This window comes from Oceanobacillus polygoni (assembly GCF_008304605.1).
Taxonomy (GTDB): Bacteria; Bacillota; Bacilli; order Bacillales; family Amphibacillaceae; genus Oceanobacillus; species Oceanobacillus polygoni.
In genome coordinates, this window is record NZ_PIJY01000024.1 from 115495 (window position 1) to 230837 (window position 115343).

Annotated in this window: 101 protein-coding genes, 1 tRNA gene and 1 other annotated feature (2 of these 103 only partly in view); of the genes, 77 read left to right on the forward strand and 25 right to left on the reverse strand. The window is 37.7% G+C overall.

All coding sequences use genetic code 11. The annotated features are described in order from the left end of the window. Positions 1–276 carry the end of a nucleobase:cation symporter-2 family protein gene (locus F1560_RS09785; protein ID WP_149474434.1) on the forward strand. The gene continues 1011 nt to the left of window position 1, outside the view, so the window shows 276 of its 1287 coding nt (coding positions 1012–1287); its start codon lies off the left edge, out of view; it ends in the stop codon at positions 274–276. 169 nt (positions 277–445) lie between these two features. Here F1560_RS09785 and F1560_RS09790 read toward each other — a convergent pair whose 3' ends face one another. Next, positions 446–913, reverse strand: coding sequence for a DinB family protein (locus F1560_RS09790; protein WP_149474435.1), 468 nt, complete (start codon positions 911–913; stop codon positions 446–448). Between the two features lie 235 nt (positions 914–1148). On the opposite strand from F1560_RS09790, the gene F1560_RS09795 reads away from it, so the two are divergent. After that, the gene (locus F1560_RS09795; RefSeq protein ID WP_245347647.1) at positions 1149–2570 is read left to right on the forward strand and encodes an MDR family MFS transporter; all 1422 of its coding nucleotides are present in this window, start codon (positions 1149–1151) and stop codon (positions 2568–2570) included. A gap of 19 nt (positions 2571–2589) precedes the next feature. Here F1560_RS09795 and F1560_RS09800 read toward each other — a convergent pair whose 3' ends face one another. Then, positions 2590–3552, reverse strand: coding sequence for a DMT family transporter (locus tag F1560_RS09800; RefSeq protein WP_149474436.1), 963 nt, complete (start codon positions 3550–3552; stop codon positions 2590–2592). Between the two features lie 194 nt (positions 3553–3746). On the opposite strand from F1560_RS09800, the gene F1560_RS09805 reads away from it, so the two are divergent. The 20 genes from F1560_RS09805 to F1560_RS09900 all read left to right on the forward strand — a co-directional run bounded on the left by F1560_RS09805 (position 3747) and on the right by F1560_RS09900 (position 29780). After that, positions 3747–4169, forward strand: a complete 423-nt coding sequence (locus F1560_RS09805) for a hypothetical protein (protein WP_149474437.1) — start codon at positions 3747–3749, stop codon at positions 4167–4169. 77 nt (positions 4170–4246) lie between these two features. After that, entirely contained in the window at positions 4247–4750 is a 504-nt protein-coding gene (locus F1560_RS09810; RefSeq protein ID WP_149474438.1) for a DNA-deoxyinosine glycosylase, read from the forward strand. 606 nt (positions 4751–5356) lie between these two features. Continuing rightward, positions 5357–5628 (forward strand) — a binding site (T-box leader). Between the two features lie 84 nt (positions 5629–5712). After that, on the forward strand, positions 5713–6552 hold the full coding sequence (locus F1560_RS09815) for an SAM hydrolase/SAM-dependent halogenase family protein (RefSeq protein WP_149474439.1): 840 nt from the start codon (positions 5713–5715) through the stop codon (positions 6550–6552). A gap of 93 nt (positions 6553–6645) precedes the next feature. Further along, entirely contained in the window at positions 6646–7950 is a 1305-nt protein-coding gene (locus F1560_RS09820) for a M20 family metallo-hydrolase (RefSeq protein ID WP_149474440.1), read from the forward strand. 9 nt (positions 7951–7959) lie between these two features. Further along, positions 7960–9036 (forward strand): sensor histidine kinase, encoded by a 1077-nt coding sequence (locus F1560_RS09825; RefSeq protein ID WP_149474441.1) that lies wholly within the window; start codon positions 7960–7962, stop codon positions 9034–9036. Positions 9037–9046: 10 nt separating this feature from the next. Beyond that, positions 9047–9682 (forward strand): response regulator transcription factor, encoded by a 636-nt coding sequence (locus F1560_RS09830; protein WP_149474442.1) that lies wholly within the window; start codon positions 9047–9049, stop codon positions 9680–9682. 114 nt (positions 9683–9796) lie between these two features. After that, the gene (locus tag F1560_RS09835) at positions 9797–10603 is read left to right on the forward strand and encodes a cytochrome c oxidase assembly protein (protein WP_149474443.1); all 807 of its coding nucleotides are present in this window, start codon (positions 9797–9799) and stop codon (positions 10601–10603) included. 477 nt (positions 10604–11080) lie between these two features. After that, complete coding sequence (locus tag F1560_RS09840) at positions 11081–11932, forward strand: carbonic anhydrase (protein WP_149474444.1); 852 nt, start codon at positions 11081–11083, stop codon at positions 11930–11932. A 673-nt stretch (positions 11933–12605) separates the two neighbouring features. After that, positions 12606–13538, forward strand: a complete 933-nt coding sequence (locus tag F1560_RS09845; RefSeq protein ID WP_149474445.1) for an ABC transporter ATP-binding protein — start codon at positions 12606–12608, stop codon at positions 13536–13538. A 12-nt stretch (positions 13539–13550) separates the two neighbouring features. Next, positions 13551–14822: an ABC transporter permease gene (locus F1560_RS09850; protein WP_149474446.1), complete on the forward strand. Its 1272-nt coding sequence runs from the start codon at positions 13551–13553 to the stop codon at positions 14820–14822. Beyond that, complete coding sequence (locus F1560_RS09855) at positions 14819–15931, forward strand: ABC transporter permease (RefSeq protein ID WP_149474447.1); 1113 nt, start codon at positions 14819–14821, stop codon at positions 15929–15931. The genes F1560_RS09850 and F1560_RS09855 overlap by 4 nt, the downstream gene beginning before the upstream one ends. A gap of 195 nt (positions 15932–16126) precedes the next feature. After that, complete coding sequence (locus tag F1560_RS09860; RefSeq protein ID WP_149474448.1) at positions 16127–18862, forward strand: tetratricopeptide repeat protein; 2736 nt, start codon at positions 16127–16129, stop codon at positions 18860–18862. A 238-nt stretch (positions 18863–19100) separates the two neighbouring features. Continuing rightward, complete coding sequence (locus F1560_RS09865) at positions 19101–20060, forward strand: alpha/beta hydrolase (RefSeq protein WP_149474449.1); 960 nt, start codon at positions 19101–19103, stop codon at positions 20058–20060. A 189-nt stretch (positions 20061–20249) separates the two neighbouring features. Next, on the forward strand, positions 20250–21290 hold the full coding sequence (argC, locus tag F1560_RS09870; protein ID WP_149474450.1) for an N-acetyl-gamma-glutamyl-phosphate reductase: 1041 nt from the start codon (positions 20250–20252) through the stop codon (positions 21288–21290). Between the two features lie 13 nt (positions 21291–21303). After that, complete coding sequence (gene argJ / locus F1560_RS09875; protein WP_149474451.1) at positions 21304–22524, forward strand: bifunctional ornithine acetyltransferase/N-acetylglutamate synthase; 1221 nt, start codon at positions 21304–21306, stop codon at positions 22522–22524. Positions 22525–22533: 9 nt separating this feature from the next. Next, entirely contained in the window at positions 22534–23340 is an 807-nt protein-coding gene (argB, locus tag F1560_RS09880; protein WP_149474452.1) for an acetylglutamate kinase, read from the forward strand. Further along, positions 23333–24535, forward strand: coding sequence for an acetylornithine transaminase (locus F1560_RS09885; RefSeq protein ID WP_149474453.1), 1203 nt, complete (start codon positions 23333–23335; stop codon positions 24533–24535). Before argB ends, F1560_RS09885 begins: the two co-directional genes overlap by 8 nt. Then, a complete protein-coding gene (locus F1560_RS09890; RefSeq protein WP_149474454.1) occupies positions 24532–25629 on the forward strand; it encodes a carbamoyl phosphate synthase small subunit in 1098 nt (365 codons plus the stop codon). The genes F1560_RS09885 and F1560_RS09890 overlap by 4 nt, the downstream gene beginning before the upstream one ends. After that, positions 25616–28861, forward strand: coding sequence for a carbamoyl-phosphate synthase (glutamine-hydrolyzing) large subunit (carB, locus tag F1560_RS09895; RefSeq protein ID WP_149474455.1), 3246 nt, complete (start codon positions 25616–25618; stop codon positions 28859–28861). Before F1560_RS09890 ends, carB begins: the two co-directional genes overlap by 14 nt. Positions 28862–29063: 202 nt before the next feature. Beyond that, positions 29064–29780 (forward strand): response regulator transcription factor, encoded by a 717-nt coding sequence (locus F1560_RS09900; RefSeq protein WP_246811925.1) that lies wholly within the window; start codon positions 29064–29066, stop codon positions 29778–29780. Here the strand turns inward: F1560_RS09900 and F1560_RS09905 are convergent. Next, entirely contained in the window at positions 29761–29931 is a 171-nt protein-coding gene (locus F1560_RS09905; RefSeq protein WP_245347628.1) for an anti-repressor SinI family protein, read from the reverse strand. The genes F1560_RS09900 and F1560_RS09905 overlap by 20 nt on opposite strands. A gap of 341 nt (positions 29932–30272) precedes the next feature. On the opposite strand from F1560_RS09905, the gene F1560_RS09910 reads away from it, so the two are divergent. After that, positions 30273–35483, forward strand: a complete 5211-nt coding sequence (locus F1560_RS09910) for a sensor histidine kinase (protein ID WP_187773685.1) — start codon at positions 30273–30275, stop codon at positions 35481–35483. 105 nt (positions 35484–35588) lie between these two features. Here the strand turns inward: F1560_RS09910 and F1560_RS09915 are convergent, their stop codons facing one another. Continuing rightward, complete coding sequence (locus F1560_RS09915) at positions 35589–37592, reverse strand: S9 family peptidase (protein WP_149474458.1); 2004 nt, start codon at positions 37590–37592, stop codon at positions 35589–35591. 306 nt (positions 37593–37898) lie between these two features. After that, entirely contained in the window at positions 37899–38774 is an 876-nt protein-coding gene (gene dat, locus F1560_RS09920; protein ID WP_149474459.1) for a D-amino-acid transaminase, read from the reverse strand. Positions 38775–39155: 381 nt separating this feature from the next. On the opposite strand from dat, the gene F1560_RS09925 reads away from it, so the two are divergent. From F1560_RS09925 to F1560_RS09965, 9 genes are all read left to right on the forward strand, one after another. Continuing rightward, positions 39156–39229: transfer RNA gene (locus F1560_RS09925), tRNA-Gly, on the forward strand. Between the two features lie 374 nt (positions 39230–39603). After that, a complete protein-coding gene (locus F1560_RS09930) occupies positions 39604–41307 on the forward strand; it encodes an ABC-ATPase domain-containing protein (RefSeq protein ID WP_149474460.1) in 1704 nt (567 codons plus the stop codon). Between the two features lie 15 nt (positions 41308–41322). After that, entirely contained in the window at positions 41323–42468 is a 1146-nt protein-coding gene (queG, locus tag F1560_RS09935) for a tRNA epoxyqueuosine(34) reductase QueG (protein WP_149474461.1), read from the forward strand. A gap of 76 nt (positions 42469–42544) precedes the next feature. Next, positions 42545–43396 (forward strand): amidase domain-containing protein, encoded by an 852-nt coding sequence (locus F1560_RS09940; protein ID WP_149474462.1) that lies wholly within the window; start codon positions 42545–42547, stop codon positions 43394–43396. A gap of 43 nt (positions 43397–43439) precedes the next feature. After that, positions 43440–43913 carry a tRNA (uridine(34)/cytosine(34)/5-carboxymethylaminomethyluridine(34)-2'-O)-methyltransferase TrmL gene (gene trmL / locus F1560_RS09945; protein ID WP_149474463.1) on the forward strand — a complete coding sequence of 158 codons (474 nt, stop codon included), beginning with the start codon at positions 43440–43442 and terminating at the stop codon, positions 43911–43913. A gap of 535 nt (positions 43914–44448) precedes the next feature. Next, positions 44449–47316, forward strand: coding sequence for a 2-oxoglutarate dehydrogenase E1 component (locus F1560_RS09950; protein ID WP_149474464.1), 2868 nt, complete (start codon positions 44449–44451; stop codon positions 47314–47316). Beyond that, positions 47303–48568, forward strand: a complete 1266-nt coding sequence (odhB, locus tag F1560_RS09955; protein ID WP_149474465.1) for a 2-oxoglutarate dehydrogenase complex dihydrolipoyllysine-residue succinyltransferase — start codon at positions 47303–47305, stop codon at positions 48566–48568. The genes F1560_RS09950 and odhB overlap by 14 nt, the downstream gene beginning before the upstream one ends. 326 nt (positions 48569–48894) lie before the next feature. Then, positions 48895–50184, forward strand: a complete 1290-nt coding sequence (locus F1560_RS09960) for an NCS2 family permease (protein ID WP_149474466.1) — start codon at positions 48895–48897, stop codon at positions 50182–50184. 185 nt (positions 50185–50369) lie between these two features. Further along, positions 50370–51563, forward strand: coding sequence for a NupC/NupG family nucleoside CNT transporter (locus tag F1560_RS09965; protein ID WP_149474467.1), 1194 nt, complete (start codon positions 50370–50372; stop codon positions 51561–51563). Positions 51564–51985: 422 nt separating this feature from the next. Here the strand turns inward: F1560_RS09965 and F1560_RS09970 are convergent, their stop codons facing one another. Further along, positions 51986–53353 carry an MATE family efflux transporter gene (locus F1560_RS09970; protein WP_149474468.1) on the reverse strand — a complete coding sequence of 456 codons (1368 nt, stop codon included), beginning with the start codon at positions 53351–53353 and terminating at the stop codon, positions 51986–51988. Positions 53354–53467: 114 nt separating this feature from the next. Here F1560_RS09970 and F1560_RS09975 point away from each other — a divergent pair, with 114 nt between their 5' ends. After that, positions 53468–54538, forward strand: coding sequence for an undecaprenyldiphospho-muramoylpentapeptide beta-N-acetylglucosaminyltransferase (locus tag F1560_RS09975; protein WP_149474469.1), 1071 nt, complete (start codon positions 53468–53470; stop codon positions 54536–54538). A 52-nt stretch (positions 54539–54590) separates the two neighbouring features. Here F1560_RS09975 and F1560_RS09980 read toward each other — a convergent pair whose 3' ends face one another. The 4 genes from F1560_RS09980 to F1560_RS09995 all read right to left on the reverse strand — a co-directional run bounded on the left by F1560_RS09980 (position 54591) and on the right by F1560_RS09995 (position 59136). After that, positions 54591–55745, reverse strand: coding sequence for a Ger(x)C family spore germination protein (locus F1560_RS09980; RefSeq protein ID WP_149474470.1), 1155 nt, complete (start codon positions 55743–55745; stop codon positions 54591–54593). Further along, the gene (locus F1560_RS09985) at positions 55742–56857 is read right to left on the reverse strand and encodes a GerAB/ArcD/ProY family transporter (protein ID WP_149474471.1); all 1116 of its coding nucleotides are present in this window, start codon (positions 56855–56857) and stop codon (positions 55742–55744) included. The genes F1560_RS09980 and F1560_RS09985 overlap by 4 nt, the downstream gene beginning before the upstream one ends. A 9-nt stretch (positions 56858–56866) precedes the next feature. Beyond that, positions 56867–58369: a spore germination protein gene (locus F1560_RS09990; protein ID WP_149474472.1), complete on the reverse strand. Its 1503-nt coding sequence runs from the start codon at positions 58367–58369 to the stop codon at positions 56867–56869. A gap of 215 nt (positions 58370–58584) precedes the next feature. Next, a complete protein-coding gene (locus F1560_RS09995) occupies positions 58585–59136 on the reverse strand; it encodes a beta-class carbonic anhydrase (protein WP_149474473.1) in 552 nt (183 codons plus the stop codon). A gap of 181 nt (positions 59137–59317) precedes the next feature. Between F1560_RS09995 and F1560_RS10000 the strand changes: the two genes are divergently transcribed. After that, complete coding sequence (locus F1560_RS10000) at positions 59318–59554, forward strand: hypothetical protein (RefSeq protein WP_149474474.1); 237 nt, start codon at positions 59318–59320, stop codon at positions 59552–59554. A 141-nt stretch (positions 59555–59695) separates the two neighbouring features. Here the strand turns inward: F1560_RS10000 and F1560_RS10005 are convergent, their stop codons facing one another. Then, positions 59696–60499, reverse strand: coding sequence for a TIGR00266 family protein (locus tag F1560_RS10005; protein WP_149474475.1), 804 nt, complete (start codon positions 60497–60499; stop codon positions 59696–59698). Positions 60500–60996: 497 nt separating this feature from the next. On the opposite strand from F1560_RS10005, the gene F1560_RS10010 reads away from it, so the two are divergent. The 6 genes from F1560_RS10010 (at position 60997) to F1560_RS10035 (ending at position 68549) form a co-directional block, all read left to right on the forward strand. Then, positions 60997–62745 carry an ABC transporter ATP-binding protein gene (locus F1560_RS10010; RefSeq protein WP_149474476.1) on the forward strand — a complete coding sequence of 583 codons (1749 nt, stop codon included), beginning with the start codon at positions 60997–60999 and terminating at the stop codon, positions 62743–62745. Next, entirely contained in the window at positions 62745–64778 is a 2034-nt protein-coding gene (locus tag F1560_RS10015) for an ABC transporter ATP-binding protein (RefSeq protein ID WP_149474477.1), read from the forward strand. The genes F1560_RS10010 and F1560_RS10015 overlap by 1 nt, the downstream gene beginning before the upstream one ends. Before the next feature lie 45 nt (positions 64779–64823). Further along, positions 64824–65636 carry a S1C family serine protease gene (locus F1560_RS10020; RefSeq protein WP_149474478.1) on the forward strand — a complete coding sequence of 271 codons (813 nt, stop codon included), beginning with the start codon at positions 64824–64826 and terminating at the stop codon, positions 65634–65636. A 126-nt stretch (positions 65637–65762) separates the two neighbouring features. Beyond that, positions 65763–66497, forward strand: a complete 735-nt coding sequence (locus tag F1560_RS10025; protein WP_149474479.1) for a PRC-barrel domain-containing protein — start codon at positions 65763–65765, stop codon at positions 66495–66497. A 490-nt stretch (positions 66498–66987) separates the two neighbouring features. After that, complete coding sequence (gene sigI / locus F1560_RS10030; protein ID WP_149474480.1) at positions 66988–67719, forward strand: RNA polymerase sigma factor SigI; 732 nt, start codon at positions 66988–66990, stop codon at positions 67717–67719. After that, the gene (locus tag F1560_RS10035) at positions 67716–68549 is read left to right on the forward strand and encodes an anti-sigma factor domain-containing protein (protein ID WP_149474481.1); all 834 of its coding nucleotides are present in this window, start codon (positions 67716–67718) and stop codon (positions 68547–68549) included. Before sigI ends, F1560_RS10035 begins: the two co-directional genes overlap by 4 nt. A 111-nt stretch (positions 68550–68660) precedes the next feature. On the opposite strand, the gene F1560_RS10040 is transcribed toward F1560_RS10035, so the two are convergent. Beyond that, complete coding sequence (locus F1560_RS10040) at positions 68661–68894, reverse strand: YhdB family protein (protein ID WP_095309750.1); 234 nt, start codon at positions 68892–68894, stop codon at positions 68661–68663. Positions 68895–69061: 167 nt separating this feature from the next. On the opposite strand from F1560_RS10040, the gene F1560_RS10045 reads away from it, so the two are divergent. The 8 genes from F1560_RS10045 to F1560_RS10080 all read left to right on the forward strand — a co-directional run bounded on the left by F1560_RS10045 (position 69062) and on the right by F1560_RS10080 (position 75612). Next, a complete protein-coding gene (locus F1560_RS10045; RefSeq protein WP_149474482.1) occupies positions 69062–69670 on the forward strand; it encodes a YhcN/YlaJ family sporulation lipoprotein in 609 nt (202 codons plus the stop codon). Positions 69671–69882: 212 nt separating this feature from the next. Next, positions 69883–70521: a class I SAM-dependent methyltransferase gene (locus F1560_RS10050; protein WP_149474483.1), complete on the forward strand. Its 639-nt coding sequence runs from the start codon at positions 69883–69885 to the stop codon at positions 70519–70521. Between the two features lie 22 nt (positions 70522–70543). Continuing rightward, positions 70544–71005, forward strand: coding sequence for an S-ribosylhomocysteine lyase (locus F1560_RS10055; RefSeq protein WP_149474484.1), 462 nt, complete (start codon positions 70544–70546; stop codon positions 71003–71005). Between the two features lie 36 nt (positions 71006–71041). Further along, on the forward strand, positions 71042–71980 hold the full coding sequence (locus F1560_RS10060; protein ID WP_149474485.1) for a PLP-dependent cysteine synthase family protein: 939 nt from the start codon (positions 71042–71044) through the stop codon (positions 71978–71980). Between the two features lie 2 nt (positions 71981–71982). Continuing rightward, positions 71983–73137 carry a bifunctional cystathionine gamma-lyase/homocysteine desulfhydrase gene (locus tag F1560_RS10065; protein WP_149474486.1) on the forward strand — a complete coding sequence of 385 codons (1155 nt, stop codon included), beginning with the start codon at positions 71983–71985 and terminating at the stop codon, positions 73135–73137. A gap of 69 nt (positions 73138–73206) precedes the next feature. Further along, on the forward strand, positions 73207–74574 hold the full coding sequence (locus F1560_RS10070; protein WP_149474487.1) for a dipeptidase: 1368 nt from the start codon (positions 73207–73209) through the stop codon (positions 74572–74574). 76 nt (positions 74575–74650) lie between these two features. Then, a complete protein-coding gene (locus F1560_RS10075; protein ID WP_149474488.1) occupies positions 74651–75394 on the forward strand; it encodes a (S)-benzoin forming benzil reductase in 744 nt (247 codons plus the stop codon). Positions 75395–75486: 92 nt separating this feature from the next. Further along, positions 75487–75612, forward strand: a complete 126-nt coding sequence (locus tag F1560_RS10080) for a YjcZ family sporulation protein (RefSeq protein ID WP_149474489.1) — start codon at positions 75487–75489, stop codon at positions 75610–75612. A gap of 83 nt (positions 75613–75695) precedes the next feature. On the opposite strand, the gene F1560_RS22750 is transcribed toward F1560_RS10080, so the two are convergent. After that, on the reverse strand, positions 75696–75869 hold the full coding sequence (locus tag F1560_RS22750; protein WP_187773686.1) for a hypothetical protein: 174 nt from the start codon (positions 75867–75869) through the stop codon (positions 75696–75698). A gap of 371 nt (positions 75870–76240) precedes the next feature. Here F1560_RS22750 and map point away from each other — a divergent pair, with 371 nt between their 5' ends. Together map and F1560_RS10090 are read left to right on the forward strand one after the other, a co-directional pair. Further along, entirely contained in the window at positions 76241–76996 is a 756-nt protein-coding gene (map, locus tag F1560_RS10085) for a type I methionyl aminopeptidase (RefSeq protein ID WP_149474490.1), read from the forward strand. Between the two features lie 25 nt (positions 76997–77021). Then, entirely contained in the window at positions 77022–77783 is a 762-nt protein-coding gene (locus tag F1560_RS10090; protein WP_149474491.1) for a cobalamin-binding protein, read from the forward strand. A 201-nt stretch (positions 77784–77984) separates the two neighbouring features. On the opposite strand, the gene nhaC is transcribed toward F1560_RS10090, so the two are convergent. After that, the gene (nhaC, locus tag F1560_RS10095; RefSeq protein WP_149474492.1) at positions 77985–79355 is read right to left on the reverse strand and encodes a Na+/H+ antiporter NhaC; all 1371 of its coding nucleotides are present in this window, start codon (positions 79353–79355) and stop codon (positions 77985–77987) included. A 746-nt stretch (positions 79356–80101) separates the two neighbouring features. Between nhaC and F1560_RS10100 the strand changes: the two genes are divergently transcribed. Then, complete coding sequence (locus F1560_RS10100; protein ID WP_149474760.1) at positions 80102–80785, forward strand: AzlC family ABC transporter permease; 684 nt, start codon at positions 80102–80104, stop codon at positions 80783–80785. Then, a complete protein-coding gene (locus tag F1560_RS10105; RefSeq protein ID WP_149474493.1) occupies positions 80782–81075 on the forward strand; it encodes an AzlD domain-containing protein in 294 nt (97 codons plus the stop codon). The genes F1560_RS10100 and F1560_RS10105 overlap by 4 nt, the downstream gene beginning before the upstream one ends. A 50-nt stretch (positions 81076–81125) precedes the next feature. Here F1560_RS10105 and F1560_RS10110 read toward each other — a convergent pair whose 3' ends face one another. Next, positions 81126–81998: a cation diffusion facilitator family transporter gene (locus F1560_RS10110; RefSeq protein ID WP_149474494.1), complete on the reverse strand. Its 873-nt coding sequence runs from the start codon at positions 81996–81998 to the stop codon at positions 81126–81128. 239 nt (positions 81999–82237) lie between these two features. Between F1560_RS10110 and F1560_RS10115 the strand changes: the two genes are divergently transcribed. Together F1560_RS10115 and F1560_RS10120 are read left to right on the forward strand one after the other, a co-directional pair. Further along, on the forward strand, positions 82238–82471 hold the full coding sequence (locus tag F1560_RS10115; protein WP_149474495.1) for a hypothetical protein: 234 nt from the start codon (positions 82238–82240) through the stop codon (positions 82469–82471). Between the two features lie 222 nt (positions 82472–82693). Further along, positions 82694–83998, forward strand: a complete 1305-nt coding sequence (locus F1560_RS10120) for an MFS transporter (RefSeq protein ID WP_149474496.1) — start codon at positions 82694–82696, stop codon at positions 83996–83998. A 159-nt stretch (positions 83999–84157) separates the two neighbouring features. Here the strand turns inward: F1560_RS10120 and F1560_RS10125 are convergent, their stop codons facing one another. Continuing rightward, positions 84158–85072 (reverse strand): zinc dependent phospholipase C family protein, encoded by a 915-nt coding sequence (locus tag F1560_RS10125; protein WP_149474497.1) that lies wholly within the window; start codon positions 85070–85072, stop codon positions 84158–84160. A 249-nt stretch (positions 85073–85321) separates the two neighbouring features. Between F1560_RS10125 and F1560_RS10130 the strand changes: the two genes are divergently transcribed. The 4 genes from F1560_RS10130 (at position 85322) to F1560_RS10145 (ending at position 89874) form a co-directional block, all read left to right on the forward strand. Further along, positions 85322–86002 carry a FadR/GntR family transcriptional regulator gene (locus F1560_RS10130; RefSeq protein ID WP_149474498.1) on the forward strand — a complete coding sequence of 227 codons (681 nt, stop codon included), beginning with the start codon at positions 85322–85324 and terminating at the stop codon, positions 86000–86002. A gap of 333 nt (positions 86003–86335) precedes the next feature. Next, positions 86336–88006 carry a dihydroxy-acid dehydratase gene (gene ilvD, locus F1560_RS10135; protein ID WP_149474499.1) on the forward strand — a complete coding sequence of 557 codons (1671 nt, stop codon included), beginning with the start codon at positions 86336–86338 and terminating at the stop codon, positions 88004–88006. A gap of 157 nt (positions 88007–88163) precedes the next feature. Then, positions 88164–89549 carry a class II fumarate hydratase gene (fumC, locus tag F1560_RS10140; protein WP_149474500.1) on the forward strand — a complete coding sequence of 462 codons (1386 nt, stop codon included), beginning with the start codon at positions 88164–88166 and terminating at the stop codon, positions 89547–89549. A 136-nt stretch (positions 89550–89685) separates the two neighbouring features. Then, entirely contained in the window at positions 89686–89874 is a 189-nt protein-coding gene (locus F1560_RS10145) for an alpha/beta-type small acid-soluble spore protein (protein ID WP_149474501.1), read from the forward strand. A gap of 81 nt (positions 89875–89955) precedes the next feature. Here the strand turns inward: F1560_RS10145 and F1560_RS10150 are convergent, their stop codons facing one another. Together F1560_RS10150 and F1560_RS10155 are read right to left on the reverse strand one after the other, a co-directional pair. Further along, on the reverse strand, positions 89956–91053 hold the full coding sequence (locus F1560_RS10150) for an ABC transporter ATP-binding protein (protein WP_149474502.1): 1098 nt from the start codon (positions 91051–91053) through the stop codon (positions 89956–89958). Between the two features lie 90 nt (positions 91054–91143). Further along, on the reverse strand, positions 91144–92040 hold the full coding sequence (locus F1560_RS10155) for a PucR family transcriptional regulator (RefSeq protein WP_149474503.1): 897 nt from the start codon (positions 92038–92040) through the stop codon (positions 91144–91146). A 159-nt stretch (positions 92041–92199) separates the two neighbouring features. Between F1560_RS10155 and F1560_RS10160 the strand changes: the two genes are divergently transcribed. Beyond that, positions 92200–92556, forward strand: a complete 357-nt coding sequence (locus F1560_RS10160; RefSeq protein WP_149474504.1) for a YlbF/YmcA family competence regulator — start codon at positions 92200–92202, stop codon at positions 92554–92556. Positions 92557–92628: 72 nt separating this feature from the next. Here the strand turns inward: F1560_RS10160 and F1560_RS10165 are convergent, their stop codons facing one another. After that, positions 92629–92814 (reverse strand): YhzD family protein, encoded by a 186-nt coding sequence (locus tag F1560_RS10165; RefSeq protein WP_149474505.1) that lies wholly within the window; start codon positions 92812–92814, stop codon positions 92629–92631. A gap of 211 nt (positions 92815–93025) precedes the next feature. On the opposite strand from F1560_RS10165, the gene F1560_RS10170 reads away from it, so the two are divergent. The 6 genes from F1560_RS10170 (at position 93026) to F1560_RS10195 (ending at position 97195) form a co-directional block, all read left to right on the forward strand. Continuing rightward, positions 93026–93235 carry a helix-turn-helix transcriptional regulator gene (locus F1560_RS10170; RefSeq protein WP_149474506.1) on the forward strand — a complete coding sequence of 70 codons (210 nt, stop codon included), beginning with the start codon at positions 93026–93028 and terminating at the stop codon, positions 93233–93235. Further along, on the forward strand, positions 93228–93536 hold the full coding sequence (locus F1560_RS10175) for a DUF2178 domain-containing protein (protein WP_187773687.1): 309 nt from the start codon (positions 93228–93230) through the stop codon (positions 93534–93536). Before F1560_RS10170 ends, F1560_RS10175 begins: the two co-directional genes overlap by 8 nt. Before the next feature lie 50 nt (positions 93537–93586). Then, positions 93587–94486: an ABC transporter ATP-binding protein gene (locus tag F1560_RS10180; protein ID WP_149474508.1), complete on the forward strand. Its 900-nt coding sequence runs from the start codon at positions 93587–93589 to the stop codon at positions 94484–94486. Continuing rightward, complete coding sequence (locus F1560_RS10185; protein WP_149474509.1) at positions 94479–95732, forward strand: ABC transporter permease; 1254 nt, start codon at positions 94479–94481, stop codon at positions 95730–95732. The genes F1560_RS10180 and F1560_RS10185 overlap by 8 nt, the downstream gene beginning before the upstream one ends. Positions 95733–95965: 233 nt before the next feature. Then, positions 95966–96148, forward strand: coding sequence for a Fe3+ hydroxamate ABC transporter substrate-binding protein (locus F1560_RS10190; protein WP_149474510.1), 183 nt, complete (start codon positions 95966–95968; stop codon positions 96146–96148). Between the two features lie 9 nt (positions 96149–96157). After that, complete coding sequence (locus F1560_RS10195; protein ID WP_149474511.1) at positions 96158–97195, forward strand: serine hydrolase domain-containing protein; 1038 nt, start codon at positions 96158–96160, stop codon at positions 97193–97195. Between the two features lie 188 nt (positions 97196–97383). Here the strand turns inward: F1560_RS10195 and F1560_RS10200 are convergent, their stop codons facing one another. Then, positions 97384–99429, reverse strand: a complete 2046-nt coding sequence (locus F1560_RS10200) for a catalase (RefSeq protein ID WP_149474512.1) — start codon at positions 99427–99429, stop codon at positions 97384–97386. A gap of 162 nt (positions 99430–99591) precedes the next feature. Between F1560_RS10200 and F1560_RS10205 the strand changes: the two genes are divergently transcribed. From F1560_RS10205 to F1560_RS10240, 8 genes are all read left to right on the forward strand, one after another. Beyond that, positions 99592–99804, forward strand: a complete 213-nt coding sequence (locus F1560_RS10205) for a helix-turn-helix transcriptional regulator (protein ID WP_149474513.1) — start codon at positions 99592–99594, stop codon at positions 99802–99804. Beyond that, positions 99801–100187, forward strand: coding sequence for a hypothetical protein (locus F1560_RS10210; protein ID WP_149474514.1), 387 nt, complete (start codon positions 99801–99803; stop codon positions 100185–100187). The genes F1560_RS10205 and F1560_RS10210 overlap by 4 nt, the downstream gene beginning before the upstream one ends. 23 nt (positions 100188–100210) lie before the next feature. Beyond that, complete coding sequence (locus F1560_RS10215; protein ID WP_149474515.1) at positions 100211–100717, forward strand: GNAT family N-acetyltransferase; 507 nt, start codon at positions 100211–100213, stop codon at positions 100715–100717. Positions 100718–100964: 247 nt separating this feature from the next. Next, on the forward strand, positions 100965–101258 hold the full coding sequence (locus tag F1560_RS10220) for a hypothetical protein (protein ID WP_149474516.1): 294 nt from the start codon (positions 100965–100967) through the stop codon (positions 101256–101258). Positions 101259–101424: 166 nt separating this feature from the next. Further along, entirely contained in the window at positions 101425–102645 is a 1221-nt protein-coding gene (locus F1560_RS10225) for a metallophosphoesterase family protein (protein ID WP_149474517.1), read from the forward strand. Positions 102646–102650: 5 nt separating this feature from the next. Continuing rightward, positions 102651–105590 carry an ATP-binding protein gene (locus F1560_RS10230; protein ID WP_187773688.1) on the forward strand — a complete coding sequence of 980 codons (2940 nt, stop codon included), beginning with the start codon at positions 102651–102653 and terminating at the stop codon, positions 105588–105590. 40 nt (positions 105591–105630) lie between these two features. Continuing rightward, positions 105631–106578: a 3'-5' exoribonuclease YhaM gene (gene yhaM, locus F1560_RS10235; protein WP_149474519.1), complete on the forward strand. Its 948-nt coding sequence runs from the start codon at positions 105631–105633 to the stop codon at positions 106576–106578. A gap of 73 nt (positions 106579–106651) precedes the next feature. Then, the gene (locus tag F1560_RS10240) at positions 106652–106849 is read left to right on the forward strand and encodes a sporulation YhaL family protein (protein ID WP_149474520.1); all 198 of its coding nucleotides are present in this window, start codon (positions 106652–106654) and stop codon (positions 106847–106849) included. A gap of 100 nt (positions 106850–106949) precedes the next feature. Here F1560_RS10240 and F1560_RS10245 read toward each other — a convergent pair whose 3' ends face one another. Continuing rightward, complete coding sequence (locus F1560_RS10245; protein ID WP_149474521.1) at positions 106950–107834, reverse strand: peptidylprolyl isomerase; 885 nt, start codon at positions 107832–107834, stop codon at positions 106950–106952. Positions 107835–108630: 796 nt separating this feature from the next. Between F1560_RS10245 and F1560_RS10255 the strand changes: the two genes are divergently transcribed. Then, positions 108631–108990 (forward strand): DUF1878 family protein, encoded by a 360-nt coding sequence (locus tag F1560_RS10255; RefSeq protein WP_245347624.1) that lies wholly within the window; start codon positions 108631–108633, stop codon positions 108988–108990. An 83-nt stretch (positions 108991–109073) separates the two neighbouring features. Here F1560_RS10255 and F1560_RS10260 read toward each other — a convergent pair whose 3' ends face one another. The 3 genes from F1560_RS10260 to F1560_RS10270 all read right to left on the reverse strand — a co-directional run bounded on the left by F1560_RS10260 (position 109074) and on the right by F1560_RS10270 (position 110935). Next, positions 109074–109433 carry a YtxH domain-containing protein gene (locus F1560_RS10260; protein WP_149474523.1) on the reverse strand — a complete coding sequence of 120 codons (360 nt, stop codon included), beginning with the start codon at positions 109431–109433 and terminating at the stop codon, positions 109074–109076. 198 nt (positions 109434–109631) lie between these two features. Beyond that, a complete protein-coding gene (locus tag F1560_RS10265; protein WP_149474524.1) occupies positions 109632–110153 on the reverse strand; it encodes a tryptophan transporter in 522 nt (173 codons plus the stop codon). A gap of 356 nt (positions 110154–110509) precedes the next feature. Then, positions 110510–110935, reverse strand: a complete 426-nt coding sequence (locus F1560_RS10270) for an HIT family protein (RefSeq protein WP_149474525.1) — start codon at positions 110933–110935, stop codon at positions 110510–110512. 611 nt (positions 110936–111546) lie between these two features. On the opposite strand from F1560_RS10270, the gene F1560_RS10275 reads away from it, so the two are divergent. After that, positions 111547–112293, forward strand: a complete 747-nt coding sequence (locus F1560_RS10275) for an ABC transporter ATP-binding protein (RefSeq protein ID WP_149474526.1) — start codon at positions 111547–111549, stop codon at positions 112291–112293. Then, positions 112286–113500 carry an ABC transporter permease gene (locus tag F1560_RS10280; RefSeq protein WP_149474527.1) on the forward strand — a complete coding sequence of 405 codons (1215 nt, stop codon included), beginning with the start codon at positions 112286–112288 and terminating at the stop codon, positions 113498–113500. The genes F1560_RS10275 and F1560_RS10280 overlap by 8 nt, the downstream gene beginning before the upstream one ends. Before the next feature lie 109 nt (positions 113501–113609). Here the strand turns inward: F1560_RS10280 and F1560_RS10285 are convergent, their stop codons facing one another. Next, positions 113610–114785 (reverse strand): M20 family metallopeptidase, encoded by a 1176-nt coding sequence (locus tag F1560_RS10285; protein ID WP_149474528.1) that lies wholly within the window; start codon positions 114783–114785, stop codon positions 113610–113612. A gap of 127 nt (positions 114786–114912) precedes the next feature. Here F1560_RS10285 and F1560_RS10290 point away from each other — a divergent pair, with 127 nt between their 5' ends. Beyond that, on the forward strand, positions 114913–115343 hold the 5' portion of the coding sequence (locus F1560_RS10290; RefSeq protein ID WP_149474529.1) for a GrpB family protein. Its footprint extends 88 nt past the window's final position; 431 of the gene's 519 nt are visible here — the first part of the coding sequence; the start codon lies at positions 114913–114915; the stop codon falls past the right edge of the window.

Sequence of the window (115343 nt, forward strand, 5' to 3'; positions counted from 1 at the left end):
GCGATGTTCGGGATGGTTATTTCCCAGGGCATAAAAATGTTAAGTAGTGTTATTTCAGATTCACCGGAAAATTCAATGATTATTGCTTGTTCAGTTGGAATGGGGCTTGGAGTTACCGTTGTTCCGGAATTATTCGCTCAATTGCCATCCAGCATTCAAATTTTAACGAGTAATGGAATTGTTGCTGGTAGTGTAACAGCAATTGCATTAAATATTGTATTCCATATGCTTCCGTCAAGAAAAGCAAATCCTGTTTTAGAGGAGCAGGAAGCATAGAAGGATAATTATTTGCTTACATCTAAATTAAGAAGAAAAGCTAATCATACAGTTCTCCATTTAGCTTTCTTATTATGAACATATAAAAATGCATAGATTATTTAATCTGTGCATTTTTTCCTTTACTGCATCCAGTCCGTACGCCGCTAACCGGGAGCTTGCGCTTTTGTTACTGGTTATGTAATTTCTCATTAATTTGTTTTAGGTGATGGGTGTCGTGTTTTATGAAAATATTTATAAAACTCTCTCCTGAGAACTGTCGTTTACCTCCACCAATTGTAAATCTAATATTTTCATCTACACTTGAGATTCTATCCTTTAATTCTTTTCGAGTAACAACAAAACTATCTATGATGGATTTTACTGAATTGTTTTTAAGAAATGTCATAGCTTCTTTATTATGTTTATCATGTTCCGGAAATTTTGGTAAATCAGCACCTTCCATCATTAAAGGTAACATATTTTCAAGATTGAATTTATCCCAATAATATAAATGGCCTACGATTTCTCTAATTGCCCACTTTCCTTCACGAATAGGTTCGCATAGCTTAGCTTCAGATACTTCTTTTAAATTCGAAATATCATCAATTGTTTTGTTAAATTGACTTAATGTTTTTTTATAGCATTTCCTCCCAATGCACTAATTTGAATCTATAGTATTTAATGGCCAGCACGAAAATAGAAACCTTAGATTGGATATCTATAATCATGACCTATTCATTATATAGTAGAATAATTATTTAGAAAAGTATAATTAATGCAGAATTCATGATGCCTAAGTTTTGACAATAGACATTGCCTCCATACTCCCATATAATTCATTATACATGGCAAAAAATGATTCGAGACACGAAGTAAGGAGCGTGAGGCGTCTGAAGAATTATAACATCGAAAATATAGACAAACTGAACAAATTGCCTATTGTTGCTGTATTAATAACCGGAGCGTTTTTGGCAATTTTAAACCAAACATTGCTAGCAACGGCAATCCCGCATATCATGCATGATTTGAATTTAACAGAGAATACTGCGCAGTGGCTGACAACGATATTTATGCTCGTGAATGGAATTATGATTCCAATCACAGCTTTTTTAATTGAAACATTTACGACTCGTAGACTATTTTTAACAGCAATGAGCACATTCGCTGTAGGAACATTTATATGTGCTATTGCTCCGAACTTCGCGTTATTAATGGTTGGTCGGATTATTCAGGCTGCTGGCGCTGGTATTATGATGCCTTTAATGATGACCATATTCCTACTGATTTTCCCGATCGAGAAACGAGGTACAGCAATGGGAACAGTAGGGCTGGTGATTGGATTTGCACCTGCGCTTGGACCAGTGATTTCAGGTTGGCTTGTTGAATATTACCCGTGGCGTTCATTGTTCTACCTTGTTCTGCCGCTATCCATTATCAATATTGTTATCTCTTATTTTGTGATGAAAAATGTAACGAAGCGGACATTCCCGAAGGTAGACTACCTTTCTATTATTCTATCTACTTTAGGTTTTGGAGGATTGCTTTACGGCTTTAGTAGTGCGGGGAATTATGGATGGACGAATATAGCAGTTATAAGTAGTCTTGTCATTGGAGCTATTACACTTACAAGTTTTATCGTACGTCAATTTAAGCTGGAACAGCCTATTCTTGAGTTTCGTATTTTTAAAAATAAAATATTTACAATCACAACCATTATCGGGATGATTGCGTTTATCGGATTAATTTCCGCTGAAACGATTTTGCCGATTTATATGCAAAATATGGCTGGATTTACAGCTCTAGAATCAGGTCTGATGATACTGCCAGGTGCTTTGCTAATGGGCTTTATGTCTCCGATTAATGGAAGGATTTTTGATAAAATTGGTGCCAGATATCTTCTGATTATTGGTTTAGCCTTGTTGACTATTACATCCTTTTTGTATACGAGACTAAGTGCCGATACGTCGTTAGCATACCTTACAATTGTGTTTGCGATACGGATGCTTGGGATATCAATGGTCATGATGCCTGCAACAACGGCTGGGCTTAACCAGTTACCGACTCGACTGATTCCACATGGGTCAGCGATGACGAATACAATGAGGCAGGTAGCAGCCTCGGTAGGGACTGCAATCTTAGTGACGATTATGACTGCTACTGCCCTTCGTACAGGAGAAGGGCCAATGGAACTGATTCATGGTGTGAATGTTTCCTTTTACGTTGCGACGGTAATATCATTAGTCGCTCTAATTCTATCCTTTTTCATCAAAGGGACAAACCCTTCTAAAGATAGAGAAAGAATATCTGCATAGGAAAAACACTGGCATTCGTCTAAAGTTTTTGGCGAATGCCAGTGTTTTTATTTATGGGAAGCCTTTTGCGATTGCCAAATGCAGAAACAATACTGTGCAAAATCATTCCAACGATTACAAGCCCCATCCCGATAAAAGAAACAGCACTTGGTAAGGGAGAACTTAGGATAATGATTTCTCCAATTAAAGCAAAGACAACCTCACCTGATTGGGTTGCTTCCACTCCAGCCATTTTTTGATTATCCTGTTGAACCATTTCCGTAGCATAGAAAAATAAAGCAGTTGCAATAATGCCGGAAGATATTGCTACAATGAATGTTTGGGTCACCTGGCTAGAATTGGGTAATCCATGTGTTGCCAATCCATAAATGGATAGGACAATCCAAAAAGGTAAGGAAGCAATCGTCATTCCAAGTATTCTCTGAAAAGTGTTTAATTCTGCGTTTACAACTTGCATCATTTTTCGGTTGCCTAGTGGGTATGCAAATGCCGAAATGATTAAGGGAATAACACAAAGCAAAACACTTATCAAAGGTACAGAAGAAGCATGTTCGAATTGCATGATGAATACCCCGGCTAAAATAATAAGTGATATAAAAATACTTTGGATCGGGATCTTTTGCTTTATTTTGTTGTTTAAAAATGGCACGAGTAAGGAACCCGCAATTATCGTCAGCTGGAATGTTGCTGCCACAAGCCAGCCAGGACCATAAATTGTTGCAAAGGTAAGGGGAGCATAGAATAATCCGAATCCAACGGTACTCCAGATAAGCCAAGAAAAGGGTCTTTTTTTCATATGTTTAATCACTGGCTTCACATTTCGTTGATATCCTACAATGAGAAAGAGAATAGGCAGCATAAAGAAAAATCGAAGCGTGGCACTCCAAATCCAACTACCGCCGTCTAACTCCATGGCACGATTAAGTATAAATGTAACCGAAAAAAATAAAGCAGCCACAATCCCAATTAGAATTGCCTTCAACTCAATCACCTCAACTAAGTACCAAAAAATAAAAATCTAATACTAATCATACCAGAGAATAACTCGATTTGAATAAGTATTTTTAATTTTTTGCACGATTAGCTATGATTGGGAAAAATGTCTTATAATTGCAGGTTTCTTATGGTTTATGTCGAATAGTATAGACATAGAAAGAAACAGGAGTGTGTTTTGAAATGGAAACGTTGCCGAATTGGTTCTGGATTTGCTATTATATTTTTTTGTTTTTAACACTATTTAGTGGAGTTATTAACTGGGTAAGACAAGTATATAGTCCACTTGCTGCGATGACAATCATATTCGCGCTGCTTACTCCACTTGTTGGATTTGTATATAGTATCGGAAGGCCAGAGGGATTGAATGAATTTCAATATGTCATGGAGCAATTTGAAACAAGAGATATGTGGTCTGTATATATTATTTTAGTACATATTTATTTCGTTATTTGGTGGTTTTTATTTTTGGATATTTGGAAATGGATCAAAAAAATTCCGTTTAAAAAAATATGGGAAAGTAAAGCTATAATTATGGATAAAATGAAAAAGAGGAGTAAACAAACGGAAACAACAACGAACCATGAAGAAATAGAAAAGAAATGATCTACTGTGAAATCTAAAATGTACGGTAATTTAGAAAAGTAGGTTATACTTGATATAACAATACTGGAGTGAGTGTAATGACGAAAAAGCTAAATTCTTTTCCTCCGGTAGTACCAGAGAAGCCGAAGGTTCTTATTCTTGGTTCCATGCCGGGGAAAATTTCATTAGAAAAGGACGAATACTACGGAAATCCTAGAAACCATTTTTGGTCAATCTTGTTTAAGTTGTTTAAGGTAGCGCCTATAGAGGAATATGATAAAAAGGTACTATTTGTAAAAGAGCAGGGAATTGCATTATGGGATTCGATTGGTTCCTGTTATCGAGAAGGAAGCTTGGATTCGAATATTATGGATGAGGTGCCGAATGATATTATCGGCTTGTTACGCGAATATCCATCCATAAGCTTAATTGCATGCAATGGCACTAAGTCATATACAACGTTTAAGAAAAATTTCAATCTAGATGATCTTGGTCAAGTTCGTGTTATAAAATTACCATCCACGAGCCCAATCCCAGGAAGGTATACGAAATCATTTGAAGGAAAAGTAGCGTCTTGGAGTGAAATTTTAAATCATATCTAAGTACATTTCGTAATAAGATTGATAATGGGTCTTAAAGAGAAGTTTAGAAACTTTGTTAAAGCGGTGATAATCGAGTCGTAAGGGGCAACTTACGACTCGGACGGTTTCTTACAAAGTATCGGTAGCCCTGACTAGGGTACGAAAAAAAGCAATTATCCTGATCGAATGACTCGTCAGGATGATTACTTTTTTTCACGGCTGTTCACAATTAACAAGACGAGCGTGGCGAATGCGAACATTAACTCAAGCGCATTGTCAATTGGTATCACAAGCTTCAACCCCTTTCGTTAGGGTTTAAGCCACCGTGTAAAAAAGTTGACCTTTTTTACTGCTTCTGCCTAAGCACACTCTGCAAGACCTGTCTATTAGATTATACTATACAAATATTATAAAAAGTTTAAATTATTTAAAAATGATAACAATTCCCTAGAAATTAACAGTTGCTTATGAGTATATAGTAGAAGTGAAGGTTTATCATCTAGGTCTTGTTAAGGAAAATGACAAAACATTAGGGGAATTAGCATAGGCTTTCTATTTCCATTTTATATAATAGCTTGATTTATTAAAAAATTATTTGTATAATGAATTTAATTTCGTAATATATACGAAAAGACGTTGATGAGGAAAAGTAGGATTTTCATATTTTTTAAAGAGAGCTTCGGTAGCTGAGAAGGAGCAAAAATAGAAATCTGAATAATGGCCTCGGAGTTCCGTTGCTGAAACTATTATAATAGGAGTAGGTTCCGGCGAGATTTGGTACTCGTTATCCATACCACAGTATAAAAAGTTCTATTTAGCTTTTCGTACTTGATGAGGCTGTATGTGTGAGCATACAGTGAAGTAAGGTGGTACCACGTTCATTCAACCACGTCCTTACCGTTTATTCGGTAAGGACGTGGTTTTTTAATGTTAAAAAGGTTAATAATCTAGTGTAGAAACGCAGTAAATGGAGGGGCAAAAGAATGAGCAAAAATTTAGTGTTGCAAACAGATTTTGGAATTAGTGATGGGGCTGTAAGCGCAATGTATGGGGTTGCTATATCCGTTGATCCAGCTATTCGGATTTTTGATTTAACACATGATATTCCAGAATACAATATATGGGAGGCTTCTTATCGATTGTACCAAACGATTAGCTATTGGCCGAAGGGAACGGTATTTATTTCCGTAGTGGACCCAGGAGTTGGGACAGATCGAATGAGTGTTGTTGTAAAAACAAAGGAAGGTCAGTATATTGTAACACCGAATAACGGTACTTTAACCCATATTATACATAGTGTAGGAATTGCTGAAGCACGAATTATTGATGAAAAAATAAACCGACTTCCTAATTCTGGTGAGTCCTACACGTTCCATGGGCGTGATGTGTATGCATTTACAGGAGCAAGATTAGCTGCAGATGTTATTTCCTTTGAAGGGGTTGGTCCGAGCATTGCTGCCCATGAATTGATTGAATTACCGAGGACAAAAGCTAGAATTGAGGATGATTCGATTAAAGGGAATATTGATATCCTTGATGTTCGATTTGGTAATCTCTGGACGAATATTAATCGTGAGCTGTTTATCGAAGCAGGGATTCAATATGGAGATACATTAGAAGTATCGATTCAAAATAATACGCGCCATATTTACAAAAATATAATGCGATTCGGTCGTTCTTTTGCAGATAGTCGATTAGGTGAACCGATTGTGTTTGTGAATTCATTAGATAAATTAGGGGTAGCTATTAATCAAGGGTCCTTTGCTAAGGCGTATCATATTGAGACAGGGGCAAATTGGATGATTAGCTTTCGTAAAGTTTAAAAACTAGAAAGTGGATCTGTATAATTTGATGTTTTGAATTTTCAAAAGAACATTTTTTTGATATGTTGAAAATGAAAAAGGAGATGTGGAGTTTTGACTAAAAATTTAGCATTAGAAGAGCGATTACTTCAGCAATATGATAAAAGCTATGAAGGGAATGGAATATTGGGTGAGCGAATTGCACATCGTTTAAGTGAACTATCAAAAATTGGTTTAACTGCCGATAATGGTTCCAACCGCCCTGGTTTTTCTTTAGCTGAAAAGCAAGCGAAGGAATTAATCAAAACATGGATGCTAAAGGCTGGACTTTCAGTTTCTGAGGATGGAGCTGGAAATGTGTTTGGCAGATTAACTGGTAAGGAGGATCATTTGCCAGCTATCATGAGTGGATCACATGTTGATAGTGTTCCAAATGGTGGTCATTTTGATGGACCGCTTGGTGTTTTAGCTGCGCTTGAAGTGGTAGAAGCTTGGAAGACAAATAGCTATCAGCCACGAAAGCCATTTGAGGTTGCTATTTTTACAGACGAAGAAGGATCACGCTTTAACAATGGGTTAAATGGTAGTGAAGCGTTGATTGGGAAAGCGAATGTAGAGGAGAAAATAGAACTACAGGATGAAGAAGGAAGAAGCTTTGCAGAGGTTTTACAGGATGTAGGATTATCTGTTCAAGGTTATGCAGAAGCAGGTCGGCAATTAGATGAAATCGAGTTGTTTGTGGAAGTACATATAGAACAAGGAAAACGATTAGAAAAGGAAGAGCTTCCATGTGGAATTGTTACAGGGATTGCGGGCCCATGCTGGCTTGAATTTACGTTTGATGGAGAAGCAGGGCATGCAGGCAATACACCAATGAATGACCGAAAGGACGCTTTAGTTGCAGCTAGTGAATTTGTGATGAAAGTTAATCAATTGCCAAGGCAAATAAATGATTCTGCAGTGGCTACAATTGGTAAGCTTCAGGTGGAACCAAACGGAGTCAATGTTATACCTGGGAAGGTAACTCTCTATGTTGATATTCGGGATATTTACAAAGAAACACGTGATGAGCTTGTAGATCGTGTGCTATCACTAAGTTCCGAAATTGCAGATACGTATCATATTCAAGTAAAGCATGAAGAGAAGGTTCGTGTTCATCCCGTTCCAATTGGTGAAGATATTCAGCAATTGTTAGAGCAAGCTTTGCTGGAACATGGAATTTCAGCCTATAAATTACCTAGTGGAGCAGGGCATGATGCAATGATTCTAGGCGAAAAAATACCTGTAGCCATGATTTTTACACAAAGTAAAGATGGAATTAGTCATAATCCTGCTGAGTGGTCTTCTTTAAGTGATTGTGTACAAACGGTTCAAGTGCTTAAAACCTTTGTGGAAAGTTTGCAGCATGACAGGAAGTAGGCTTGCCTAATGGACATTTTTTGGCTGCGTTTTGCACTGTTTAGTCTTATATGGGTTATGATGATTTTGCAAGATAGTATAAATACTGCTTTTAGTGTGGTGTTGTTTGCTGTAGCACTTGCGATATATTTTTTAATGTCTCTTAATAAAGCAGTATTTTCATTATTTATCTGTCTCACACTAATAATCGGAATACATAGCCTCTTTTATGTAGATGATTTTATACTCGCTTTTATATTGTTCGGTTATTGTTTAGCAGATGCAGCGGTTCGTTTAAAGCGAAGGCAATTAATTCGGTACCTATTATTGACGATTGTCGTTTCGAGTATCTCCATTTTGAAGCTTGATATGTTTGATGGGCAAATTGCACTCGTATATCTCTTATTCACATTGCTGCTGTTCTTATTAAATCGCATGATAGTGGAGCGAAAAGAACAGTGGGAAATTTATGATCAACTATTGGGAGAATATCGTAAACTAAAACGTATGAACCTGGCGGCTGAGGATCATGCACGACTAGAGGAACGCACAAAAATTGCCCGAGATATTCATGACTCTGTTGGACACCGGTTAACGGCTTTAATCATGAAATTAGAAATGCTATCCATTCAAAGGAAAGATAAGAGCTTTGATGAGCTTAAACAGATGGCAAAGGAAAGTCTAGAGGAAACAAGGCATGCTGTAAAAACATTGCAGTCGGAAGAAAACGAGGGAATTGCAACTGTTGTTCATCTAATTCGAAAATTAGAAGCAGAAAGTCATATTCTAGTCCAATTTACGATGAAACAAGGGGTATTATCGATCCCGCTTTCGAATGAAAAAAGTGTAGTTCTATACCGTGTTATCCAAGAAGCTTTAACGAATGCAATGCGGCATGCCCAGTCAAGAGAAGTAAAAATTACGCTAGGGAAAACAGCAACAGAAGATATTTCATTTGAAATTATGAATGCCGTCTTTGAGCCAAAACCATTTCAGTTTGGATTTGGGCTTTCTAGTATGAAAAATCGAGTGGAAGAAGTTGGGGGAAAGCTAACAGTATATCAAACGGAAAAGCATTTTATCGTATCGGGTATGATTCCAGGTTAGGAGGGGTATGATGTGGAATATTTTGTTAGTTGAGGACCAAACGATTGTTCGCCAAGGGTTAAAGGTTATTTTAGAGCAGGACGAAAGGTTCAACGTATCACATCAAGCTGAAAATGGACAGCATGCAGTAGAAATAATGGAAAAGCATTTGATCGATTTTATTTTGATGGATGTGCGGATGCCTGTCATGAACGGAATTGAAGCAACCCGAATCATTAAAGAACGTTGGCCTGACGTGAAGATTTTAATTTTAACAACGTTTAATGATGATGAATATGCGGTGCAAGCCCTACGAGAAGGGGCAAATGGTTTCTTATTAAAAACATCTGAACCAGTAAAATTGATCGATGCTGTACACAGCTGTATGAGTGGTGGACTAACGATTCATGATGAAGTGGCAGCAAAGGTAATGCCGCGACTATTGCAGACAAGTGAAAAACCAAAGCTTGATATTGATCTTACAGAGAGAGAGCTTGCAATAACGAAGCTCGTCGGTGAAGGAAGAACAAATAAGGAAATTGCGGATGAACTATATCTTTCGATTGGTACAGTTAAAAATCATTTGACCTTGATTTTGCAGAAATCAGGTTTACGTGACCGAACACAGCTTGCGATTTATGCGGTAACACATGGGATTACGGATTAATAGGGAATATAGAACCTAAAATAGTGTCATTAGATTGTTACAACTCTCCTATCTCGCAAGCTTTTATCTACTTTATAATTTAGGGTAGAGCAAACGAGGAAGGTGGCGTTATGGATGCTTGATATTATTTTGGATGAATTTCATTTTTCGACCTTGTGGAATGGTGGAATCTTCTTATTTACAATGTTTGCTGCAATCATTTATTTTTTTCTTTTGCCAGCTTCAAAGAAACATAGTTGGTGGAAGTCATTTGCTTTTTTATTAGGATTAATTGTCATTTTTATTGCCATTGCTAGCCCATTAAATGTTACAGGGAGAATTAAGTTTAGCACGCATAGTTTGCAGTTGGTTTTATTGCTGCTTGTTGCCCCACCGCTTCTCATTGTAGGATTTAAAACGGCAATATTGGAGCGGATGAAATCAATTGGAAGCATGAAAAAAGTAATGATAGTGCTTACGAAGCCTATTGTAGCTACAGTTCTATTTCAAATCGTTTTTTATAGCTATCATATTCCGTTCATGTTTAACTTTGCTAGACTTGATCTTTATTTAAATTATTTCTTTTTACTTGCGCTCTTTCTTTCATCTGTACTGCTCTGGATTCCGATTCTTTCACCAGATCAGTTGTCCCGTGGCCAAAAGTGGAAGTACACCTTCGTGAATGTCATTTTACTAACGCCTTTTAGTGTGATTTTATTTTTTGCAAATACTGGATTGTATGCGATTTATTCGGATATTAATTTGTTCATGTCTGCACTTGCCCTTTGCCTGCCAGATTTAACGGACGTTCCTCCTGAATTCTTTGCCTCACTCCTGCCTTTTGATCCAGTTCATGAACAGTGGCTTGGAGCAATTATTTTCTTTGCTGGCAAATTGATTAGCTTTGTGGTTGTTACTTTTCTATCAGCTAAAAGCATTTAATGCAAAGGGAACCGTTTAAGCATGCTTAAGCGGTTCCCTTTGCTATTAGAAAAGCCCACCTATTCAAACATAGAAGCAGGTAATACCGCGCAGCCCCGAATTTATTCTTAAGAATACGAGTAGTTACCGTTGTAAGAGGTGATTCATCTGTTTTGGAATCGCTATGGCGGATGTTATTTATTATACCGAAAAGGGCTATGTGTTACTTTAAAATTAAGTTTGATTACTATCTTGAAAAATTATTTTGATAAATCTATTTGTAAAAAGGATTTATACAAAAATACAAGTCATAACTAAGTAATTAGTAGGATAAATAGTTTATATAATATTCTTTTTTACCTGTGAAGTAATAGTCTATTATTATCAAAATTTAGGATTTAAACGAGTTTTGTAAAATAGCGCTTTATTACTTTATAAATCTTTAGTATATTATTGGTTGAATATGAAAAATAAGGAAAAAGGAGAATCGTATTAAGTATGAAAAAGAAACTCGTTTATCTATTTTCAGCTGTATCTGTAAGTTTTTTACTAGGAGCTTGCTCGGAACAAACTCCGGAAACAGCTGCGCTAAAAGAAGAAAAGACAGATGGTGTAAAGGAAGAACAAACCACTGATTTGAAAGGGAATGAAGCGGAAGGAGCTTATGCTCAGTGGTCTTATAATGGAGATACGGGACCTGAACACTGGGGGAAACTAGACAATGCAAACTTAGCCTGTGTCAATGGAAGTGAACAATCACCTATTAATATTGAATTTACCCAAGTAGAAGAGAATAAAAAGCTAGAAGAAATTCAGATTCATTATGAGCCAACAACGTTTTCGCTAGCAAATAACGGTCACACAGTTCAGGCTAATACTGTAACAGAAAGCAATCGCATGGTCATTGAAGGAAACGAGTACAAGCTCGCTCAATTTCATTTTCATACTCCAAGTGAACATCAATTTAATGGCCAAAATTATGATATGGAGCTGCACATCGTACATGAAGATGCAAATGGTAAGCTTGCCGTACTTGGATTGATGATTAAAGAAGGAAAAGAAAATGAAATTCTAGCACCTGTTTGGGAAGTATTACCGAAGGAAGAAACAGAAAAAGATATTCGCGTAAAAGAACCGATTGATTTAAAAGCGTTACTCCCCAAAAATCAAACATCTTTCCATTATAACGGATCGTTAACGACGCCTCCTTGTACAGAAGAAGTGAAATGGGTCATTAATGAACAACCAATCGAAATGTCAAAAGTACAAATTCAAGCATTCAAAGAAATTTTTCCTGAGAACCATCGTCCGGTTCAAACTTTAAATAAACGAGAAATTATTAAGAACTAGAAAGCATTTCTTTTACTGTTTTCACACTGAAAAAAGCATAATCTATTAAACTTTAATGTCATTTCCTCATAACTTTTTGGAAAATGAAACTGATTTCAAAAAGGGGGAAGGGATGAGAAAAGAAAGCAGCTATAATCTAGAGGAAAAAAGTTTGATCACCTTCTGCTTTGTGTTATTCCATTAAAGATCCCTTTAATGGAATAACTACAAAACTCTCTGGCAAATAATGTTTATACATCTCTAACACCTCCATATGTCTTTTTAACTCAGATATCGTTTTTGATGTGCACTTAATAAAATATTCATCTTCAGTTTGTGTTGGATTACATAGTTCATTTGTTGTCGAAATTATCAAAGGGTTATAGTAATTAATTCGTTCAATTCAATTAAGTAATTGGCTAATTTATCCGTTTCACAAATTGGATGCACTAGCTCTACTCCTCAAACAATCTTTATGAAGCTTGCCCTAATTGAGTCTCTTCGCCATAGAAACATATTTCCGGGGCGCTTATATCTCCAAACTTAATTGTATATTCCGTCACAGTATCCTTCCCAAAAGTCCTCTTCTTTAAAATGTGACTTAAGTCATCTTATTATTTTCCTTATATATGACCTCCGACAGTATATTCCATCCGTTAAATTTCGTAAACTGAGTTCATAGGAGGGATTTGGCATGCTGGAATTAGTGGATTTATCAAAGAAATTTAAGCAAAATGATGCTGTGAAAAATTTAAATATGTTTATTGAAAAGGGAGAAATTATAGGGTTGCTCGGTCCGAATGGAGCTGGAAAATCAACTGCTATTTCGATGCTATCCTCGTTAATCGAACCAACAAAAGGTGACGTCCGTTTTCGAAATAAAAGTATGATTAAGCATCCGGCACCACTCCGAAATGTCATTGGCGTAGTGCCCCAAGAAATCGCTTTATATGAAGATTTGACTGCAGAGGAAAATATGCAGTTTTTCGGAAAGATATATCGACTTAGGGGTATACAGCTGAAAAAGAAAATAGATGAGGTGCTCGAGCAAATCGGACTTACTGATCGCCGGAAAGATATTGTAAAGACATTTTCAGGTGGGATGAAGCGGAGATTGAACATTGGTGTTGCGATGCTGCATGATCCGGAGATTATTATCATGGATGAGCCTACAGTTGGAATTGACCCGCAATCTCGAAATTATATTTTAGAAACGGTAAAGCGATTAAATAAAGAAAAACAGATGACGGTTTTATACACAAGTCATTATATGGAAGAAGTAGAGTTTCTCTGTGATCGAATTTACATTATGGATAAAGGTAATCTAATTGCTTCTGGAACAAAGGATGAAATTAAGCGAATTTTATCTGCTGAAAAGACTATTTCCATTCAAGCAGATCGTTGGAATGACGAGTTTATTGAAGAGCTGAAACAAAACCCTACGGTAAATCGAGTTACAGTGGGCGAAAAGGAAATTACAATTATTATCCCAAGAGAAGTAAATATGTTTGCGGCGATAATTAAAATGGCTGAGAATGCAGATGTCGAGTTAAATTCTGTTGATGTACAGACACCTACATTGGAAGACGTATTCTTGCACCTTACTGGAAGAGCTTTACGAGATTAGGAGTTGGGTTAAATGATAGGTCAAATTGTTAAGAAACAAGCATTATTACTATTGCGAAATCCAATTCAAATTCTCCTGCTAGTTGGGTTGCCAATCATCTTAATTGCAATTCTAAGTACGGCACTTGGAGGTATGATGATGAGTGGAGAATCACCGAACATCCATGTAAAGCTCGCATTCGTTGAACATGGGGATGAGGAAGCAGAAATCCAACGTTTTTTGGGAGAACTTGAGGATGAGGGGATGCCAAGAGAAGCTATTGAAGAAATGGAGACAGGAATTGAGCAGATGGCACCTGTCAGCATATTAAAGGAGTCGGTATTGGGGAGTGAGGAGGTTCGTGAGTTTGTGGAGCTTCATGAAGTGGAGGCTTCAGAACTTACTGAAATATGGGATGATAATTCTTACACAGCAGTAGTAGAAGTCCCTGAAAATTTCACCTATGAATCATTAGAATACTTGGTTCTTAATAAGAATTCACAGCCTGTACTTGAGGTGTCGCAAAATGATGACCATCAAATTGGACCGATGATTATAAATGATATATTGATCCAATTTCAAGAACAGCTCACATTAGGGGCATTTTTAGAAAAGAATGGAATAGAACAAGATGTTATACAGTTGGATGAAGGTATGTTCTCTGGTGAGACGTTGACACTGGATCAGAAAAATCCAATCGGGTCGCAGGAGTATTATGCAGTTGGTATGACAGTAATGAACGTGCTTTTTATCGCATCAACAATAGGAACGATTGCATTTATGGAGAAAAAGATCCACGTATTTGATCGGATCATTTTAGGGAATGTTTCACGTTGGGAATACTTTATTGGTGTGCTTCTTTCTGGAACTTTGTTTAGTTTTATCCATTTGTTGATTGTTTATGGATTTTCTTGGATTGTCTATGGCGTTAGATGGCCAGATCTAATTTCTTTCTTTACGGTAACCGCATCACTGGCAATTGCTGTGGGAGGAATTGCGGTATTGCTTACAGCAATTAGCTATCGGTTCAATTCGGAAATGATCACTAATTTCTTCGCTGGTATTATTGTGACACTGATGGCGGTATTAGGCGGAAGCTTCTTTCCAATTGGGGATTCCTCTGCTTTTATTCGAGCACTCGGAAACTTAACGCCAAATGGTGCTGGAATGTCTTCCTACTTAATGATCTTAAGAGGAGATGGCATTGCTGAGATTAGCCATCATATCCTATTCCTCATCCTGTTTGCAATAGCTTCTATTGTCATAGCAGCAATTAGTTTTCCGAAAAGGGGGGCATCCGTATGATTGGGATTTTACAAGCTAAGTTTAAAATGTTTTTAAGGAATCCTTGGACGTTTATGCTCTTTACCGGAATGTCAATTGGCTTTGCACTTATATTGGGCGGTAGTGGTCTAACGACAATTAGCGTTCCTGTCTATTCGGAGAATGAAGAAATGCAGCAATCGTTCATAAGTGAAAAGCTAGAGGAATCGGATGCATTCACATTTAATTGGATGACTGAGGATGAATTGAAAGACGAAATCGCAAATGGTAGAGCAGAGATAGGTGTCATTCTTCTAGAGCATGATTATCGATTCATAGTTGGAGTAGATTCGCCGAATCGTTCAATGCTCGAACAGACAGTAAGAGGTGCCTACGTAGAGAAATTTCAACAGGATAATATTTTAGCGGCAGCTAATGCAACAACGGATGCTGAAAAAGAAACGGTTTTGGAAAATTTACAGGAAACAATGGAATCCCCTGTCTTCGAAATGAATAGAAGTAGTTTTAGAAGCGCGGATACATTTGTCTACGATGATACATTTCAAAGGTTATTTGGTTTTACATTGTTTTTTGTTATCTATACAATTGCTTATAATGTACTACCTATATTAGTTGAGAAGAAGGACGGGTTATGGGACCGCGTTATCCTATCCCCAGTTAAGAAATGGGAAATGTACGTTGCTAATTTAATTTATAGTTTTTTTGAAGGGTATTTACAGGTTCTCATTATCTTTCTCATTTTCCGCTATTGGGTTGGGGTTGATTTCCATGGGCGGTTTTTAGAAACGTTGCTCGTGCTTATTCCATATGTGTTTTCCATTGTCGCATTATCAATTTTCATAACGGCATTGGTAAAAAATGCTCAAGCATTTAATGCGATCATTCCAATAATCTCTGTGAGTATGGCGATGATTGGTGGTGCTTATTGGCCAATTGAAATTGTCGAATCTGAGTTTCTGCTTGCATTATCGAAAATTAATCCGCTCACTTACGGAATGGAAGTTTTAAATGGGATTGCTGTTTATGGCTATCCTTTAGAGGAACTTGTATTTCCAATCAGTATTTTACTTTTAATGGGAGTAGTATTGATGGGGGTTGGGATTCACTTAATGGAAAGGCGCCATGTTTAAGATGGATAGGAAGCAGGAAATTTGTCTCACACAAGTTTGGAGCTGTTTTCAGTATCTAGTCTCTAAGACCCCATAAAGTTTGGATAAATTACGAATAATATAGTATGAACTGTAATAAGAATAAATAGTTAGATTCCGGGTATTGTTTGCTCGGAATCTAATTCATGTACATTAAAAATAATACGGGGGATTAAGATGACATTAGAGAAGCAACTAATTAATAAATGCTATTATAATACATTAACGGAAGGTAGCGAAAATGAGCATCCAATCAAGGTTTTGGGTGATTTGTTTATTCTTGAGCAACAGAAGGAAGTAACCGATTTATCCTATATCCGCTTTGCTCAAGGAGAGGTATATTTTCAAAATAAAGATTATGAGACGGCAATTTTTAAATGGGAAAATATTCATAATGAATTAATGCCTTGGGCACAAAAAAATATTGCCGATGCAAATTTCGAACTGGATTTTCTTGAAATTGCGGAGGAATATTATAAACTCGTCGAAACCGACTCGGATGATTTGAAAGTAGAAGTGCTTTTGCAGCTATTTACTTTATACATACAACGTGACAAACTCGAAATGGCAGCTGATTCCATAAAGAATGCGGTTGAATTAAACCCCGATTATCCGAATGTGACCGATATGGCGCGTTCATTCTTTGAGGAACAACAGGACTTTGCCAGCGGTGTTGAGTTAGCTGTAGCTGAAGCTATCCGAACCGAGTCTCTATTTTGGTTTGAGGTTTTAGAGGGTTATGTGAAAGAGGGGCATACAGCAGCAATAGCACCATCGTATTTTCGTGAATTATTAATGACCTTGTATATGATCAACGAGGCGCGTTTCGAAAGCCTTGTTGCAGCTCTCTGGGACAGTTACAAACAGAATGATTTGTATTTCCAATGGTTGAAGGAAATCAATTATCTTTTATTAGATGTAAATCCAAGACGATCCTCTAATTGGCAAGAGCTTTCGAAGCAATATAAAGAGACGTATCTGGAATTAATGAATGGTACTTATTTAATAAAGGATTTGTCTGATTATATACCTTTCCACTTAACCAATTGGATGAAAATAGCTACTATTTCTGATACATTAGCAGCTTCATCAGCTGTGTTAGCGTGGAATGAATTGTATCCTGCCTGGTTGGAGGATTCGGTAGTAAGTGAGGCAGAGGACTTGGTAGGCCAGTCTAATCACACTAATAAACATATGGGTGACATATTCCTGATTTTCGAATCCATTCGGAAGTGGGCAAATAGTAAGGATTTATCCATGGGAGAACGTGCAGAATCGATAATTGATGAGCTACTTGATTCAAACAACTTTCACCTACTTATTACAGGGAACGAAGCAACGAGAAAAGCATCCATTGTAAATCGGTTGCTTGGCAAGGAGATGACTACAGCTTCCAACTCCTCTACTGTCCTATTTAAACATGATGAGCAAGCAGAAGTTCATGTCATTACAGACCAAGAAGAAAAAAGCATATCTGTTTTAGATGATTTCATGCAGATTGCAGAGAATGAGCAGACACACATTCGCTGTAAAATGCCAATACCGTTTTTGAATAAAAATAATCTTTCTTTAATTGATACACCGTTACTTACCAATCAAAGAAAATCAAAAAAAGATGTAATCCCCTATCTATATCTAGCGGATAGTCTATTGTTTGTTCTAAATAGTGATTCCCTTTTAACTTATAAAGAAATTGAGACGGCTGTCAAAATTAGGGAGCATGTACCAGAGCTGCCGATTCATTTTCTTCTTCATAATATGGAGCAAAGCACTAGCAATCAGGTGACAGTGGAATGGTTGGAGAAAACAACATCGTGGATTCATACGTATTTTCCAAATGCAAAGGTCTTCGCCTCTTCACAATTTGATGAGCATAATAGCCAATTAGAAGAATTTATTCAATCCATGGTGAATGGTTATAGCTTGGGTGAGGGAAGCGAGCGTAAAATTCTGTATTACAGTAAGCAATTGATTAAATTGCTGCCTAAAAAACGAATTGAATTGGAAAATAGCATAGTAAATACAATAAAATGGAATGAAGAGATGATCACGAAGCTTGATGGTGCAGTAAATCAATTACGTGATACGGAAGAGGAAAAAGCGCAGATCATTAAAAGAGATTACAGTAAAATTGTAAATAAAGTAAGACAGGAATTGATGGCAAGCATCCCTGATTTGCTGAAAGATTGCGCAGAATTAATTAAAGAAGACACAGATTTTGAAAATATACATGTGACGTTAAATGATGAAATGAATAAGCGAATCAATAAACATATTGATGAAACAGTCTTGCCGAAGTTACATGAAGAAATTCAGATATGGATTGCGAGTAGTGAAGGGGAGTTTAGTGACTGTTGGGCACTATTAAATGAAATGAGCGTGAGTTTTAATCAGCTATATGATGAAGAAAAGCTAAGTTTAGCCTGTGATTTTAAAGTGTTAGATGACTGGCGCCGGGATATCGACCGCATGACTAGGAGCAACATACAATTGGAAAAATTCACGATCATTAAGGGTTCTGCCTCATCGCAGTTATTCATGAAAAGTGCAGGAAAATTGCTTGGTGCCATTTCACAAAATAAAGGAACGCTGCAAAATAAGTTTAAACAAAGCATTAAAAATAAGGATTACACGAAAGATGCACAATCAATTACAAATACATTCATGCAGCAATTGGAGTTTTTTGGAAAAACACTGGAGCGGGATATTACGATATTTTTCACAAACCCTTTTGACGAGCTGAATAGAGCGATAGAAGAAAACCAACAGGAGATTAAAGCAAATGAGCAGTCGCTAAATAATATGCGAAAAAATCCGGAGGTTTACACTGATCCACTTACACTGTTTGAAATAAATATTCGTCAATATGAGTGGATGAATCATGCAGATGAAAAGGTCTTTGAATATCGTTAAGCGTTTGATGTAATAACTATAACGCATGAGATTTCGAATATGAAATCTCATGCGTTATTTTGTCTTGATCTAACGTTGGAGCTCCTGAGAAACTGGCTATTATCCTTCTTAAGGTGTACAAACATATAAGATACGCAACCAAAGCGGCACCATTATCTGGATACCCCATTATGGCAAAATTCTAGTATAATAGTCTTATAAAGACACTGCATATATAGCTATTGAAAGGAGCGTTCATGTGAAGTGGAAGAAACATTGGAAGAAAATTGTAACAGGAATTATTATAATTCTATTGATTATAGACGCTCTGGTAGGTTTATTTTTTTATAATCTGGCCATTGAACGAAATGTAAAAGAATTTTTAAATGGCAATGCAGATTTAGAAGTTTCTGCGGAGACATTGGATGTTCTGCTTGCTGGTGATTGGCGGGATTGGTCGCGTGAGCAGGATTTTGAAGTATGGGAAATGGAATCGAATGACGGGTTAAAATTGAAAGGCTATTATCTAGGAGCAAAAGAACCAACGAATAAAACGGTGGTTTTTGCTCATGGTTACCTTGGTCGAGCAAATGATATGTCGTTATTTGGAGAACATTATTATGAAGAGCTCGGCTATAATATGTTTACAGCTGATCTTCGAGGACATGGGGAAAGTGAAGGCGACTATATTGGCTTTGGCTGGCATGATCGCTTGGATTTAGTTGATTGGATTGATAGAATCATAGCAAATCTTGGTTCAGATACTGAAATCGTACTTCACGGCATATCCATGGGGGCTGCTGCTGTATTGATGGCGAGTGGAGAAGAGCTTCCGAATAATGTGAAAGCAATTGTTGCTGATAGTCCGTACACAACGGTGAATGATCTGTTCGCTTATCAGCTTGACCGGATGTTTCATCTACCTGCATTTCCGATATTGCCAACGACTAGTCTTGTTACGAATATAAGAGCTGGTTATACATTGAAAGAAGCTTCAGCGCTAGAGCAAGTAAGGAAAGCAGAAATTCCTATCCTTTATATCCATGGGAAAAGTGATACATTTGTACCGACTGTCATGACAAAAGAGCTATATGAAAATACAAAAAGTGATGCAGAAATTTATCTTTATGATGATGCAAATCATGGGGAGTCTTTCGTAAAACATCGAGAATCCTATATTACAGTGTTACATTCATTTTTAGATAAATATATTCCATAGAAAAGAGGTTCTCCATAACGAGGACCTCTTTTTTTATGCATTTTATATACGTGTAACATAAAGGGTTTTAAGGGATTCCTAAAAAAAATATGCATATTTATTAATATTTTTTTATAAATATACTTGCATAAAGGTCACGGTATAACTATAATAATGAATAATTAAAGTTATATGAAGGGACGGAATTCATTGAAAAAGGCAGCTATTATTGGTGGAACAGGTTATGGAGCAATTGAGCTAATCAGACTATTGCAATTACATAAAGAAATTAAAGTTGAAAAGATTATTTCTCATTCACAGCATGGAGAAGCAATTGCTTCCATCTATCCACATTTGACAGATTTTATAGAAGAACCAATGCACGAGCTTGAAATTGAAAAATTACAAGAAGAGGTTGATATTGTATTTTTTGCAACACCTGCTGGGGTAGCAAAAGAGATATTGCCGCAATTTACTAATCCTAATTTGCAATGTATTGATCTTTCTGGCGACTTACGGCTTAGCTCACAAACAGAATATGAAACTTGGTATGGAAAAGATGCTGCCACGCAACAGTTACTAGACAAGGCTGTTTATGGTTTATCTGAGCTTTATGCTGAAGAAATTAAGCAGGCAAATCTTATCTCTAATCCTGGGTGTTTTCCGACATCTGCTTTACTCGGTTTAGCACCAGCATTGGAGCATCAGATTATGTCACCACAAGGAATTAGTATTGATGGAAAGACTGGCATATCTGGTGCAGGAAGAACGCCGACAGCCAAAACACATTTTTCAGAGACAAATGAAAATGTTACGCCGTATAAAATCGGACAGCATCAGCATATTCCAGAAATTGAAGAGTACCTATCGGATAAAGCAAAGACACCAATTACCGTAGCATTTACAACACATCTTATCCCAATGACAAGAGGATTAATTTGTACGATGTATGGTCAATTAGCGAAGAAGGCGACTACAGAAGAAGTAATTGAAATCTATCAATCTTATTACGAAAACAATCCATTTGTAAGAATACGAGAAGCGGGAGTTTTTCCTGCGACAAAGGATGTGTATGCAAGTAATTTTTGCGATATTGGGATTCATGTGGATGAGCGCAGTAATCAAATTATTATTGCTGCAGCAATTGATAATCTTGTTAAAGGAGCCGCAGGGCAAGCAATCCAAAATGCGAATCTAATGAATGGCTGGGAAGAGACAATGGGGTTACACACAATACCGATTTATCCATAGGGGGGCGGAAAATATGACAATTACAATCGAAAGTAAGCTACAAGTATTAAAAAACGGGCACGTCACAAGTCCAAAAGGGTATTCAGCAGGTGGTGTCCATTGTGGGCTTCGTAAGAAAAAGCTAGACTTCGGGTGGATTCATTCGGAAAATCCAGCTACAGCTGCTGGTGTGTACACCTTAAATGTTTTTCAAGCAGCTCCGTTAAAGGTGACGAAAGAAAGTATTGAAAAAGAACAGTTAATCCAAACGCTAGTCGTTAATTCAGCAAATGCCAATGCTTGTACTGGTGAACAAGGATATTTGGATGCTTTAGAAACGCAACGTAAAACTGCAGGAAAAATGGGAGTTGCAGTTGATCATGTTGCAGTAGCCTCAACTGGGGTTATTGGAGTGCCATTACCAATGGAAAAAGTCAGAGCTGGTATCGAATTAATGAATGATAATAGTAGCTCAGAAAACTTTGAACAAGCGATTTTAACGACGGATACCGTAACAAAGCATATTGCCGTTCAATTGGAAATTGATGGTCAAATGATAACAATTGGAGGGGCTGCAAAGGGATCAGGAATGATTCATCCGAACATGGCAACGATGCTTTCGTTCATTACAACAGATGCTGCGGTGGAGGCAACTAGCTTACAACAGGCGTTACGTGAAGTGACAGATCAGTCTTTTAATATGATTACAGTTGATGGAGATTGCAGTACAAATGATATGGTCTTAGTACTCGCAAATGGCAAGCAAAAAAATAATATACTCAATGAGTTGCATCCAGAATGGCAAGTGTTTAAACAGGCACTACAATTGGTCAGTAAAGAACTAGCCAAAATGATTGCTAGAGACGGGGAGGGTGCAACGAAACTAATCGAGGTTCAGGTGAGTGGAGCTTCATCTGTAACAGCCGCGGGTCAAATAGCAAAAGCAATTATTTCTTCTAATCTTGTAAAAACAGCTGTTTATGGTGCAGACCCGAATTGGGGACGAATTGTTTGTGCGATTGGTTATAGCGAACAGCCACTCGACCCGCAAAAGGTATGTGTCTCTTTAGGAGATATCGAGGTTGTTAAGAATGGTCTCCCAGTAGATTTTGATGAATCAGAAGGAGAACTTTACCTTGGCAATGAAACGGTAGTACTGAAAATTGACTTACAAAATGGATCGCATGAAGCAACAGCGTGGGGCTGTGATTTAACGTATGACTACGTCAAAATAAATGCTTCCTATCGAACGTGAGGTGTAGTAATGAATATTCTTGTGTTGAAAATGGGTGGTAGTGTATTAGCAAAGCTTCCAGACTCCTTTTATGAAACGGTTGTAGCTTTAAAGAAACAGAACATATGTGAGCCGATTATTGTTCATGGTGGTGGTCCTGAAATTAATAAAGCATTAAAAGAACTTCATGTTGAGAGTAAATTTGTTGATGGATTACGCGTCACGACGAAGGAAGTATTGGATGTTGCTGAGATGGTAATGAGCGGTTCGATTAACAAGAAAATCGTAGCTAATCTACAAAAGCAAGGTGGTACAGCAATAGGCATGAGTGGTGTTGATTGCAAGCTTCTTCAGGCGGTACCTATTGATCCGGAAGGGAAGTTAGGCTTAGTAGGTCAGGTGGAACAAGTGAATGTGTCATGGCTTGAAACAATCATGGAGCATGGTGCGATTCCAGTTATTTCACCGATTAGTATCGATGAATTTGGTGAGCGCTTAAATATAAATGGCGATATGGCGGCGGCAGCAGTTGCCGAGGCCTTAAAAGCCAAGTTAGCCTTAATCAGTGATATTCCAGGCGTAATGGAGAACGTATCTGGAAAAGAAATCGTACATGATCAATTAACAAAAGAAGAGATTGAAGAAAAAATAGCTTCCGGCGTTATTTATGGTGGGATGATTCCGAAAGTTCGTTCTGCCTTAAAGAGTTTATCTGGAGGAATCCAGGAGTCGGTTATTTTAAATGGTTTAGCACCAGAAGATATAAAAAAGTATATCGAAGGAAAGCAAGCAGGAACGAAAGTAGTCATGAAAAAGGAGGAAGAGCAGCATGTCTGAAGCTATGATTCAACAAACAAATCAATCTGTTATGCATACATACCAACGCTTTCCACTAACAATTGCCAAGGGAAAGGGAAGTTATGTCTGGGATCAAGAAGGGAATAAATATTTAGATTATACTTCTGGAATTGCGACTTGTAATTTAGGGCATGTTCCGGATTCAGTTCATCAAAAGTTAAGTAATCAGCTTGATAATCTATGGCATTGCTCGAACTTGTATGAAATTCCAGCGCAAAATGAACTTGCGGGATTATTAACAGAAAACAGCTGCTTTGATCAAGTTTTCTTCTGCAATAGTGGAGCAGAAGCAAACGAGGCGGCAATCAAATTTGCTAAAAAATATGCAAAGGACAAAGGATATACTGAGCGCACGGAAATTGTCACGTTTCATCAATCGTTTCACGGTCGTACCGGATCAACGATGGCGGCAACTGCACAAGAAAAAATCCATCAAGGATTTACCCCATTAACACCAGGGTTTAGGTACTTAACACTAAACGATGAAAAAGCACTTGCATCCTTTAATAATGGAACAACTGCAGCCGTTTTACTTGAGCTTATTCAAGGAGAAGGTGGTATAAATGCGGTAGAACAAGAGTGGATTGAAAAGCTTTCTGCACGATGTAAAGAAGCCGACATTTTATTAATGGTGGATGAAGTGCAAACAGGTTCAGGTCGGACAGGGACACTATTTGCTTATGAGCAGTTTGGGATTGAGCCGGACGTCATGACTTTAGCCAAAGGACTTGGATCTGGTTTCCCAATTGGGGCGATGTTAGCAAAAAAAGACTGTGCTAGTACATTTAGTCCAGGTACACATGGCAGCACATTTGGGGGAAATCCATTAGCAGCAACTGCTGGTATTGCAACGTTAGAAACGATACTTCAAAAAAATATTTTAGAACAGGTTAAAGTGAATAGCAGCTGGCTGCAAGAACAGTTAGAAGCATTGCAAGCCAAAGAAGAAGTAATGGTTAGTGTGAAAGGAATTGGCTTTTTAATTGGTGTTGAATTGAAGGTAGAAGCGGCTGTATTTATTAAAGCCTTCCGAGAAAAAGGAATTCTTGTTCTCGCTGCTGGTTCTCACATATTGCGGATCTTACCACCATTAACAACGACTAAAGATGAATTGACACAATTTATCGAGGTATTTCAAGAGGTTCTAACAGAAATGAAGGGAACTAGCGTATGACAAAGGGCTATCTTGTCTTAGAAACTGGCGAAGAATTTGTTGGAGACTGGATAGGCGCTGAACAGGAGGTAAGTGGAGAGGTTGTATTTAATACGAGTATGACCGGCTATCAGGAAATGATGACAGACCCTTCCTATGCAGGTCAACTGCTCACCTTCTGTTATCCAATGATAGGGAATTATGGCATGAATACTAGCGATGATGAGAGTCAAGGATTGGCAGTTTCTGCTGTTATTGTTAGTGACGTATGTGGAGAACCAAGTCATTATCAAGCAATTACTTCTTTTTCCGAGAGATTAAAGGCTGCCAGCATTCCTGGGTTAATGAATGTGGATACCCGCGCATTGGTTGGTGTTATACGAAAAAATAAAACCGTTAACGGGAAAATCCTTTTAGAAAAGCAAAAGAATGCACACGAACTGAACTGGGAAGCTCCAGATTGGTTAGCGGTTATAAACCAAGTTTCTGTTAAGGAACCAAGGACTTATGGAATTGGACAGTACCACATTGTGTTAGTTGATTATGGCTATAAGAAATCAATTCTCGAGGAAGTGCTTACTCTAGACTGTAAAGTGACAGTTGTTCCCTTTGATACGTCATTTGAAAAAATAAAGGAACTGGAGCCAGATGGGATTTTGTTAAGCAATGGTCCTGGAGATCCAATGGCATTGTCGCATTATTTTACAGAGATAAAGCGTATAAGCGAAACGTATCCAACACTTGGAATTTGTCTAGGGCATCAGCTCTTAGCACTCGCTTATGGTGGAAAAACAAAGAAAATGGCATATGGTCATCGTGGCGGAAACCATCCAGTTAAAGATATGCAAACTGGAAAAGTGTGGATAACTTCGCAAAATCACGGCTATGTCGTAGAGGAAGCGAGTATTTCTAAACAAAACTTTAACATCTGGTTCCAGAATGTAAATGATCATTCGCTGGAAGGAATTAAACATCGCCAACTTCCGGTTCAATCCGTTCAGTTTCATCCGGAGGCACACCCTGGACCAAGTGACACAGCCTATATTTTCCGAGAATTCATTCAACAAGTTGTAGCTAATGAAGAGAAGGGAGCACAAATTTATGCCGAAGCGTAAAGCAATAAACAAAGTATTGGTGATTGGCTCTGGTCCAATTGTAATTGGTCAAGCGGCGGAGTTTGATTACGCTGGTACACAGGCATGCTTAGCTTTAAAGGAAGAAGGCATTGAGGTTGTTTTAGTAAATAACAATCCTGCAACGATTATGACAGATGACGGTGTTGCAGATCGCGTCTATATGGAACCACTCGATGTAGGTACATTGGAAAAAATTATTGCAAAAGAACAGCCTGATGGTCTAATTGGTAGTCTTGGTGGGCAAACAGGTTTGAATTTAACGGTTGAATTGTCTGATCAGGGAATTCTTGATCACTATCATGTAGAGCTATTAGGCACTTCTGTTTCCTCCATCAAGAATGGAGAGGATCGAGAATTATTTCGTCAGTTAATGATCGATATTCAGGAGCCGATTGCAGAATCGAAAATTATTCAGTCGGTTGAGGAGGGTCTAAGTTTTGTCGAGGAAATCGGATTTCCCGTTATTTTACGCCCCGCCTATACGCTTGGTGGTGAAGGTGGAGGGTTCGCCTATAGCAAGGAAGAATTTGTGGATCTTCTCAAGCAAGGACTTTCATTAAGCCCAATTCAGCAAGTACTTGTTGAAAAAAGTATTAAAGGCTGGAAAGAAATAGAGTACGAAGTAATGCGCGATGAAAACGATACATGTGTCATCGTATGTAATATGGAAAATATGGATCCAGTTGGTGTTCATACAGGTGATTCGATTGTAGTAGCACCTTCACAGACACTCTCAGATGTACAATATCAAATGCTTCGCACTGCATCATTAAAGGTTATTCGTGCGCTTGATGTTGTCGGGGGATGCAATATACAATTCGCACTCCACCCAACTTCTAATGAATATATAATTATTGAAGTTAATCCAAGGGTAAGCAGATCTTCTGCATTAGCTTCGAAGGCCACTGGGTATCCGATTGCCCGGATTGCTGCTAAATGTGCGATCGGCTATACACTTGATGAAATACTAAATCCAATAACAGGCAATACATACGCTTCTTTTGAACCTGCATTAGATTATATTGTAGTAAAGCTGCCGCGCTTTCCATTTGATAAGTTTACGGAGGCAGATCGTTCACTAGGTACACAAATGAAAGCTACGGGAGAAGTAATGGCTATTGATCGTTCGTTTGAAGGAGCGCTTCATAAAGCAATTCGATCACTAGAATTGAACTTATATAGCTTACATTTTCCTGGAATGAAACAGAAAAACACGCAAGAACTTTTAGACCTAGTTGAGATTCCAAATGATCTTCGACTTTTTGCTATATCGGAAGCATTTAAACGGAAGATCCCAATCGAAATAATTATGGAATTAACGAAAATTGATTACTGGTTCCTGCAAAAGATAAAGCGAATCATTGATGGTGAGCAAGCGTTAGCCTCGTATCAATTATCAACGATTCCATTAGATGTACTAAAAAGAGCAAAGCAATTGAATATGAGTGATCACCGAATTGCAGAATTACTTGGCACAACATCAAAGGATTTAAGAAACAAATATAAAGCGTATGGCATGCAGCCAGTCTATAAACTAGTGGACACATGTGCAGGGGAGTTTGATGCAGTTACCCCGTATTACTACTCTACTTGGCATGGTCATGATGAGGTGTTAACAAATACGAACCAAAAGAAAATACTTGTTCTTGGTTCTGGTCCAATCCGAATTGGGCAAGGGGTTGAATTCGATTATTGTTCCGTTCATGCTACGTTAGCATTGAAGAAAATTGGCTATGAAGCAGTTGTCATGAATAATAATCCAGAGACAGTTAGCACGGATTATTCCGTGGCAGATCGTTTATATTTTGAACCGTTAGCTTTAGAAGATGTGCTTGCTGTCATTGAAAAAGAGCATGTCGCAGGGGTGCTTATACAGTTCGGTGGTCAAACAGCTATTAATCTTGCGAATGAATTAAAAGAAGAAGGTGTCCACATATTTGGGACATTGCCAGAACATATTGATCAGATGGAGGACAGGGAACAATTCTATAACTTTTTGAATGCATTAAATATACCGCATATTGCAGGACATATTGTCCATGAATTGGATGAACTTCCATCGTTAGTTCATGAACTTGGCTTTCCAGTACTGATTCGACCTTCTTATGTTATCGGCGGACAATCGATGTTTATTTGCTATAACGAGAAAGAATTGTATCATTACATTACAAGAATTCAACAGGATACGAATGATCGTTGTTGGCCATTATTAATAGACCAATACTTACCTGGTTTAGAATGTGAAGTTGATGTTGTAAGTGATGGAAACGAGGTTGTTATACCAGGAATAGTGGAGCATGTTGAAAAGGCAGGTATTCACTCTGGTGATAGCATGAGTGTATTTCCGCCTGTCACATTAAGTGATGAAACGAAAGAAGCTATCGTTGAAATTGTACAAAAGATTAGTAGAAACCTACCAGTTGTTGGAATGATGAATATTCAATTTGTGATTCATCATGATACGATTTATGTATTAGAAGTGAATCCACGATCGTCCAGAACCGTTCCAATCATGAGTAAAGTAACTGGTGTACCGATGGTTGAATGGGCAGTACGAGCGCAATTAGGTACACCTTTAAAGGCAATCACAGATGAAGTTAATTTAATGAAAGAGCCGGGATATTATACCATCAAAGCGCCTGTGTTTTCTGCGAGTAAGTTAAAGGGTGTAGACCATGTGCTTGGGCCAGAAATGAAATCAACAGGAGAAATTATCGGGATAGGATATGATAAACAAGAAGCATTAAAAAAGACAACGATACGTACACATCACTTAGAAGAAATAACGAATCCAATCCGATTATTTGTCTCAATCTCGGATCGGTTGAAACAGGAGAGCCTTCCCATCATTCGTGAACTCTCTGCTCGCGGTGCGATCATTACGGCGACAGAAGGAACAGCGAAGTTTATTGAAGAAAATGGAATGGTAACAGAAAGAATTGTCAAAAGTAAAAAAGATATTCTAAATCATTGGCAGGATAATCCACCACATATTGTACTAAATATCCCGAATCAAGGAAGGGAAAAAGAAAAAATTGGCTTTTTTATTCGAGAATTAGCTGTTCGCTTTCAGGTTCCGTATTTTACAAGCCTTGAAACGCTGCGAGCATTGGTTGATGGGTTAAATCAAATTTTACAAGGGGAAGAGATATTATCTTTACAGGAGTATTTAAGTAGAAATTCCAAATCTGAACAGGTCACAACAAAATAAAGTGAAGTTCAGCAGTTGGTCCTTACGTATGGGGCTGGCTGTTTTTTTGCAACTAATACTAGATGCGAAATAATTCACCCGTAATTCTACCTATTCATCTGGTGTGGAGTTATAGATATGTAGTATAATAGTTATATTATTTTCAAATAGTTGTGAATTATGCTACGTTTAGATTTTGACTGAAATGGATGGGGGTGTTTTCGTGGCGAGTGAAAGGATTTTACTCGTGGATGATGATGCAGATATGCGAGAAATTCTTAAACTGTACCTTGAAAAGAATGGGTATGCCGTTTTTGTAGCGGAAGATGGTATTCGGGCACTTGCTGTAATTGAAGATGTAAATCCTGAATTAATTATATTAGATGTCATGATGCCGAATCTCGACGGGTTTGAGCTTTTACCAATAATCCGTAAAAATACGGATGTACCAGTATTAATGTTCAGTTCCATAGATGATGACATGAATAAAGTTCTAGGGCTTGGAATTGGCGCAGATGATTATTTGTCCAAGACAACGAATATGTCAGTAATCGTAGCAAAGGTAAAGGCACATTTAAGACGTAATCGCTCGTTAACGGAAAAGGTTAGATCTATAGAAAAGGAAAAATCCACCATACTAAACTACCCCGGACTCGAGATCAATTTAACAAGTGCGCTGGTCAAAGTAGACGGGATGATTGTCAAGCTATCAGCAAAGGAATATCAATTATTATGTATTCTGGCACAAAATCCAGAGCGTATTTATACGGTGGAGAAATTATTTGAGCTCATTTGGAGCGAGGATGGTCTAGGAGACTATCGAACTGTCATGGTGCATTTGAGTAAATTAAGGAAAAAAATCGAAAATAATCCAGATGATCCCCAGTATATTCAGACATTACGTGGTATCGGTTACAAATTTACTGATCATGCAAACTGAGGATTTCCCTCTCTTCACTTGTTATATGTTTGAGAAATAGTTGTACTTCAAATGGTGTCAACCCAATACGCTTCGCTTGTTTGATTAGATCAATCCATTCTTGATCATATACGTCAGATTTAATCAAAGTTGATTGCGTTTTATTATCCAACGAAAACCCTCCTTAGAATGCTATATAAACATAATAATAGCAACAGTATAAATTGCGTTAAAGTTTAGATGAAGTTTCATTTAAGTTTTGTTAAAGCACAAAAGCGGAAACACCCGATACCGACGTAGGGAGATGAGGGAAGTCTCGCTAGTCGCTGGGCGCTTCGTGGACGTATAGAAAACTGGGCATTCGTTAAAGGGATTTTTGCGTAAGCGTTCTTTGCTTTCTTAGAAGCCCTTATACTTTGGAGTGCAAGCCTTTAGGTGAATGCCTTAGTTGCACTTATGCAGATAGAAAAGTTTTATACTTTCCTATCTGTCAATAAAGGAGTGTGGTTTCCAATGGTTAAGCTGCCTGGTTATCGTATATTGGATATCGTGATAGAGAATGAATCCTGGAGCCTTTATAAAGCATTTTCCTTGAAAGATGAAAGAGTGGTTGCAATAAAAATAGAAAATAATCAGTCCAGAGCAGAAATAAAGCATGATTTTCATATTGCAAAGGATTTAAATACGGATTATATTTTACGACCAATCCATCTAGAAAAATATGGAGAAGATAGGTATATCATTACAGAATCTTTTCAAGGTGAAACATTAGAGGCAAGGTTAAAACGAGAAACGGATCCATTAGATTTAAGAAGTTTTCTCATGATTGCCGCAAGACTAGCTGATGTTGTTTCAAAACTACACCAAGCGCATATTATACATAAATCATTACATCCTCAAAATATACTGCTTGAATCAAGAATAAATGAAATAAAAGTAACTGGCTTTCATCACGCAACAACACTTTCCAAAGAGATGCAGCAGACCAATATAAGCCCGTATCAATTTAGAGACCAAATCGCATACATGTCTCCAGAACAAACTGGTCGAATGAATCGTGCGCTTGATTATCGTACCGATCTTTATTCTTTAGGGATCATTTATTATGAGATGATTACTGAAAGATTACCATTTGAGTTGGAACATCCTGCTGAACTTATTCATGCACACCTAGCTAAACTGCCAGAAAGTCCGAGCGTAATCAATGCAGCAATTCCAGAACCAATCTCTACGATTATTATGCGATTGTTAGAAAAAATGCCGGAGTATCGTTATCAGCATGCCATACGGTTAAAAGACGATTTAGAAAAATGTTTAAAACAGCTGGATGAAACTGGTGATATCCAAGATATTGAATTAAGTGGTCAAGAGCCCGGTCGTATTTATGAGAAATCACGAAGGCTCTATGGACGAGAGGAAATTGTCGAGCAATTAATTGAAAGCTTTTATCGTGTGCAAAAAGGAAGAACAGAACTGCTGCTAGTACCTGGTCCTTCTGGTGTCGGAAAAACTTCTGTTGTCCATGAACTGCATAAACCATTAGTGAAAGAAAAAGGATATTTCATTTCGGGAAAGTTTGTCCAATTAGAAAAGCAAATTCCTTACGCACCGATTGTACATGCATTCCAAGGGCTGCTTCGACAAATCGTATCTGAAGGACAAACAAGTATCCAACAATGGGGAAGAAGATTAAATGAAGCATTAGGTCCTTCCGCAGGTGTGATTGCTAATTTTATTCCTGAGATTAGTTGGTTAATTGGAGAGCAGGGTGATGTCCCGGATTTGCCGCCACAAGGAGTCCATAACCGTTTCAGGAATGCAATTAGAAGCTTTATACGTGTATTTGCAACGAAAGAACATCCGCTTGTGTTATTTTTAGATGACTTACAATGGGCTGATGAGGCAACGCTGGATTTACTTGATTATTTAGTAAGTAACCCTGAAGATCAGTATGTGTTAATTATTGCTGCTTATCGAGATAATGAAGTTCATATTGGTCATCCGTTTGAAGTCATGTTAACGAAGTTACACGAGAAAGATACCGACATGACTACAATTCGTGTTACAACATTACAAGTGAAGCACGTAAGGGAATGGATATATGAGTCGTTTTCTTTAGGGAATAATGACACGGAGTTTCTCGTGCAATTTATATTTCGCATAACCCAAGGGAATCCTTTTTTTATCGTACAAGTAATTCAAACACTTCTCGATGAGATAATAATTGATTTTCATATGGAGAAAGGAAAATGGATACTAAATAGGCAAGCAATGAAGCAACTTCCGATGTCAGATTCCATTATTGATTTTATTTTAAAAAGTATTAACAGATTACCTAAGGAAACAATTGCGATTTTACAGCTTGCTTCTTGCTTTGGAAACCGATTTGGTCTAAAAGCGTTAGCTGAAATAGCAAAACTAACCTATATGGAAGTTATGAAAAGTTTATGGCATGGATTAGAAGCGGGTCTCGTTATGCCAATTGATTCTAGCTATAAATGGATTTACGAAGGTGATCGTACTGGATTTGAACAGGCACACCTACCAACTTTTTTATTCGTACATGACAAGATTCAGCAAGCCTTTTACACGAGTCTTTCGAAAGAGAATCAAGAAAAAAATCATCAGCTCATCGGTCTAGAGCTTGTCGCTTTGTATGATGAGTTAGAACGTGAAGCACATATCTTTGAAATTGTGAATCATTTAAACCATAGCAGAAATCGGCTGACAGAAGAGCAGCAGTCTAATCTAGTGAATTGGAATTGGATGGCTGGTGTGCAAGCAAAAAATAGAGCTGCACCGGACGCTGCGTTGAATTTTTTTCGAGTAGGGAAAGAATTACTCACAGAAAATCGCTGGAGAAAATCCTATAACATCACCTTTAAAATAATGGTAGGCCTTGGAGAAACACAATACTTAAATCACTTGTTTGAAGAAGCGGAGCAAACCTTCGAGGAAATCCTTAAAAATGCGAAGACGATTCAAGAAAAGCTACAGGTGTATGATTTAAAGATCTTATTATATTCTCATATTCACGAGGTGGAAAGAGCGACGAACACTGTACTTGAAGGATTGAAACTTGGTGGGTGGAATTTCAAAAGCAATCCGACGAAGGTTGATGTTGCCAAAGAATATTTACTCACAAAGCTTACTCTTAAAAAGAAGAAAAAAACAGATCTACTGCAACTTCCAGCTATTAAGAATGACTTTGTACATGCTATGATGCGGACGTTAATTAATTCAAATGGCCCAATCTATCATTGGAATCAAAATTTAGCCACGATCTTAATGCTTCGTGCCCTCCGTTTAACATTAAAGTATGGGGATATGGAAAGTACAGCACTTGTGTACACGAATTATGCATTGACATTAAGCGCAGGTTCTAATAATTATGATGTGGGCTATCACTTTGGAAAGTTAGCGATGGACCAATTGGAGAAATATCAGGATACGAGTATAAAAGCAACGGTTTATTTTATTTTTGGTACCTTTGTTAACCATTGGAAACGACCAGTACGGGAAAATCTCACCTATTTAGAGCGGTCACAGCAGCTTTGTATCGAATCAGGAAACCTCCACCTTGCTGGGGCTAATGCCTCTTTTATTACAATTATTTTGTTAATAAAAGGAGATAATTTGGCAGATGTGAAAAAAGGAATTGAGCGTCAGCATGCCTTTGCAAAACATAATGAATATGTATTAGCGGATAATTTTCTAGATGAAACGATCGATTGGATTAACGTATTGTCAACAACAGATGAGCCCGTGAACTGGCATTATCCAGATTTTACAGATGATCTTTCAGCTCAAATTATACATTACACTTTAAGGCTGCAAATGACTTATTTACTTGATAACGAAAAAGAAGCAATAGCGATTATGGATAAATTAGATTCGCTTGTTAATGGGACGTTTGTTCTTATTATGACCCCTGATACTTATTTTTATCATGGTTTGTGGACGACGCGTTTAATGAGAAGAGGAAAGCTATCCAAAATCCAAGGGCGAAAAAAGCTATTTAGGAAACTAAAAAAAATGAAGATATGGGCAAAGAGCTCACCTGCTAATTATCGTCATAAGTATTTACTTTTGGGAGCTGAGTGGATGCAGATAGTTGGTAATGACAGGGCCATTTATCTTTATAATCGATCGATACGATTCGCAACAGAATCGGGTTTCCTGCAGGATATAGCAATTGGCAATCAATGTGCGGCAGAGTTTTATTTAGCTAACAAACTACCTAAATCAGCGAAACCCTACCTCGTAGATGCATCAATCAATTACTTGAAGTGGGGTGCTAAACGAGTCGCTTACCGTCTTTATCAAGCATACCCAGAACTTATTCGGAAAGAAGAGGATCGTGCATTTGCGCTTCATCTTGGTAATGAATCGTTAGACATGAATACGATATTTGAAACCTCCAAGCTAATTATGGATGAAGTCATGTTTGATAAACTACTAGAAAAATTTATGAAGCGTATGTTGGTCAATGCTGGTGCAGAGCGTGTATTTCTATTATTGAATAAGGATGATGCCCTGCAGTTGGTTGCAATAAATGATATACATGATGAGATAAAAATTTATGAACAACCAAGACGAATGGAAATGTCCAGTGATTTTTCAACAACGATTGTCCATTATGTTGCTAATACACAGGAAGCGGTTGTATTGGACGACGCTGCGAATAAGGGGAAATTTACAACGGATTATTTTATTAAACAAAAAAACGCAAAGTCCATCCTTTGTCTGCCGATTATATATCATCGCAAATTGACTGGCGTACTTTATTTAGAGAATAATAAATCAACAAATGTATTTACGAAAGAACGAGTCGTTCTGCTAACATTACTGGCTTCGCAAGTTGCAATTTCAATTGAGAATACGTACTTGTATGCAAGTTTAGAAGCAAAGGTGGAAGAGAGAACGTCATTATTAAACGCCGCAAACGAGAGATTAAAGCATGCCAATATATCCTTAGAGAATGCAGAAATGGAGCGAACTCAATTTCTCACTACTATTTCTCATGATTTACGTTCGCCAATTGCGACGATTCAAAACTATGTCGATGCAATTTTAGATGGTGTTGTTGAAGGGGAGCAGCGATCAAATTATTTACAAATTGTTAAGAAGCGTTTGACTTCACTAAATAAACTTGTTCAAGATTTGTTTGATTTAGCCCAATTTGAAACTGGGAATTTCTCGATTACGATGGATGTTGTTCCGATTGATCAATTATTTCTCCATTTATGTAATCAGTTTGAATTAGATGTTGAACTGGCTGGACTTGAATTCAAACGGGAACTCTCTATTGCTACTGAGTCTGATTATCCGTTAGTTGAAGTGGATGTACAACGGATGGAACAAGTAATGAGTAACTTAATATCAAACGCAATTAGGTACATGGAAAAAGGAGAAATTAAATTAAAGCTGTCGCTAGAAAACGAAGGAGATGCTATTATTTCTATTGCGGACGAAGGAAGTGGCATTGCTCCGTCTGATATTCCATATGTGTTTGATCAGTTTTATACAAAAGGTGTGGGAACAAAAAAAGCAGGGCATGGGTTAGGTTTAGCCATTTGCAAAGAGATTATGAATGCGCATAAAGGTAAGATTTGGGTGGAAAGTGAAGAGCAAAGAGGAACAACGTTTTATCTTTCGATGAAGGTTTTGAGAGGCAGTGAATCTGAAAAAGAGATGCATGCACTGCAGTTAGAGCAGCAGTAAACAGTCAAATCAGTGTACCCGGTGGATACACTGATTTGACTTGCTTAATAAGTATGAAAGAAAGCAGCTATTTCTCCGAGTTCCTCCACTATGAGCTCTTACTGCTTATAAATATTTTTCAAACCAACGACAGATTTGATCTAGTCTGGCTATACGCATAAGCGGGTCGCCGCTTCTGCTTAATTCATGTGTTGCTCCAGGAAAACGGACAAACTCTACTTGTTTACGCAGATGCTTTAATGTACTAAAAAGCTGCTCACCTTGTTCAATTGGGCAACGGAAATCGCGTTCGCCATGCAATATTAATAATGGTGTTTCGATATTGTTTGCGTATTTTAGAGGAGAAATATCCCAAAGCTTCGTTGGGTCATCGAGCAGGTTTACCCCATGCTCCCCCTTTGTAAAGAAATAACCAATATCACTTACACCATAAAAGCTCAGCCAATTGGAAATCGAACGCTGGGTAACAGCCGCTTTAAAACGATTCGTATGGCCGACAATCCAGTTTGTCATAAATCCACCATAGCTTCCGCCTGTAACACCAAGTCTTGTTTCATCGATAAAGCTATAGTTTTCTAATACATAGTCCACCGCATCCATTAAATCCGTATAATCCCCCTGGCCATAATTGGATCTGACCGCATCAACAAATTCCTGACCATATCCATGGCTTCCCCGTGGATTCGTATAAAGCACAACATAGCCTTTTGCTGCTAAAAGCTGCATTTCATGAAAGAAAGTTTGCCCATACATCATATGTGGTCCCCCATGAATTTCCAGGATGAATGGATATTTTTTTGTTTCATCAAAGTCGTATGGACGTAATAACCACCCTTGGATCTCCAATCCATCTTTTGTTGTAAAGGTAAGTGTTTCAGGCTCGGAGATCGCTACTTCCTGAAGAAATGCCTCATTCGCATTTGTTAATCGTTCCAGCTGTAAATCCGTGTTGAGTTGATAGAGATTACAAGGATTTGTAGGTGTACTGATTCCAAGAATAAAAGAATCGGCTTCTGGTTGATACGTAAAACTAAATACATGATTATTATTTTTATAGAGCGCTTTTAAGTTCCCATCCATTGTTGCTTGATAGAGCCCCGTGGCACCAAAGTCAGTTGCAATGAAAAATAGCCGTTTCCCGTCTACCGACCAGATAGGGCCAGTTGTCGCAGCGCCAAGTCTTGTATCACCTACCATAGCATCACCGAGTTGGATGTCCCAATCGTTGCTTAGTGAGGTTCGTTTACCAGCTGTTACATCAATTAGAAACAATTTGTTCAAAGTTGCACTGCTATATTCAAAATCATGACCGAAGCTCGCAATCGTATCACCGCGAGGAGAGAATTTGGCATTATAATAACTACTTTTGCCATTCGTCAGTTTTGTTACTTCTTTTGTTTTCAAATCGAGTGTGAACAAATCACTGAATCGTTCATAGTCGGAATCAGCATTCAAATTTGCAGTAAACAATATAATGCTCGAATCTGGTGAACTATCTTGAAAGCTGTGATCTGCATCTTCTGTCGTTAATTGTGTGAATACTTTTGTTACTAGGCTGTACTGGATAATTTGGATTTTTTTATGATCATGAAATCCGTTGGCGTCTGATTTATATTTTAATCGATCGACGACAAGTGGCTGCTTTGCATGGTTCGCTTTTTCCTTTTCTCGCTCTTCGGCTGATAATTCGTTTTGTTTTTCAATAGTTTCTCCTTTATCCAGAGAAGCATGGAAGAAGATAGACTTCCCATCTTTTGACCATGCAGGACGGAAGGTGCCATGCTTAAATGTGGTTAATTGTTTTGCTTCACCCCCAGCTTTGTTTATTAGATAAAGCTGAGAAATCCCACTGCGTGTTGATTGAAAAACTGCAATTTTCCCATCCGGTGAAAAATGAAGATTATCGTTTTTAGCATTCTTGAAAGTCCATTGGATTGCTTCATTTTCATCGAAACGTTGAAAGTAAAGCTGGGATTGATACTTATTTTCTTCATTAATTGTAGTGGAAACATATGTAAATGCTTCTCCGTCAGGTGTATATTGTGGATCACTGTATACTTCGATATTTTTTAGGTCTTCTGATTGAATCGATCGCTTGGAATGAACCATTGAATTTCCCCCTAATTTTAAATTGTTACGCATTTACGGGCTGTAATCCCCCACCATATGTGTAAGAAATTTAAAACGTGAAGGTAGGGGGGACAGCCCGTAAATATCTGATTCTGTTCAAGGCATGTAGGTTATACCCTTGTGGTACTAACATTCAGTGGGGAGGAAGAGCTCTCACCTTTGAATGAATTTTCATTTTATCGGAACTATCTATTAGTTTAAACTATTTCGGGTAACGAATCAATTAGGACATTCACTTGTTTGCTGTTCATAGAAAAAGTGACCCTAATTTGGGTCACTTAAGCATTAAACCGTATGTTTTAAATTGTTTTCTTGAATGTTTGCATCAGATACATAAGCTTCTTGTAATTGGCGCGTAATTTTGCCTGGCTTTCCATCAGCAATTTGCTGATTATCTACTTTTACAATTGGTGTAATTTCCGAAGTGCTGCTAGAAAGGAAGAGTTCATCAGCGAGACGAATCTCTTCAACTTCAAAGCTTTCCTCAATGAAGGGAATATTTAATTCATCAGCAAATCTCTCAACGGCCATTCTTACACAACCATGAAGAATCTGTTTTGTAGCAGGATGTGTATAGATTTTTCCGTCTTTTACCAGATAGACATTTGAAGAGCTGCATTCGGTTACAAGTCCATCCTTGTGGAGGATCGCTTCATAGCAGTTGTTTTCCTTAGCAGTTTGTTTTGCTAATACATTCGGTAATAGGTTTAAACTTTTAATATAGCAGTATTCCCAGCGAATATCTCTTTGTGTAATTGTATGAACACCATTTTTAAATATTTCTGCGTTTCGTGGTAGATCCCCAACATAAGCATAGATATTAGGCAGGACGTCAGCAGGAAAAATATGATCACGTGGTGCTGATCCTCGTGTCACTTGTAAATATACTTTCCCGTCTGTAGTCATCTTATTGCGTTCAAGCAATTCTAGTAACAAGTGGGTTATCTCATCTTTATCATATGGTAATTTTATTTTAATTGCCTCAGCAGATCGAATTAATCGATCCACATGTTCTTCAAGTAAATAATAAGTTCCGTTATAAATCCGGATTACTTCATATATTCCATCACCGAATTGAAGGCCACGCTCTTCAAATGGATAATGTAAATTATCACGATGTGTAAACTGGGATTGTGTCATAATAATTGGATATACAGACATACATAAAAGCCCCTTTCTTTAAGTACGGGTCCAAAGGAGGAAAGAATGGACGAAGAATTCCGTTGTCACTTTTACCATTTTGAACATCCGTTTTGAAAACCTATTCCTAGTTTATAGCCTCCACCCTATAATGTAAATAATGAATTATTAGAAATTATTTAATAAACTTTCGTCTTCAAAGCGAGGGTTTATCTTGTTATATAAATTTTTTGGCAAGAAAGAACGTAAAGACGTTCTTTCTTGCATAAGTGCAACTAAGGGATTCTCCTAAAGGATTGTCGAACGCCAAGTTTTCTAATAAAAAAATGATGAATTTGCTATTGATTTGTTAAGAAGAAGTTGTTATAATGTTATCTGTTAGCGAAAAATGAATAATGATTTGCGGGTGTAGTTTAGTGGTAAAACCTCAGCCTTCCAAGCTGATGATGAGGGTTCGATTCCCTTCACCCGCTCCATACATATGTGATAACGCAGTGTTTCGTAAAACTAGGATTACGAAGCGTTGCGTTTTTAATTTCCACTACACCCACTAAACCTCCATACTTGAATTCATCATTTTTAAAATAGTATTCTATAGATGTTGTTCAAAAGACCGGTAATAAATGACACATCGAGAACAGAGGACCTTCAACTAACTACCGCTACGCCCTGAGTCGAACGTCGAAGTCACATATCCTGTGAAAAGAGCTACGCCGCCTCGGCCTTCAACAAACGGAACGTGTTAGTGTTGGCGCCCGCAAAAGGACGTTGAGAAGTTAGCCGATCTCGGTCCTTTTTATCCTCCTTTTGAACGCTTAATTAGGAAATAATTATAGGAGGAGGGATCACGATGAAAAATCTGTTTCAGCAATTAAGACAATTAGATAATAAGGGTTATAAAGGCTATAAAAGTATCCAAGGTCAATACAAATTTGACGATTATGATCTATATATAGATTATGTACAGGGAGATCCATTTGCGACTCCATCCAAAATTCGAGTTGTTATCTCAGAGTCGAGACGCCCGATACGTACGGAATGGTTACAAACGCCAATTCGCAAAGTAGCTGTAGAAGATGCAATTGCACGAGTAGTCGGAAGGGCAACAGAAAAGCAGTCATTTTCCGTGAAAGGGTCGGGGAAAAGTGGCATGATTTTCTTTGATCGTCCTGGGCAGGAAGTTTTAGAACGGACAGCATTGCAAATTAGTCCCAAGGGGATAACAATTTGTATATCGGTTGGATTACCTGCCAACGGTCGGCGTATCAATGGTAAAGAGGCTGAGAAGCTTTTTGCAAATGCAATTCCAATGATTATAAATAATTCGGTATTCAAAATAACCGATAATGAAATAGAAAATGCAATGAAGCTTGCTGATCAGCAGGAAGCAATTCGCAATGAAATGAAGCGGCAAAATTGGATCGCTTTTATTGCAAATGGGTCCATACTTCCGCGTGAAAGTGGCATTCGCAATACACCACTGAAACATGCTGTACCTTTTCAAAGTCCGAAAGCGTCTGAGGTTTCCATAACTATTCCGCACCAAGCACAGCCGCTAAAAGGAATGGCGATTAAAAAAGGAATTACATTAATTGTTGGTGGAGGATATCATGGAAAAAGCACCTTGTTGAAGGCTATTGAACGCGGTGTGTATTTTCACCAAAAAGGTGACGGGCGTGAATATGTATTAACAGATCTAGATGCGGTGAAGATTCGTGCTGAGGATGGAAGACAGGTTACTGCTGTCAATATTTCCTCCTTCATTAACAACTTGCCAAATGCACAAGATACAACATGCTTCACTACAGAAAATGCCAGCGGTAGTACCTCACAGGCGGCTAATGTGATGGAAGCATTAGAGGCTGGGGCAACAACACTACTCATTGATGAGGATACTAGTGCAACAAATTTTATGATTCGAGATCATCGTATGCAACAGCTTGTTAGCCAAGATAAGGAACCAATTACCCCATTTATTGATCGAATTAAACAGCTTTCTGATCAATTTGGCGTTTCCACGATTCTTGTTATGGGGGGCTCAGGCGATTACTTTTCTGTAGCAGATTCAGTTGTAATGCTGGATGAATACATGCCTTATGATGTAACAGAACGAGCACGTATAATTTTAGAGGAGAATCCAATAGAACGTCAGGTACGTGTACAATCTGATTTCAGCACAGTAACCAATCGTTATTTTCATCAGCAATCGTTAAAACTTGAAAAGGCAAATCGAATGAAAATACAAGCGAAAGGTCTTCATCAAATTGTACTGGGGAAAACACCGATTGCCTTTGACTTTACAGAACAAGTAGTGGACGTATCGCAAACCCGTATGATTGCTGAGATTATTCATAACTTGGCCCGTACAAATAAGCTTGAGCATAAATCATTAAATCAAGTGCTTGACGATATAGAAAAGCAACTGAATGATCTTGGTTTGGCTTCATTCACTGCTTTTAAAAATCAACATCCAGGGGACCTTGCTCGTCCACGTAGACATGAGATTGCGGCTGTGTTAAATCGTATGCGATCAGCAATCGTAACACATAATTAGAAGGGAGGTTGTTTCATGCGAACAGAACAATTGAAACAGGAAATCATTGATTATGCAAAGGAAATTGGGATAGACAAAATAGGCTTTGCTTCAGCAGATGTATTTGGAGAATTGAGGGAACGGTTAAGAAGACAGCAGGAATCGAATTACCAATCCGGCTTTGAAAAAGGAAGCCTTGAAGAACGTACCGAACCACAACGCCTTTTACCCGAAGCACAGTCAATTATTTCCATTGCGATTGCTTACCCTTCTCGGATGAAAGATGCTCCAAGAAGTACGAAAGAAGAGAGGCGCGGATTGTTTGCACGTGCATCTTGGGGAATTGATTACCATGTAGTCTTACGTGACCGTTTAGAAAAGCTTGCTGCCTTTATCCGAGAGAAAGTTCCCGACGTTAGCAATAAAGTGATGGTAGATACAGGAGAGCTTTCTGACCGAGCTGTTGCAGAGAGAGCTGGAATCGGCTTTAGCGGGAAAAATACATCCATTATTACGCCGGAATTTGGTTCATTTGTCTATTTAGGTGAGATGATTACCAACATCCCATTTGTTCCAGATGATCCAATTGAGGACAGCTGTGGTGATTGTACGAAATGCATGGACGCTTGTCCAACCGGGGCTTTGGTTGAAGCAGGAAGATTAAATGCACAACGCTGTATTGCCTTTTTGACACAGACAAAGGATTTCCTGCCAGAAGAATTTCGCACAAAGCTAGGAAACCGGCTTTATGGCTGTGATACCTGTCAGCAAGTTTGTCCAAGAAATAAAGGAATCGATTCGCATATCCATCCAGAATTTGAGCCGGAGCATGATTTGGCAAAACCGAAGCTTGTACCAATGCTGCGTATCTCTAATCGGTCATTTAAGGAAGACTTTGGCCATATGTCTGGATCGTGGCGTGGAAAGAAACCATTGCAGCGAAATGCATTAATCGCACTTGGTCATTATAAGGATAAAACTGCTGTTCCGGAAATGATAAAAGTAATGAAAGAAGACCCTCGTCCGGTCATTCGTGGTACCGCTGCATGGGCGCTTGGGAAAATTGGAACCGAAGAAGCTTTTAAGGCGATTAAAGCTGCGATGGAAAAAGAGCAGGATGAGCACGTATTATTTGAAATGGAAAAAGGGCTGGAATTTAAAAGAAAAACAGCTGTGAAATAAATCATGCTTTGTTCATGTATACTAAAGATGTAAGCCAAGCTTTCCCTTCATATACTTCTTGTGGAGGGGATTTTTTATGGAAAAAATAAAGCAGCTGTGGCTCGATTTTTTTCAAGTCAGATCGGATGATATTCCTAATTGGTGGACACGAAAGCAAGCTTCTCTGAAAGATCGAGAAGCAGAAATAGTCCGTTTAGGAGTGAATGGAAAAGTTTTTCATAAGCTCCAATATGATAACAACACGTATTACGATTATTCGCTGCATCTTCAATATTTAATCAAACAAAAAGGACGGTTTCACGTGGAGGAGCAACTCATTCCATACCGTTTTCGATATGAGAATGGTGCTGTGAAAGACCATCAAGAAATGGAAAAAAAAGCTGTTGCAAATAAAAAAAGCATTGAACAAGGTTTAACAACACGTGCACAAGAGGAGCAGCGGTTCTCCTATGACCGTTTAGCTGCTGTTCAATATGCAGAAAGATGGTGGAATAGCTATAATCCAGAATATCGCACTTTTGATGTAGACTGTACAAACTATGTATCACAATGCCTGCGTGCTGGTGGTGCTCCAATGTGGGGAGCTCCTGTCAGGGAACAAGGCTGGTGGTATCAATCGGATAATTGGAGCTTTAGCTGGGCAGTTGCTCATTCATTAAGGTGGTATTTAAGTGGATCCACCCAAGGGTTAAAAGGAAAAGAAATGGAACGAGCAGATCAGCTCATTCCAGGTGATGTGATCTGCTATGATTTCCAAGGAGATGGCAGGTGGGATCACAATACAATTGTCGTTGCCAAAGATGCAAACGGCATGCCACTTGTTAATGCACATACAGATAATAGCAGGAATCGTTATTGGTCCTATGAGGACTCAACCGCATGGACACCAGAGATTAACTATAAATTTTTCCGAATCGGGGATGATTAGTGGTATAATAGTAGGGTTAATAAATTGGTAAGGAGAATGAATGGTGAGTTTACATGTCGTATTATATCAACCAGAGATACCTGCGAATACGGGAAACATTGGCAGAACGTGCTTAGCAACAGATACTACACTTCATCTTATTCGTCCACTTGGCTTTTCGACGGATGATAAGATGCTGCGTAGAGCTGGATTGGATTATTGGAAGCATGTCGACGTCCATGAGCATGATTCGATGGATCAATTATATGAACGGTATCCAAACGGTGTCTATTATTATATTGAAAACTTCGGAACTAAGTACTATTCCGATTTTGATTATAGCGATACAGAGGAAGATATATTTTTTGTTTTTGGAAGAGAGTCAACTGGATTTCCAAAAGAGCTTTTAATTGGTAAGGAAGACCAGTGTTTGCGGATTCATATGAATGATAAAGTCCGGTCGTTGAATCTATCGAATACGGCTGCGATTATTATCTATGAAGCATTAAGACAACAAGGCTTCCCAAATCTAATATAAGATGAAAACCCGTTGGCTAACAATGCCGAACGGGTTTTTTAAAGTCTAACTTACGCCTTACCAAACAATTCAATACGATTATTGATTTTTTTTAGGTATCCCTGGTTTCGCTTCATAGCCAGAAGTGAAAAAAGAAACAAGAAATGTTAGAATAACTCCCATAAGTAATGCTAATTTCATGAAAACTTCCTCCTTATTTAGAAAAAATAAAGCGTTTTAGTTGAATATGCCCCTATTATAACGAAATTACTTCAATAAGGAAACTATCATCCAAAATATTTGTTTTATTTTCCTATAAAAGGTGCTAATCAAAATGAATTAATTAAGCAAGTTTAAAGCTAAAATATTTCGTTTTTTTTGGCAGTAATTTAATTAAAATTTGGAATAAATAAACTACGCATGGAAATGTATGTACATATATTGTAAGTAGGCGAAAAATAAGGTATATTAGTTGATGAAACGTTGAGACATATCTATAATAAAATTGAACCGTTTACATGGCGGGGGAAGTTAACTTCTAATGGGGGTATCAGACGTGGCAGAAAATGGAGAATCTGTAGAGAGATTCTGGGCACAATTTCATGGACCAAACTCGGGGTATTTAGAACAACAGTATGAATTGTACAAAGAAGACCCTGAAGCTATCGAACCATCTATCAAAGAGATGTTCGATAATTATGGGGCTCCTGCATGGATGTACCAACAAGAAAATGCAGGACAAGCAGTATCACAAACTTCACTAGCAAGTAGTGTAAAAAAACTAACCTCAGCGATGCAACTTGTTGAGGCTATTCGCCGTTATGGTCACACTGAGGCAGATATTTACTCGATTGGTGGCTATAAGGGAAGCAAAACGAACTTGCTAGAATTGAAAACCTATGATTTAACAGAAGAAGATTTAAAAAGTATCCCAGCTTCCTGGTTATGGGATAAAGCTCCAAGTGATGTGGAGAATGGATTAGATGTTGTAAACCGTTTAAGGAAATATTATACGGGTACTATCACATTTGAATATGATCATGTGAATAATCATGAAGAACGAAAATGGCTTTTTGATTTAATCGAAACTGGAAATGCTAGACTTGAATTAACGGATGAGCAGCGAAAAGTAGTTCTTGAACGTCTCGTAGATGTACAGGGATTTGAACAGTTCTTGCAAAAAACATTTGTCGGACAAAAGCGATTTTCAATTGAAGGCTTAGAAGTGATGGTTCCGATGATTGATCGAATCGTACACTATGCAGCTAAGGATGGAATTGAAAATGTAATGATGGGTATGGCGCATCGTGGTCGACTATCGGTACTTGCGAATGTTTTAGGTAAGCCGTACGATAAAATTTTTTCAGAGTTTAACTACTCGAAAGAAAAAGAACTAATGCCATCAGAAGGTTCTGCAGCAATTAATTATGGCTGGACCGGTGATGTGAAATATCATTATGGAGCAAAGAGAGAATTCAGTAGCGGGGATACGTTAAAAACTCGCATTACGTTAGCACATAACCCATCCCATTTGGAATTTGTGAATCCTGTAGTAGAAGGCTTTGCACGAGCAGCACAAGATGACCGATCAGAAAAAGGTTATCCGAAACGTGATTTCAATAAAGCGCTTGCTGTACTTATTCATGGTGATGCAGCATTTATTGGAGAAGGTGTTGTTGCAGAAACGCTAAACTTAAGTGGGCTACCTGGTTACAATACAGGCGGGGCGCTTCATATTATTGCGAACAACCTGTTAGGTTATACAACGAACCGAGAGGATGGCCGCTCTACTCGTTATGCAAGTGATTTGGCAAAAGGCTTTGAAATACCGGTTATTCGTGTAAACGCTGATGACCCAATCTCATGCTTATCAGCTATAAAAATAGCGTATTCGTACCGACAAAAGTTTAGTAAAGATTTCATGATTGATTTAGTTGGTTACCGTAGGTTTGGTCACAATGAAATGGACGAGCCAAGAACGACACAGCCGAAATTGTATCAAGAAATTGATAATCATCCGCCTGTAGCAGCGATATTTGCTAAAGCATTGGAAGAGAAGAACATTATTGAAGCAGGAGAATTCGATAAACTCAAAGAGAATGTTGAAACAAAATTAACTGATATTTATAGAAATATGAAAGAACATGATATTGGTCAGCCAGAAGCAAAATTAATGCCAGAAGTCCTTTTAAATGGGCTGGATCAATTTGAAACTGCAATTGATCTGGAAACATTAAAAGCATTGAATAAAGATCTGTTAAAACGTCCGGAAGGATTTAATGGATTTAAGAAAACAGAAAAGATTTTGAAGCGCCGTGAAAAAGCTTTGGAAGAAGGAAACACAGCGGACTGGGGTACTGGTGAAGCATTGGCCTATGCATCTATTTTACAAGATGGAATACCCATACGTCTTACTGGTCAAGATTCCGAGAGAGGTACGTTTGCACATCGTCATATTGTACTTCATGATACGGTAACAAATGAGAAGTATAGTCCGATGCACGGCCTAACAGATGCAAAGGCATCCTTTGATATTCGAAACAGTCCGCTATCAGAAGCAGCTGTTTTAGGTTATGAATACGGTTATAGTGTTCATTCCCCGAACACACTAGTTATTTGGGAAGCGCAATTTGGTGACTTTGCCAATGCTGGCCAAGTTATATTTGACCAATTTATTTCTTCGTCCCGAGCCAAATGGGGAGAAAAATCAAACATGGTTATCCTTCTGCCACATGGATATGAAGGACAAGGTCCAGAGCATTCAAGTGCACGTTTGGAAAGATTTCTACAAATGGCAGCAGAGAACAACTGGATTGTAGCGAATGTTACATCATCAGCACAGCTTTTCCATTTGTTACGGAGACAAGCAGCATTGCGTGGTCGTGAACAAGCTAGACCTTTAATCTTAATGACGCCAAAGAGTAGTCTCATTCGTCATCCGAAAATGTCATCGTCAGCTGAAGAGTTTACGACTGGGAAATTTAAAACGTTACGTGATCAACCAGGAGTTGAGACGAATAAAGAAAGTGCAACTCGTCTCTTAATCGGCAGTGGAAAAATCATGATTGATATTGAGGAAACAATGGAAGTTTCAGATCAAAGCTTTGAATGGTTACGTGCTATTCGTTTAGAACAGATTTATCCTTTCCCTAAGAAGGCATTGGAGGAAGAGTTAAAACAATTACCGAATCTAAAAGAAATTGTCTGGGTACAAGAGGAGCCGAAAAATATGGGGGCTTGGAATTTTGTGGATGATTATTTACGGGACTTATTGCAGGAAGGGCAGAAATTACGTGTAATAAGCAGACCAAGTCGTTCAGCACCAGCCGGAGGAATACCAAGTGTTCATAAGACGGCACAAAACAAAATTATCAATCAAGCGCTAAACACATCTGAAGGGGGAAAATCCAGTGCAAGAAATTAAGATTCCAGAACTAGCTGAATCCATTACAGAAGGTACGATTGCAGAATGGCTCGTGAAAAAAGGGGATAAGGTAGAAAAAGGAGATCCAATTGTTGAGTTAGAAACGGATAAAGTCAACGTTGAAGTTAACTCCGATTTCTCTGGTGTTATTACAGAAATTCTCAGTGAAGAAGGCGATGATGTTTCCGTAGGAGATACGATTGCGAACTTAGATGAGAATGGAGAAGCTGGGGATGCAGCACCGGCTGAAACACAAAAAGAAGAAAAGCAGGAAGCACCTGCGAAGCAAGAGGAAAAAGCAGAAGCTCCAAAAGCTGCAGAAGCAGATTCTACGAATGACAGTAATGCTTCTGAAGTGATTGCTTCTCCAGCGGCTAGAAAACGTGCACGTGAGCTTAATATTGACTTAAGCAAAGTAAATGCTCGTGATCCACTTGGTAGAATTCGCCCGGAAGATGTAGAGACTGCAGCACAAGCACCAAGTGAGCCAAAAGCACCTAAGCCAGCTAAACAAGAAGCACCAGCAGCTGCTAATAAAACGGAATTTGATAAGCCGGTTGAGCGTGTGAAAATGACGCGTCGCCGTCAAACGATTGCGAAGAACCTAGTAAATGTTCAACATGAAACTGCGATGTTAACAACATTTAACGAAGTGGATATGACTGCTGTAATGGAACTTCGTAAACAGCGTAAAGATAAATTTTTAGAGAAAAACGGTGTTAAGCTTGGTTTTATGTCCTTCTTTACAAAAGCTGTTGTAGGAGCACTGAAGGAATTCCCATTACTGAATGCAGAAATTCAAGGTAATGAGTTAGTTGTGAAGAAATTTTACGATATTGGTATTGCGGTTTCAACTGATGAAGGACTTGTCGTTCCAGTGGTTCGTGATGCAGATCGTCTGGATTTTGCAGGAATTGAAGGTGAAATTGTTAACCTTGGGAAAAAAGCCCGTGATAATAAATTGGGATTAAAAGATTTACAAGGTGGATCATTTACCATTACAAATGGTGGAACATTTGGTTCCATGATGTCTACACCAATTCTAAATGCGCCACAAGTAGGTATTCTTGGAATGCATAACATTGTTAAACGTGCAATGGTAATGCCGGATGATTCTATTGAAGTTCGTCCAATGATGTATCTTGCATTATCCTATGACCATCGAATTGTCGATGGAAAAGAAGCTGTACAATTCCTTGTACGTGTGAAGCAAATGCTAGAAGATCCGTATGATTTACTATTAGAAGGTTAATAGTTGAATAGAATGAATAAAACCTTTGCTGTGTGGCAAGAATCACAGCAAAGGTTTTTTTTATACGTTTGTAGCATATCTAAATCGATCGCGCATTCTGCATTCACGATTACTGCAGGATCCAATCACTCACTCAATCAATCAATCCACATTACCGTGCACCACAAATTGATTCCATCCTTACCAAATCACAGCTCAAATTAAAAGCAGTCATGAAAAATCAATGACATTTACGGTTGAATCATAAGTTTACCATTGCAAAATAGTAATGAAACGAATATTATAGTAAACGTTGGTAAAAATATACGGAAAGTAAGGGGTATTATATGGAAAGAGGCTTTAAACTAAAACAAAATAATACAGATATCCGTACGGAGGTTGTTGCTGGAACGACAACATTTCTAACGATGGCCTATATCGTCGTTGTAAATCCTGCAATCTTATCTTCTGTTGGGATTCCTTTTGAGCAAGTATTTATGGCTACTGTTATCGCAGCTATAGTCGGTACTTTAATTATGGGGATTTTTGCAAACTACCCAATAGCAATTGCTCCTGGTATGGGTTTAAATGCATACTTTGCCAGTATTGTTGCAACTCAAGGATTATCCTATCAAGTAATATTTGGTACTGTCTTTTTGGCTGGAATTCTTTTCATAATTCTTAGCTTAACAAAGCTTCGTGAAACATTGATTGGTGCGATTCCAGCATCATTAAAATATGGAATAACTTCTGGTATCGGTTTGTTTATTGCCTTCGTAGGGTTGCGTAATTCAGGGATTGTTGTAGCAAATCCAGAAACAATTGTTGGACTTGGAGATTTACATGATCCGATGATTGTATTAACTTTAGTTGGCTTGATGATTACCTTAATTCTTTTTGTTATGAAGATAAAAGGTGCGCTATTTATTGGGATGCTGTCGACAGCGATTATTGCATATTTCACAGGGCAACTAACTGTTACAGGTGTTCTTTCTGCGCCACCTTCGCCAGTATTCTTTGATATGGACATAGCTGGTGTTTTCTCAAACGGTCTTTATACAGTTGTATTTGCCTTTCTATTGGTAACGTTGTTTGATACAACTGGAACCATGATTGGTGTTGCCGAACAAGCAGGCTTTATGAAAGATGGAAAAATGCCGCGTGCTAAGCAGGCGCTTTTAGCAGACGCAACGGCAACGACTGTTGGTTCAGCATTTGGGACAAGCCCTTCAACAGCATATATTGAATCTAGCTCAGGAGTTGCAGCTGGTGGGAGAACTGGATTAACAGCTATTGTTGTTGCCATACTATTTGCGCTGTCGATTTTCTTTACGCCAATTATTTCAGCGATTGCTGGTTTGCCAGCAATTACTTCGCCCGTTTTGATTATCGTAGGTTGCTTTATGATGGAAGGTTTGGCTAAGGTTAATTGGAAAGCATTTGATGAAGCCTTTCCAGCTTTTGCAGTTATATTAACGATGCCATTCACATCAAGTATTGCAACAGGGATTGCTATTGGTTTTATTACGTATCCATTGCTAAAGCTTGTAAGTGGAAAAGGGAAGGATGTCCATTGGATTTTATATGTATTTGGTGTCATTTTCCTTATTCAAATGACCTTCTTCCCCACACATTAATTAAAAAGCTTGGTATCACGAAGCTTTTAGGCGAATGCCTTATTTGCCAAATGAATACTGTCTCCTTAATCGGAAGATAGGGAGACAGTATTTTTTCGGCTCACCCAGGAAATTCGCATGTTAAAAAAGATAAAATTAGGGAAAAACTATTTTAATACTGTTTATCAAAAGGAGGCTTTACCGTTATGGGTATACTTCTCGGTATATTAGCGATAATTGTTACATTAGGCCTAGCCTATTTAATGTCCAATGATAGGAAAAATATTTATTACAAGGGAATCGGCATTATGCTGGTTTGTCAGCTTATTATTACATGGTTTATGTTTTCCACGCAGATCGGAAAAGCAATCATTGATGGAATCTCAGCTGTATTTAATAAGCTAATTGAATTTGGTGCAGAAGGAATTAGTTTTGTACTTGGAGGGTTTGCATTTGAAGAAGGTAGCAGCGGCATATTCTTCTTCAATGTATTACTACAAATTATCTTTTTCGCAACACTTCTTTCCGTGCTTACGTATTTAAAAATATTGCCGTTGATTATTAAGTATATTGGTGCAGTTATTTCTAAAATTACTGGTTTACCTAAAATTGAATCCTTTAATGGGGTGAATAGTATCTTTTTCGGTCAGTCAGAGGCTTTAATTGCTATTCGTTCCCAATTTCACCATCTTTCGGAAAATCGTCTGTACATTGTTTGTGCTTCAGCTATGAGTTCGGTATCAGCAGCAATTGTAGGTGCCTATATCCTAATGCTTCCAGCAGAGTATATTTTGGTAGCACTCCCATTAAATATGTTCAGTGGATTAATGATAGGATCAATTGTTGCACCAGTTCGGGTACCGAAGGAAGAAGATTATGTTGATATAACCGATGTATCACAGGATAAAAGTGTTTTTGAAGCAATGGGAAATGGTGCGTTAGAGGGCGGAAAAATCGCTCTAATAGTTGCAGCCATGCTAATAGCTTTTATCGCTTCACTATCGCTGGTTAACTGGATTATTCAGTTTATCTTTGCCGGGGTTACATTGCAGCAGATTTTAGGCTATATTCTTGCTCCGCTTGGTATTCTGATGGGGATTGCTCCGGGTGAAGTTATTGAAGCAGGAGCAGTTATGGGTATGAAAATAGTTACGAATGAATTTGTAGCAATGCTTGAATTCCAACCGATGCTCGATACAATGTCGGAAAAAACAATTGGTATTGTAACGGTATTCTTGACAAGCTTCGCTAACTTCTCGTCTATCGGTATTATTGCTGGAACGGTAAAAGGTATCGATGCGAAAAAAGCAGTACTAGCATCCGGATTTGGATTGAGATTATTGGCTGGTTCCATTTTAGCTTCGATTTTATCAGCAACCGTTACAGGATTATTTTTATAATTCAACCCTGGCACTATGGTTATTCGTTGCACTTAAATAGCTGTTGTTCTTTACAAAGTATATAAACTACGGACTAACTTCTTGGCTGCTTTTTTCAAGTGTGTGCAATAATCGCCGTCTGGAATCGCTTCGGGTGGATGCTTTCCGCGGGCACGGCTTCAGCCTCACCGGAAGAAAACCACTTCCGTTGAGGCTTCAGACACGTGCTGTTCCCGCAGGAGTCACCACCCTACGCTCACCCGGACTGGTTAGAGTGACGACATTGTTCCAGCGTATTAGTGTATTCTAAAGATAGTTATGTAATATTAACGAAGTATGCTTCCAGAGCGGGTATACTCAGCCCATCATTGCACATTAATCCACAGTTTATTTCAACGATAACTAAAAACAAGCGAATTGAGCCATATTAAAAGCACATCCATTCAACTGGATGTGCTCTTTTTAATAGAAGCATACTTTTTCTGGATATAGAGAAGTCGCCATAATAACGCTATTGCACCACAGCTGAGACCAACTATAATCCCGACCCAATAACCAAATGGCTCTAGAGTAGTGTAATTTGCTAATAACCACCCAATTGGAAGCCCAATAGCCCAATACGAGATTAAAGCGATAATTAATGTCATGTTTACATCTTTATAGCCACGAAGTGCACCTTGAATCGGGGCACCGAATGCATCTGCCAGCTGATAGAAGATAGCGAAATAAATAAATTGTTTCGTTAGTTCAATTACTTCTGGATCAGCATTATAAAGAGATGCGACTGGACCATTCAACAGATATAAAATCCCACCAGCAAAGAGAGCGATAAATAAGCCTCCACTCATTCCAATATATCCATAAGCACGTGCATCTTGATAGCGCTTGGCACCTGCTTCAAATCCAACAGCAATCGTTAACGCCATTCCAACACTTAATGGAATCATATACAAAACACTGGCAAAGTTCATTGCCGCCTGGTGTGCAGCAATTGTGTTTGTGCTATATACACTCATCAATAACGTAACAGCCGAGAAAATACTTGTCTCGAAAAATATAGCAGCCCCAATTGGGATACCGATTTTTAACTGGTTGCGCCATTGCTTGAAAGAAGGCTTAAACCATTTGGCAAACACAGCAAATTTCTTAAAAGGTTGAATCCGTTGAAGAAATAAAAGAGCAATGATGCACACGATAAAATACGTAATCGCAGTTGCGATGCCTGCTCCAATCCCGCCTAATGCCGGCATCCCTAATTTTCCGAATATAAATATATAATTAAAGATAACATTAAGTGGCAAGGATATGAGAATGATAATCATAGAGGTGCGTGTCTGTCCAAGCCCATCCATAAAGCAACGGATCGTATTAAAAATAAACAAAGGAATAATACCAATACCAAGTGTGAACAGATAGTATTTTGCGACATGTCGTACTTCAGACTCTAAATCCATTAAAGATAGTATCGGGTCTAATGCAATCGCACCAATTGTCATAATAAGGATGGAAAGTACAATTGCTATGTAAATGCCCTGTTGGATAACCTTTGGGACATCCTTTTCAGCTCGGCCGCCAATTAGATGTGCGATAATCGGCGTAATTGCCAAGACAATACCATTAATACCAGTTGAAAGAGGGACCCAGAGACTAGCTCCAATGGCTACTCCTGCTAAATCTACTGCGCTAAAGCGTCCGGACATCATCGCATCAAAAAAAGTCATGAGATTCATACTAATTTGTGTAATCAAGATAGGGATTAAAATAATAATAAATAGCTTCAGTTTTTCCTTAAGGTTTTTTGTTTCATACATTAAAACTCTTCCTTTTTTGTATATTTTCTAATAGGATAGAGAGTGTGACTAATAAGGCATAGCCTTTATTATACTCGGTTATGAGGAATTGTGAAAGAAGGGAAGTACATTTCAATGAAAAAGAAAAGAATCCTTTTCACTGGTGGTGGAACAGCGGGACATGTGATTGTCAATTTAGCGTTGATTCCATTTTATCAGGAGAAAGGCTGGGAGATTGATTATATCGGTTCTTATAGTGGAATTGAAAGAGATCTGATTGGACAGCTCGAAGGAGTAACCTATCACCCAATAGCCACTGGTAAGCTACGCCGTTACATGTCTAAGGAAAATTTGAAGGACCCATTTAAGGTCATGAAAGGGACAATGCAAGCGTACCGTATTATTGGTAAACGTAAGCCTGCTGTTATATTTTCGAAGGGAGGATTTGTGTCTGTCCCTGTTGTAGCAGCTGCAAAATTACGAGGCGTGCCTGCTGTCATACATGAATCGGATTATACACCAGGATTAGCAAATAAGCTTTCCATCCCATTTACGAAAAAAGTGCTTGCGACATTTCCAGAAACGATGCAATATCTTCCCGAGAAGAAGGCTGAATATGTAGGCGCAGTTGTTCGCGATGAGCTTTTTAAAGGGAGTAAAGCGAACGGCTTGAAATTCGCAGGACTATCGCAAGAATTACCAGTACTATTAATTATGGGTGGTAGTGGTGGATCCCATAAAATCAATGAAACCGTGAGGGAAAGCTTAGATGAGCTTTTAACGAGCTTTCAAATTATTCATATTTGCGGACGAGATAAAATAGATCATTCGATTCAAAAAACTGGATATGTGCAATTTGAATATATTAATGAAGAGCTAAAGGATATTTTTGCTGCTTCTGATTATGTATTATCTCGAGCAGGGTCGAATGCAATCTTTGAATTTCTGGCATTACAGATCCCGATGCTGCTGATTCCGTTATCTAAAGGTGCTAGTCGAGGCGATCAGATTATCAATGCACGGTCATTTCAAGAAAAACGCTATGCCAGAGTTTTAGATGAGGACAAACTAACGAAGCAAACATTAAAAGATGAGCTCTCACAATTAAAAGATTATGCGCCAATTATGAGAGATACGATGAAAGAATATAAAAGTGAAAAGTCACGAGATCGCGTTATTGAGATTATTAATGCGACGAGTAAATAACAAACTCCCTGGTTTAGGTGCCAGGGAGTTTGTTGTTCCAAGAATCCGTTTGTTATTGGATTGTTCCATAATGCATTAAATCTACATTTACATTGAAATCTACAGTAACATTGGGGAATTTCTCGCGCCATTCTGTATCTGTTAACTCCCCATCCTTTTTATTAATTCGATAAATAATTCCAAATCCAAATGGGTCCGAATTTATCTCTTGGAGTTGGGCAAACAGAACATTATATTGTCGCTCAAATTCTTTTGCCATTTCTTCTTCCAATATGGATGCTATTTTCTCGTCTTTTATACTTAGGAGCTCTGATGTTTCATATAGATCTACTTCCAAATGGATATTAGCTTCAAAGTGAAGGTCTTCTATATTCTTTAACTTAATATCACCTTGACCTTTTAGAACTTTTACTAATATGGTAAACTGATCTTCATTCTCAGGATTATCAGCTTGATACGTATCACTCACGTTATTATAAATATAATCTGAAAGTGGCTCTCGCTGTAGTGTGATTTCCAATGGTGTATCTTTGGTGTTCGTTAAAAAGACATTGATTAGAAATGCTTGATCGATAGGTAACTCCCCAACTAACCTATCATTCTGAAATGCAGCTAACCCTACTATTGCTGGTTTTTTATCTCTTAAACCAATTAATGGAACAACGGGATCCTGCCCAATATCTGATTCAATACGCAAATAATTTTGTAAGGAGGTTTTAGGTATACTATACTCCTGTACTTCCTTTTCAATTAAGCTTTGGATTAATTGACCGACATCGGTCATCAATTCTTCTTGTCCTGCTGTAAGGACTTCTTTTGCTGTAACATTGCTTACAGCTACGAGCATTGTATCGGATACACGTGCATCCCGAACTAATGTGCTTAAATATTCTAAAATCCCATCCTCGGCAGTTTCTTTTCCATATAATTCAAGTCGGATTTGTCCAGGACTTAATTCAAAATTTGTATTGTAACCAGCATTCTCACGTGCTCCTTTAATGGTATTTCCAATACCAAAGACCGTTGTCGTTATTTCCGGACTTTGCGCATCAAATTGATAGGCGATAATTGTCGTTTCAAGTTGATTGTTTTCAATCTTGTCAACACCACGCGTATTAATTATCCCTAGCTCCTCAAGTTGTTTATAGGGGACGCAGGAAGTAAGCAAGACAGAGAAAATTAGTAACAGTATCGTTTTTCTAATCATGATGATCTGGCTCCTTTTCGCTTATTCAGTCTCTTTTTTAATAAGACAAATGGGAGTAGTACAAATGGATACACATAAATCAGCCAGAGTCCAAACTGATTTGCGAAATTAATCACCTGCTGCGTCTCAAAATGCTTCTCAAAGAAAAATGTACCTATCAAAAATAAAGCAGAAGTTATATATAACGTTGTCTTTTGCTGAACCTTATATACTCGTTTTATGCTATATGTTAATCCCCACATGAGAAAGAGCAAGGATGGAGCAACAACCATCATCAATTCGGCGACAACGATGTAATCAAACCGCTCAACAAACGGAAAGCTTTGGGTTTTAAATAGTACAAGAACAGCCCACTCTCTACGTTCAAGTTGTGCAGCAGCGAAAAAACCTATCGCAAGCATTGTTGCAGCTAATACAAGCAGCGAAGACCAAGTGACTGCTAAAATGCTCGAAATACTAACTTTATTTTTATTGTGAATAAAAGGATAAACCAAGAATAAAATTTCAAATCCCATAAATGTATAGGAACTAGCCATTGCGCCTTTTAGTAAATCAACAAAAGAAGCTTGAAAAAGGGGAAGGTAATGAGCTAAATCGATTTGTAATGCAGGATGAATTAATAAAAATAGGATCCAATTAGCTAGGACCCCAAAGACAAAACTAACACCAATAATAACTCGTAATCCGCCTAGGACACCATAAATAGTGAGACAAATGAGTATCAATCCCATAACAAAATTACTTACTTCAGGAAATACAAATACTTTAACAATCTCGATATAAGTTATTAGCACAGAGTATAAAGCAATTGCAAAATAAAGGATATAAACCGTACTGAATAATTTTCCCAACCACTTTCCAAAAACATCAAGATGAATCCCGTGGATATCGGCATTATCATATTGTTTCAGAGTGAGCAACATGACGAATAAAACAATGATGATGTAAACAGTCGCCATCAAAATCGATATCCAGGAATCCTGCTTTGCCTCGCTAAAGATTAATCGAGGAACGCCCAGTATCCCAACGCCAATTTGCATGGAAACGATGATAAAAAACAAATAAAACGCTTGAATACGTAGATTCGATTTTACGTTTACATTAATTTCCATTAGTGGCACCTACTCATCGATATCTTTTTTCTCTTGAGCCTTTTTTTTAGAAAAACGAATGGAATCTTTTAGGGAAAGTGATACAGAGCGCTTGTGCTGAAAGTTTTGCGGCAAACGGAATAATGCTTTGTTGAAATCCTCAAAATGAATTGGGTAGATTGGTGATAGGTACGGGCGACCTAAGGATGTCATTTTTAATAAATGAATGATTAGCATACACATACCGAACATGATTCCAATCAATCCAAGAATACCTGCTAAAACAATCATCGGAAAGCGTAGCAATCTGATAGTAGTACCCATTTGATAACTTGGTGCTGTGAAGGATGCCAGTGCACTGATCGTAATAAAGATAATTAAAATATTACTCGTTATTCCAGCTTGAACAGCAGCTGTTCCGACGACAACACCACCAACGATACCAATTGTTTGTCCTACTTTCGTTGGCAGCCTTGCACCAGCCTCACGTAATAATTCAATCATTAGTTCAAGAAATAATGCTTCAAATATAGGTGGAAAAGGAACTCCAGCTCTCGATTGTCCAATTGAAATAAGTAATTGCGTTGGTATAATTTCATAATGAAATGTAACCGCAGCAACATACATTGGCGTTAGAACGACGGATATGAACATAGATATAAACCTTATCAATCTTAAGGGTGGCCCTGAATTCCAACGCATATATAAATCTTCAGTTGACTCAAAAAAACTGAAAAAGGATGATGGTGCAATTAAAGCAGATGGACTGTTTTCCATTAATACGGCAATTTTTCCTTTTAAAATAGCGTAGGAAGTACGGTCAGGCAACTCAGTTGTATGAAATTGTGGGAATAATGACATCGATGAATCTTCGATATATTGCATCAGAACATTAATATCTTCAACTTGATCCACTTCTAGATCTTCTAAACGTTGTCTCATCGTGTTTACATCTGTTTCATTTGCAAGTGACTTTAAATAGAGTAATCGAACCTCACGAGGAGCTCTTTTTCCTATTGTTATCTCTTCTATTGCAAGATCTGGTGTACGGATATTCCAACGCATCACATTTAAATTCGTAACTAGTGATTCCGTGAAGGCTACTTTCGGTCCGATGACAACAGATTCAGTCTCTGCACCTTCTAAAGAGCGCTTTTCTTTATTTAAAAAATCATAGGAGACGACTGCTGTTTCATCTTCCAAATAGATCATCACTTTACCAATGATTAGGCCGGAGAGAATTTCTTCCAGTAGTTGATATTCCTTACCGGAATTTAACGGTATTTCATTAAGAATGGAAGTATTTGACCAATCTTTCTTACTCTCTAACAACGGCGTTAACAGCAGATTTTCTACCTTATCCGGTTGCACTTGATAGGTGATAAAAAATACAGCGATTTTCTTATTTTGATGTTCATATTTACTAAAACCTAAATCCGGACTGTTAGTAAACTCACGCATCAATAAGTGTTCAAGTTCATCAATTTTAAGAGGAAATATGTTTTTGGATGAACGTTTCAATCTTTTTCTCATAGGTCGTCCCTCCATCGCAACTTTGCTTGACTTAGTATGCCGATAAATGAAAGAAATATGAGTTATAACATGAGTTTATTTTAAAAATGCTATTTGTAAAAAGAGTGTTATTTTAGTGGTAATCATGGAAGGAGGAGTTTGTGTTTCAAAGGGAATGGGGGGGATGAGTAAAAGCATAACTACTGCTTTCACTAGAAGCAGTAGTTAATCCCATACTATTCTCTTGTCACAACATCTACTTTACCAGTATCGGGGTTAATAACTAGACCATGTACTTTTACTTCTTTAGGTAGCAGCGGATGGTTTCGAATAATACCGACACTTTGCATGACGGACTCTTCAACCGTATCAAAACCGTGAAATTCTTCGTCAAGGTTAATTCCGCCGTGTGTTAATGTGTTTATTTTCTCTGCATCAATTCCACGTTCCACCATTGTTTTCTTAAGGGCTTCTGTATCTACGCTGGACATTCCACAATCATGATGACCAATGACGACAACTTCATCTGCCTTTAGTTTAAAAACGGCAACAAGAATGCTTTTCATAATACTGTCAAACGGCTTACGAATGATCGCACCAGCATTTTTTACCATTTTTACGTCCCCGTTATGAATGTTTAATGATTTTAACAAAAGCTCAATTAAACGAGACTCCATACATGTAAAAATAACCATTTTTTTGTTGGGATATGTATCTGTTGTATATGCTGTATATTGCTTGTTTTCTACAAATTGTTTGTTAAACTCTAGCATTTCATCTAAATGCATCCAATCACTCCTAATAATCTTTTTTTAAAACTATATCAGTTTTTTGACATAATAGGAAATAAATAAGCTAAAAAATTTAATGGTATGACTAAAGTATTATTTATCTAAAAATTCCAACATGTTATTGTTAGATAAATAAATTTGTTGTATTATGTAAGTAATACTCTAAAGGGGTGAGGAAATGAAAGAATTTGTTCGAAATTGTCGATTGTGTAAAGAACCAATGAAAAGCAGTCCATTTATGATGTGTCCAACATGCTTAAAGGACAGTGAACAAGTTCGTAACTTTATCCAGAAAAATCCTCAAGTATCGCTAGCAGAAATCTCAAGATACACCAATGTACCTTTTGAAAAAGTAGAAGGTATGGTTTTTTTAGGGCATAATCGCAAGGTTGAATTAGAATCTGAATTATATTAAGATTCCCTTGATAAAATACACAAAAAGAGAATAACTCAATTTATTGAGCCGTTCTCTTTTGTTTTTCCTGTTTTACCATATAAATTTGTTTATCGTTTTAAGTAGTGTAAAAATATAGAAGTTAGAAAAACGATACGTATACTATTTTCGATCTCCACCTAATAAATCAAATAATCCACCTGCAATACTGCCTTCACCTTTTGATTCAGATCCTGCTCGTTGAGGGGCGGCTGCAAATACTCTGCTTGCAAGTCTGCTAAATGGCAAGGATTGTACCCAGACGGTTCCAGGACCTCGTAAAGTAGCGAAAAATAACCCTTCTCCACCGAATAGTGCTGTTTTAATTCCACCAACAAACTCAATGTTATAATCAACATTTCCTGTCATAGCTACGAGACAACCAGTATCCACTCGAAGAACTTCTCCTGGTTTTAAATCTCTCCGATGTATCGTTCCACCAGCATGGACAAATGCTAGTCCATCTCCTTCGAGCTTTTGCATAATAAATCCTTCTCCACCAAAGAATCCCGTCCCAATTCGACGTTGTAGTTCAACTCCAACAGATACGCCTTTTGCAGCTGCTAAAAATGCATCCTTTTGACAGATTAACTTTCCATCTAATTCACTTAAGTCCATCGGGATAATTTTACCCGGGTATGGAGAAGCAAACGAAACATGCTTTTTACCAGTTCCTTCATTCGTAAATGTGGTCATAAATAAGCTTTCACCAGTAACCAACCTTTTCCCAGCGCCAATAAGCTTACCCATAATTCCACTACCTTGCTTGGAGGAACCATCACCAAAAATGGTTTCCATCCGTATTTGATCATCCATCATCATTAAGCTTCCTGCTTCTGCAATAACCGTTTCATCAGGATCGAGCTCTACTTCAACAAACTGCATATCATCGCCGTATAGTTTGTAATCAATTTCATGGTTGTTCAATTAGTCCACTTCCTTTTCTATAAATTAACTATAATACACCTAACAATACGAAAAAGTTCCAAAAAGATGTTCTCAAATTGTTAGGAACACTTTAACTGTGAAATTTGCTAGTAATAGTCCTTGCCCATAAAGCAAACTTTATTTATCTTGCATCCTAAGATAGTTCTGAAAATTTTCTAAAAAACTATTGACGAATAACTTTCTAAATACTATAATTATTGAGAATTGAAAATGAAACGGAAAAGGAGGTCACGACAATGGAAAAAGTAATTTTCGCAAACCAAATGAATTTTATATGTACTGTGACCTTCATGAGAGATACAAGTGTTTGTTAGCTTTCTAATGCTAATGAATCATGAAATGGTCACAGCTGTCTGTGACCATTTGTAGTATAAGGGGATTTTTTGCCCATTTGTATGCACACGTCATAGGCGTGTGTTTTTTTGTGTCTTTTATGAAGGGTAAAATACTAATTTGTAGGATTAGAAGGTGAAAAGATGTTTCAGGTATTCAAGAAATTGGATTGGTTTTTTAAACATTATTGGAAGCGATATGTAATAGCAATTATCTTTTTAATTATTGCAAGCGCGATTGGACTTATTCCCCCAAAGATTGTCGGATTTACGATTGACCAAATCCAATTTGGTTCATTATCAATGCAATTATTAATTGCTCTTATTCTAGGATATCTCGTTCTTACGATTGTCCATTACGCAGTTTCTTATTTATGGGATTATACCTTATTTGGAGGAGCTGTAATCCTAGAACGTTGGATGCGCAGTCGATTGATTACACATTTTCTTAACATGACGCCAACCTTTTATGGAAAGCATCGAACTGGAGATTTAATGGCAAGATCAACGAATGATTTGAAGGCGATTAGTCAGACTGCGGGATTCGGTGTATTGACACTTGTTGATTCAAGTATTTTTATGTTGATGATTATTGCGGTTATGGGCTTTACGATTAGCTGGCAGCTAACATTAGCGGCATTGTTGCCATTGCCGATCATGGCGGTTGTCATGAATAAATATGGTTCAGCCATTCACGCTCGCTTTACAGAAGCACAAGCGGCTTTTGGTGAAATGAATAACGAAGTACTGGAATCAATACGGGGTGTACGTGTCATTCGGGCATTTGTTCAGGAAAAGCAGGATGCAGATCGATTTGAGTCCAGAACAAATCATGTGTATCAGAAAAATATTGAAGTTGCAAAAATTGATGCTTTATTTGAGCCAACGATGAAAATATTAGTTGGATTATCTTATACGATTGGAATCGGCTACGGTGCATTTCTTGTGTTCGAAAGTATCATAACGCTTGGTGACCTTGTTACATTTAATGTGTACCTAGGTATGCTCATTTGGCCAATGTTTGCTGTTGGTGAATTAATTAATATTTTACAGCGTGGTAATGCATCATTAGACCGTGTAAATGAAACACTGTCCTATGAAGCAGACGTAAAGGAAGCAGATGAACCTAAATCTGTCTCCACTGTTGCTTCCGTTGATTTTAAGAATGTATCTTTTTCCTATCCGTCTGTTGAAAGAAAGCAATTAAGTAAAGTCGTTTTACATGTGGAAAAAGGTCAAACAATTGGTGTCGTAGGGAAGACTGGATCTGGAAAAACAACATTATTTAAGCTGCTGCTTCGTCAATATCCTGGAGTAGAAGGAGAGATTAAGGTTTCCGATATCAATTTAAATGATATTCGATTGGAGCAAATTAGAGACTGGATTGGTTATGTTCCACAGGACCAAATGATGTTTTCCAAATCAATTCGGGAAAATATTCAGTTCGGTAAAGCCGATGCAACCGATGAGGAGATTTTCCGTGTGATGGAGCTAGCGTATTTTCTCGATGATATAAAGCAGTTGCCAAATGGACTAGACACACAGGTTGGAGAAAGTGGGATTACTTTATCCGGTGGTCAGAAACAACGTGTAGCACTTGCGCGAGCTTTTATTAAAGATCCAGAGATTCTAATTTTAGATGATTCGATGTCTGCGGTAGATGGAAAAACAGAAGCAAAAATTCTAGGGCATTTAAGAAAAGAAAGACAGCATAAAACAACTTTCATCGCCGCTCATCGACTTTCTGCAGTGACACATGCAGATCATATTATTGTGTTAGAGGATGGGAGAATAGGCGAAGAAGGAACGCATGAACAATTAATGCAGTTAAATGGTTGGTATAAAAAGCAGTATCAACAACAGCAACTGGAGGATGGGGAGGTGGCGATGTAATGAAAAAGCCATCAACAGAAAAGCGATTATTTAACTATGCTTTGCACTATAAAAAAGGAATTTTAATTGGTTTATTCTGCTTAATGATAGCTGTTGCTATGGAATTGGCTGGGCCGTTCATTGCGAAAATAGTCATTGATGACCACATACTTGGTGTGGAAGGCTATTGGCAGGAAGTTACGGAAAATGATGATCGATATACGGTGGATTATGATGGCGGGTCTTTCAAGCGGGTAGACCGCTTAACTGCTTCTGATGAGACAATAGGAGAGGTAGTTACATTGTTTCAAATTGGCACAGCCTATCATATTATTCATGACAAGGCCCAATTAGATGGTAAACGTGAAGCTAATGGGAATCAAATTAGCATTACAACAGCAGAAGAAACGTTTCATTATGAAGGCGAACGTCTCGCGTTAACAGAAGCCTATCCTTTCTTTAAACCAGAACAGAGGCCAATTTTAATGTTGCTTGGATTGTATGTGGGGTTGCTTGTAATTGCAGGAGTATTTCAATTTTATAAAACATTCCTTTTACAAAAAGCTGCAAATCAGATCGTTAAAAAGATGCGAACCGATTTATTTGCACATACACAACGAATTCCAATCGATTATTTTGTCGATCAGCCTGCTGGTACAATTGTTGCTAGAATTACAAATGACACGGAAGCTATCCGTGATTTATATGAAAGGGTATTAGCTATTATTGTGACGAGTGCGGTATACATGGGAGGTATTTTTATTGCCCTCTTTATTCTTGATGCTAAGCTTGCTACAATGTGTCTATTTATCCTGCCTTTGTTATACGGTTGGATGAAAGCTTATAAATACTTTGGAACGAAATACAATAAGGTTATCCGAAAAACGATCAGCCAAATAAATGGAAATATTAGTGAAGCTATTCAAGGGATGCCGGTAATTCAAGCGTTTAATCGTGAAAAGAAGACAAAAGAGGAATTTGAAGTATTGAATGAACGCAATTATACGTATCAGAAAAAGCTGATTAAATTGAGTGCATTGACTTCTTATAATCTTGTAACCGTCATTCGTAATATAACCTTTGTTGGTTTTATTTGGTACTTTGGTTCTTCTTCTCTTGAACTGACAAGTGTTATTTCCATTGGTATGCTCTATGCATTCGTCGATTATATTACAAGATTGTTTGAACCAGTTACAGATATTGTGAACCAGCTGCCACTCTTAGAGCAAGCACGTGTTGCTGGAACGCGTGTATTTGAATTGTTGGATCATGATGGGGAAACGGTCGAGAATAAGCAAATTGAAAAATACCGTGGGAAGATTGTCTTTGATCATGTTTCATTTGCCTATAATGAAAAAGATTATGTACTGAATGATATTTCATTTGAAATAAACGAAGGTCAGACAGCTGCATTTGTCGGTCATACAGGCTCAGGGAAAAGCTCGATCATGAATTTATTATTTCGCTTTTATGATGCACAAAAAGGTTCAATTAGAATCGATGGTTACAGTACAAGAGAATGGTCGAGGCAGCAAGTGAGAAGTCATATGGGAATTGTATTACAGGATCCATTTTTATTCTCAGGTACGATTATTTCCAATGTAACGATGAACGATCCGGAAATCAGTAGAGAAGCCGCAATAAAGGCTTTACAGGCTGTCGGAGCCAACCGGTTTATTGATAAATTACCGAACACTTATGATGAGGTTGTTACAGAAGGAGGCACCACATTCTCACTAGGAGAACGTCAGCTTATATCATTTGCACGTGCACTTGCTTTTGATCCAGCTATTCTCATTCTAGATGAAGCAACTGCAAATATTGATACAGAAACAGAGAATATTATTCAAGAAGCATTAGAAGTGTTAAAGGAAGGACGTACAACACTTGTCATTGCGCACCGTTTATCAACAATCCAACAGGCAGATATCATTTTTGTTCTTGACCGTGGAACTATCAAAGAGGAAGGAAATCATGATAAACTAATTAAACAGCAAGGTTTATATTATCAGATGTACCAGATGCAGCAAGGAAAGGTCAAAACGGCTGTGTAAGTTTAGCCTTATGCGCTCTTAACTACGTTTCACACGAGGTGGCTTATGGATCATAAACAAGATAAAAATGATGATAGACTTGATGCGGACTTATATGAAGAGTTTGATGATGAAGAATTATATGAGCTTGTCCAAGAAGAACGTAGAAAGGCTTTAGAAAGAGCTCGTCGTTCTAACGAAGAAGCAGCACCGAAGCGTCCATTTCCGAAATGGGCGTTTTGGCTGATTGCTTTTGCTTTAGTGTTTAATCATTTTGCCTTAATACCACAGACCTTTTCGATACCTGCAATTGATTTTCTCATTACATCTGCTAAGCTATCAGCTGAAGAAGATATTCGAACGTTTAAGGAAGCTGTTGTCGTTGTAGAGACAGATGACAGTAAGGGCACCGGATTTTCTATCTCTGCAAATGGCACCATTTTAACAAATCATCATGTTATCGAAGGGGAAGAGCAAGTAACAGTTGCATTTCCCGAAGACGGTTTATTTACTGCAGAAGTAACGGAACAATATCCAGAAATCGATTTAGCCGTTCTTGAAGTGCATGAAGAAGAGCTGCCATACTTATCATTAGCTGAGCATGCAAACATTGAAGAAAATGAACCGATTCGATTCATTGGTAATCCTTTGCGATTTAATGGAATTGCAAATGAGGGAACCATTATTGGTGACACCCAATTATCCGGTTGGAATGAACGTGTATTTATGTTAGATGCTCCAGTCTATCGCGGAAATAGTGGAAGTCCTGTTATTAATCAGAATGGTGAGGTAATTGGTGTTATATTTGCAACGCTCGATCATGAGAATCACGGTAAGGTTGGACTGTTTATATCGATTGATTATTTTAACGGGCTGTAATACCCCGCCTGTCATGAAGTTTCATTTTATAGAAGTATTAAGTATACCCAGGAATAAGTATTTCTGGGTTTTATTGTCTTTTGGGAAGGGTATGTATTTTATAAAACCTTTTTGGAGGTGTATAGGATGATGCGTTTAACATCTCAAGTAAAGCATTTTAATATTCACGCGACGGACGGCGAACTCGGAAAAATTAAAGACTTTTATTTCGATGATCGCAACTGGGAAATACGCTATGCAATCGTGGATACAAGGAAATGGCTACCCGGAAGAAAAGTCCTCTTATCACCGAATTCCTTTTTAGAAGTTAATGAATCTGATGAAAGCGTTCGTGTGGAATATGACAAATTGATGATACGAAATAGCCCTGCTGTTCCAGAAAATGAGAACTTAACAAAGGATAAGGAAAGTCGTTTGATTGATTACTTTGGATGGAACAGTTATAAGGAAAATGCATTGCCACACGCAGAACGTGGAATGCTTGGTACGTTTCAAGTTACTGGAATGGAGAATGGTAAACCACCAGCAGAGCCGCACTTGAACCGAAACGAATCAGACCATGTAAATGATAATTATTTACGTAGTGAGGAAGAAACGATTGATTTTAAGGTACATGCAAAAGATGGAAAAGTTGGTAAGGTTGTAGATATGATTTTCGATACGACGCAATGGAGAATCGAGTATATCGTCGTTCGAAGCAGTAGAAGTATTGTTGATGATGAATTTTATATTTTTCACACGAGACAAATAAATACGGTAGATTGGTTTGAAAATGATTTATATATCAATGATTCCATCGATGGGATTTTAAACAACAAGCCATTTCAAGAAAAAGATGAGATTATTGTAAGCTTTAATTGACTAATCGACACTAAATTTGGAGTCTTGGGATAATCCGACTTTTATTTAAGGACTTAACTTAGAAGTGAGTTAGTTGTATCTAAATGATGTTAAAAGAACGCCTCCTAATTTAAAATATGGAGGTGTTTTTTTATCCTGCAATCGCAAGTTGTATGATATGTTAGATTAGAGGGAAAAATGTGATTTGTGTGTCTAATAAATTTAGTTACTGTTTTTTAAAGGAACTGTAATCGAATTGAGATAGCAACCTAACCGGCATTACGTTAACATGGATATACTGAAATTAATAGCATTATTTGTCGATATATAGAGTAAAAGAGTGAAACTGTAAAAAATGTGGATAATTATAAAATAAAAATGAAAATGGTGGGAACATCATATGATACATATACAATACGATAGCGTTTTGAAATCACAAGAACAATCGGGTAGGTACGCCCAAAAAGAGTATCCAACATACGTATTTTATAATGGATGGAGGTGCTTTTAAATGATAGCAAGTACTTCGGTCCAAGAACAACCCCTTGAAGAATTAGTAGCATCAATTCAACAAGGAGATACGGCTACGCAAAACTATTTATTGCGTACGTATCAGCCATTTATTGCAAAATGTGTTTCAGAAGTATGCAAACGATACATAGATCCAAAAAGAGATGATGAATTTAGTATAGGGCTTTCTGCGTTTAATGAGGCTATCTTTTCCTATTCTGCAGATCGAGGATGTTCGTTTTTGTCCTTTGCGAAGCTTGTTATAAAACGGAAAGTAATTGATTACATTCGTTTTAACCAAAAAAGACCTTTATCCATTTCGCTTGACGAAAACTTTGATGAGGAATTAATGGAAAATCCGCTAGAGGTTGCCGTAGTAAAGGATAAGTACAATCAGGAATTGGATGCAGTTTATCGTAAGGAAGAAATTATGGAATTTAAGGAAAAGTTGCGTGAATATAAGTTGACATTGATTGAACTGACAGAGGCCTCTCCAAAACATAGAGATGCACGTGATTCCGCGGTTAAGACTGCAAGAATTCTATATCATGATAAGAATCTAAGTGAATATGTGTATCGGAAAAAGAAGCTTCCGATTAAAGAGCTTGTAAAGAAAGTAGATGTTAGTAAGAAGACATTGGAGCGTAATCGGAAATTTATTTTAGCAATATTCATTGTGTTAAGTGGAGACTACATCTATCTTAAGGATTATCTTAAGGGAGTGGGGCAATGAAAAAAGGAATTGTGATGGAACTCCATCGCAACTATACGATTATTATGACCAAGGAGGGTTCCTTTTTAAAGGCGAAGCCATGTAAAAAAGGTGTAATAATCGGGGAGGAAGTCGCCTATGAACCGCTGGAATTCAAGAAGCGGCATATTTCCATATTACATTCTTGGAGAATGTTGAAAACACCGGTTAAAACATTTTTCATGACATGTGTCATATTGTTAATTCTTTTACCTTTTTATATGCTTTCGGGAGAGCGTGAATCCTATGCGTACGTGACATTGGATATAAATCCTAGTATTGAAATGGAAGTTAATGAGCAGTTTAATGTACAAACGATACGAGCTTTGAATGACGAGGCTTTATTAATTATGGATCAGTTACCGAATTATCAAGATGAGTTGCTGGAAGAGGTAATTGGCCGTATTTTAGATATAAGTGAGCAAACAGGTTTAGTGAATGATGAAAAAAATATGATAGTCGGCTTTAGCTACGCCGATGGAGTACCTGATCAAAACAGCATTATTCCGCTTGAATTAGAAGTTTTTTTTCAGAGTATATCTGGCTGGGAAATAGCTACATTGCTCGTTCCGCAAAAAATTAGGGAGCAAGCAAAGGAAGAATCTGCTTCGATGAACGAAGTGATGGCTTTAAAAATCTTAGAGAAGGATGCTTCTGCGAATGATCTAACATCAATCTCTTCCAATGATAGAGCAATTATTGATACCTTTTTTAAAGACGAAGATATGGATGATAAGAATTCATCGCAGCTAGATGACGAAAATAGATTAAGTAGCCTTGACGATGAAGATTTAGCAATTGCCGGATTATAGAGGAAATTAGAAAATAAAGCAGTTTTGATTAATGAAGAACATTAGGTGAAATCAGCAATTTATTTATATAATAAGAAAAGGAAAAGCACCACGTGGAGTGCTTTTCCTTTTTTATACTTCCATCATGACTGGTGGTGTGTATTTCATTGCATGGTCTATATAATAAAGCAACGTATCATGGGTGTTAATTACTTTTGACTGGTCCAGTGAATAGTGATAGGCATTTAAAAATTGTTCAATTTTTTTGGAAAGCATGTCATCCTTTGTTCGAACCATTAGTACGAGTAGATCATCCCATTGGCCCCACAATGTATAATATAAAGCTTTGTCATAGTCTGGAATCAATTTTTACCCCTCCTTCATTTAAAGGGCTACTAATTAGGCTTCCCGCTTTTTATATATAATGCGTGTGATTTATTTGGTGTGAATACCAATTAAAGGATGTAGAAATTCAAGCATAGGATTGCTCCTCCGTTACATACTAAAAGCAAATGCATAAGGAGGAATTCATGATGAAATGGAAAGTTTTAAGCATCGCTGCAGCGACTATTTTAACTATGACAGCTTGTCAAGCAACAGATAATAATGCTCGAGATAATGCAACTGGACCTAATGACAATATTGAACAAACAAGGTTTTACAACAATGCTGGAGAAGGAATGACAAATGTTCGTAACTATACATTGGATCGAGATTCCGAGCGATTCCAAAATCGTGACGACGGCCGATATCGAGCAAACGAGCAAAACCAATATGATATATCTGAAGAGGCTGCGGAGCGAATAACAGAAAAAGTCAATGGTATTGATCGTGCATATGTGTTAACAACAGATAATAACGCTTATGTAGCTGCAACACTTGACACGGATCGTAATATGAATATGAACAGCGGAACACGTGATAATGGTGACGAACTTACAGATGAAGTCAAAGAAGAAATAGGAGATATTGTGAAGTCCGTGGATAATGGCATTGATAATGTGTATGTTTCCACGAATCCTGATTTTATTGATTTAACGAATAATTATGTTGATGATGTAAATAATGGCCAGCCAATCGAAGGATTTTTCGATCAGATGGGGAATATGATTGAACGACTTTTCCCACAAAATAGACGATAGTCATAAAGAGTGTTCCTTATGGGAGCGCTCTTTTTCTAATGGTTATGGAGGTTGTCATCTCTAGGCTTGAAATATAATGATGCTATTTCCGTAAAAATCAAAATCTAAAAACTTTGTCATGAGTTGGAACCTGTGGTATAGTACATACATATAATCCTTAGTAATCACAGTTAGTTACTTTGATTTAATAAACTTCGGAGTTGATCATAAAAATGGGGAGAGAGTTTATTGAGCTGTTTGAAGAATGGGCGGAGGATTATGATAAAAGTGTAGTAGGAGAAGATCCACAATATGCTGAGGTTTTTTCTAATTATGATGCAATCCTTGATGCAGTAGTGGAACAGAGTGTTGGCAGGGTATTGGAATTTGGTGTTGGCACAGGTAATTTATCCGAGAAGCTGTTGCAAGCCGGACATTCGGTAATAGGAATTGAACCTTCAAAGGAAATGAGAGGTATTGCAAAAAGAAAAATTCCTGACCTAACAATTCTAGATGGTGATTTTTTAATATACCCTACACCTAATGCCCAGATTGAAACGATTACGAGTACGTACGCGTTTCACCATCTAACAGACGACGAAAAATCGATTGCGATTAAACAATTTTCAGAACTACTACCACCGAATGGCAAAGTAGTATTTGGAGATACAATGTTTAAAACGGAAGCTGACAAAAATATGCAAATTGCTGCGGCAGTGAAAAAAGGACATCACGACCTGGCAGAGGATTTGAATCGTGAATACTATCCCACATTGGATACAATGAAGAATGCTTTTGAAAAGCATGGATTTGATGTATCATTTAGGCAAATGAATGATTTTGTTTGGGTATTAATCGCAAACAAAAAATAAACAAGTGGGGAGCCATGAAATAATGACTAAAAAAATGAATGTAGAAAGCTTTAATCTTGATCACACAAAAGTAAAGGCACCATACGTCCGGTTAGTTGGTGTCACAGAAGGTGCGAATGGAGATAAAGTACACAAGTATGATATCCGTTTTAAACAACCAAATAAGGAACATATGGAAATGCCAGGACTTCATTCATTGGAGCACTTGATGGCTGAGAATATCCGAAATCATGCAGATAGCGTTCTTGATATTGGACCAATGGGATGCCAAACCGGTTTTTATTTATCGTTAATCAATCATGACAACTATGAAGAGGTATTAACGATGATTGAAAGAACGTTAACAGATGTGCTCGAGGCAAATGAAGTTCCTGCATGTAATGAAGTGCAATGCGGTTGGGCTGCAAGCCATAGCTTAGAAGGTGCAAAAGATATCGCTAAGGAAATGTTAAGCAAGCGTGATGAGTGGCATGAAGTTTTTTAAGAATAACCTCTAAAATGTAATGTGAGGCGAAACGAAATGGCTCTATATAAATCAATACAAGAATTGATTGGGAATACTCCGTTATTGGAAATCAGAAATTTTAATCTGCCAGAATCAGTACGTTTATTTGCAAAGCTTGAATATTTTAACCCAGGTGGTAGTGTGAAGGATCGTTTAGGTGTGGCCTTGATTGATGATGCCTTAAAACGTGGAGCTTTAATTGAAGGTGGTACGATTATCGAACCTACTGCAGGTAATACCGGAATTGGACTTGCAATCGCAGCTTTAAATAAAAATTTGTCTGTTGTATTTTGTGTTCCGGAGCATTTTAGTAAGGAAAAGCAGCAGCTGATGCAAGCTTTAGGAGCGAAAATTATTCATACACCGCGTGAACAAGGAATGAAAGGCGCTATTGAAAAGACCGAGCAATTACTAAATGAAATTCCAAATAGCTTCTCGCCAAGACAATTCTCGAATCCAGCTAATCCAATGACATATTATCAAACACTTGCTCCAGAAATCTGGAAGGAGCTTGATGGGAAAGTGGATGTATTTGTTGCAGGTGCTGGATCTGGTGGAACATTTACAGGTATTGCATCATTTTTGAAGGAAAAAAATCCTGCAGTTAAAACGGTGATCGTTGAGCCAGAGGGTTCCATTATTAATGGGGGTAAATCAGGCCCTCATTTAACGGAAGGAATTGGAATGGAGTTTCTTCCTGATTATATGAATCCGGAACATTTTGATGATATTTATACGATTACAGATAAGGATGCTTTTACGATGGTGAAGAGGCTTGCAGCAAAAGAAGGACTGCTTGTTGGAAGTTCTTCGGGTTCTGCAATGGCAGCAGCCCTGCATGAGGCAAAACATGCAAAACCAGGAACAACAATTGTTACAATCTTTCCAGATTCGAGTGACCGTTATCTAAGTAAGCATATATATGAGCAATGTTTAGAAACTAAGGGGGAATAATCATGCGAGCAAAAACGAAAATGATTCATGGCGGTATAACGGGGGATGAACAAACAGGAGCTGTTTCTGTACCAGTTTATCAAGTAAGTACGTATAAGCAGGATGAAGTAGGTAAGCATCGTGGATATGAATATTCAAGAACAGGCAATCCAACTCGCCATGCACTAGAGACAGTCATTGCAGACCTTGAAAATGGAAAAGCAGGATTTGCCTTTGGTTCAGGCATGGGTGCCATGACATCTGTTATGATGTTATTTAATGCTGGAGATCATGTTGTTTTGACCGATGATGTCTACGGTGGTTCCTATCGATTGATGTCAAAAGTGCTTAATCGTTTTGATTTAGAGCACACGTTTACCAACACAAGCTCTCCAAAAGCAGTAGAGGCAGCTATACAAGAGAATACGAAGGCAATATTTGTAGAAACACCTACAAATCCATTATTAAAAATTACTGATATTCGAAAGATGGCAGAGATTGCAAGAAAGCATGATATTCTCTTAATTGTGGATAATACATTTGCAACGCCATATTGGCAGCAACCATTAGATTTAGGAGCAGATATTGTACTGCACAGTGCAACGAAATATATTGGTGGACACAGCGATGTGGTGGCTGGCTTAGTCGTTGTAAATACAGATGAATTAGCGGAAGAGCTTCATTTTATCCAAAACTCAGTTGGTGCCGTACTAGGACCACAGGACTCTTGGCTTATCATGCGCGGAATAAAGACATTGGCTATCCGCATGGAAGCGATTGAGGCAAATACGAAAAAAATTGTTGCCTTCTTGGAAAATCATGCTAACGTATCAGCTATTTATTACCCTGGGCGTGAAAGTCATCCAGGCCATGAGCTTGCGAAGCAGCAAACATCTGGCTTTGGAGGAATGGTATCCTTTGATGTTGGTAGTGCAAAAAAGGCAGAAGAGGTTCTTGGGAAATTAACATATTTTACATTGGCTGAAAGCCTAGGAGCTGTAGAAAGCCTAATATCCGTTCCAGCTAAAATGACGCATGCTTCGATTCCTGCTGAACGAAGACAAGAGCTTGGGATTACCGACGGGTTAATTCGTATATCGGTTGGGATTGAGGATGCAGATGATTTAATAGAAGACCTTAAAGTTGCATTAAGTGATAAAAAGAAACAGCTCGTTTAGGGCTGTTTCTTTTCGCTTCCATTATGCTAAAATAGGCTATATATTAGTACGAATGTGGAGGAATGTTAAATGAGTGAAAAAGCATTACACTATTTGAAGGAAAACCGAGAGCGTTTACTCAACAAATTAAGCGATTTCCTAGCAATCCCAAGTGTCAGTACCGATAGTGCATATAAAGGAGATGTGGATCAAGCAGCAGACTTCATTGTTACATATTTAAAGGATATTGGCTTTGACGAAGTAGAAAAGCAAGAAACAGCAGGGCATCCACTTGTATATGCTGCATACAATGGTGCGGGTGAAGATGCTCCAACTGTACTTTTCTATGGCCATTACGACGTCCAGCCAGTAGATCCAATTGAACAATGGAAAAGTGATCCATTTCAAGCAGTGGTTAGAGATGGTCGCCTTTATGCACGTGGCTCAAGCGATGATAAAGGACAAGTATTTATGCACTTAGCCGTATTTGAGGCTTATATGAAAACAGAAGGAAACCTACCACTTAATGTAAAAGTTTGCATTGAAGGGGAGGAAGAAATCGGCAGCGAGAATTTATACAACATTTTACAAAAGAAGAAAGAACAATTTCAAGCAGATTTTGCAGTGATTTCTGATTCGGGAATGGCTGCAAAAAATCAACCAACTATTCTCTATGGATTAAAAGGGTTTACAGGCATTGAGATCACTGTAAACGGACCTGATCATGATTTGCATTCCGGTATGTATGGTGGCGCAGTAAGAAACCCGATTATCGCGCTTAGTCATATTCTTGCATCGATGAAGGATGAAAATGAAGTAATCACTGTAGATGGTTTCTATGATGATGTCGAACCATTGAGTGATGCGGAAAGAAAATTAATGGAGCAGGCCCCAAGCGAGGATTTTGTTGAAGCGACTGGTATACCTGAAACGGTATCTGAAAAAGGTTTTACGGCGAAAGAGCATACGATGGGACGCCCGACATTTGAAATAAATGGAATCTATGGCGGGTATCAGGGTGAAGGAACAAAAACGATTATTCCTTCTTCAGCAACAGCGAAAATAACATGTCGCCTTGTTCCTGGACAAGATCCGGAAAAAATTCAGGAATTACTAGAAGCCCATGTCAATAAAGTTGCTCCAGCAGGTGTAACAGTAGAAGTGAAAAAAGAAAAACTATCTTCTAAAGCATATAAAGTAGAGCCAAACCATCCACTTATTAAAAAAGCAGCTGCTAGCTATACGAGAGCTTTTGGTAAGGAAACGATTTTCATTCGAATGGGTGGATCGATTCCTGTCGTAGAATGGATTGAAGAAATTTACGATATGCCAATTGTTTTATTAGGGTTTGGAACTCCCGAGGATCGTTTGCATTCACCAAATGAAAGCTTCCCGTTGGATAGCTTTGATAAAGGGATGGAAACACTCGTATATTATTGGAACGAAATAAATAAGTAATAACAAAGCCCCCGTTTCTCGTCATCGGATTCGGGGTAATTTTATAATGAAGATAACTAAAAAGGAGAGAGCGGAAATGAAATATGCGATTGTTACCGGGGTTTCAAAAGGGCTTGGAGAATCGATTGCCAAGCTATTCCTAGATTTAAATATACATGTAATCGGCCTTTCACGTAGTGTTAACAATCATTTAGCTAATCATGAAAACCTGTTTACGCATTTTCCATGTGATCTGGCAAATGTAGAGTCATTAGATCAAGTATGCGATGAAATTAGTGATGCTGTTTTTACAGAGGATACGACCACAATTTATTTAGTAAATAATGCTGCTACTGTTGAACCAATTGATCAATCCATGCATATACAGACAACAGCTCTCACACAGCATGTCAATCTCAATACGATTGCTCCAATGGCACTTACGAATTATTTTCTGAAAAAGGCAACAGAAAAAGGAGTACAGTTAATTAGTGTTATCATCACTTCTGGGGCAGCGGAATCGCCATCCTATGGTTGGAGTGCGTACTGCTCAACAAAGGCAAGCGTGAACATGTATACGAAAACGGTTGCACTTGAACAGGAAGAATTGAAAACCGACCATAAAGTAATAGCATTTAGTCCAGGAATTATGGACACAGACATGCAAGAGAAAATTCGGTCAAGCTCTGAAGCAGCTTTTGCCGATGTGGAAAAGTTTAAAGAATTTAAAGGAAATAACTTGCTGAAGGACACAGATTTAGTTGGTGGAGTTGTTGTTGATATTTTAACGGATGATGAAGTGGAAAACGGAAAAATTTATCATGTGCGTAATTATATATAAATTGTTTTAGAAAAAATAATGAGTCATTAGCCCTCCCAATTTAAAGAACGCTGCATAAAGTAAAGTAGTCTTGAAAATAGGGAGGGGACAAAATGAGTAAAGATGGAGCAGGTAGTGGATTCGGCTCTGGCGGTTTCGCTTTGTTAGTCGTATTATTTATTTTATTAATAATCATCGGCACGGCTTATACAGGCGGAGGCTATGGTGGCTATTATTAGGAATTAGAATAAAGTTGTCGGATGAGGTGCTCTCGCATTTCATCATTGTAAAAATGCAGCAGTTATCCTGCTGCATTTTTAATTTAAAAGCGATAAGATTTCAAAGTATACATATTGGTTAAAGTAGCTGTTTGAAGCCCGTCAACATGCAATAACCAATTCGAAAAAGCGGTATTAATCACTGTCATCTTTCGGTACATTGCTATTTTCTCTTTTGTCGGTTTTTGAAGCTCCAGCTTAAGTGTGATCGTTTGCACGTTGTTCACCTCCTGCTTCCATTATAACACAAAAAGGAACTTACGTTCGTTTTTAGTGTTGCTTTTAGGTTAAGATTAAAAAAACATTTTCAAATACTTGAAGTGGTACAAACCTTTCTTTTTAGTACCACTCCGTATTTGACCTCACTTTCATCCCACGTCTAAAGACAGTGGGCTTTCTCGTTCGGAAAATCTGTAAACAATCTTTTTTTACATTTGATTGTTTATTCGTGAATAGGATGTTATGGTAGACTGTTACTGAAAGTAGTGTCATTTTATGATAAACTTTATTTTGGATATCTCACATGATTAACCTTCATTAATGAATGATATATGTTCGTATTTTGATGATAGAAGAGAGGAAGATGAGTATGATTACAAGAAAAAGCAAACGTGAAATTGAGCAAATGCAAGCTGCGGGTGATGTACTTGTTGCATGTCATAAAGCGATAGCTGGAATGATAAAACCAGGGGTTACAACAATGGAAATTAATAACTTCGTTGAAGAATTCCTTGCTGAGCGGGGTGCCACACCTGAGCAAAAAGGGTATAACGGTTATCCTTATGCGATTTGTGCATCGATTAATGATGAAATATGCCATGGCTTTCCGAGAGAGGAACAGCTAAAAGATGGTGATATCGTTACAATCGATATGGTTGTAAATCTTAATGGTGGATTAGCTGATTCTGCGTGGACATATGCAGTTGGAGAAGTTGATGGGGTAGGGAAGCGCCTCATGGAAGTGACCAAATCAGCACTATATAAAGGGATTGAACAAGCACAGGTAGGTAAGCGTATTGGAGATATTGGACATGCAATTCAAACCTATGCAGAAGCAGAAGGCTTTTCTGTTGTTCGTGATTTCACTGGGCATGGAATTGGACCAACAATCCACGAAGATCCGCATATCCCTCATTTCGGCTTACCTAATAAAGGATTACGCCTTAAAGAAGGTATGGTGATTACCATTGAACCGATGATTAATGAAGGCAGCTGGGAAAGTCAAATGGATGAGAATAACTGGACAGCACGAACCATTGATAAAGGACGTTCTGCGCAGTATGAGCATACGATTGTAATTACAAAGAATGGACCACTCTTAACTACGGATCAAGATAAGGAATAATACGTTACGGGGAGAGGACTGCTATATGCGTGTCGTATCTATCTGTCCAAGCAATACGGAAGTTTTAGCATATTTGGGCAAACTCGATGTATTAGTTGGTGTCGATGATTATTCAGATTGGCCGACTACTGTATTAGATTTACCGAAAGTTGGACCTGATCTTTCGATTAACATGGACAAAGTAGAAGCATTGCAACCAGACCTTGTATTAGCATCTCTAAGTGTTCCTGGCATGGAGAAGAATATCGAAGAACTAGTTGCTAGGAAGATCCCATATATTGTTTTGAATCCCAATTCTTTAGAGGAAATAGCAAATGATATTCAAGTAGTTGGAGAAGCTCTTCATGAAAAAATGCTTGGGGATGAAAAAGCTGAGGAATTCCTTGCAGAAGTCAAAACTCTTAAAGATAAAGCAGTCGAACGGAAATATATACCATCAATATATTGGGAATGGTGGCCAAAGCCAGTATTTACTCCAGGTCGTGTAAATTGGCTTACAGAAATAAGTCAATTAGCGGGAGCAGAAAATATCTTTGCAACTGAAAATGTTGCTAGCTATCAAACAGACTGGGAAGATGTTAGAAAAAGAGATCCAGACCATATTTGCATGGTTTGGGTAGGGGTTAAAGAAGAAAAAATGCGACCAGAACTGGTGAAAAAGCGACCAGGCTGGAATGAAATGAAAGCAATTTGCAATGGCAATATTCATGTTTTGGAAGAATCGCTTTTTTGTAGACCTTCACCAAGGTTGCTTGAAGGCTTGAGAAAGTTATCAAAAATAGTATGAGGCTTTTCCATTTTGGAAAGACCTCATACTATTTTTTGAATCGGATAATCCGTAAATCCATGCCCTAGAAAACGAGCACTCACTGAATGTAACCTAGCGTCCAAGATACCGCATTTTTATCGGAGCTATCGCTTTGGGGTATGCAGATGCCAGCATGCTAGGTACGCTACTTGTGTTCAAACACTTGCCAATAATATTAGCTTACTTTTTCAATTTTGCTGTGTTTGCGCCAAATAAGACCGTAATAATTGGGCTAAGTAGGCAGAAGAACGCGAATGGCAGATAATCAAGAACAGATACACCAAGTACATTTGCGATAAATACACCACAAACACTCCATGGAACGAGTGGATTAATCACGGTACCTGCATCCTCTAATGCTCGAGAAAGGGCTTTTTTAGACAGACCAGCTTTTTCATAAACTGTTTTAAACGTTTCTCCAGTAAGCAAAATGGATAAATATTGTTCACCAATCAAGACGTTGACACCAATTGCCGTAGCAGCAGTCGCAGCGATAATGGAACGAGCTTTTCGTAATTTTTCCTGAAAAGCTGCTAGCATCGTCGGAATAATTCCTGTTACAAACAATAAACCACCAAAGCTTAAAGCTAAAATAACAAGAGAAATCGTGAAAAGCATGCTATTAATGCCGCCTTTTGATAACAAATCGTTAACAGGCTCAAAATTAGTAGTTCCTGTATAACCATTAAACCAAAACGCCCAAATTTCTGACCAAGTATGTTCACTCGTTATTCGGGCTAAAAATGTTGCCACCAAACTGCTTACGGTTAATGCAATAAAAGCCTGGACTTTAAAAATCGTACAAACTACGAGAACAATTAATGGAATCCATGACAAGCCGTGAATCAAACCAGAAGCTTGTAACGCCTCACGATAAGATGTGACACTTTGTAACGTCGTACTTTGTTCTGGTGATAATAAAACAAATAAAATAAATGAAATGATAAAAGCCGGAATCGTTGTTAAACTAATATGCTTAATATGCTCGAATAAATCCACTCCAACGATGCTTGAAGCAAGATTGGTTGTATCAGATAGCGGCGACATTTTATCACCGAAGAAAGCGCCAGAAACGATTGCTCCTGCTGTAATAGCTAAGGAAGCTTCCATTGCCCCCGCCATTCCGATAAATGCTACCCCGACTGTTGCGGTTGTTGTTAGGGAACTACCGAGCGTTACTCCAATAATTGCCGTGACAGCAAAGACAATCCCATAAAACCAAGTTCCTCCAATAATCGTGAATCCGGCATTAATTAATGCCGGAATTGTTCCGCTAACCATCCAACTGCTAATTAGAACACCAATTAGAAAGAATAAAAAGACAGCTCCCATTCCTGATTGGGCACCTGAAATCATCGCACCTTGGAGATCTTTAAACGTGATACGTTTAAGTAAACCATATGCAACAAGAATAAAAATACCAAGTAAAATAGGGATATGTGGCACAGCTTCTAATACAATGATAAAGTAGCTGATTAAACCGACGATAAGTATAAAAAAGAAAATAGCTTCGATGAATGAAGGATGATGCTTTGGGTTAATTGGAATCATGATGTTTTCCTCCTTTTGAAATAGAACAAAAGCGCAAGCGCCCGGTTAGCGACGTACGGACTGCGCCCCGAACTTTGGGGTGGTTCGACTTGTCGAACATTCCTACGTAGGAGATAAAGGAAACACGACGACCGCAGGGAGTCGATGTTGACTTTCACCGCAAGGGTATAAGTGCGACTAGGCCTCATGTCTTAGCCAATCGGCAAGTCTTCTTTATCGTACGGAGGTGAGGGAAGTCTCGCTAGTCGTTGGGCGCTGGAGCTGGACGTGGCTGTTTAGGTAACTAAGTTAAGTTATCCACAGCATTCAAACTTTATAGTTTCCTTAATAAAAAAAGCCCCGCCCCTAAAATAGGGACGAAGCTATACTCCGCGTTACCACCCTGATTGGTGAATTTAAATTCACCCTCTCATTGTATGCAATCCGTTGATCAGAAACATGCTAGTGTGCAGCACGTATTCAGTCAGGATTTGTAATTCAACTATTTTCCGCCAAAGCTTGCACCAACCGCCTTGTCTCTTTCCCTGCTAGAAAATAATCTACTTCGAATCCTAGGATAATTTACGTCATTCTATTATGATAATATGACTATACATGCTTCATTCTTCATTTGTCAATAACCCTCTTTTTAGATAGAATCCTTTCATTTTATAAAAAATTCAGTTATAATAAAAAGAATTTTACTACGAGGGGGATTGTGAGAAATTTTGTCAAAAGAGGCACAGCATTCATCTACTTCTATACATATGATTCGTAAAGGTTTTGCTACTGGGTTTCCAATAATTCTCGGGTACTTACCAGTAGCAATTACATATGGAGTTTTAGCAAAGCAGGCAGGAATGTCATTAACGGAATTAACATTGATGAGCGCCCTGGTATATGCAGGTGCTAGTCAGTTTATGGCAGCAAATATGTTTGCGGTTGGAACAGGGGCGCTTGAAATTATTATTGCTACCTTTGTCCTTAATTTCCGACACTTTGTAATGAGTCTATCATTTATGAACCAGCTTAAAAAAATAAAACTGAAATGGAAAATTCCTTTGGCATTAGGATTGACCGATGAATCGTTTGCCGTTTCAGCAATGAATCCTAAAGAAGCAAACATGAAAAAGGGAGCTCTTTTCTACGGCACGATTATTGCGTGTGCATATCTATCTTGGGTACTCGGTTCCTTGCTAGGTGGTTTACTCGGAGATATCATTCCTGAAAAGCTGAGTCAGAGTATGGGAATTGCCTTATATGCAATGTTTATCGGACTGCTCATACCATCGATTAAACAAGAGAAAAGGGTCGCAATGATTGCAATTGTTGCGATGCTCATCAATGCTCTGTTTGTTCAGCTGGGTATGAGTACAGGTTGGGCAATCGTTGGAGGAACAATTATTGGTGGCTTGAGTGGGATTTATTTGCTGAAGGAGGACCGCAAATGATTATTTTAATGATTATTGGCATGTCTTTAGCTACAATGCTACCAAGGGTTATTCCTGCTTTTATCATTGAAAAAATGCAGTTTCGACCGTGGATTAATAAATGGCTAAGTGCAATACCCTATGCAGCATTAGGAGCTTTGATTTTCCCTGGCATTATGTCTGTTAAACCGGATGAGCCACATCATGGAATTATTGGTGGGCTTGTAGCCATTGTTCTGGCATATCTTGGATTGAATGTTATTTTAGTTGTATTAGGAGCGATTCTTACTGTTTTCTTACTATCATTTTAAAATAAGCTCCTTACCCATAAAAAATAGGCTTAGCATTTTTTTGCTATAGCCTATTTTTCTTGATACGGTTCTATATGGATATGGGCATGTGTAATGCGATGCTTTTTATATAGATAGTCTTCAATTCTTTCTGTAATGTAGTGGCTTTCTGCAACATTCAAGGTTGGATCAACCAAAATGGTAATTTCAATTAATGCTTGATTACCATGGACTCTTCCTTTTACATCAACGACTTCAATGACCTCTGGAACTTTCACAATACTGTTCTTAATCAATTCCAATTCTTCTTCATCGAATCCATCTGTTAGTGTGTGTGTGGCATCTTTAAAGATATCCCATGCTGTTTTGCAAATAATAATTCCGACGACCATACCAGCTAGTGGATCGAGCCAGAAAAGCCCAAATTGTGCACCAAAAATACCGATAAAAGCTCCAATACTTACAAGTGCATCTGAACGATTATCCTGTGCTGCTGCGTTCAATGAACTACTCTCAATTCGTTTAGCAAGCTTAGCGTTATAGCGATATACAAAAAACATAACAACCGCAGAACCTAAAGCAGTCCATGCTGTTAACATACTTGGCTGTGAAGCTTCAGCAGCAATCATACTTTTCAATGTATCGAAAATCACTTGGACACCAATAAACATCATAATAAAGGCTGCAAATAAAGCTGCAACAGTTTCAGCGCGATAATGACCATATCGATGATCCTCATCTGGCGGCTTCCTTGATATCTTTAAACCGATTAACACAGCAATGGAAGCAATCACATCGGTAGTATTATTTAATCCGTCTGCATAGAGTGCAGCAGAGTCTCCAATTGTAGCGATATATAATTTGATAATGGCAAGCGTTATGTACGCAATTATGCTTAGCCATGCTCCTTTTTCTCCCTTTTTCAGGTTTTCTGAATGATTCATTCTAAATGCCTCCACATATAATTGTTACCATTTTACGTAGCTATAACAGTCTATCAAAGGAAGTTATGGTGGGTCTAGAGAAACATTCAAGCATTTGGTTATATGTATTGATGGGCGGGAAGGATGTTTACACAGGGAAAAAATAATTAAAAACAATTAGCCTAAAAAAGTTGATTTTAGTTGAAATTATTCTAAAAATTTAGGATAATAGTAAAAAGGGAACAAAGGGGGCATGTTCCATGAAGAAGGAAAAAATAGTTTATCGATTTTATCGTTATGAAGGTGAAAAGCTGCAAGCAAAAAGAGAAATACCTTATGAATTGAGACTCTTTTCCCGACTGATTTTGGATGAGCTTTGTTTCAACTGGAATAAAAATCGATTAGAAGAAGACATCAATAGCTCCATTGAAAAAGGAAATAAAGAAGAATTTGTTAAAGCAAGTGAAGCATACAGACATTTTATATGGGAATAAAAATTTTTAAGTCTTACCGTTATGGTGAGGCTTTTTCTTGCTGCTTAACTATAAAAAATTTCGAATGCTATGGCAAACTTAGTTTGGAAACATATCCAGCTCGCAGGTTGTGAACCGGGAGATTCTGCTTTTAACCCTCGATGTATTGTTTTTGTAAATTTTACAATCTTGTTATTTCTGAGGTGGAAAAGTTTGGTATGCTAACAAAAGGGGTGAGAATTGATGGAAAATAAAAAGAAAATACAACGTAGCTGGATGCTATATGATTTTGGTAATTCAGCATTTGCAACAACAATAATGGCAGCGGTACTTCCTGTTTATTATTCGAGCGTAGCGGCTTCTGGTTTAGAAGACGGATTAGCTACTAGTTATTGGGGCTATTCACAGTCCATTTCTGTTTTAGTCGTTGCTATTCTAGCACCAATTTTAGGTGCTATTAGCGATTTCTCTGCAGCCAAGAAAAAATTTCTTCAGTTTTTTGCATTTATGGGTATTGTTGCTAGTATCTTATTGTTTTTTGTTGGTGAAGGAGACTATATATTAGCCTCTGTACTATTTATTGTTGGTTCTATCGGATTTTCTGGTGCGAATGTGTTCTATGATGGATTTCTTCCTGAAGTTGCAACGAAAGACGAGATTGATCGTGTTTCATCAGGTGGTTTTGCCTACGGATACATCGGTGGGGGAATTTTATTAGCGATTAACGTTCTTATGATTTTAAACCCTGGTTGGTTCGGACTTCCAGATACGGAAATGGCTACTCGAGCTGCTTTTGTCACAGTGGGGATCTGGTGGTTAGTCTTCTCGATTCCACTCATTAAAAACATACGGGAAGAAAAAAAAGTTGATGTAAAACGCGACAGGTCGTATGTTGCTATTGGTTTTTCTCGCGTAGGAAATACATTTAAAGAAATGAAGCAATATAAGCAGTTACTTATTTTCTTATTGGCCTTCTGGCTTTATAATGACGGAATATCAACGATTATTCGGATGGCTACAGTCTATGGAAGTGAAATTGGAATAGCACAGAATGATTTGATTGTAGCATTATTAATTACACAATTTGTCGGTATTCCTTTTACATTTTTCTTTGGCTGGTTAGCTTCCGTAATAACAGCAAAAAGAGCATTGAATATTACTTTATTCGTCTACCTTGGTATTGTAATCATTGGATACTTTATGACCTCTGCATTACATTTTTATATTCTGGCTATTGTAGTTGGAATGGTCCAAGGTGGTGCACAATCATTGAGCCGCTCCATTTTTGGTCGGATGGTTCCAGCAAACAAACACGCTGAGTTCTTTGGTTTTTATGGAATATCCTCTAAGTTTGCAGCTGTCATTGGGCCATTTGTATTTGCCTTTGTAGGTCAAATAACAGGAAACAGCAGACTTGGAATTGTCTCGCTTATCGTTTTCTTTATTGCAGGTATTATTATTCTGCGATTTGTTGATGTTGAAAAAGGAATGCGAGATGCGGAACGATTAACAAATCCTAAAGGAGAAGTAGAGGTAAAACCGAAGTAAAAGCATTTCGGTCGAACTTATTTTATAGCTAGCGAACAAAAATAAAGCTCGGATTAAACAAGCTATTGTTTAATGCCGAGCTATATATAATCCAGCTAACAGTTGAATTTATTAGTGCGAAAGAGAATAGTAAATATTTAAAATGAAATATTAGCGGGATTAAACAATTGGATCACTATATTTATTTTCAAGTTTTAGATTTAACGGTTTACCAGTATCATAAGAAATATTATCAATTAGTTCGGTTAACCGTTGTTCGGAAAAGTCATCACTGTTTTGCCAATAGTTTTGCAGATGTGACAAAATTTCAATTCCTTCTACTCGAGCTTTATCGTATAGCTCAATAAAACTTTGGTTTGAAGCTTCATTTGTTGCAGGATGGTGCCAGGTTGTATGATCTAAATTTAAGTAATCCATTTTATTTTTTATTGGCTGATGCGAATAGGATGAAATCAATGAGCGAAGCATGAAGTTTTTCCAACCATAAGGATCTGTAAGTATCTTCAATGCAAGCAGCATATCTCGATATGCTTTTTGAATATATTCAGATGAATTTCGGTTTAAGTCTGGATAATGGTTGCTAATCGCATCATGAAGCAACTCTCGTACTTCGATATTTAGGGTCCTGCCAACATCTAATTCCTTATATACAGGCGTTTTCCACGTTTTTAATTTATGGTATTTTTCCATCATTAACGTATCAATAATGATTTCTAGCTTTTGATGATTACTTCCCTCATAGCCAGCACGATAATGTATATATGGATGTGTATTACGATCAAGGATATGGTGAGTGATAAATCCAGTAACAAAGGCTTTTACTTCACTACATTGATCCTTTGCTCTCCGAATCAAATCCATTAGGAAATCGCCACAGCGTTCCGTATGAAGTGTCATACCGACTTCATGGACAGGTTCATCCTTTATCCATGGCCAGAAGTTATAATAGAAAAATGGATCTGGACCTTGAGCGCCTAGTTTCATATAAGGCTCATATTGTGAAAATGGGTAAGGCTGTTTGACAGAATCAATCACATCTTCGCAGAATAAAATATGTGTCCATGTATTTGGCATAGCGACATCCTCCTTCTTGAAGTATTAGGAAAACCTTTAGGACTGTGAAAAGTATGAAGTTTTCCTTAAATTACAGCTATGTAACGTATTATATCGAAATATCAGTAGTTGGTGGTCTGTAGAGTAGTACAATTTTGTGTCATTACATATTTTTTCCAGGGTTGAGGTTCGTGTTTTGTATTCTAAATGATTAATAATGCGAGATACATGGTGTGCTATACTATAAAAAAAATAAGGGTGATAGGATAGATGAATCAAATGAAGCGGCTTTCCGATAATATAGCAGAAGATATTTTGTCGATGATTATGATTGAAGAAAGGTTTTCTCCAGGTGATAAACTTCCAAACGAAATTGAATTATCAGCGGAACTTCATATTAGCAGAACAACATTGCGTGAAGCGATTCGAATATTAGTTACCAATGGTATATTAGAAATTAAGCGGGGCAGAGGGACATTTGTAAAAAAAGATATTGATTTTAGCCAAACCATGCAATCGTTGAATGATCTATCAAATGCGAGAATAAATGCGAAAGATTTGTATGAAATGCGCCTAATCTTTGAACCAGAAGCTGCCTATTATGCGGCCATACGAGCTAGTGATGTCGAGTTGAGCCGCATATTAGAATATGGAAAGCAAATCGAACAAAAAATTAACCGTGGTGAGGATCGAACGGATGTCGAACAGAAGTTTCATAAAGCGATAGCGAAGGCTACCCATAATGAATTTATCGACAAGCTGATGCCGGTAATTTTCCAAGCGATTGATAAAGGTGTTCAATTGTCTCAAAAAAATGAGCAGGCCGTGAAAGACACGCTAAATGACCATAAGATGATCATGGAATTTATGGAAGCTCGGAATCCTGAGGGAGCGAGAAGTGCAATGAAAGTTCATATTTTACATGCAATGAAAGATTTAAAAATTGAATAAAAATTTTTTAGAGGAAGTTCAAAAAGTCCGGTGAAAATGACGCTTCTAAAGCAGGAGAATTTCGACCAACTGCCGGCATGTCTTGTGTTGAACATGGAAGTCACTACATCTTGTGCAAGCCCGGTACAGGGAACTTCTTCGCACAAGACGTGTTAGTGTCGGTGCCCGAAAAATGACATTTTGAATTTAGCCGACCTAGGTCCTTATCATCCTCCTTTTGGACACACACTTTAAATATATTAATTATTTCACTTGTCCTACAACTCTATTGACAGCAGACAACTTTGGATTTAAAATAGATTTAAAATTAAAAATTATGGATGTGTATTCAGAATGAGAAGTGATATGATTAAAATTGGAGTCGATCGTGCTCCACACCGTAGTCTTTTGTATGCAACAGGAAAAGTAAAACCTAAAGATTTTGAGAAGCCTTTTATTGGTGTTTGTAACTCGTATATTGATATTATTCCTGGTCATGTTCATTTACGAGAGTTTGCAGACGTCGTAAAAGAAGCGATTATTGAAGCAGGTGGTATTCCGTTTGAGTTCAATACAATTGGTGTAGATGACGGGATTGCTATGGGACATATTGGAATGCGTTATTCCTTACCGAGTCGTGAACTTATTGCTGACTCTGCTGAAACGGTAATTAATGCGCACTGGTTTGATGGTGTGTTTTATATTCCGAATTGCGACAAAATTACACCGGGTATGCTTATGGCTGCTGCTCGTACGAATGTTCCTTCTGTTTTTGTATCAGGTGGACCAATGGAAGCGGGTATAAGTGCAACAGGGAAACAAATTTCTTTAACATCTGTATTTGAAGGTGTCGGTGCCCACAAATCTGGACAAATGTCTTCAGAAGAGTTATTAGATATTGAACAGAATGCATGTCCAACATGTGGCTCGTGCTCTGGTATGTTTACAGCGAATTCAATGAATTGTTTAATGGAAATGCTAGGAGTTGCACTTCCTGGTAATGGTACAATCGTTGCCACAAGCGAAAGACGTAAAGAATTAGTACGTGAAGCAGCCAAACAATTAGTTCGTATGATTAAAGAAGATGTTAAACCACGCGATATCATCACAAAAGAAGCAATTGATGATGCATTTGCACTTGATATGGCAATGGGCGGGTCGACAAATACAGTACTTCATACATTGGCGATTGCGCATGAAGCAGGAATTGAGTACGACTTAGAAGATATAAATAAAGTTGCAGAAAGAGTCCCGTATTTAGCAAAAATTATGCCTGCATCTGATCTTTCCATGGATGATATCAATAAAGCTGGTGGAGTAGAAGCAATTATTAATGAACTAACAAAAATCCCTGGGGCAATTCATCCAGAAAGAATTACTGTTACTGGTAAAACGATGGGTGACCTTGTGAATGATCATCACATCAAAAATCCAGAAGTGATTCGTACGAAAGACAATCCATACAGTCCAGTAGGTGGTCTATCTGTATTATATGGAAATATTGCGCCAGAAGGTTCCGTGATTAAAGTAGGTGCAGTGGATCCATCGATTAAAACATTTACTGGTGAAGCAATTGTCTTCGAATCACAAGATGAGGCCCAAGAAGCGATTGATGATGGAACAGTACAAGCAGGTCATGTTGTAGTTATCCGTTATGAAGGACCAAAAGGTGGACCAGGCATGCCAGAAATGCTTGCACCAACGTCGGCCATTATGGGACGTGGACTTGGAACGAAGGTTGCACTCATTACAGATGGTCGCTTTAGTGGTGCATCTCGTGGTATTTCAATTGGTCATATTTCACCAGAAGCAGCTGAAGGTGGTCCAATTGCTTTGATTGAAAATGGTGATTTGATTGAAATTGACTTACCAAGCCGGACAATGAATGTGAACGTTTCGGATGAAGACTTAGCAGAACGACGTAAAGGCTTAAAACCATTCGAGCCAAAAATTAAAACTGGATGGTTAGCAAGGTATTCCAAGCTTGTTACAAATGCATCTAAAGGCGGCATTATGAGTATATAATTAAATATATACCCCTTTCTAACTTGTTGAGAGAGGGGTATTTCATTTAGAAGTCGTTAATTGCACTAAAAAATAAGTAGATAACTATTAATTTATTTCAAAAATTTGTTACAATAGAGTAGGGTTTGAGTAATACATATTATAGGGAGGAATAAGGATGGATTATCGTGTAGAAAGAGATACAATAGGGGAAATACATGTACCAGCTGACAAATATTGGGGAGCGCAAACGCAACGAAGTAAGGAAAATTTCCCAATCGGTTCGGAGCGTATGCCTGCTGAAATTATTAAAGCGTTTGCAATTTTAAAGAAAAGTGCGGCTAAAGCGAACAGTGATTTAGGTTTATTGGAAAGTCAGAAGGCAGAGGCAATTTCTTATGCTGCTGATCTTGTATTATCTGATGAATTGAATGAACATTTCCCATTAGTTGTATGGCAAACAGGTAGTGGTACACAATCCAATATGAACGTGAATGAAGTTCTAGCATTTGTCGGTAATAAATGGCTTGAAGGAAAAGGAAGCGAGCTTAGACTTCATCCGAATGATGATGTTAATAAATCCCAAAGCTCTAATGATACATATCCAACTGCGATGCACGTAGCATCTGTATTGAGGTTGGAAGATACAGTAATTCCAGCTGTACAACAATTAAAAGCGACTTTTAAAGAAAAAATGGATGCATTTTCAGATATCGTAAAAATTGGACGAACGCATTTACAGGATGCAACACCATTAACACTTGGGCAGGAGATTAGTGGCTGGCATCGCATGCTTGAGAAATCGGAAAAAATGATTGCGGAAAGTACGGATTACTTAAGGGAATTAGCTATTGGTGGTACTGCTGTTGGTACGGGGTTAAATGCACATCCGGAGTTTTCCGAACGTGTTTGTGAGGCAATTAGTTCATATACTGGAAAGAAATTCATTTCTGCACCGAATAAATTCCATGCATTAACAAGTCATGATGAAACAGTTTATGCCCACGGAGCGTTAAAAGCATTAGCTGCAGATATCATGAAGATTGCAAATGATATTCGCTGGTTGGCAAGTGGTCCGCGCTGTGGAATTGGTGAAATTACGATACCTGCGAATGAGCCTGGAAGTTCGATTATGCCAGGGAAAGTAAACCCAACACAAAGTGAAGCTGTTACAATGGTTGTTACACAGGTTATGGGAAATGATGCAGCAATTGGTTTTGCAGCAAGTCAAGGTAATTTCGAACTAAATGTATTTAAACCAGTGATTGCATATAACTTCTTGCAGTCTAGCCAATTATTAGCGGATAGTATCATTTCATTTGATGAACGCTGTGCGGTAGGAATCGAGCCAAATCATGAACAGATTGAAAAATATTTAAATGATTCCTTAATGCTTGTTACGGCACTAAACCCTCATATTGGATATGAAAATGCTGCTAAAATTGCTAAAAAAGCATTCCATGATAATTCAACATTAAAGGCAACAGCAGTTGAGTTAGGATTACTGACAGAAGAAGAATTTGATACGTATGTAGATCCAAAAGAAATGACACATCCGAAATAAGTTAAATAAAAAGCGTGCTGCAGATTGATGCAGCGCGCTTTTTTGTTTAACTGGAAGGAATCCTACAATTTACCAGTAAATAAAAGTTATAAGTTTTTTGATAGTGCAAACAATAGAATTACAGGAGGTGATAAACATGGCTAACAACAGTTCAAATCAATTAGTTGTCCCTGGAGTACAACAAGCTCTTGATCAAATGAAATATGAAATTGCTCAAGAATTTGGAGTTAACTTAGGACCAGACTCAACATCACGTGCGAATGGTTCTGTAGGTGGAGAAATCACAAAACGTCTTGTGCAATCAGCACAACAACAATTGCATTAAGTTTCATAAATATGGATAGAGGAAAGTCTTTCGAGACTTTCCTCTTTAACATGATGAGGGAATTTTACATCCATCTTTATTTTAGCGTATGCGTTCTTCCGTGTCTTTATCAAAGAAATGCACTTTGTTCATATCAAAGGCAAGCTCTAGAGTGTCACCGCCTTTAACATCAGAGCGAGAATCAACGCGTGCTACAAAATCTTGTGAGCCTAATTTAGAATATAAAATGGACTCTGCTCCCATTAATTCAGCAACTTCAATATATGCGTTAATTTTTGACTCCGGTGAAGATTCGATGATTAGTAGCTCATCGTGAATATCTTCTGGTCGAACTCCTAAAATAATTTCTTTATTAATATAATTTTGTTCACGAAGAAGCTTCATTTTGCCTTCCGGAACTTTTAGTTTCAGATCATCAACTTCGAAATAGCCCTCTGTTAGTTTGCCTGAGAAGAAGTTCATGGATGGCGATCCAATAAAACCACCAACGAATACATTTTCAGGGTGATCATAAACTTCTTTTGGTGCACCAACTTGTTGAATAACGCCATCCTTCATCACGACAAGGCGAGTTGCCATTGTCATTGCTTCGGTCTGGTCATGGGTTACGTAAATCGTAGTTGTTTGCAGACGTTGATGTAACTTTTGAATTTCTGCACGCATTTGTACACGTAATTTTGCATCCAAGTTTGATAAAGGTTCATCCATTAAGAAAACTTTCGCATCCCTTACAATTGCTCGTCCAAGTGCTACACGCTGACGTTGCCCACCCGAAAGGGCTTTTGGCTTACGGTCTAAATATGCTTCTAGACCTAAAATCTTCGCAGCGTTTTGCACGCGCTGATCGATTTCATCTTTTTTAAATTTGCGCAGTTTTAATCCGAATGCCATATTATCATAGACATTCATATGTGGATATAATGCATAGTTTTGGAAAACCATCGCAATATCGCGGTCTTTTGGTGCAACATCATTCATTTTCTTGTCATCAATATAAAGCTCGCCACCTGTGATTTCCTCTAAACCAGCAACCATTCGTAATGTTGTTGATTTCCCGCAGCCTGATGGGCCAACGAAAACAATAAACTCCTTGTCCTTAATATGTAGATGAAAGTCTGATACAGCAACCACATTTTTATCGTACGTTTTTTGAATATGCTCCAAGCGTAATTCAGCCATTAGTATCCCTCCATAAATGTAAACGTTTTATATATATATATATATTGTATAGAAAGAAAGCGTTTTACATAATGGGAAACGTGCACAAATTTAGACATGCTCTTTGTGCATGGTTGCTAGCAGCGCTACATATACCGTTAATGCTTGATTAAACTGGCGAACATCAATCCCGGTTTTTTCGAAGAATTTATCAATGCGATATTGTAAACTATTACGATGCATATAGAGTTTTTTGGCTGTGAGCGAAATATTGAGATTGCATTGGATAAACGTCCGAATAGTTTGAAGCATTTCTTCATCATTTTGGAATTCCTTTAGTATTAGACTGCTAATCTGGTTTCGTTGCTCTAAAGATATTTGATCAACAAGTTGGAAGGGAATAGCATCGACATATGTACTAACAGGATTATCTGAATAGCTAGCTGATATTCTTGCTAATTGCATGAAAGCTGAATACTGATTAGCGAGATCTTTGAAGCTACATAAATAGGCACCAATAAAGAATTTCGCTTTCACGTAAAGATCACTCATTAATGTATCAACAACTTGGTCATAGGTAAGCGAATCTTCTAGCTGTATTCCCTGTTGCTCAATAAGAATTCCTTCGTGCTCATTTTCCCATAAAATAGGTACAGGATTAGAAAAAAATTCATACATGGCAGTTTTGAAAATGTTTGGTTCCATTTGGTTTTTCGGAAATGAAAAATAAATAAAGCGAAATTTTTCATTTGATAGCTCCGGAAGAGAGTTAGAATGAATTCGGTTTTTCCATAATTTCTCTAAATCAGTTGGTTTTGGAATCGTAAGCTGATAGGCTGTCAAAAATGTAGTAAGCATGGCAGTATCCTTTGTGCTCAATTCACTTTTAGCTATACCGATAATATCATTTGCATCTGTCACGAACCATTGATAGTTATCGGGTATTTCAGCTATATTTTCATCATAAATTAAAAAAGAAGGGAAAAATTTTTTAAGCATTTTGTGCATCGTAAAATCTCCTTTTTCCTTATTCTATTTATCAATTATAGCAGTCAAATACAAACGTAAAAATAACTTTTCAAAAAATAGGGTTTTTTCGTTGAGGGTATACATAGGGGAAAAGCTCTGTTATAGTAACGTTAGTAATGATACTAAAGGAGGAAAATCATGCCTAATATTTATGATAGCGCATATGAATTGGAAAAAGCTATTCGTGAAAGCGAAGAATTTAAAAGTTTGAAATCAGCTTATGAGGCAGTAATGAATGACCCGAGTGCAAAGCAGATGTTTGACGATTTCCGTGATACTCAAATGAATTTGCAAGAAAAGCAAATGCAGGGTCTTGAAATTACAGAAGAAGAAGTTGAAAAGGCGCGTGCAGTTGTTGAGGCTGTACAAGAACATCAGGATATCGCTAAATTGATGGAAGAGGAGCAACGTTTAAATCTTGCCATTAATGATATTAGCCGTATTATTACAAAGCCTTTGGAAGAACTTTACGGTAGTACAGAAGAAACAAACTAAGTAAATACATATGAAGTCCACAGATAAGCTCTGTGGACTTTTTTTATAGAAATCAATCACTCATCCGATGAACTATCTATGGAATAGAACAAGCTTTGCTTCTGGACTTACACAGCGATGGGTATGTTCACTGTATCCTTCTTTGTCCAATCGCGCCTTTCCAATTTCCTTAGCCTCTGCATCATTTGCAGCAGTAAATGATTCATCCAGCAGTTTTTCACCACTTTGGTCAAATACGGTTAAAGCATAATCTCTCATGATTAATCCCCTCCTTTAAATTATGTAAATCTGAAATCCGATCCACATCAAGATAAGGTAAGTTTATTGTACGATATTCAAATTGTATATTCATTATAATCTAAATTTTACTACAAGGGAACGGAAAAGAATGTAAAGTATGGTTGACAGTGCATGGAGTGTAAAGTACACTATACGTAAAGTTTACTTTACTAAAAATGCAGGAGATAGCATGAAAACACTTATAAAGGAAAAGCGCAAAGAGCTGGATATTACACAAGAAGAACTATCACAGAAATTAAAGGTTTCTAGACAGACGATTATATCCTTGGAGAAAGGCAAGTATAAGCCATCATTAATATTAGCCCATAAGCTAGCTCAAACGTTTGGCTGCACAATTGAGGAATTATTTATTTTTGAAGGGGATGAGAACATTGAGTGAGGACTTTTTAGCAAATCCTTCAGGTATATGGGGATTAATTGCTGCAGTAATCATGTTAATTATTATATTTTTTGTTAACCGGCGGATTGGTCGAAAGAAGCATTTATTTGATGAGCGTTATCAGCAGACTAATAACCGCTCAAAGGCAAGAGCCTGGGATGCAATGATTGTTATATACTTGATAGCCTGGTTTATTGTCATTCTATTTGATGGAATAGGCTTCAGCTTTTTCCTGCTAACCGCACTCTATGTATTACACAATGTAACTGCAATTATTACAAATTTCTATTTTAAAAAGTGAATCAAATCTAAATAAGAATCGTATGAATACGAGAGAAGGGAGAGGTTTTTTTGACATTGGTATTAAAAGAAGTCACGAAACGGTTTCAAGAACACACTGCAGTAGATCGGCTTTCGCTTGAAATTCCAGAGAAGGAAATGTTTGGTTTCTTAGGAGGAAATGGTGCTGGTAAGACAACAACCTTCCGGATGATACTTGGGTTGTTGGATAGCACGGAGGGAGAAATATCTTGGAATGGTGAATCCATCGATTACGATAAGAGTCATTTGATCGGCTATCTACCTGAGGAAAGAGGGCTTTACCCCAAATTAACGGTAAAAGAACAATTAGTTTACTTAGGTAAGCTAAGAGGGATGAAAAAGCACGCTATTCTTACAGAATTAGAATATTGGCTGGAGCGATTTAAAGTCCCTGAATACATGACAAAAAAAGTTGAAGAGCTATCTAAAGGGAATCAACAAAAGATTCAATTCATCTCAGCTGTTATTCATAAGCCAGAATTACTTATTTTAGATGAGCCATTTTCAGGGCTGGATCCTGTTAATGTTGAAATGATGAAAGAAGCTGTAATAGATCTGAAGGACCAGGGAACGTCGATCGTTTTTTCATCCCACCAAATGCATCATGTTGAGCAGCTGTGTGAGAATCTATGCATCTTACAAAAAGGGTCACCAGTTGTTCATGGAGCATTAAAAGACATTAAACGCTCATTTGGGAAAAAGAACTTGATTATTCATGGAGATATTGACTTCAGCTTTTTAAAGGATTTCCAAGGTGTAACAAGTTATCAAAAAGGAGCTCAAGGGTGTAAGCTACAAATTGATAATGAGCAAGTATTCCAAGACATTCTTTCAGCAATCCAAGGAAAAGGATTCATTCGTAAATTCGATCTCGAAGAACCATCGCTAAATGATATTTTCATTGCGAAAGTAGGTGCGTCGTATGAATAAATTCTCGACGATTTTATCCCATACATACATCACGAAGGTGAAAACAAAGTCATTTATTTTCAGTACGCTCATTACATTACTAATTATCGCAGGACTTGCTAATTTCCAATCCATTATTGACATGTTCGCTGGAGAGGATTCGGGTGAAATTGCGGTTGTCGATGAATCAGGCGTCTATACAGAAGCATTGCAACAAAGCCTTGCTGCAGCAGACGAAAACATTGAATTGGTTCCATTTGATGGTACAGTTGATGAGGCGAAAGCAGCTATACAAGATGGTGAATATGGTGCACTTGTGGTACTGACGGAGAGTGAAGCGCAAATTTTTGATGCAACGTATTTTGCGAATACTATTACAGAGTCCGGAAATCAAATGATTATTGAACAACATTTACAACAATTAAAGATTGCTATTGCAACACAAGCCTCTGGTATTGATGAGGCGATGATTGCAGAAATCTATGCACCAATTGCATTTGAAGCAGTTGCGCTTGATGAATCAGCAAAAACAGAGGAAGAACTCAATCAAGCTCGTGGTATTGTCTATGTTATGCTATTTGTCCTTTATATGACTGTTATGATGTACGGTCAGATGATTGCAACGGATGTCGCTACAGAAAAATCATCAAGGGTAATGGAAATACTTATATCGAGTGCGCCCCCGATTACACATATGTTTGCAAAAATAATTGGTATTGCATTAGTTGGACTGACACAGATTGGATTATTTATTATAGTTGGTTATACACTAATTCGTTCGAAACAGGAAGAGTTAGTCGGGGGAGTCTTCGAGTTATTTGGTGTTCAGGATACATCGCCAATGATTTTTGTTTACGCAATTGTGTTCTTTATTCTTGGTTATTTACTATATGCAACATTGGCAGCAATGCTTGGTTCACTTGTAAGCCGAATTGAAGATGTGGGTCAATTAACGACACCGATGATGATGCTAATTGTGATTGCCTTCATGATTGCTATTTTTGGCTTAGGGGCACCTGAGTCAACGTTTGTAACAGTAACCTCCTATATCCCATTCTTTACACCGATGATTATGTTTTTACGAGTTGGAATGCTAGATATTCCAATTTGGGAAATTGCATTATCGCTAGGAATAATGGTTGGAACGATTGCCATTCTTGCGTATATCGGTGCCAAGGTATACAGCGGTGGAGTGCTGATGTATGGAAGATCTGGTTCGTTGAAAGATTTTAAAAAAGCGCTTGTATTAGGGAAGAAAGAGAAATAGGACTAAGCGTTATTGAGTATTTAATAAGATCATTAAATTAAGCTCGGAAATGATTTAATGGTCTTTCTTTTGTAAATTTAACCAATTTGTGAAATGGATGAAAGTAAATTATCGTTTTCATATAGTTTACAAATCCGAAACTAGTCAATATGTGAATATCGAACTCGATAGTCATGGAAGAGTGGATTATCGGGGAGTGTGAAGAGGCATTAAATCCTAAAAGGAGATATAGAATGTTTCCATTTAAAATTGAACAAACATGCAGTGGCTGTGGAAAAGAAATTATGAAGGGTGAAGAAATCTTTGCGAAAATGAGCTATCCATTTACTAGAGGATCTGCTGAGATAATGGCCTACTTATACCAAAATGCGAAAGTGTTTTGTGCGAATTGTGTTGCGGAGAAGGGAAATGAATAGGAGATGCTTATGGAGTTAACCAAACATAACATTGAGGAACGTATGGCGGATTATGGGGTACCAGGAATGAGCATAACACTTATAAATCGGGCTCAAGTTAGTCGGGCAGAAGGCTTTGGGGTTCTGGAGGTAGGGACAAAAGCTCGTGTTCAGGATGATTCCATTTTCAATGCTTGTTCCATCAGTAAATTTCTAACATCGGTTCTTGTATTAAAGTTAATCGAACAAGATCAGCTTTGTTTAGATGAGGATGTCAATCAAAAGCTTATTCATTGGAAAGTCCCTGAGAATGAGTTTACACAGCGAAAGAAAGTGACATTACGAAGTCTGTTAAGCCATCAATCTGGCGTGATGGACCCTGAAGGAAGCTTTGCAGAGCTTGCCCTAAACGATAAAGTTCCTAAAATGGTAGATTTGCTGGAAGGGAGAACGACTTATTGTACGGAGCCAGTCCAAATTACGTATGAGCCGGGAAGTGATTTTCAATATTCGGATGCAGGGTTCTGTATCATTCAGCAACTGATTGAAGATGTAACGGGAAAGTCTTTTGACACTGTTATAAACGAATTAATTTTTCAACCGTTACATATGAATAAAAGCACATTTCCTCATACCCTTCTTGAAATTGAAAGCGGAGAAATATCCTGTGGCCATGACAAAGGTGGAAAGGTCGTCGCTGGAAAGTATCCCATATACCCATATCAGGCAGCTTCGGGACTATGGACAACCCCTTCTGATTTAGCGAAGCTCGTTATTGAACTGATACAGTCGTTAAAAGGAAAAAGTACAATTGGCCTTTCTGCAAGCCTTATAAGTGAGCTTATCGCTTCACAAGGCTGTAAAGAATGGACAGGACTAGGTGTTTTTCTAGATGGCGCCAATCAGGAAATAGAAATTACTTCCCTCGGATGGGGAGTAGGATTTCAATGCATGTTGGTGGCATATCCCTATTTAGAATCAGGTGCCATTATCATGACGAATGCCGACTTAGGAGTACATCAATCAAAGGGAATGATAGGAGAAATTTATAAATCGCTTCTGCTTTGAATATAGTAACGTACAGAACTGCACCCAAATGATGACGATTCACTCACATTTAGGTGCAGTTCTTTCGAAATGCATTTTAATTATTTTATTGAAATACTAATGTTCACGCTTAATTGGCTGATATTCGAAACAAAAAAGCTGATGTTCACAATAAAAGGCAGACACACCTATTCAATCTCAAGCAAGTATCAAATTACGTTTCGATCCCAATGTCGGTGCGCTCCAATAGCTTCAATGAACTGTTTGATGAATTTTTGACCACTGCCGTCAACAACGCCTGGGCTCCCGATCAGATTACTTTCTTCAAGCCATTTTACACCATCATGAGATGCACCAATCGGTTTGTAATGTTTGAAAGCTTCATTAACGAAATGCTCGGCATTTTTATAAAATGCTTCATCAACTTCACTACCGCCGATGATATAGATGGCATCATATAACACTGCACCAGTTGTTGTAAAGGTTTCATCAACTTTGAGCTCCACATTATTCGTACCTGTTACAACTCCTTGCTTATCGCTAATCGTTTCATACATAATTTTGGATACATTCAAGCCTTGTAAGACTTCTTTTACTTCTTCCCCCTGAAAACCATTCTGTAAAATCACACCAACTTTACGTGTTTCATGTGACATAAATGTATTTTCTTGACTTAGTACTGGAGAAGATTTTGTAACGTTTGACTCTTCTGTAGTTGGTGGGTTTACTCCAATATTTTTTGCAACCTCGGTAGCTAGCGCTGAGTCGACATTTCCATACATATCCACTACATGTTGGCGAATTGCCATATTTTTCACATGCCCTAATTCATAGCTAAAAGCACTAATAATATGATTTTTTTCGGTTGGGCTCATGCTATTCCAAAATAATTTTACCTGTGAGAAATGGTCATTGAAACTATCGCTTCTAGACCTCACAATTTTTCCTTCTACTTTCTCTTGATAATGAACAAATCCGCCCTCTGACTCACTTGCAGGAGATGGCGTATTCGCAGCAAGTGAATTGTTATGATAAGCGACAGGACCTTTATTAATCGTTTGTCTGTGGTATCCGTCCCTTTGATTATTATGGAATGGACAAACAGGTTTATTAATTGGTATCTCATGAAAATTAGGCCCGCCTAAACGGATTAATTGTGTATCGGTATAGGAAAATAAGCGTCCCTGTAATAACGGGTCGTTCGTGAAGTCGATTCCTGGTACGACATGCCCCGGGTGGAAAGCGACTTGTTCTGTTTCGGCAAAGAAGTTATCGACATTTCGGTTTAATGTTAGCTTTCCGATAATTTTTACAGGAACATCTTCCTCCGGCCATAATTTCGTAGGATCGAGAATATCAAAGTCAAAGGAAAACTCATCTTTTTCCTCAATGATTTGAACACCGAATTCATATTCAGGGAAATTGCCCATTTCAATGGCATCAAATAAATCTTGACGATTAAAATCAGGATTCTTTCCAGCGATCTTTTGCGCTTCATCCCATACAAGTGAATGCACACCAAGCTTTGGTATCCAGTGAAATTTGACAAAATGCGCCTTTCCTTGATCATTTACAAAGCGGAATGTATGAATACCGAATCCTTGCATGGTCCGGTAGCTTTTAGGAATTGCCCGGTCTGACATTAACCACATTACTTGATGTGCGGATTCCTGATTATTCGCAACAAAATCCCAAAACGTATCATGTGCACCAGTAGCTTGGGGGATTTCATTATGTGGTTCAGGTTTAATCGCATGAACAATATCTGGAAATTTAATACCATCTTGAATGAAAAATACCGGCATATTGTTTGCAACTAAATCATAGTTACCTTCTTCGGTATAGAATTTTGTTGCAAAACCCCGTACATCACGCACAATATCCGAGGAACCACGAAAACCAACAACGGTAGAAAAACGAACGAACACAGGTGTTTTTACATTCGGATCTTGTAAAAACTTTGCCTTCGTATATGGCTTCATTGATTCATATAATTCAAATACACCGTGCGCACCAGAACCCCTAGCATGAACAACACGCTCTGGAATCCGCTCATGGTCGAAATGGGTCATCTTTTCCCGGAAATGGAAATCTTCCATAAGTGTTGGTCCGCGTTCTCCAGCGGTTAGTGAAAGCTCATCCTCTGATACTTTTAAACCTTGATTTGTAGTCATTTTCTGATTTGCATCGTCCACTCGGAATTGCTCTAATTGTTCTTGCTTACTATTTTCATTAATCTTAGGTGTCTCACTCATAGACAAATTCCTTTCTGTACATAGTTACTATGTAACATTCCCAAAAGAGTGCTTTCTATCATATTCTTTTTAATCAAATAAAAGGTAAAGAAATCTTTACGTCATAGCTTCTATATGTTATAAAATAAGTAAAGATATCTTTACCTATTGGAAGGTGACATGATGCCGGTTAAAAATAACATACGGAAAATTAGATTAGAAAGGGGGATAAAGCAAATTCAAATGGCTGAGGATTTACAGGTAACCAGACAAACATTCACAGCAATCGAAAAAAATAAATATAACCCGAGTCTTGAGCTAGCACTTAAGATTGTTAAGTACTTTGATGTTCCAATAGAAGAAGTATTTACATTAGTAGAGGAGGGAGAAGAATGAAAAAAAGAAAAATGCATAAATGGATTTTTACATTTGGGGCAGTTGGTGGTGTGATTGGGATGACGATTGGCCAGTTGCTTAAAGGAAATTTGGACTTCGCTAGCATACTTGGGTCATTTACTGCATTATTATTGATGGTTGGGGTTGATGTTGCTCGAATGCGCTTGAAAAAAGATAAGACCCCAGATTTTGATGAACGAACAGTCCATAACATGCAAAAATTTTATGCGTATGCAGCAAATATTTTTATTGGTACTCTGCTTATAGGCTTAGCTGTTGTGAGCTTGATGGGTATAGAAAAAAATCACGATATACTATTTAATAATTGCTGTTATGATTTATCTATTTTTCAGCGGCATTGGTGCACTCGTTGTAAGTCGTAAATGAAATAAGGAGGAAGAAATCGATGATAAAAATCCAAAAGGCAATTGCGAGCCATGTGGCTGGTATCGCTAAGGTTTGCACAGAGGGCTATTGGGCTACCTATGGAGAAACGCATTCTAAGGAATACATTAAGAGAGTTGTTCAAGAATTTTATAATCATGACCGAATTTTAGATGAAGTAACAGAGGAAAGTAGATCATGGGGTGGCTATTTCGTAGCAATTGAAAACGATGAAGTGATTGGTGCAGGTGGCGGTGGAATGATTGGAGACACATCAGGAGAAATATTTGTCTTATACATAGACCCGAGTCGAAGGAATGAAGGAATAGGTTCGATGCTATTGGATGTGATTACAACGCAGCAAAAGCAGTATAATGCTGCAGAGCAATGGGTCTCGGTTCAAAAAGGGAATGACAAAGGAATTCCTTTTTACGAAGCGAGAGGATTTCAACTGGAACATGAACAGGCTGGCTATGGCAATGGGGGAAATGATGCATACATCTCATTAAGATATTGCCGCCCGCTTTAGAATGAAGTTGAGGAATGATTAGAGGAGCAATACTACAGGAAATTCCTTATAGCAAAATATGATTAAAAACGTTCCTGTGACAAATAATTTTCAGCTGATAAAAAGTTTATGATTGATAAACAGTATCTGCTACGTTCTTCCAAAATGGCTTTAGGAAAGTTTTTAAAAAAGGTACATTCGCCCAATAGTTAAATTAGGCAGATGCATAGGATGGTGGAGAGAGCTATAAAGAAATGAGGGAAAATTTATGAATGAAGAACAAAATGGGTCCCTTGTAGAATCTGACTCTGATATGTACCCGTATTCGGCATATGTACATTACCCTTTCTATAGAAGTGAGCACGATTTCGATGGTCACCTACGATTTCCTTTTTTGCCGTTTCTAGGTGGAGTAGCAGGTGGTCTGCTTGCTGGTGCGCTATTCTATCCACCAGGTCCGGCATATTACCCTGTATATCAACCTTATCCAGTGTATCCACCGTATCCTATGCAACCTCCATACCCACAATACGGCCCTTATTATTCGGGGTATAAGTGGTGACAAAGAAAAGATAAGCAATTCAAACGTCCGTATTCCTTCAACTAATATGGGCGTTTTTTCTTCTATTATATAGAACGTGCATTCTGTTTCGTGGTTTGGTAAAATGAAATTAATCATATAACTATTTCTGAGCGAAATCAATACGCATAAAAAAGGAGGATCCGAGATGGCAGAAGAAATATCATTTATCCATGCAGCAGATTTGCATTTGGATAGCCCTTTTAAAGGATTGAGTAATATACCGGAATCCATTTTCCATCAAGTTCGTGAGAGTACATTTGCCGCATTGGATCGATTAATTGAGGTAGCAATTCATAAACAAGTGGACTTTATTCTGATTGCTGGGGATTTATTTGATAGTGAAAAGCAAAGCTTGAAAGCTCAAATTCGATTACGACGTGCTTTTGAGAAATTACAGTCACATTCGATTTACGTATATCTATCCTATGGAAATCATGATTACATAAAAGGGAATCGTTATCCAGTAACCTATCCAGAAAATGTGTTTATTTTCCCGGATGAGAAAGTGAGCAATTTTACGTTTACAAAAAATGGAGTCGATCTAGCGCAAATTTACGGGTTTAGTTATGAAAATCGTGCTGTTTTTGATAGAAAAGCAAAATCATATAAAATGAACAACAAAGAAATTGCCTATCATATTGCGATGCTGCATGGAAGTATTGTAAGTAATACGGATCATGATGTATATGCTCCATTCCAGATCTCTGATTTAGTAGAAGAAGATTTTAATTACTGGGCACTCGGTCATATTCATAAACGAGAAATATTAAAGCATTCTCCTCCGATTGTGTATCCAGGGAATATTCAAGGGCGGAACAGAAAAGAAACAGGCGAAAAGGGCTGTTACCATGTTACATTAAAGGATCAACAGGCTGAGCTTACTTTTATTCCCTTACAGGTTATTGAGTTTCAATCAAAAAGTGTTGATGTTGCTCATTGTAAGCAAATCCATGATTTAGAAAAGGCAATTTTACAGGAGATTTCAGATCTGACGGGTACGCAGTTAATTGATTTAACACTAACGAGCGACTATCCAAGTTTAAAGCTGTGGGAAAACGAGAAGCAAATAGAGGATATAATGGACCTTGTTAATGAAACAACTATTACTGAAACGAACTGGAAATATATATTTCGTGTCTCAACAGAAGTAAAGCAAGCTATCTTTGATGAAGATATGGTGAATGACAATCATTTTATGGGCGAGCTATCTCGTCAAATTGAAGATACATCGATACTCCCATATATTGGAGAATTATATCAGCATAAACAGGCTAGAAGATATTTAGAGCCATTGTCAGTTGAAGAAGAAAAAGAAATAAAAAAAGAAGCAAAACAGCTCCTGTTCGGAGAGCTGCTGAAGGGGTGAATGATTTGAAAATCCTCCATGCAACGATTCATGGCTTTGGTAAATGGGTTGACCATACAATTGAATTTTCAGAAGCAACGTGTATTTATGGAGAAAATGAATCTGGTAAGTCAACGATTCAAAAATTTATCCTCTTTATGTTATTCGGTCTCGCGCCCAAGCAACGCGCCTTTTATCGTCCGAAAACGAGCGGAAAGATGGGGGGGACCATGACACTGCTTCATCCAGAAGTTGGTGAATTTCGAATTGAACGTTTGGATGAAGTAAATAATGGTGCTGCGGTATGTTTTACGGAGAATGGTGAAACACATGATGAAGCTTGGTTGAAGGAACGACTGAATGGCATGACAGTCAAAACATATGAATCTATTTTCTCTTTCTCTGCATTAGATTTATCGGATATTCGAAGCATGAAAGATGAAGACTTAGGTGAAGTACTCCTTGGAATTGGAATGACGGGTTCAAACAACATTTATTCTATTGAGAAAAAGTTAGATGCAAAAATTGGGGATTTATTTAAACCAAGTGGTAAAAAGCCAGTGATGAATCAGAAAATAGAATCGTTAAAACGTGTCTCCGATGCTTTGCAAAGCTTTCGTGAGGTAGAGGTTTCCTATCGCGAAAAAAAGGACACAGCTGCACAATTAGAGCAAAAGCTCGCAAAACTACAACGGGATTTAAAAGAGGAAAATAAATTTGCATTTACGATTGAAAAGGAGCTTCATGCACTACCGATAATCCAAGAATATCACAAGTTCAAAAAGGAGCTTGAAAATTATCCGAAGGTGATTCAGTTTCCAGAAAATGGCGTCGAGCGTTTGGAGAAATGGAAGGAATTGCTGTTACCACTCCAAAGTGAATGGAATGTCGTTACAGATCATGAAAAAAAGTATAATCAAATAATAGCGACTTTAAAACTCGATTTATACGCTGAGACAATCCAAATGGAAGCAGACGGTATTCTTTCCGAGAAGCAACAGATTCTATCGCGGCTAAACGAATTAAAAAAATTAAAACTTGCAATCAGCCGTCATGAACTGCAGATAAATGAAGAAGTTGATCGGTTGCAATTAGGGATGCAGGTTGATGAGCTCGCTAGTCTAGAGCTTCCTTTTTACTTGGAAAAGGCATGGACAAAATTAAAAAACGAAACGGAACAGCTCAAGCTTGAAGCTGAACAGTTAGAAAACGAGGAAAAGCAGCTAAAGCAAGAGAAAAATTATATAGACAATCAAATCAAACAGCTTGAAGATCTGCTTTTATCAGATAGTCATGTACATGAGTTGCGCGACCGATTACATGCTTTTAAATCAAACCAACTTTTAAGAAAGCTAAATGAGGATGCACAAAATAGAGAAAAGGAACGTAGTAAAGAAAAACAGCGAACTTCGAACACGTTGATTGGAAGTATTATTACTGCTGTTCTTGCAGGTGTAGGTGCATTAATTACCGATTATAGCTGGCTCTATACCGTGATGTTAATTGTGCTTGTTTTGGGAATTGGACAATGGCTTATGACAAAGCGCAACCATAAGCAGTTTGATAGCGTACTCCGAGCATATCGCCAGCAATCGAGCGAACATGTCACGGAAGAAGAGCGAAGAGAAGCTGAGGATCTGCTGGATATGCAAGATAAATATAAACATGAACTAGCAGCATTTCAAGAGCAAGAGAAGCTTGGACATATTCAGTATATCAAATGGAATGAAAAGCAAAATCTATTCGCTGAACGAGATCGCAGATTACAGCAACAAATTCATAACCAATTTGAAAGCTATCCTTTTTTAAAGCGATTGGAGATTGTGTATTGGCCAGAACTGTATCACCATTTAAGACAGGTGCTGAAATTAATAAAAGATTGGCAAAGTCATCTGGATGAGACAGCTGTAATTGAGCGGCAACTTGCAAACTATCATCGTAGGCTAGATCTTTTTGTAGAACATGCGGGTATTAGCGATGAAGAAGAAACACTCGAAGGAAAGCTAGAAGCTATTGAAGAGATCGTTAAGATGCAGCAAGAGAAGCAAAAAGAGCTGACGTATTACGAACAATTAATAGCCGAATTAAAAGAAAAACAGTATGAAATTGGACAATCGATGCAAACGTATGAAATAGAAATGCAACGTTTGTTTGAAATCGCTGCAGTTGATACAGAGGAATTATTTTATGAGCAAGCTAGACAATACGAGGAAAAACATACACTTGAAATGGAATTAGAGAAAACTACTGCTCAGCTTAGGAATTTATTATCAGTGGAAAGCTACCAACAATATACGGAAACAATCGTAACAGAAACAGCGTTAGAAATGAAAAGACAACAGTCAGAAAGCATGCAGAAATCGTTGGAAGAACAGTTAGAAACGGTCAGAGGAAATCTTGCAGATGCGAAAGCAGAGCTTGTTGCAATGGAATCATCCGAGTCCTATTCTACTAGCCTCCATCAATATGAAATGGAAACAGAACACTTCAATCAGCTGGCGAAAGAATGGGCAGTTTTAAAAACTGCTAAGGAAATGCTCACGGAGACAAAGCGGAATTACCGTGCGAATTATTTATCAAAGGTCATGGAAGTAACGACATTATATTTTAAAGAAATAACGGCTGAAACGTACATTCAAGTCTATGCTCCAACTGAAAGTAATCCGTTTCAAGTAGAATCAAGTGACAATATACGATACACTGTAAATGAATTGTCACAGGGAACAATTGATCAGCTTTACGTATCATTGCGGCTAGCGATTAGTAAAATTATGAGTGAAAAGCATGGTTTACCATTTATAATTGACGATGCTTTTGTGCATTTTGATGCCAATCGAATAAAGAAAATAATCGCTATTCTTCAGCAAGTTGCGAAGAAACAACAAGTGGTACTATTTACGTGTAAACAGGAAATCGTTTCTGCTGTAACGGAAATGAAGCAAATTGATATAACGAAAAAGCTATAAAACAGATACTTTTTAAGAAATTGGAAGGGGTGGCGAATATATGAAAAGAGGAATAGGTTATAGTGCAGTAGGGGAGACGTTCGATGATTTTCTATTAATCAAGGAAGCTACCAAAGGTACGACGAGCAATGGGAAGCCTTTCCTAACCTTAATATTGCGTGATGCGACTGGTGAAATAGAAGCAAAGCTTTGGGATGCAACAACGGATGATGAAGCTCTTTTTATTGCAGAGCAGATTATTCGGGTGACAGGAGAGATCAACCAATTTCGAGGTAAGAACCAATTGAAAATTTTATCGGTGAGACCAGCACAGGAAACGGACGGTGTAAAGCTTTCTGATTTTGTAGAGAAAGCCCCCGTGGATCGGGAGTATTTGACGGAAAAGCTGACAGAGGCTATTTTTGAAATGAAAAATCCAGTCATTCAACGGATAGTTAGAGCATTTATAAAAAAATATCAAGAAGGATTGCTCACCTATCCAGCAGCATCTAAAAATCACCATGAATATGCATCTGGTTTAGCTCATCATATTGTAAGCATGTTACAGGTAGCCAGAGAGTTGTCTAAGCTTTATCCACAGGTTAATAAAGATCTTCTCTATGCAGGTATTATTTTGCATGATCTTGGTAAGCTGAGGGAGCTTTCAGGGGTTGTTACAACTACATATACATTAGAAGGGAAATTACTGGGGCATATCCCGATAATGGTGGAAGAAATTGGATTGATGGCTAGGGAATTGCAAATAGAAGGAGAAGAAGTGCTCATTCTGCAACATCTTGTTTTAAGTCATCATGGAAAAGCAGAATGGGGAAGCCCAACACCCCCACTAGTGCGGGAAGCGGAACTCCTTCATCTTATTGATTTAATTGATGCGAAGATGAATATGCTGAATCGCGCTTTAGACAAAGTTATCCCTGGTGAGTTTACAGATCGGTTGTTTGCGATGGATAATCGAGCATTTTATAAACCATTATTTGAAGAAAAGTAAGCAATAGTTATTTTCCTCATTTTTGTTCATATATATAGAATAGAAAGTATGGACAAGATTGGGGGATTTATAGATGACAGAAATTCCATTATGGGTTTTAGCTGTAATTGTTTTGATTTTCCTCAGCGGATATATGGCATTCCGAGCAATGCTTGCAGAAAGAAAATTAGATCACCAGTTTATTGAGCGTGAAGGGGAAATCTATATGGAGCGTATTCAGGAGGATAGATTACGCCGTGAATCAAGAAAAGAACAACAAGGTTCCAATTAAAATAGGCTGTCAGGTGGTTTATTCACCTTGACAGCCTATGGTATTTTTTCGGAGTTGTTTATCATTCCACTAGAAAATATAGATGTTCTGTGTTTTTCTTTTATCCTTGGGCTTCTTCTTCTGTTTCTGGTTGTTCAAAAAGGTCTTGGAACTCATCGATTTTAATATCAACATTGGCGTCCTTGATAAGTGCGTCCATTTTCTCTTGGACTTTTGTAACATCCATTCGTTTTGTTAAGAGTTCACGGCGAAGATCTTCTTTTACGTCTTCAAATTCACCGATACTTTCTTCCTTATCGCGAACATCATTTACTTTAATAATATGGAATCCAAATTGTGATTGTACAGGATCGCTAATTTCGTCTGCTTCCATGCTATATGCAGCATCTTCAAATTCAGGCACCATTTCACCAGTTGAGAAGTATCCAAGATTCCCGCCATCCTCTGCCGATCCATCAGTCGAATATTCTTCTGCTAATTCTGCAAAATCTTCACCATCATCCAGCTTTTGTTTGACTTCATTTGCAGTTTCTTCATCAGCTACAAGAATATGTTGCGCATCAATCTCTGTGTTTTGGCGATTATATTCTTCTTCAAGATCTTCTTCGGTAATCTCAATATCTTCAGCGATTGCTGCTTCTTGTAGCAAGCTTATGCGAATAATTTCACGTAATTCTTCCTCATTACCGAAGTTTTGCTCGATAATCGAATCGTATTGATCACCATATGCTTCTTTCATGGAATCAATCTCAGAATCAACGTCCTCATCAGTAACTTCATAATTATTCTCAAGGACTTTAATTGTAATCATTTCTTCGAGGATAGCTTCCCCGTTACGGCTTTTTAGTTTTTCATAAAAATCTTCTTTTGTAATATCTCCTGCTTCGGATTCAACAACTACTTCCGAATCAGCTTCATTATTCGTACATGCTGCTAATGTGAGCGTACCTGCTGTAATAATAGCAGCCAAGGCTAGTTTCTTCATCGTCTCTAAACACTCCTAATCTGTATGTTGGTTCTAGTTTTCATTAGAAAACTTGGTATTCGCCAGGTCTTTGGGCGGATGACTTAGTTGCACTTATGCAGATAAGAATGGTTTATACCTTATTATCTGCCAATGATAAATATAACATACTTCCTTTTAGAAAAAATAGTATTATGTAAAATACCTATAAAATACCGTTAAACTGTCACATTCATGACACGTAAGTAGGAGCATACGAGTAATGCGACCATAATCATATTAATGACACGAAATATTTTAGCTTGCTTATGTATGTCCATTTGCATTTTTGTGCAGAAGGATTTTGTTAGGGTGTTGAAAATGAGCAAAACAATAAAAGCAAAGCACATATAAAAAATGATCATGACTTGAACTCCTCTCATTCAATGTACACTTGTAATCTTTACTCTACCAAAAGAAGAGCTGGATGAACAGAGGCAGGTGAAGAAAAATATAGAAATGAATTATCTTTTAGCAACTAGAATGATATAGTTACTAATGTATACTATTTCCCTTTGCTGCATTTAAAGTTATACGTGTTAACGGATGAATCGTCATGAATAAAGTGAAAGAAGCTTTTTTTGTGTTATATGTTTCTGTATAATAGTAGAAAGACGAAAAATAATAAATCATTGATAGTAGTTTCACATTTAGTGAATCGAACACGAAATAGACGTAAAGTATTATCAATCAGTGAATTGGGTCGCTTTGTATTCAAAAAACACAGCTATACAGAGAAAATAGTGTTTTGTAGATATGCTATTAAGGGGGAATTGTATTGGGGGAACTTGAAAGTATAAATGACAGCTCATCATTTCATATACAATTACTTTCCAAAATAATAGATATGAATCAATACCCCGTTATCAAATTGATTATTGAACATAATCTCACCCGCAAAGAATTTAACGAAATGATGGACATGATTCAAGGTTTAAATGAAGCATATGAACTTCAAAAAGAAGAGGGATTGCTCGACTTTACATCGTTACTCATTCAATTTGCAGGTATGTTGAATGAGAAACTTGATCCGAATCAGACAATTGAAGCATTAAAATTAGAAGGGTATTATCCATTGCTCATGGCGGAGTTCAGCAAGATATTGGAGGACTATGACAGAAAACATCGTAGAAGATAAACAGAGCGATTGTAGTTTTTCCTATAACTTAAAATGAGACAGACTACCAAAGTGGTAACTGTCTCATTTTTTTGTTGCTTAAATTAATGATTTTTTACCTTATTTTCAAGGTCTTTCAAACTTGTTTCAATTTGTTCCAATGATTGGTAAATACTTTCTTGGTGGGGTTCAACGGTTTCTTTCCATTCCTCAACAGACGTTCTAATTTCATCTGTCAACTCTTTAATGAGGACAGCACCCTCTTTGGACGTGTGTTTAATTTGTTGCTGTAGTCGTAACCCTTCTACTTTTAACCGATTCAGAAGGAGTTTTAATTCCATTCCTTGATCTTTTACACGAACACGTACATCTCTTCCTGATTCAGGTGTGCTTAATAATGTGACAGCCGCACTAACTGTCCCCCCGACAAGCAGTCCTAGTATAAATGATTTTCCTTTAGACATAGCCACGCACTCCTTTCCTACTTCTATTATATCATTTCCACTTTTCATACGGCTATCAAACATTTTTTATAGATAGCAAATATATGAAAAGGTTTCACTAATTTGATTATAAAAAATAAGCGGGAATAAAGCTACTTCAAAGCGGAAAATCATGAAAAAAACCTCTGACAATGTTGTGCCAGAGGTTTTAGAAATAGGTTAAGCTACTGTTATTGGTTTGGATCGTTTCATAATTCCTTGTACAATTGGATAAATAACAATCATGATGACGGTATTTAATGCAGTGGCAGGTAATACAATACCAACAAACAATGCTAGGAATCCACCTTCCATTAATCCGACAATGAATAGTGCAACTGAAAGGAAGATAGAACCACTAATGATTGTGCCAATAGCAGCTAATATAGGCGCACTTAATGTAATCTTCACCTTGTTTTTCACAAGTAAGAATAAGGCAAAAAACACAAATGCTGTTAATGGTTTATCAATAATGTTGGCAATTTGTCCGCCTGGTGCCGATGTTGTTAATGCTGAAATGATACCTGTTGCAATGGATAGAATAAGAACATATTTTGCTTTAGGAAACAATAAAATTCCAAGAAACATCATAGACAACAGCATATCTGGCTTTACACCAAAAAGCATAGGTGGTACAACTGCATGCAAGACAGCGCCAATACCTACTAACAGGGATAAAATAATCAAAATTCTCGTATTCATTTTTAACTCTCCTCATCTATTCTTTGCTCAAGCTTTTCTATTTCCAACTGTACACTCATTGTCAGTTGCGAAATGTTAGCAATAGTATAGCAGAATTTATTGAAAATTAAAAGCGCTAATTTTTACTATATGCTGGAATAGCCACGTTTACGAAGCGCTAAAGCCTAACGTCGGCATACCTATTACAGGAGCATGTTTCCTTTTAGATGAACTTGACTTTTCGCACATAACGGCGAAAGTCATAGATCATCTTATCCTTGGAGTGAATCTCCTACGTAGGAATGTTTCTCGTCGAACCATCCGAAAACACGGGTCGCAGTCCGAATGCCGCTAACAGGAAGCTTCCGATTTTGTACTTATATCGCTGCTTTAATTTCCTGGGCAATAGTTTGTAGATCTTCTGATGTGTATTCATCCGTATGTACGGTCCAGTTTGGTGTATAGCCATCTCCTTCGCCATACCTTGGAATAAGGTGGAGATGAAGATGAAAGACAGACTGCTCTGCTGGTGCTTCATTATTGTTTAAAACATTCATTCCTAATGGGCTGTATGTTTTTTTTATTGCATTCGCAATGATTGGAACTCGAGCAAACAATTCTTTCGCAACCTCTGGTGGGGTTTCGTAAATATTTTTCGTATGTGTTTTCGGTATAACAAGTGTATGTCCCTTTGTGACTTGGCTTAAATCCAAGAATGCATAAACATGCTCGTCTTCATATACTTTAGCGGAAGGGAGCTCCCCATTAATTATTTTACAAAAAATACAATCTTCATGACTCATTTTTCCATCTCTCCTTTAATAATAGTGTATGTTTACTCTCATTGTATTAACTTATAGGGACAAATGTAAAGCAATTCCTATTATTTTCTGAAAAAGGAGCAAATGTGAACAAAATAAAGAAACAGGTCAGACCCGCTTGAGCGGATCTGCCTGCTATAAGAAGAAAGAGGATGTTTTAACTAATGCTGGGGAACTGTAAACACTTGTAAATCATACAAGATGATTCGTCATTGGTTTACAAAAACCATTATACCAATTGTCCACTTCAGTTGAAGCGGAAGCTGGTAAAAGGGCTTTTTATCATTAGTATGCCAACACTGACACCCCATCTCGTTTTTTTACGAAAAATCAGAGTAATTATCGAACACTAACACCTCATTTTGTGTTTTTTACACGAAATTACATTAGATATTCGATCGTCAACACCTCATTTGCGTATGACAAGATTTTGTTGTAGTGAGACATCCTCGTTTCTTCCTTTCTATTTTGTTCCGAAATAAATATCCTATACATGGATTTTAAAAAAAGTTGAAGAAAAATGTCGTAGGGTTTGCCTTTGGCAATGTACACCAATAATGATAAAATCAAAAGTAATGATAGGAGGGACTTTGATGGAATCCTTATTACATATTGAAAACCTTCATGGAGGGTATACACATAAAAATGTATTGCACGGTATTTCATTTGACGTTAAACCAAAAGAAATTGTAGGCTTAATTGGTTTGAATGGTGCTGGGAAAAGTACGACGATTAAGCATATAATTGGTCTCATGCAGCCGAAAAAAGGAATCGTGCAGGTGAATGGAAAGAGCTACAAGGAAAAACCAGAAACATATCGCAATCAAATGGCATACATACCTGAGATGCCGATATTATATGATGAACTAACATTATATGAGCATCTGCGGTTAACGGCGATGGCATATGGAATTGCGGAGGATGTATTCGAGACAAGACTTCATCCGCTTTTAAAGGAATTTCGTTTAGAGAAAAAGCTGAACTGGTTTCCGGTCCATTTTTCAAAAGGGATGCGTCAAAAGGTAATGATTATGTGTGCGTTTTTAATTGAACCACCGCTTTATATCGTTGATGAACCTTTTGTAGGCTTGGATCCGTTAGGTATTCAATCTTATCTACAATTAATGGATGGTATGAAAAATAATGGTTCAGGTGTCTTGATGTCAACACATATTCTCGCTACTGCAGAACGTTATTGTGATCGCTTTGTTATTTTGCATGATGGTGTTATTCGAGCAATTGGTACATTGGAAGAATTAAGAGAAAGCTTTGATATGCCTGGTTCGACGTTGGATGATTTGTATGTGCAATTAACGAAAGAAGAAGATAGCCATGTTTGATTCGCATGAATTTTATAAAAAACGGTTTTCATCTCATTTAAAAGAGACAAGCCGTTATTTGAAATATATTTTTAATGGTCATATGGCATTTGCAATCCTATTTTTTATTTCTGCATCTGCCTATTATTATCAACAGTGGTTAACAGATTTACCAGAAAATTTCCCAACGGCTTTGATTATTGGAATTACATTTGGGTTAATTGTTAGCTACAGCCCTGTTAGAACGTTACTAAAAGAACCGGACCTTGTTTTTCTTATTGTGGCGGAAGCAAAGATGGGTGCTTATTTCCGTAATGCGCTGATTTATAGTTTTGTCATTCAGCTTTATCTTATCTTGCTTTTCGCTGCAGCGTTTGGACCGCTTTATTTTGCTACGTATCCAGAAAGAGCAGGGAATATTTACTTACTTACATTAGTTCTGCTCTTACTATTTAAAGTGGCAAATTTACTGGCAAATTGGTGGATGCTTAAAGTAAGGGAACCGGGGATTCGAAATATTGATCTCCTAATCCGAACTATTTTGAATGGAGTTACCTTTTATTTTATCGTAAATGGTGACATGCTGTTTGCAGGAATTACTTCCATTTTATTTGTCATTGTTTTTCTCTATGATTATTATTATTCCAGTAAACAATCTGGAATGGCTTGGGATTTACTTGTTGAAAAAGATCAAAATCGCATGCAGACCTTTTATAGGATAGCTAATATGTTTGCCGATGTTCCGCATTTGAAAAATCGTGTAAAAAAGAGGCAGTGGCTTGTTCATTTAGTTAATAGAGGCGTACCCTTAGAAAAGAAGCATACGTATGATTACTTATTTCGAATTTCCTTTGTTCGCAGCGGAGATTATTTAGGGATGTATGTGCGTCTGATTGTAATTGGAGGATTATTCATTTATTTCATTCCAAATGTATGGGTGAAGGTATTATTTGGAATTTTATTTCTCTACTTGAGCACTTTCCAGATGATGCCGCTTTATCAGCATCACCGAACGAATATGTGGCTTGACCTGTATCCGGTTGAACTGACTTATAGAAGAAGTGCTGTTCTCAAAATTGTTTATCAACTAAGTATCGTCCAGGCGCTTTTATTCGCCTTACTGTTTGTACTGATGCAGGAATACTTGGGATTTGCAATCATGCTTGGGGGCGGTTTGCTTTTTATCGTTCTATTTGTGAATGGCTATATTAAGCCGAGATTGAAGTAATGTACATAAGTAGACCAAATCATTTTTTGATTTGGTCTACTTGTATGAATGAACGGGTATTCCTTTTTTTCGTCAATTTTTTTATCGCTTGTAACGTTATGGAAGTATATTATGCATTTCCTTTTTGGTATTCTAAATAAGCTCCAATTAATGTTTTAGCAGCAATTGGTAAAGCTTTCTCATCAATATCAAATTTGGGGTGGTGGTGTGGGTATGGATTCCCTTCTTTGTTTGCACCTGTAAAGAAGTATGCTCCTGGTTTTTCCATCATATAATAGGAGAAGTCCTCACCACCCATTACAGGTAAAATTTCCTCAGCAGTCTGAATTTCATCGATATGTTTGCTCGCCTCGATAACAATTTCAGCTCCCTCAGGATGATTGATTAATGGTGGATATCCTTTTACATAATTCAGTGTGTAAGATGCATCGTTCGATGTGCAAACGCCTTTGAGGATTTTTTCCATCTCATTCATAATCAGTTCCTGAACATCCACATTAAAGTACCGTACTGTACCAACTAATTCCGCCTGATCAGCAATAACATTAAATGCATTTCCTGCTTGAAAAATTCCAGTTGTTAAAACTGCAGTTTCTAGTGGGTCTACTCTTCTGCTAACGATTTGCTGGAACTGTGTAATAACTTCTGCGCCAAGGACAATTGCGTCTTTTGTTTCATGCGGGTATGCCCCATGTCCACCTTGACCTTGGATTGTTATTTCGAAACGGTCTGCACCAGCCATAAATTCCTTTTTAGAAGTCTGGAGTACGCCTAAAGGAACGGTTGCCCATAGATGTGTTCCAAATACTGCGTCCACTTTATCGAGCGCACCAGCTTCTATCATAGGTTTCGCTCCACCAGGTGCAAACTCTTCCGCATGCTGATGTAGAAAGACAATAGTACCTGTAAGCTCAGCTTGGTATTTTTTCATTACTTTAGCAAGTGTAAGTAAAGTTGCCGTATGTCCATCATGACCGCAGGCGTGCATGACACCAGGAACTTTGGATTTGTAGGCTACATCTTTTTCATCTTGAATTGGCAGTGCGTCGAAATCAGCTCTTAATGCAACTGTTTTGCCTGGTTTTGTTCCTTTTAATGTTGCGATTACACCATTTCCACCGACACCTGTTTGATAAGGGATTCCGAGCTCTTCATAGTAATCTGCTATGTATTTTGCTGTTTTTGTTTCCTGAAACGATAATTCAGGATGCTGATGCAAGTATCTTCTGATCTCTACCATTTCTGGATAGAGCTCATCGATTGATTGATGTATCTTTTCTAACAATGTTAACGCCACCTCTTTATTTAATTCACTTTTATGTTTATTCTATTATAACATGAGTTATTAATCATAAACTTAATTTTATATATTTTAAGTCGGACATTACCCCGATAATAATTGGAGGGTTAACATGAAGGTTAAAGTAGTGAATTATAATAACCAATGGAGTTTGAAGTACGAAGAAGAAGCGATAAAAATGCAACAAATATTTAGTGATGAATTAGTAACCATTCATCATTTTGGCAGCACCTCTGTTCCTGGTCTTAAAGCGAAGCCGATTATTGATATGTTAGCCGTTGTGAAACAGATCGAAAAAGTGGATACTTTCAATGAGCAAATGATTGAACTTGGCTATGAACCCTTGGGGGAATTCGGAATAAAGGGGAGACGTTACTTTCGAAAAGGCGGAGAGCATCGTACGCACCATGTTCATATGTTCCAGTTCGATAATGAGTTGGAAATAAACAGACATTTAGCCGTAAGAGATTATCTTAGGGGTCATCCTGAGGAAGCTAAACAGTATGGGGATCTAAAAGCCAAATTAGCTGAGCAACATCCAGA

Excerpts from the sequence above, each read along its gene's own strand:
- sigI (WP_149474480.1), top strand. The coding sequence starts at position 66,988 with ATGATAGCAAGTACTTCGGTCCAAGAACAACCCCTTGAAGAATTAGTA.
- F1560_RS10060 (WP_149474485.1), top strand. The coding sequence starts at position 71,042 with ATGGCTCTATATAAATCAATACAAGAATTGATTGGGAATACTCCGTTA.
- F1560_RS09835 (WP_149474443.1), top strand. The coding sequence starts at position 9,797 with ATGCTTGATATTATTTTGGATGAATTTCATTTTTCGACCTTGTGGAAT.
- F1560_RS09815 (WP_149474439.1), top strand. The coding sequence starts at position 5,713 with ATGAGCAAAAATTTAGTGTTGCAAACAGATTTTGGAATTAGTGATGGG.
- F1560_RS10280 (WP_149474527.1), top strand. The coding sequence starts at position 112,286 with ATGTTTGATTCGCATGAATTTTATAAAAAACGGTTTTCATCTCATTTA.
- argJ (WP_149474451.1), top strand. The coding sequence starts at position 21,304 with ATGACAATTACAATCGAAAGTAAGCTACAAGTATTAAAAAACGGGCAC.
- F1560_RS10165 (WP_149474505.1), bottom strand. The coding sequence starts at position 92,814 with ATGAGAGATTATGCTTTAACCGTATTTGACCAAAGTGGTGAAAAACTG.
- F1560_RS10125 (WP_149474497.1), bottom strand. The coding sequence starts at position 85,072 with ATGCCAAATACATGGACACATATTTTATTCTGCGAAGATGTGATTGAT.
- F1560_RS10260 (WP_149474523.1), bottom strand. The coding sequence starts at position 109,433 with ATGTCTAAAGGAAAATCATTTATACTAGGACTGCTTGTCGGGGGGACA.
- F1560_RS10215 (WP_149474515.1), top strand. The coding sequence starts at position 100,211 with ATGATAAAAATCCAAAAGGCAATTGCGAGCCATGTGGCTGGTATCGCT.
- F1560_RS10170 (WP_149474506.1), top strand. The coding sequence starts at position 93,026 with ATGAAAACACTTATAAAGGAAAAGCGCAAAGAGCTGGATATTACACAA.
- F1560_RS10275 (WP_149474526.1), top strand. The coding sequence starts at position 111,547 with ATGGAATCCTTATTACATATTGAAAACCTTCATGGAGGGTATACACAT.
- F1560_RS10015 (WP_149474477.1), top strand. The coding sequence starts at position 62,745 with ATGAAAAAGCCATCAACAGAAAAGCGATTATTTAACTATGCTTTGCAC.
- F1560_RS09990 (WP_149474472.1), bottom strand. The coding sequence starts at position 58,369 with ATGAGAAAAAGATTGAAACGTTCATCCAAAAACATATTTCCTCTTAAA.
- F1560_RS10115 (WP_149474495.1), top strand. The coding sequence starts at position 82,238 with ATGAAGAAGGAAAAAATAGTTTATCGATTTTATCGTTATGAAGGTGAA.
- F1560_RS10150 (WP_149474502.1), bottom strand. The coding sequence starts at position 91,053 with ATGGCTGAATTACGCTTGGAGCATATTCAAAAAACGTACGATAAAAAT.
- F1560_RS09845 (WP_149474445.1), top strand. The coding sequence starts at position 12,606 with ATGCTGGAATTAGTGGATTTATCAAAGAAATTTAAGCAAAATGATGCT.
- F1560_RS10265 (WP_149474524.1), bottom strand. The coding sequence starts at position 110,153 with ATGAATACGAGAATTTTGATTATTTTATCCCTGTTAGTAGGTATTGGC.
- F1560_RS10055 (WP_149474484.1), top strand. The coding sequence starts at position 70,544 with ATGACTAAAAAAATGAATGTAGAAAGCTTTAATCTTGATCACACAAAA.
- F1560_RS09890 (WP_149474454.1), top strand. The coding sequence starts at position 24,532 with ATGACAAAGGGCTATCTTGTCTTAGAAACTGGCGAAGAATTTGTTGGA.
- carB (WP_149474455.1), top strand. The coding sequence starts at position 25,616 with ATGCCGAAGCGTAAAGCAATAAACAAAGTATTGGTGATTGGCTCTGGT.
- F1560_RS10020 (WP_149474478.1), top strand. The coding sequence starts at position 64,824 with ATGGATCATAAACAAGATAAAAATGATGATAGACTTGATGCGGACTTA.
- F1560_RS09805 (WP_149474437.1), top strand. The coding sequence starts at position 3,747 with ATGGAAACGTTGCCGAATTGGTTCTGGATTTGCTATTATATTTTTTTG.
- F1560_RS10210 (WP_149474514.1), top strand. The coding sequence starts at position 99,801 with ATGAAAAAAAGAAAAATGCATAAATGGATTTTTACATTTGGGGCAGTT.
- F1560_RS09830 (WP_149474442.1), top strand. The coding sequence starts at position 9,047 with ATGTGGAATATTTTGTTAGTTGAGGACCAAACGATTGTTCGCCAAGGG.
- F1560_RS10000 (WP_149474474.1), top strand. The coding sequence starts at position 59,318 with ATGAAAGAATTTGTTCGAAATTGTCGATTGTGTAAAGAACCAATGAAA.
- F1560_RS10050 (WP_149474483.1), top strand. The coding sequence starts at position 69,883 with ATGGGGAGAGAGTTTATTGAGCTGTTTGAAGAATGGGCGGAGGATTAT.
- queG (WP_149474461.1), top strand. The coding sequence starts at position 41,323 with ATGCGAACAGAACAATTGAAACAGGAAATCATTGATTATGCAAAGGAA.
- F1560_RS09960 (WP_149474466.1), top strand. The coding sequence starts at position 48,895 with ATGGAAAGAGGCTTTAAACTAAAACAAAATAATACAGATATCCGTACG.
- F1560_RS10110 (WP_149474494.1), bottom strand. The coding sequence starts at position 81,998 with ATGAATCATTCAGAAAACCTGAAAAAGGGAGAAAAAGGAGCATGGCTA.
- F1560_RS10045 (WP_149474482.1), top strand. The coding sequence starts at position 69,062 with ATGAAATGGAAAGTTTTAAGCATCGCTGCAGCGACTATTTTAACTATG.
- F1560_RS10075 (WP_149474488.1), top strand. The coding sequence starts at position 74,651 with ATGAAATATGCGATTGTTACCGGGGTTTCAAAAGGGCTTGGAGAATCG.
- F1560_RS09995 (WP_149474473.1), bottom strand. The coding sequence starts at position 59,136 with ATGCATTTAGATGAAATGCTAGAGTTTAACAAACAATTTGTAGAAAAC.
- F1560_RS09930 (WP_149474460.1), top strand. The coding sequence starts at position 39,604 with ATGAAAAATCTGTTTCAGCAATTAAGACAATTAGATAATAAGGGTTAT.
- fumC (WP_149474500.1), top strand. The coding sequence starts at position 88,164 with ATGGATTATCGTGTAGAAAGAGATACAATAGGGGAAATACATGTACCA.
- F1560_RS09855 (WP_149474447.1), top strand. The coding sequence starts at position 14,819 with ATGATTGGGATTTTACAAGCTAAGTTTAAAATGTTTTTAAGGAATCCT.
- F1560_RS09885 (WP_149474453.1), top strand. The coding sequence starts at position 23,333 with ATGTCTGAAGCTATGATTCAACAAACAAATCAATCTGTTATGCATACA.
- nhaC (WP_149474492.1), bottom strand. The coding sequence starts at position 79,355 with ATGATTCCAATTAACCCAAAGCATCATCCTTCATTCATCGAAGCTATT.
- F1560_RS10120 (WP_149474496.1), top strand. The coding sequence starts at position 82,694 with ATGGAAAATAAAAAGAAAATACAACGTAGCTGGATGCTATATGATTTT.
- map (WP_149474490.1), top strand. The coding sequence starts at position 76,241 with ATGATTACAAGAAAAAGCAAACGTGAAATTGAGCAAATGCAAGCTGCG.
- F1560_RS10070 (WP_149474487.1), top strand. The coding sequence starts at position 73,207 with ATGAGTGAAAAAGCATTACACTATTTGAAGGAAAACCGAGAGCGTTTA.
- argB (WP_149474452.1), top strand. The coding sequence starts at position 22,534 with ATGAATATTCTTGTGTTGAAAATGGGTGGTAGTGTATTAGCAAAGCTT.
- F1560_RS10245 (WP_149474521.1), bottom strand. The coding sequence starts at position 107,834 with ATGAAGAAACTAGCCTTGGCTGCTATTATTACAGCAGGTACGCTCACA.
- ilvD (WP_149474499.1), top strand. The coding sequence starts at position 86,336 with ATGAGAAGTGATATGATTAAAATTGGAGTCGATCGTGCTCCACACCGT.
- F1560_RS10065 (WP_149474486.1), top strand. The coding sequence starts at position 71,983 with ATGCGAGCAAAAACGAAAATGATTCATGGCGGTATAACGGGGGATGAA.
- dat (WP_149474459.1), bottom strand. The coding sequence starts at position 38,774 with ATGTCTGTATATCCAATTATTATGACACAATCCCAGTTTACACATCGT.
- F1560_RS09915 (WP_149474458.1), bottom strand. The coding sequence starts at position 37,592 with ATGGTTCATTCCAAGCGATCGATTCAATCAGAAGACCTAAAAAATATC.
- F1560_RS10105 (WP_149474493.1), top strand. The coding sequence starts at position 80,782 with ATGATTATTTTAATGATTATTGGCATGTCTTTAGCTACAATGCTACCA.
- F1560_RS09910 (WP_187773685.1), top strand. The coding sequence starts at position 30,273 with ATGGTTAAGCTGCCTGGTTATCGTATATTGGATATCGTGATAGAGAAT.
- F1560_RS10185 (WP_149474509.1), top strand. The coding sequence starts at position 94,479 with ATGAATAAATTCTCGACGATTTTATCCCATACATACATCACGAAGGTG.
- F1560_RS09840 (WP_149474444.1), top strand. The coding sequence starts at position 11,081 with ATGAAAAAGAAACTCGTTTATCTATTTTCAGCTGTATCTGTAAGTTTT.
- F1560_RS09940 (WP_149474462.1), top strand. The coding sequence starts at position 42,545 with ATGGAAAAAATAAAGCAGCTGTGGCTCGATTTTTTTCAAGTCAGATCG.
- F1560_RS10130 (WP_149474498.1), top strand. The coding sequence starts at position 85,322 with ATGAATCAAATGAAGCGGCTTTCCGATAATATAGCAGAAGATATTTTG.
- F1560_RS10025 (WP_149474479.1), top strand. The coding sequence starts at position 65,763 with ATGATGCGTTTAACATCTCAAGTAAAGCATTTTAATATTCACGCGACG.
- F1560_RS10205 (WP_149474513.1), top strand. The coding sequence starts at position 99,592 with ATGCCGGTTAAAAATAACATACGGAAAATTAGATTAGAAAGGGGGATA.
- F1560_RS09970 (WP_149474468.1), bottom strand. The coding sequence starts at position 53,353 with ATGTATGAAACAAAAAACCTTAAGGAAAAACTGAAGCTATTTATTATT.
- F1560_RS10270 (WP_149474525.1), bottom strand. The coding sequence starts at position 110,935 with ATGAGTCATGAAGATTGTATTTTTTGTAAAATAATTAATGGGGAGCTC.
- F1560_RS09825 (WP_149474441.1), top strand. The coding sequence starts at position 7,960 with ATGGACATTTTTTGGCTGCGTTTTGCACTGTTTAGTCTTATATGGGTT.
- F1560_RS09980 (WP_149474470.1), bottom strand. The coding sequence starts at position 55,745 with ATGATTAGAAAAACGATACTGTTACTAATTTTCTCTGTCTTGCTTACT.
- F1560_RS09810 (WP_149474438.1), top strand. The coding sequence starts at position 4,247 with ATGACGAAAAAGCTAAATTCTTTTCCTCCGGTAGTACCAGAGAAGCCG.
- F1560_RS10195 (WP_149474511.1), top strand. The coding sequence starts at position 96,158 with ATGGAGTTAACCAAACATAACATTGAGGAACGTATGGCGGATTATGGG.
- F1560_RS10200 (WP_149474512.1), bottom strand. The coding sequence starts at position 99,429 with ATGAGTGAGACACCTAAGATTAATGAAAATAGTAAGCAAGAACAATTA.
- F1560_RS09850 (WP_149474446.1), top strand. The coding sequence starts at position 13,551 with ATGATAGGTCAAATTGTTAAGAAACAAGCATTATTACTATTGCGAAAT.
- F1560_RS09965 (WP_149474467.1), top strand. The coding sequence starts at position 50,370 with ATGGGTATACTTCTCGGTATATTAGCGATAATTGTTACATTAGGCCTA.
- F1560_RS10145 (WP_149474501.1), top strand. The coding sequence starts at position 89,686 with ATGGCTAACAACAGTTCAAATCAATTAGTTGTCCCTGGAGTACAACAA.
- yhaM (WP_149474519.1), top strand. The coding sequence starts at position 105,631 with ATGAAAAGAGGAATAGGTTATAGTGCAGTAGGGGAGACGTTCGATGAT.
- F1560_RS10080 (WP_149474489.1), top strand. The coding sequence starts at position 75,487 with ATGAGTAAAGATGGAGCAGGTAGTGGATTCGGCTCTGGCGGTTTCGCT.
- F1560_RS10220 (WP_149474516.1), top strand. The coding sequence starts at position 100,965 with ATGAATGAAGAACAAAATGGGTCCCTTGTAGAATCTGACTCTGATATG.
- F1560_RS10155 (WP_149474503.1), bottom strand. The coding sequence starts at position 92,040 with ATGCACAAAATGCTTAAAAAATTTTTCCCTTCTTTTTTAATTTATGAT.
- F1560_RS10100 (WP_149474760.1), top strand. The coding sequence starts at position 80,102 with ATGATTCGTAAAGGTTTTGCTACTGGGTTTCCAATAATTCTCGGGTAC.
- F1560_RS10010 (WP_149474476.1), top strand. The coding sequence starts at position 60,997 with ATGTTTCAGGTATTCAAGAAATTGGATTGGTTTTTTAAACATTATTGG.
- F1560_RS10190 (WP_149474510.1), top strand. The coding sequence starts at position 95,966 with ATGTTTCCATTTAAAATTGAACAAACATGCAGTGGCTGTGGAAAAGAA.
- F1560_RS09860 (WP_149474448.1), top strand. The coding sequence starts at position 16,127 with ATGACATTAGAGAAGCAACTAATTAATAAATGCTATTATAATACATTA.
- F1560_RS10090 (WP_149474491.1), top strand. The coding sequence starts at position 77,022 with ATGCGTGTCGTATCTATCTGTCCAAGCAATACGGAAGTTTTAGCATAT.
- F1560_RS09985 (WP_149474471.1), bottom strand. The coding sequence starts at position 56,857 with ATGGAAATTAATGTAAACGTAAAATCGAATCTACGTATTCAAGCGTTT.
- F1560_RS10240 (WP_149474520.1), top strand. The coding sequence starts at position 106,652 with ATGACAGAAATTCCATTATGGGTTTTAGCTGTAATTGTTTTGATTTTC.
- F1560_RS09975 (WP_149474469.1), top strand. The coding sequence starts at position 53,468 with ATGAAAAAGAAAAGAATCCTTTTCACTGGTGGTGGAACAGCGGGACAT.
- F1560_RS10225 (WP_149474517.1), top strand. The coding sequence starts at position 101,425 with ATGGCAGAAGAAATATCATTTATCCATGCAGCAGATTTGCATTTGGAT.
- F1560_RS10160 (WP_149474504.1), top strand. The coding sequence starts at position 92,200 with ATGCCTAATATTTATGATAGCGCATATGAATTGGAAAAAGCTATTCGT.
- F1560_RS10035 (WP_149474481.1), top strand. The coding sequence starts at position 67,716 with ATGAAAAAAGGAATTGTGATGGAACTCCATCGCAACTATACGATTATT.